Source organism: Alteromonas sp. KUL49, assembly GCF_006538345.1.
Classification (GTDB): domain Bacteria; phylum Pseudomonadota; class Gammaproteobacteria; order Enterobacterales; family Alteromonadaceae; genus Alteromonas.
This window is the reverse complement of sequence record NZ_BJKL01000002.1, coordinates 1-115,343: the sequence shown is the minus strand read 5'-3', so window position 1 is coordinate 115,343 and position 115,343 is coordinate 1. Positions and strand designations below refer to the sequence as shown.

113 protein-coding genes, 7 tRNA genes and 6 pseudogenes (1 of these 126 running past the window's edge) are annotated in these 115,343 nt (G+C 44.0%); 86 read left to right on the top strand and 40 right to left on the bottom strand.

What is annotated here, in order from left to right; translation table 11 throughout:
• On the bottom strand, positions 1-412 hold the 5' portion of the coding sequence (locus EYS00_RS03765; protein WP_207301679.1) for an RT0821/Lpp0805 family surface protein. The gene continues 176 nt to the left of window position 1, outside the view; 412 of the gene's 588 nt are visible here — the first part of the coding sequence; it begins with the start codon at positions 410-412; the stop codon falls past the left edge of the window.
• Between the two features lie 256 nt (positions 413-668).
• Between EYS00_RS03765 and EYS00_RS03760 the strand changes: the two genes are divergently transcribed.
• The 4 genes from EYS00_RS03760 (at position 669) to EYS00_RS03745 (ending at position 6,786) form a co-directional block, all read left to right on the top strand.
• Entirely contained in the window at positions 669-4,352 is a 3,684-nt protein-coding gene (locus tag EYS00_RS03760) for an ATP-binding protein (RefSeq protein WP_130635232.1), read from the top strand.
• 1 nt (position 4,353) lies between these two features.
• The gene (locus EYS00_RS03755) at positions 4,354-4,989 is read left to right on the top strand and encodes a hypothetical protein (RefSeq protein WP_130635231.1); all 636 of its coding nucleotides are present in this window, start codon (positions 4,354-4,356) and stop codon (positions 4,987-4,989) included.
• A complete protein-coding gene (locus EYS00_RS03750; protein WP_130635230.1) occupies positions 4,986-6,206 on the top strand; it encodes a phosphoenolpyruvate carboxylase in 1,221 nt (406 codons plus the stop codon). The genes EYS00_RS03755 and EYS00_RS03750 overlap by 4 nt, the downstream gene beginning before the upstream one ends.
• Positions 6,207-6,384: 178 nt before the next feature.
• The gene (locus EYS00_RS03745; protein ID WP_130635229.1) at positions 6,385-6,786 is read left to right on the top strand and encodes a TerB family tellurite resistance protein; all 402 of its coding nucleotides are present in this window, start codon (positions 6,385-6,387) and stop codon (positions 6,784-6,786) included.
• A 55-nt stretch (positions 6,787-6,841) separates the two neighbouring features.
• Here the strand turns inward: EYS00_RS03745 and EYS00_RS03740 are convergent.
• The 3 genes and pseudogenes from EYS00_RS03740 to EYS00_RS03730 all read right to left on the bottom strand — a co-directional run bounded on the left by EYS00_RS03740 (position 6,842) and on the right by EYS00_RS03730 (position 12,867).
• Positions 6,842-9,950 (bottom strand): annotated as a pseudogene (locus EYS00_RS03740) (efflux RND transporter permease subunit).
• Positions 9,950-10,993 (bottom strand): efflux RND transporter periplasmic adaptor subunit, encoded by a 1,044-nt coding sequence (locus tag EYS00_RS03735; protein ID WP_130635228.1) that lies wholly within the window; start codon positions 10,991-10,993, stop codon positions 9,950-9,952. Before EYS00_RS03735 ends, EYS00_RS03740 begins: the two are co-directional and overlap by 1 nt.
• Positions 10,994-11,112: 119 nt before the next feature.
• On the bottom strand, positions 11,113-12,867 hold the full coding sequence (locus EYS00_RS03730) for an ABC transporter transmembrane domain-containing protein (RefSeq protein WP_130635227.1): 1,755 nt from the start codon (positions 12,865-12,867) through the stop codon (positions 11,113-11,115).
• A gap of 224 nt (positions 12,868-13,091) precedes the next feature.
• Here EYS00_RS03730 and rpsP point away from each other — a divergent pair, with 224 nt between their 5' ends.
• The 15 genes from rpsP (at position 13,092) to EYS00_RS03655 (ending at position 22,002) form a co-directional block, all read left to right on the top strand.
• Positions 13,092-13,343 (top strand): 30S ribosomal protein S16, encoded by a 252-nt coding sequence (gene rpsP, locus EYS00_RS03725; RefSeq protein WP_130635226.1) that lies wholly within the window; start codon positions 13,092-13,094, stop codon positions 13,341-13,343.
• 24 nt (positions 13,344-13,367) lie between these two features.
• A complete protein-coding gene (gene rimM / locus EYS00_RS03720) occupies positions 13,368-13,889 on the top strand; it encodes a ribosome maturation factor RimM (RefSeq protein WP_130635225.1) in 522 nt (173 codons plus the stop codon).
• A complete protein-coding gene (trmD, locus tag EYS00_RS03715) occupies positions 13,890-14,651 on the top strand; it encodes a tRNA (guanosine(37)-N1)-methyltransferase TrmD (RefSeq protein ID WP_130635224.1) in 762 nt (253 codons plus the stop codon).
• 18 nt (positions 14,652-14,669) lie between these two features.
• Positions 14,670-15,029 (top strand): 50S ribosomal protein L19, encoded by a 360-nt coding sequence (rplS, locus tag EYS00_RS03710; protein ID WP_130635581.1) that lies wholly within the window; start codon positions 14,670-14,672, stop codon positions 15,027-15,029.
• A gap of 213 nt (positions 15,030-15,242) precedes the next feature.
• Complete coding sequence (locus tag EYS00_RS03705) at positions 15,243-15,878, top strand: DUF5343 domain-containing protein (RefSeq protein WP_130635223.1); 636 nt, start codon at positions 15,243-15,245, stop codon at positions 15,876-15,878.
• Positions 15,871-16,458, top strand: coding sequence for a Swt1 family HEPN domain-containing protein (locus EYS00_RS03700; RefSeq protein WP_207301678.1), 588 nt, complete (start codon positions 15,871-15,873; stop codon positions 16,456-16,458). Before EYS00_RS03705 ends, EYS00_RS03700 begins: the two co-directional genes overlap by 8 nt.
• 64 nt (positions 16,459-16,522) lie before the next feature.
• Positions 16,523-16,942, top strand: a complete 420-nt coding sequence (locus EYS00_RS03695) for a hypothetical protein (RefSeq protein ID WP_130635222.1) — start codon at positions 16,523-16,525, stop codon at positions 16,940-16,942.
• 453 nt (positions 16,943-17,395) lie between these two features.
• Positions 17,396-18,487 (top strand): hypothetical protein, encoded by a 1,092-nt coding sequence (locus tag EYS00_RS03690; protein WP_130635221.1) that lies wholly within the window; start codon positions 17,396-17,398, stop codon positions 18,485-18,487.
• A 54-nt stretch (positions 18,488-18,541) separates the two neighbouring features.
• Positions 18,542-18,976: a hypothetical protein gene (locus EYS00_RS03685; protein ID WP_130635220.1), complete on the top strand. Its 435-nt coding sequence runs from the start codon at positions 18,542-18,544 to the stop codon at positions 18,974-18,976.
• A 98-nt stretch (positions 18,977-19,074) separates the two neighbouring features.
• Positions 19,075-19,572, top strand: a complete 498-nt coding sequence (locus EYS00_RS03680; protein WP_130635219.1) for a hypothetical protein — start codon at positions 19,075-19,077, stop codon at positions 19,570-19,572.
• Positions 19,573-19,661: 89 nt separating this feature from the next.
• Positions 19,662-20,021, top strand: coding sequence for a hypothetical protein (locus tag EYS00_RS03675; protein ID WP_130635218.1), 360 nt, complete (start codon positions 19,662-19,664; stop codon positions 20,019-20,021).
• Positions 20,022-20,148: 127 nt separating this feature from the next.
• Entirely contained in the window at positions 20,149-20,538 is a 390-nt protein-coding gene (locus tag EYS00_RS03670; protein WP_130635217.1) for a hypothetical protein, read from the top strand.
• A 67-nt stretch (positions 20,539-20,605) separates the two neighbouring features.
• The gene (locus EYS00_RS03665; RefSeq protein WP_130635216.1) at positions 20,606-21,130 is read left to right on the top strand and encodes a hypothetical protein; all 525 of its coding nucleotides are present in this window, start codon (positions 20,606-20,608) and stop codon (positions 21,128-21,130) included.
• Positions 21,131-21,267: 137 nt separating this feature from the next.
• Complete coding sequence (locus EYS00_RS03660; RefSeq protein WP_130635215.1) at positions 21,268-21,594, top strand: low molecular weight protein tyrosine phosphatase family protein; 327 nt, start codon at positions 21,268-21,270, stop codon at positions 21,592-21,594.
• Between the two features lie 36 nt (positions 21,595-21,630).
• Positions 21,631-22,002, top strand: coding sequence for a hypothetical protein (locus EYS00_RS03655; RefSeq protein ID WP_130635214.1), 372 nt, complete (start codon positions 21,631-21,633; stop codon positions 22,000-22,002).
• Positions 22,003-22,171: 169 nt separating this feature from the next.
• Here EYS00_RS03655 and EYS00_RS03650 read toward each other — a convergent pair.
• A protein-coding gene (locus EYS00_RS03650; RefSeq protein ID WP_130635213.1) for an IS3 family transposase occupies positions 22,172-23,247 on the bottom strand; the annotation gives its coding sequence in 2 pieces (ribosomal slippage) (positions 22,172-22,998 and positions 22,998-23,247; 1,077 coding nt in all).
• Between EYS00_RS03650 and EYS00_RS03645 the strand changes: the two genes are divergently transcribed.
• From EYS00_RS03645 to EYS00_RS03600, 10 genes are all read left to right on the top strand, one after another.
• The gene (locus EYS00_RS03645) at positions 23,246-23,785 is read left to right on the top strand and encodes a hypothetical protein (protein WP_130635212.1); all 540 of its coding nucleotides are present in this window, start codon (positions 23,246-23,248) and stop codon (positions 23,783-23,785) included. The two genes, EYS00_RS03650 and EYS00_RS03645, sit on opposite strands and share 2 nt — an antisense overlap.
• A 165-nt stretch (positions 23,786-23,950) precedes the next feature.
• Positions 23,951-24,493 carry a hypothetical protein gene (locus EYS00_RS03640; RefSeq protein ID WP_130635211.1) on the top strand — a complete coding sequence of 181 codons (543 nt, stop codon included), beginning with the start codon at positions 23,951-23,953 and terminating at the stop codon, positions 24,491-24,493.
• A gap of 649 nt (positions 24,494-25,142) precedes the next feature.
• On the top strand, positions 25,143-25,616 hold the full coding sequence (locus tag EYS00_RS03635; protein WP_130635210.1) for a hypothetical protein: 474 nt from the start codon (positions 25,143-25,145) through the stop codon (positions 25,614-25,616).
• Position 25,617: 1 nt separating this feature from the next.
• Positions 25,618-26,232, top strand: coding sequence for a DsbA family protein (locus EYS00_RS03630; protein ID WP_165399293.1), 615 nt, complete (start codon positions 25,618-25,620; stop codon positions 26,230-26,232).
• A gap of 154 nt (positions 26,233-26,386) precedes the next feature.
• Positions 26,387-26,650, top strand: coding sequence for a PspC domain-containing protein (locus tag EYS00_RS03625; protein ID WP_130635209.1), 264 nt, complete (start codon positions 26,387-26,389; stop codon positions 26,648-26,650).
• 126 nt (positions 26,651-26,776) lie between these two features.
• The gene (locus EYS00_RS03620; protein ID WP_130635208.1) at positions 26,777-27,034 is read left to right on the top strand and encodes a hypothetical protein; all 258 of its coding nucleotides are present in this window, start codon (positions 26,777-26,779) and stop codon (positions 27,032-27,034) included.
• Positions 27,035-27,148: 114 nt separating this feature from the next.
• A complete protein-coding gene (locus EYS00_RS03615; protein ID WP_130635207.1) occupies positions 27,149-27,616 on the top strand; it encodes a hypothetical protein in 468 nt (155 codons plus the stop codon).
• Entirely contained in the window at positions 27,613-28,002 is a 390-nt protein-coding gene (locus EYS00_RS03610) for a hypothetical protein (protein ID WP_130635206.1), read from the top strand. Before EYS00_RS03615 ends, EYS00_RS03610 begins: the two co-directional genes overlap by 4 nt.
• Positions 28,003-28,660: 658 nt before the next feature.
• Positions 28,661-29,323, top strand: a complete 663-nt coding sequence (locus tag EYS00_RS03605) for a phytanoyl-CoA dioxygenase family protein (RefSeq protein ID WP_130635205.1) — start codon at positions 28,661-28,663, stop codon at positions 29,321-29,323.
• Positions 29,324-29,527: 204 nt separating this feature from the next.
• The gene (locus tag EYS00_RS03600; RefSeq protein ID WP_130635204.1) at positions 29,528-29,995 is read left to right on the top strand and encodes a hypothetical protein; all 468 of its coding nucleotides are present in this window, start codon (positions 29,528-29,530) and stop codon (positions 29,993-29,995) included.
• A 293-nt stretch (positions 29,996-30,288) separates the two neighbouring features.
• On the opposite strand, the gene EYS00_RS03595 is transcribed toward EYS00_RS03600, so the two are convergent.
• Positions 30,289-30,522, bottom strand: a complete 234-nt coding sequence (locus EYS00_RS03595; protein WP_130635203.1) for a hypothetical protein — start codon at positions 30,520-30,522, stop codon at positions 30,289-30,291.
• Positions 30,523-30,571: 49 nt separating this feature from the next.
• Here EYS00_RS03595 and EYS00_RS03590 point away from each other — a divergent pair, with 49 nt between their 5' ends.
• The 7 genes from EYS00_RS03590 to EYS00_RS03560 all read left to right on the top strand — a co-directional run bounded on the left by EYS00_RS03590 (position 30,572) and on the right by EYS00_RS03560 (position 35,615).
• Entirely contained in the window at positions 30,572-31,249 is a 678-nt protein-coding gene (locus EYS00_RS03590) for a hypothetical protein (RefSeq protein WP_130635202.1), read from the top strand.
• 63 nt (positions 31,250-31,312) lie between these two features.
• Positions 31,313-31,789 (top strand): DUF2846 domain-containing protein, encoded by a 477-nt coding sequence (locus EYS00_RS03585; RefSeq protein WP_130635201.1) that lies wholly within the window; start codon positions 31,313-31,315, stop codon positions 31,787-31,789.
• Positions 31,790-31,837: 48 nt separating this feature from the next.
• On the top strand, positions 31,838-32,233 hold the full coding sequence (locus tag EYS00_RS03580; protein WP_130635200.1) for a hypothetical protein: 396 nt from the start codon (positions 31,838-31,840) through the stop codon (positions 32,231-32,233).
• Positions 32,234-32,379: 146 nt separating this feature from the next.
• Positions 32,380-33,510 carry a DUF418 domain-containing protein gene (locus EYS00_RS03575; protein WP_130635199.1) on the top strand — a complete coding sequence of 377 codons (1,131 nt, stop codon included), beginning with the start codon at positions 32,380-32,382 and terminating at the stop codon, positions 33,508-33,510.
• A 79-nt stretch (positions 33,511-33,589) separates the two neighbouring features.
• A complete protein-coding gene (locus EYS00_RS03570) occupies positions 33,590-34,012 on the top strand; it encodes a biotin/lipoyl-containing protein (protein ID WP_130635198.1) in 423 nt (140 codons plus the stop codon).
• Positions 34,013-34,215: 203 nt separating this feature from the next.
• A complete protein-coding gene (locus EYS00_RS03565) occupies positions 34,216-34,824 on the top strand; it encodes a bifunctional 2-polyprenyl-6-hydroxyphenol methylase/3-demethylubiquinol 3-O-methyltransferase UbiG (protein ID WP_130635197.1) in 609 nt (202 codons plus the stop codon).
• A 29-nt stretch (positions 34,825-34,853) separates the two neighbouring features.
• Positions 34,854-35,615 carry a class I SAM-dependent methyltransferase gene (locus tag EYS00_RS03560; RefSeq protein WP_130635196.1) on the top strand — a complete coding sequence of 254 codons (762 nt, stop codon included), beginning with the start codon at positions 34,854-34,856 and terminating at the stop codon, positions 35,613-35,615.
• Here EYS00_RS03560 and EYS00_RS03555 read toward each other — a convergent pair.
• A complete protein-coding gene (locus tag EYS00_RS03555) occupies positions 35,581-36,201 on the bottom strand; it encodes a hypothetical protein (RefSeq protein ID WP_130635195.1) in 621 nt (206 codons plus the stop codon). The two genes, EYS00_RS03560 and EYS00_RS03555, sit on opposite strands and share 35 nt — an antisense overlap.
• Before the next feature lie 217 nt (positions 36,202-36,418).
• On the opposite strand from EYS00_RS03555, the gene EYS00_RS03550 reads away from it, so the two are divergent.
• The 6 genes from EYS00_RS03550 (at position 36,419) to EYS00_RS03525 (ending at position 40,683) form a co-directional block, all read left to right on the top strand.
• On the top strand, positions 36,419-36,967 hold the full coding sequence (locus EYS00_RS03550; RefSeq protein WP_130635194.1) for a hypothetical protein: 549 nt from the start codon (positions 36,419-36,421) through the stop codon (positions 36,965-36,967).
• A gap of 74 nt (positions 36,968-37,041) precedes the next feature.
• Positions 37,042-37,449, top strand: coding sequence for a hypothetical protein (locus EYS00_RS03545; protein ID WP_130635193.1), 408 nt, complete (start codon positions 37,042-37,044; stop codon positions 37,447-37,449).
• Positions 37,450-37,587: 138 nt separating this feature from the next.
• Positions 37,588-38,451, top strand: a complete 864-nt coding sequence (locus tag EYS00_RS03540; RefSeq protein WP_130635192.1) for a hypothetical protein — start codon at positions 37,588-37,590, stop codon at positions 38,449-38,451.
• 127 nt (positions 38,452-38,578) lie between these two features.
• Positions 38,579-38,923 (top strand): lactoylglutathione lyase, encoded by a 345-nt coding sequence (locus EYS00_RS03535; protein WP_130635191.1) that lies wholly within the window; start codon positions 38,579-38,581, stop codon positions 38,921-38,923.
• A 51-nt stretch (positions 38,924-38,974) separates the two neighbouring features.
• Positions 38,975-39,916 carry a TM2 domain-containing protein gene (locus tag EYS00_RS03530; RefSeq protein WP_130635190.1) on the top strand — a complete coding sequence of 314 codons (942 nt, stop codon included), beginning with the start codon at positions 38,975-38,977 and terminating at the stop codon, positions 39,914-39,916.
• 113 nt (positions 39,917-40,029) lie between these two features.
• Positions 40,030-40,683: a hypothetical protein gene (locus EYS00_RS03525; RefSeq protein ID WP_130635189.1), complete on the top strand. Its 654-nt coding sequence runs from the start codon at positions 40,030-40,032 to the stop codon at positions 40,681-40,683.
• 65 nt (positions 40,684-40,748) lie between these two features.
• Here EYS00_RS03525 and EYS00_RS03520 read toward each other — a convergent pair whose 3' ends face one another.
• Complete coding sequence (locus EYS00_RS03520; protein ID WP_130635188.1) at positions 40,749-41,096, bottom strand: hypothetical protein; 348 nt, start codon at positions 41,094-41,096, stop codon at positions 40,749-40,751.
• A gap of 542 nt (positions 41,097-41,638) precedes the next feature.
• Here EYS00_RS03520 and EYS00_RS03515 point away from each other — a divergent pair.
• Both EYS00_RS03515 and tyrA read left to right on the top strand, forming a co-directional pair.
• Entirely contained in the window at positions 41,639-42,730 is a 1,092-nt protein-coding gene (locus EYS00_RS03515) for a 3-deoxy-7-phosphoheptulonate synthase (protein WP_130635187.1), read from the top strand.
• A 40-nt stretch (positions 42,731-42,770) separates the two neighbouring features.
• Positions 42,771-43,913 (top strand): bifunctional chorismate mutase/prephenate dehydrogenase, encoded by a 1,143-nt coding sequence (gene tyrA / locus EYS00_RS03510; protein WP_130635186.1) that lies wholly within the window; start codon positions 42,771-42,773, stop codon positions 43,911-43,913.
• Between the two features lie 38 nt (positions 43,914-43,951).
• On the opposite strand, the gene pheA is transcribed toward tyrA, so the two are convergent.
• The 3 genes and pseudogenes from pheA to yciH form a co-directional block, all read right to left on the bottom strand.
• Positions 43,952-45,133 carry a prephenate dehydratase gene (pheA, locus tag EYS00_RS03505; protein WP_130635185.1) on the bottom strand — a complete coding sequence of 394 codons (1,182 nt, stop codon included), beginning with the start codon at positions 45,131-45,133 and terminating at the stop codon, positions 43,952-43,954.
• 196 nt (positions 45,134-45,329) lie between these two features.
• Positions 45,330-46,132, bottom strand: a pseudogene (locus tag EYS00_RS03500) (response regulator).
• A 72-nt stretch (positions 46,133-46,204) separates the two neighbouring features.
• Positions 46,205-46,537: a stress response translation initiation inhibitor YciH gene (gene yciH / locus EYS00_RS03495; protein WP_130635184.1), complete on the bottom strand. Its 333-nt coding sequence runs from the start codon at positions 46,535-46,537 to the stop codon at positions 46,205-46,207.
• A 143-nt stretch (positions 46,538-46,680) separates the two neighbouring features.
• On the opposite strand from yciH, the gene EYS00_RS03490 reads away from it, so the two are divergent.
• The 3 genes from EYS00_RS03490 (at position 46,681) to EYS00_RS03480 (ending at position 50,986) form a co-directional block, all read left to right on the top strand.
• Complete coding sequence (locus EYS00_RS03490; RefSeq protein WP_130635183.1) at positions 46,681-46,986, top strand: STAS domain-containing protein; 306 nt, start codon at positions 46,681-46,683, stop codon at positions 46,984-46,986.
• Positions 46,987-47,030: 44 nt separating this feature from the next.
• Positions 47,031-48,602, top strand: a complete 1,572-nt coding sequence (locus EYS00_RS03485; RefSeq protein ID WP_242618640.1) for a PP2C family protein-serine/threonine phosphatase — start codon at positions 47,031-47,033, stop codon at positions 48,600-48,602.
• 293 nt (positions 48,603-48,895) lie between these two features.
• Positions 48,896-50,986, top strand: a complete 2,091-nt coding sequence (locus EYS00_RS03480) for a bifunctional diguanylate cyclase/phosphodiesterase (protein ID WP_130635182.1) — start codon at positions 48,896-48,898, stop codon at positions 50,984-50,986.
• Between the two features lie 14 nt (positions 50,987-51,000).
• Here EYS00_RS03480 and EYS00_RS03475 read toward each other — a convergent pair whose 3' ends face one another.
• Positions 51,001-51,909 carry a DUF72 domain-containing protein gene (locus EYS00_RS03475; protein WP_242618639.1) on the bottom strand — a complete coding sequence of 303 codons (909 nt, stop codon included), beginning with the start codon at positions 51,907-51,909 and terminating at the stop codon, positions 51,001-51,003.
• Positions 51,910-52,075: 166 nt separating this feature from the next.
• On the opposite strand from EYS00_RS03475, the gene aspS reads away from it, so the two are divergent.
• The 16 genes and pseudogenes from aspS (at position 52,076) to EYS00_RS03395 (ending at position 64,165) form a co-directional block, all read left to right on the top strand.
• Positions 52,076-53,836 (top strand): aspartate--tRNA ligase, encoded by a 1,761-nt coding sequence (gene aspS / locus EYS00_RS03470; RefSeq protein ID WP_130635181.1) that lies wholly within the window; start codon positions 52,076-52,078, stop codon positions 53,834-53,836.
• A 3-nt stretch (positions 53,837-53,839) separates the two neighbouring features.
• A complete protein-coding gene (gene nudB / locus EYS00_RS03465; protein ID WP_130635180.1) occupies positions 53,840-54,280 on the top strand; it encodes a dihydroneopterin triphosphate diphosphatase in 441 nt (146 codons plus the stop codon).
• Positions 54,280-54,798: a crossover junction endodeoxyribonuclease RuvC gene (gene ruvC / locus EYS00_RS03460; protein ID WP_130635179.1), complete on the top strand. Its 519-nt coding sequence runs from the start codon at positions 54,280-54,282 to the stop codon at positions 54,796-54,798. Before nudB ends, ruvC begins: the two co-directional genes overlap by 1 nt.
• 63 nt (positions 54,799-54,861) lie before the next feature.
• The gene (gene ruvA, locus EYS00_RS03455; RefSeq protein WP_130635178.1) at positions 54,862-55,482 is read left to right on the top strand and encodes a Holliday junction branch migration protein RuvA; all 621 of its coding nucleotides are present in this window, start codon (positions 54,862-54,864) and stop codon (positions 55,480-55,482) included.
• 15 nt (positions 55,483-55,497) lie between these two features.
• On the top strand, positions 55,498-56,505 hold the full coding sequence (gene ruvB / locus EYS00_RS03450; RefSeq protein WP_130635177.1) for a Holliday junction branch migration DNA helicase RuvB: 1,008 nt from the start codon (positions 55,498-55,500) through the stop codon (positions 56,503-56,505).
• Positions 56,506-57,022: 517 nt separating this feature from the next.
• Complete coding sequence (gene ybgC / locus EYS00_RS03445; RefSeq protein WP_130635176.1) at positions 57,023-57,421, top strand: tol-pal system-associated acyl-CoA thioesterase; 399 nt, start codon at positions 57,023-57,025, stop codon at positions 57,419-57,421.
• Positions 57,411-58,096, top strand: a pseudogene (gene tolQ, locus EYS00_RS03440) (protein TolQ). The gene ybgC and the pseudogene tolQ overlap by 11 nt, the downstream one beginning before the upstream one ends.
• A 33-nt stretch (positions 58,097-58,129) precedes the next feature.
• A complete protein-coding gene (gene tolR / locus EYS00_RS03435) occupies positions 58,130-58,552 on the top strand; it encodes a protein TolR (protein ID WP_130635175.1) in 423 nt (140 codons plus the stop codon).
• Between the two features lie 4 nt (positions 58,553-58,556).
• Entirely contained in the window at positions 58,557-59,342 is a 786-nt protein-coding gene (gene tolA, locus EYS00_RS03430; protein WP_130635174.1) for a cell envelope integrity protein TolA, read from the top strand.
• Positions 59,343-59,346: 4 nt separating this feature from the next.
• Positions 59,347-60,702, top strand: coding sequence for a Tol-Pal system beta propeller repeat protein TolB (gene tolB / locus EYS00_RS03425; protein ID WP_130635173.1), 1,356 nt, complete (start codon positions 59,347-59,349; stop codon positions 60,700-60,702).
• 41 nt (positions 60,703-60,743) lie between these two features.
• Complete coding sequence (gene pal / locus EYS00_RS03420; protein WP_130635172.1) at positions 60,744-61,310, top strand: peptidoglycan-associated lipoprotein Pal; 567 nt, start codon at positions 60,744-60,746, stop codon at positions 61,308-61,310.
• Complete coding sequence (ybgF, locus tag EYS00_RS03415) at positions 61,310-62,101, top strand: tol-pal system protein YbgF (RefSeq protein WP_165399292.1); 792 nt, start codon at positions 61,310-61,312, stop codon at positions 62,099-62,101. Before pal ends, ybgF begins: the two co-directional genes overlap by 1 nt.
• Positions 62,102-62,407: 306 nt before the next feature.
• Positions 62,408-62,483: transfer RNA gene (locus tag EYS00_RS03410), tRNA-Lys, on the top strand.
• A 39-nt stretch (positions 62,484-62,522) separates the two neighbouring features.
• Positions 62,523-62,598 (top strand) — tRNA-Lys (locus EYS00_RS03405).
• 275 nt (positions 62,599-62,873) lie between these two features.
• On the top strand, positions 62,874-63,929 hold the full coding sequence (nadA, locus tag EYS00_RS03400) for a quinolinate synthase NadA (RefSeq protein ID WP_130635170.1): 1,056 nt from the start codon (positions 62,874-62,876) through the stop codon (positions 63,927-63,929).
• A gap of 145 nt (positions 63,930-64,074) precedes the next feature.
• Positions 64,075-64,165 (top strand) — tRNA-Ser (locus EYS00_RS03395).
• Positions 64,166-64,920: 755 nt separating this feature from the next.
• On the opposite strand, the gene EYS00_RS03390 is transcribed toward EYS00_RS03395, so the two are convergent.
• Positions 64,921-66,015, bottom strand: coding sequence for a DUF4238 domain-containing protein (locus tag EYS00_RS03390; RefSeq protein ID WP_130635169.1), 1,095 nt, complete (start codon positions 66,013-66,015; stop codon positions 64,921-64,923).
• Positions 66,016-66,259: 244 nt separating this feature from the next.
• Entirely contained in the window at positions 66,260-67,174 is a 915-nt protein-coding gene (locus EYS00_RS03385; RefSeq protein WP_130635168.1) for a hypothetical protein, read from the bottom strand.
• 222 nt (positions 67,175-67,396) lie between these two features.
• Here EYS00_RS03385 and EYS00_RS03380 point away from each other — a divergent pair, with 222 nt between their 5' ends.
• Both EYS00_RS03380 and EYS00_RS03375 read left to right on the top strand, forming a co-directional pair.
• Positions 67,397-68,155, top strand: coding sequence for a MipA/OmpV family protein (locus tag EYS00_RS03380; protein WP_130635167.1), 759 nt, complete (start codon positions 67,397-67,399; stop codon positions 68,153-68,155).
• An 85-nt stretch (positions 68,156-68,240) separates the two neighbouring features.
• Positions 68,241-68,597 carry a VOC family protein gene (locus EYS00_RS03375; RefSeq protein WP_130635166.1) on the top strand — a complete coding sequence of 119 codons (357 nt, stop codon included), beginning with the start codon at positions 68,241-68,243 and terminating at the stop codon, positions 68,595-68,597.
• A gap of 58 nt (positions 68,598-68,655) precedes the next feature.
• Here EYS00_RS03375 and asd read toward each other — a convergent pair whose 3' ends face one another.
• Both asd and EYS00_RS03365 read right to left on the bottom strand, forming a co-directional pair.
• A complete protein-coding gene (gene asd, locus EYS00_RS03370) occupies positions 68,656-69,774 on the bottom strand; it encodes an aspartate-semialdehyde dehydrogenase (protein WP_130635165.1) in 1,119 nt (372 codons plus the stop codon).
• 174 nt (positions 69,775-69,948) lie between these two features.
• Entirely contained in the window at positions 69,949-70,866 is a 918-nt protein-coding gene (locus EYS00_RS03365) for a LysR family transcriptional regulator (protein ID WP_130635164.1), read from the bottom strand.
• A 171-nt stretch (positions 70,867-71,037) separates the two neighbouring features.
• Here EYS00_RS03365 and EYS00_RS03360 point away from each other — a divergent pair.
• Positions 71,038-72,029: pseudogene (locus EYS00_RS03360) on the top strand (zinc-dependent alcohol dehydrogenase family protein).
• A 67-nt stretch (positions 72,030-72,096) separates the two neighbouring features.
• Here EYS00_RS03360 and EYS00_RS03355 read toward each other — a convergent pair.
• Positions 72,097-72,954 (bottom strand): S9 family peptidase, encoded by an 858-nt coding sequence (locus tag EYS00_RS03355; RefSeq protein ID WP_130635163.1) that lies wholly within the window; start codon positions 72,952-72,954, stop codon positions 72,097-72,099.
• A gap of 115 nt (positions 72,955-73,069) precedes the next feature.
• Between EYS00_RS03355 and EYS00_RS03350 the strand changes: the two genes are divergently transcribed.
• Entirely contained in the window at positions 73,070-73,492 is a 423-nt protein-coding gene (locus tag EYS00_RS03350; RefSeq protein WP_130635162.1) for a CBS domain-containing protein, read from the top strand.
• A 250-nt stretch (positions 73,493-73,742) separates the two neighbouring features.
• On the opposite strand, the gene EYS00_RS03345 is transcribed toward EYS00_RS03350, so the two are convergent.
• Complete coding sequence (locus EYS00_RS03345; protein ID WP_130635161.1) at positions 73,743-76,778, bottom strand: efflux RND transporter permease subunit; 3,036 nt, start codon at positions 76,776-76,778, stop codon at positions 73,743-73,745.
• A 3-nt stretch (positions 76,779-76,781) separates the two neighbouring features.
• Positions 76,782-77,840, bottom strand: a complete 1,059-nt coding sequence (locus EYS00_RS03340) for an efflux RND transporter periplasmic adaptor subunit (RefSeq protein ID WP_130635160.1) — start codon at positions 77,838-77,840, stop codon at positions 76,782-76,784.
• Positions 77,841-78,012: 172 nt separating this feature from the next.
• Between EYS00_RS03340 and EYS00_RS20805 the strand changes: the two genes are divergently transcribed.
• Both EYS00_RS20805 and EYS00_RS20800 read left to right on the top strand, forming a co-directional pair.
• A complete protein-coding gene (locus EYS00_RS20805) occupies positions 78,013-78,378 on the top strand; it encodes a TetR/AcrR family transcriptional regulator (RefSeq protein WP_242618638.1) in 366 nt (121 codons plus the stop codon).
• An 8-nt stretch (positions 78,379-78,386) separates the two neighbouring features.
• Positions 78,387-78,623: a TetR/AcrR family transcriptional regulator C-terminal domain-containing protein gene (locus tag EYS00_RS20800; RefSeq protein WP_242618657.1), complete on the top strand. Its 237-nt coding sequence runs from the start codon at positions 78,387-78,389 to the stop codon at positions 78,621-78,623.
• Here the strand turns inward: EYS00_RS20800 and EYS00_RS03330 are convergent.
• The 9 genes and pseudogenes from EYS00_RS03330 to asnS form a co-directional block, all read right to left on the bottom strand.
• A complete protein-coding gene (locus EYS00_RS03330; RefSeq protein WP_130635159.1) occupies positions 78,620-79,105 on the bottom strand; it encodes a GNAT family N-acetyltransferase in 486 nt (161 codons plus the stop codon). The genes EYS00_RS20800 and EYS00_RS03330 overlap by 4 nt on opposite strands.
• 73 nt (positions 79,106-79,178) lie before the next feature.
• A complete protein-coding gene (locus EYS00_RS03325; protein ID WP_130635158.1) occupies positions 79,179-82,352 on the bottom strand; it encodes an efflux RND transporter permease subunit in 3,174 nt (1,057 codons plus the stop codon).
• An 11-nt stretch (positions 82,353-82,363) separates the two neighbouring features.
• Positions 82,364-83,514: pseudogene (locus EYS00_RS03320) on the bottom strand (efflux RND transporter periplasmic adaptor subunit).
• 144 nt (positions 83,515-83,658) lie between these two features.
• The gene (locus tag EYS00_RS03315; RefSeq protein WP_242618637.1) at positions 83,659-84,726 is read right to left on the bottom strand and encodes a GGDEF domain-containing protein; all 1,068 of its coding nucleotides are present in this window, start codon (positions 84,724-84,726) and stop codon (positions 83,659-83,661) included.
• Positions 84,727-84,759: 33 nt separating this feature from the next.
• Positions 84,760-85,374, bottom strand: a complete 615-nt coding sequence (locus EYS00_RS03310; protein ID WP_130635156.1) for a membrane integrity-associated transporter subunit PqiC — start codon at positions 85,372-85,374, stop codon at positions 84,760-84,762.
• Positions 85,375-85,493: 119 nt separating this feature from the next.
• Positions 85,494-87,122, bottom strand: coding sequence for an intermembrane transport protein PqiB (gene pqiB / locus EYS00_RS03305; protein ID WP_130635155.1), 1,629 nt, complete (start codon positions 87,120-87,122; stop codon positions 85,494-85,496).
• On the bottom strand, positions 87,119-88,243 hold the full coding sequence (locus tag EYS00_RS03300) for a paraquat-inducible protein A (RefSeq protein WP_130635154.1): 1,125 nt from the start codon (positions 88,241-88,243) through the stop codon (positions 87,119-87,121). The genes pqiB and EYS00_RS03300 overlap by 4 nt, the downstream gene beginning before the upstream one ends.
• 161 nt (positions 88,244-88,404) lie before the next feature.
• Positions 88,405-90,402, bottom strand: coding sequence for a methyl-accepting chemotaxis protein (locus EYS00_RS03295; RefSeq protein ID WP_130635153.1), 1,998 nt, complete (start codon positions 90,400-90,402; stop codon positions 88,405-88,407).
• A gap of 242 nt (positions 90,403-90,644) precedes the next feature.
• A complete protein-coding gene (asnS, locus tag EYS00_RS03290; protein WP_130635152.1) occupies positions 90,645-92,042 on the bottom strand; it encodes an asparagine--tRNA ligase in 1,398 nt (465 codons plus the stop codon).
• Positions 92,043-92,257: 215 nt separating this feature from the next.
• Between asnS and EYS00_RS03285 the strand changes: the two genes are divergently transcribed.
• On the top strand, positions 92,258-92,635 hold the full coding sequence (locus EYS00_RS03285; RefSeq protein WP_130635151.1) for a hypothetical protein: 378 nt from the start codon (positions 92,258-92,260) through the stop codon (positions 92,633-92,635).
• 34 nt (positions 92,636-92,669) lie between these two features.
• Here EYS00_RS03285 and EYS00_RS03280 read toward each other — a convergent pair whose 3' ends face one another.
• Complete coding sequence (locus EYS00_RS03280; RefSeq protein WP_130635150.1) at positions 92,670-93,641, bottom strand: calcium/sodium antiporter; 972 nt, start codon at positions 93,639-93,641, stop codon at positions 92,670-92,672.
• A 122-nt stretch (positions 93,642-93,763) separates the two neighbouring features.
• A complete protein-coding gene (gene bioA, locus EYS00_RS03275) occupies positions 93,764-95,095 on the bottom strand; it encodes an adenosylmethionine--8-amino-7-oxononanoate transaminase (protein ID WP_130635149.1) in 1,332 nt (443 codons plus the stop codon).
• Between the two features lie 38 nt (positions 95,096-95,133).
• On the opposite strand from bioA, the gene bioB reads away from it, so the two are divergent.
• Genes bioB through bioD form a run of 4 tightly spaced genes read left to right on the top strand, consistent with a single transcriptional unit; the run spans position 95,134 to position 98,922 of the window.
• A complete protein-coding gene (gene bioB / locus EYS00_RS03270) occupies positions 95,134-96,261 on the top strand; it encodes a biotin synthase BioB (RefSeq protein WP_130635148.1) in 1,128 nt (375 codons plus the stop codon).
• On the top strand, positions 96,261-97,451 hold the full coding sequence (gene bioF, locus EYS00_RS03265) for an 8-amino-7-oxononanoate synthase (protein WP_130635147.1): 1,191 nt from the start codon (positions 96,261-96,263) through the stop codon (positions 97,449-97,451). Before bioB ends, bioF begins: the two co-directional genes overlap by 1 nt.
• Complete coding sequence (locus EYS00_RS03260) at positions 97,448-98,251, top strand: methyltransferase domain-containing protein (RefSeq protein WP_130635146.1); 804 nt, start codon at positions 97,448-97,450, stop codon at positions 98,249-98,251. Before bioF ends, EYS00_RS03260 begins: the two co-directional genes overlap by 4 nt.
• The gene (gene bioD, locus EYS00_RS03255) at positions 98,251-98,922 is read left to right on the top strand and encodes a dethiobiotin synthase (protein WP_130635145.1); all 672 of its coding nucleotides are present in this window, start codon (positions 98,251-98,253) and stop codon (positions 98,920-98,922) included. Before EYS00_RS03260 ends, bioD begins: the two co-directional genes overlap by 1 nt.
• Here the strand turns inward: bioD and pepE are convergent.
• Both pepE and EYS00_RS03245 read right to left on the bottom strand, forming a co-directional pair.
• Positions 98,893-99,615 (bottom strand): dipeptidase PepE, encoded by a 723-nt coding sequence (gene pepE / locus EYS00_RS03250; RefSeq protein ID WP_130635144.1) that lies wholly within the window; start codon positions 99,613-99,615, stop codon positions 98,893-98,895. The two genes, bioD and pepE, sit on opposite strands and share 30 nt — an antisense overlap.
• A gap of 142 nt (positions 99,616-99,757) precedes the next feature.
• A complete protein-coding gene (locus EYS00_RS03245; RefSeq protein WP_130635143.1) occupies positions 99,758-100,660 on the bottom strand; it encodes a hypothetical protein in 903 nt (300 codons plus the stop codon).
• A gap of 273 nt (positions 100,661-100,933) precedes the next feature.
• Between EYS00_RS03245 and EYS00_RS03240 the strand changes: the two genes are divergently transcribed.
• A complete protein-coding gene (locus tag EYS00_RS03240; RefSeq protein ID WP_130635142.1) occupies positions 100,934-101,401 on the top strand; it encodes a low molecular weight protein-tyrosine-phosphatase in 468 nt (155 codons plus the stop codon).
• A gap of 149 nt (positions 101,402-101,550) precedes the next feature.
• Positions 101,551-102,894, top strand: coding sequence for a class II 3-deoxy-7-phosphoheptulonate synthase (locus EYS00_RS03235; RefSeq protein ID WP_130635141.1), 1,344 nt, complete (start codon positions 101,551-101,553; stop codon positions 102,892-102,894).
• A 162-nt stretch (positions 102,895-103,056) separates the two neighbouring features.
• On the opposite strand, the gene EYS00_RS03230 is transcribed toward EYS00_RS03235, so the two are convergent.
• The 3 genes from EYS00_RS03230 to EYS00_RS03220 are packed head-to-tail and all read right to left on the bottom strand — an operon-like array spanning position 103,057 to position 105,382.
• Positions 103,057-103,380: a hypothetical protein gene (locus tag EYS00_RS03230; protein ID WP_130635140.1), complete on the bottom strand. Its 324-nt coding sequence runs from the start codon at positions 103,378-103,380 to the stop codon at positions 103,057-103,059.
• Positions 103,381-103,382: 2 nt separating this feature from the next.
• Positions 103,383-103,598, bottom strand: coding sequence for a DUF3820 family protein (locus EYS00_RS03225; protein WP_130635139.1), 216 nt, complete (start codon positions 103,596-103,598; stop codon positions 103,383-103,385).
• A complete protein-coding gene (locus EYS00_RS03220; protein WP_130635138.1) occupies positions 103,598-105,382 on the bottom strand; it encodes an ABC transporter ATP-binding protein/permease in 1,785 nt (594 codons plus the stop codon). The genes EYS00_RS03225 and EYS00_RS03220 overlap by 1 nt, the downstream gene beginning before the upstream one ends.
• 165 nt (positions 105,383-105,547) lie before the next feature.
• Between EYS00_RS03220 and moaA the strand changes: the two genes are divergently transcribed.
• The 3 genes and pseudogenes from moaA to EYS00_RS20790 all read left to right on the top strand — a co-directional run.
• Entirely contained in the window at positions 105,548-106,516 is a 969-nt protein-coding gene (moaA, locus tag EYS00_RS03215; RefSeq protein ID WP_130635137.1) for a GTP 3',8-cyclase MoaA, read from the top strand.
• A 55-nt stretch (positions 106,517-106,571) separates the two neighbouring features.
• A complete protein-coding gene (locus EYS00_RS20795; protein WP_242618636.1) occupies positions 106,572-106,847 on the top strand; it encodes a GNAT family N-acetyltransferase in 276 nt (91 codons plus the stop codon).
• 58 nt (positions 106,848-106,905) lie between these two features.
• A pseudogene (locus tag EYS00_RS20790) lies at positions 106,906-107,109 on the top strand (GNAT family N-acetyltransferase); the annotation flags it as partial.
• Between the two features lie 8 nt (positions 107,110-107,117).
• On the opposite strand, the gene EYS00_RS20785 reads toward EYS00_RS20790, so the two are convergent.
• The 3 genes from EYS00_RS20785 to EYS00_RS03200 form a co-directional block, all read right to left on the bottom strand.
• Positions 107,118-107,468, bottom strand: coding sequence for a tetratricopeptide repeat protein (locus tag EYS00_RS20785; RefSeq protein WP_242618635.1), 351 nt, complete (start codon positions 107,466-107,468; stop codon positions 107,118-107,120).
• Complete coding sequence (locus EYS00_RS03205) at positions 107,410-108,735, bottom strand: response regulator (protein WP_242618634.1); 1,326 nt, start codon at positions 108,733-108,735, stop codon at positions 107,410-107,412. Before EYS00_RS03205 ends, EYS00_RS20785 begins: the two co-directional genes overlap by 59 nt.
• A 196-nt stretch (positions 108,736-108,931) precedes the next feature.
• Complete coding sequence (locus EYS00_RS03200; protein ID WP_130635136.1) at positions 108,932-109,231, bottom strand: DUF1244 domain-containing protein; 300 nt, start codon at positions 109,229-109,231, stop codon at positions 108,932-108,934.
• A 216-nt stretch (positions 109,232-109,447) separates the two neighbouring features.
• On the opposite strand from EYS00_RS03200, the gene EYS00_RS03195 reads away from it, so the two are divergent.
• The 3 genes from EYS00_RS03195 to sufU are packed head-to-tail and all read left to right on the top strand — an operon-like array spanning position 109,448 to position 111,962.
• A complete protein-coding gene (locus EYS00_RS03195) occupies positions 109,448-110,290 on the top strand; it encodes an XdhC family protein (protein WP_130635135.1) in 843 nt (280 codons plus the stop codon).
• Positions 110,287-111,516 carry an aminotransferase class V-fold PLP-dependent enzyme gene (locus tag EYS00_RS03190; protein WP_130635134.1) on the top strand — a complete coding sequence of 410 codons (1,230 nt, stop codon included), beginning with the start codon at positions 110,287-110,289 and terminating at the stop codon, positions 111,514-111,516. The genes EYS00_RS03195 and EYS00_RS03190 overlap by 4 nt, the downstream gene beginning before the upstream one ends.
• Positions 111,513-111,962, top strand: coding sequence for a Fe-S cluster assembly sulfur transfer protein SufU (gene sufU / locus EYS00_RS03185; protein ID WP_130635133.1), 450 nt, complete (start codon positions 111,513-111,515; stop codon positions 111,960-111,962). Before EYS00_RS03190 ends, sufU begins: the two co-directional genes overlap by 4 nt.
• Before the next feature lie 16 nt (positions 111,963-111,978).
• Here the strand turns inward: sufU and EYS00_RS03180 are convergent, their stop codons facing one another.
• Positions 111,979-112,614 carry an outer membrane beta-barrel protein gene (locus EYS00_RS03180; RefSeq protein WP_130635132.1) on the bottom strand — a complete coding sequence of 212 codons (636 nt, stop codon included), beginning with the start codon at positions 112,612-112,614 and terminating at the stop codon, positions 111,979-111,981.
• 267 nt (positions 112,615-112,881) lie between these two features.
• A tRNA-Val gene (locus tag EYS00_RS03175) sits at positions 112,882-112,957 on the bottom strand.
• Between the two features lie 307 nt (positions 112,958-113,264).
• Here EYS00_RS03175 and gltX point away from each other — a divergent pair.
• The 4 genes from gltX to EYS00_RS03155 all read left to right on the top strand — a co-directional run bounded on the left by gltX (position 113,265) and on the right by EYS00_RS03155 (position 115,340).
• Positions 113,265-114,674 carry a glutamate--tRNA ligase gene (gene gltX, locus EYS00_RS03170; RefSeq protein WP_130635131.1) on the top strand — a complete coding sequence of 470 codons (1,410 nt, stop codon included), beginning with the start codon at positions 113,265-113,267 and terminating at the stop codon, positions 114,672-114,674.
• Between the two features lie 91 nt (positions 114,675-114,765).
• Positions 114,766-114,841, top strand: a tRNA-Ala gene (locus EYS00_RS03165).
• A gap of 81 nt (positions 114,842-114,922) precedes the next feature.
• A tRNA-Glu gene (locus EYS00_RS03160) sits at positions 114,923-114,998 on the top strand.
• 266 nt (positions 114,999-115,264) lie between these two features.
• Positions 115,265-115,340: transfer RNA gene (locus EYS00_RS03155), tRNA-Glu, on the top strand.
• The last annotated feature ends 3 nt before the right edge of the window (positions 115,341-115,343 follow it).

The following is a 115,343-nucleotide window of genomic DNA, read 5'->3' as shown; positions in this document are numbered from 1 at the left end:
GTTCACCTACAGGGGCTGTTGTCGCTTTTACCTGTGCCGCTTCATGGGCTCGCTGAGATTCTTCATCAATATTGTCTAAAATTTTAAGCGTAATTGCGGTAAATGCTAACCACTTCCATGCGTCGTTGTCGTGGTGGAAGTGACCGTAGCCGTGATAAGCATGGCCGTAGGTACGCACAATGACCACATTGTTAACTCTACGGTGCCTCGGCACGACTACCACGGTGTTTCTAGGGTGAACCACAGGGCGACCTACTACTCTGGTTTGGGTCACTGGTGCCGGACGAACCACCTGAACTTGGCGTTCTCGCTCGTTATTTCTGTCTCTTGGCCCCGCATTTACTGGAGAGGTTGCAAACAACATGGCAACAACTGAAACGATTACAATACTGGTAGATACAGATACTTTCATTGTCTTGATTCCTTAAAACTATGCTTCTTGTCTTCGGAATAAAGAGTAAAAGAATGGGCGACTTGTGGTTAATCACTGTATGCCAATGACTATTCAAAACACGACAACTCGCACTTTGTTACCGAACATCGGTTTTTTTGCACTTATTACTTGCCACGCAGTGCAACCTTTAGCAAATCGTAATAAACTGAGCGGCTATTCGCGCTAATAAGACACACACGCTTTATCAAGTGTGCTAGATACAAACAGGAAGAATATGGCTGGTTTAAATCGCATCATCCTTATTGACACTCATTTACCGGGTGTTGTGGAGTTGAAGCTTGATGGTCACACCAATATTTGTGGTACCAACGCCTCGGGTAAAACTACGTTACAACGCTTAATACCGGTGTTTTACGGTGAATATCCAAGCCGGGTAGTTCCCGCAACCCGAGACAGTTTTGAACGCTGGTACTTGCCCCGTACTTCTAGCTTTATTATTTACGAATACACCCGAGCAGAAGGGGATTTATGTCAGGTAGTACTAAGCTCAAATGGCACGGGCGTAAACTACCGTCTAGTGGGTAAGCCTTTCGATTTAGACGATTACCTGATTAAGCAAAAAAGCGGTAAGCACGTCAGCGTATCTAGTGCGGAACTAGCTCGTGCCATGAAGCGCAATGATATTCTCGTCAGTAATATTCTGAATACCAAAGATTTTCGCGCGATTATTCAAAATGATTTAGGTGTGTTAAACCAGAGTAGTTCAGCGCGAGAGCTACTGGGATATGCCAAAGTATTTAGTGTGTGTGAGTCTGGTAAGCACATGCGTCATATCGAGAAACTAGCAAAAGCGGTGCACTCAAAAGAAGGCAAGATGGAAACCATCAAAGCCATGATTGCCGCTATTCTAGAAGAAGATGGTGTAACGCCGCCTACGTCAAATTTGAGTCGTCACAGAGTTGATGATTGGATCAAAGAATGCCAGTTAATTAAACAGTTCGACAAAATACGCCCTGAGTTTTCCAAGCTAGAGCAAGCCGATATGGCGTTGACTTCACTGGAAGCTGAACTTAGTCAGCTCAAACACGATTTTGAATTGGACAAGTCTTACTTATCAGCCCATTTAGAGTCGACTAAGCAGGCGTTGGACAACAATCAGTTCGAGCGAAAACAGGCTGACAGCCAATGGTACGATAGTCGTGATCATTTGAATCAGGTTATTTCCTCTGCCCGCGCCGATGTTGACAAATTCACTACTGAACTCGACACCGTAGAGCAAGAGTTTGAGCAATGGCAATCTGAAGATATCGAGCAGTTAAAAGAAGATGTAGAAAACCTTGCCCAATGGCAACGAGATGCTGAAATTGCCGAAAGTCGCTATCACCTTTTGACTGAAAAGCACCAAGATATTGAATCGGCCTTTAACCGCCGTGCCGCAGAACTTAGTGATAGCTTAGGACAAACGCTTGAGTTGTTGTCGGAAAGAAAAGCAGAAGCCGCTGAGCAGAAAGCCCAACAGCAGCGTGAAGAAAGCGAGAGTATTACCCAAATTCAACGTGATTTCGCCGCTCAGTTGAATGATGTGAAAGCTGCTCATCAAGATGCGCTGAGTGAACTTAAAGTGAAAGAAGCTGAGCTTCAGTCTGCGTTGAATAACGCCGGATACAATGAGTTTGAACAATCGCAACTTGACCTGCTAGACGCTGCTATTAGAGATGCATCGGTTAATGAAGATGCTGCCCGTAGCGAACTACGGAAAGCCAATCAGGCGCATAGCAAACTGGTACAACAGCGTTTAGAGGCGTCTAACGCCCTCGATAAAGCAAGAGCGCGCTATCAAAAGGAAGACGTTGAAGTTGAAAAAATCAACGGCCTTTTGTACCCCGGTGAAGGTTCGCTATTAGAATTCTTGCGCAAAAACGTAGATGACTGGGAGCATACGCTGGGTAAGGTGCTGCATCCTGATTTACTCGACCGCACCGACTTAAAGCCGAGCAAAAAAGACGAGGGTACCTCATTGATGGGGGTTGAACTTGCCCTTTCTATGATTGATACCCCACGCTATGCGCAAACCGAAACTGAGTTAAAGCAAAAACTCAGTGATGCCCAGCAGCGTCAGGCTGAAGCCCTTGAGGCACAAAACACCTGTGAAACGACCTTGGCAAAAGCCAATGAGGAAGTGCGCAATGCAGAGCTTGTAGTTACGCAAAAAGATAACGGCGTTAAAAGTGCTGAAGCGACCCGTAAGCGTACACAGCAAGACAGAGACACAGTACTCAGCGAGTATCAGCAAGCCTTGTCTGCCCGTAAAAAGTCGACCAGAACAAAGTTAGACGGAATTAAGCAGAGTCAAAAACAAGCCGCTACTCAGTTTGCTGCAAGTGTTGATGAGATCAAAGATCAGCAGCGAGAAGCGGAAACTGAGCACCGTTTTCACTGGCAACAGTTGTTGAGTGATACCGACAGCAGAATCGAAAAAATTGACCAAGACATCAAGCACGCTAAAGACAGTGCAGCGTCAGATCGTCAAGAAATGAACCAATGGTTAGAGAACGAGTTAAATCAACGGGGTGTTGACGTTGATGAAATCGGTCAGTTAAAGCGTCAGATCAACGAATTAAAAGCGTCTATCAATCGCACCGAAAAACACCGACACAAAGTGAGCGACTACGAGCGCTGGTACAATACGGTGTTCATGTCACAAAAAGTGATATGGCAAGAAGGCTTAACCAAAGCTCGCAAATCATTGGGTGATGCTGAGCGTAGCCTTGCTGAAAAGCAGTCGAGTTACAAAACACTGCGAGAAACACTACTAGAGCAACACGCAGAACTTGAATCATCGCTTAAGCAAACCAAAGAGCATTTAGAGCAGGTGACGTCGCTGAGCAAGTCGTTAAGCAAGATTCGACTGAAAGCGCCTGATGAAACCAAAGCCCAGTTGAGCCAAGACGCAGTAAGTATTGGTCAGCGTATTTCACAGGTTCAAAGTCAGCTACAAGAGCGAGAGCAGTTACTCAGTGATGTGCGTGCCTACGTTGAACGCTTCGATCAGTTAATTGCGGCACAGGCTGGTACGGGCTTGTCAGATACGTGGGAGAGAGCACGAGAAGAGTGTGCGACCACAAACGCCAATGGTATCAAGTCTATTGACCACCGCCGAATGGTGACTCACCTTTCTCAGCTGCTAAACGTTATTGTTCCACAGAAACTCCAAGGGCTTCGTGAGCAAGGGCGTATTTTTGGTGCAGACTTGTCTCAGTACTATTTTGTATTGGCTGATATCGACAAGCGAATAGCCTCACAAAGTCGACGTATCACCAAAGAGGTTGACGGTGAACTGTTCCTCGATGGTGTGTCTGACTCTGCAGTCAAGATACGCTCCCGCATTAGCGAGCTGGAATTCTGGCCAGAGCTAGAACAGTTCAGAAAACACTACGAATTGTGGATTGAGAGTGGCGCAAATGAGTTGCCACAGGAAGAGTACGGCGTAAGTATGCGTACTGTATTGGATATTCTTGGCCGTGCCGCGCTCACTGGCGGTATCAGTAAGCTACTGGATATTGAACTGCACTTAAAAGAGGGCAACAGCGACCTAACTATTAGGACGGACCGCCAGCTCAATGAGTCGTCGAGTCACGGTATGGCTTACTTGATTTTGTGTAAGTTCTTGCTTGCCTTTACTCGTTTATTACGTGGTGATGAAAAGGCCACCATACACTGGCCTATTGATGAACTGGGTACGCTTCACCAAAGCAACGTTAAGAAGATATTTGACGCGTGTCAGAATAATAACATTAGCGTGGTGGGCGCATTCCCTAACCCAGAGTCAGATGTACTGACATTGTTTGAGAACCGTTACCTCATTGACAAAGTGTCTCGTCAATTACAAGTGGTTCAACCAAAATCTAGCGCCATCGCCGAGCGATTAAAAGCGCGTCAGCTCGCTGAGGAGAAATAATATGATGACGGAACAAGGTCAAGTACTTAGCGCGTTGTTGGAAGGCAAGTTCATTTGTCAGGTATCGGATGAAATGTCGTGGCGTTTTTTGAAAGCTAACGACAATGCAGCCCAGCTAGAGCCCCATTTAAACTTACTTAATCGCACCCTTTCGACTACGGCAGAAGGCGATGTATTTTTTGCCAGTTACCTCACTATTGGTGAAGCCGAGCGTAAAATTCTGATTCAACAGTTTCAGGAAACCACCTCTTATTTGGTGCCGCTGGTGGAGTGGTTGCTTTTGGTTCAACAGGCCAATGAGTCTGATATGCCCGTGACAATGGGCAATGCCATTCGCTTGAATGAGCTACTCACCACCATCGAAGACACACCTGCGTATACCGAGCAACTTGAAAAAATATCGCGCTACAAGATGTTTGGCTCAGCCAGTGTATCGGCCGACGGCCAGTTAAAGCAGGTGTTTAAGCGGTTGTGTGATTTGGGCTACTTAATCAAGCCTAACCCAGACAAGCAGATTTATTTGGCCACTGGCCGCGTAGAACACTTGTACGAGATGATCCGCTTTATTGACGAAACCGAGGCGCTGAGCCTTGCCGAACAGGCCGACGCCGCTATTCAGCAAGGTAGCTTGATATGAGTCAGGTATTGTTGCAGGCGGGGAGTCGATTACTCAACGCGTTAGGGCGACACAGCGACCTGATCATGCAGGCGTATATTAACGGGTCGGTGTCTGCGCGGGAATACAGCCCCAAAGTATTAGAACAGCTAGTGCAGCTTGGCGTGTTGTGGCGGCCTGAGGCACAAAGTGATCTGCGCCTTAAAAGCGCAGTGCGAACCTTGCTCGAAGGTAGCTTACAGGATGAGCGAAACCGCAATATCAACACCAACATTGGTGCGGCTATCGCAAGCCTTAAAACTCTCACTGAGCATTACAAAGAAGCGCTCCATCACCAGCGTTACAACGACGCCACGGCATATATGAGTGACCTTACTGAACATGCGTATCAGTTGTCTGAAACCCTTTCCAACAGTGTAAGGGTAATGTTCAGTCGTATTAACAACGAATTTGGCTATGTGTCGTCGGTTGAGGCGAAAATTCGTGAAAATGAACTGGCTCAGGAACAAGTAACTGACCTACTGGGCCAGCTAGAGTGTTTCCGATTTGACGAATTAAGTGAATTAGCAGGTTCAAATCGCGAACTTCGTCACTTACTTGTTGTCTCACTTCAGCAACGTTTCTCATTGGCGGCACAAGAGCTGTCGGTGGTGCAAGCACGATTACTTGATTTACTTGGGCGATTCAGAGAGTTCAGAGGGCGTACCCGCTTACTTAAAGGGTTTTTGCTTCACATGGAGCAACACCCAGATTTTACTCCTGGCAATTACCCTAATCTAACCCAAGTACCCGTGCTGTTTAATCAGTCACGCAGTGTAATTAAACCTGCGGTTTCAAATGTGAACAACGTTGAACATGAGGCTGATTATCACGCAATTGTTGGGGCGTTAAACTATGTGCACAAGCAACATAAAGCGCCAGAAGAGCAGGTTGAATCGCAAGAAATTAGTGTTACTGAACAAGCGAGTGTGACGTTAGAGAAAGACCCGCTTCATCAAGCGGTAGAGGCTTACTTTGTTGATGTGATTGACTCTGGGCAAGCAAAAACTGCGTTGGAGTATTATCACGAACACGAGCTTAGTTTTGACCCTGAAGTGTGGATCTATCAAGTGATTGGTGGTTACCAAGGGCTTGATGAAGAGGACAAACAGTTCTTTGCGCTAGATGCGCAGGGAAGCAACGATACGCGCTTTACAGGTAACTTTTACATTAACGACGTAACCTTGGGGCTGAGGTAACAGGCTAGCGGGTAGTTTTTGTAAGTATAGATTTCAGTACATAGGTATGATTTTAAAGTTGCGATCTTCTTAGGCGATTCTTTACAAAGTGTTAACATTGCGCCGATGTAATCTTGAATTTAGCATTACTGGCCACATGTTTTTCCTGTCACTTTTGAATAGTATTAAGGGGCGAATAATGGAACTATCAGAACAACAAGGCTTTAACCAAGCGTTAATCAAATTATCTGTGTTGCTGTATCAGGTCGACGGTACAGTCTCTTTATCCGAACAAGATTATCTCAATGATGTGGTTGACACTCTGGACTGGCAAAGCCCAATTTGCCCAGAGGCGTTTTTAAACGACACGATTTATCAAACTCGACAGGCCATTGATGCGGGTGACAGTGCAAACTTTATGCGTCAGTTAAAAGACGATTTAGTGTTTGATGCCAACAAAACTCTTGAAGTTGCTATGGGTATCACTGGAATAGACGGTGAGCGCAGTGAGAAAGAAACAGAACTATTGTCGCTACTAACCCATAAGTTGCTGGCTAAAGAGCTTGTGAATACTGGAGCAACGCAAGAGCCTACGGCGTAGCGTTGGCAAAGATGAATATGAAAAGGCCTCTCTAGCGATAGAGAGGCCTTTTTCGTTATACCTGAGAAGACGCCTCTTTCATTTCTCGTTCAAGGCGCTTACTTTCGTCAGCTCTAGGTTTGGTAAATCGTGCTAGGGCTAAATACAACACCGGGGTGAGGTACAAGGTAAATACCACCGCAATACCTAAGCCACCGAAAACCACCCAGCCAATAGCGTTTCTGGCTTCTGCTCCTGCACCGGTAGATAAAATCAATGGTAGGCCGCCCAATATGGTAGACACCAAGGTCATCATGATCGGGCGTAAACGTACCTTACCTGCCTCAACGATAGCGTCGTAAACACTCATGCCTTTGTCGCGAAGTTGGTCGGCAAATTCGATAAGTAAAATCGCGTTTTTAGCAAGCAGGCCAATAAGCATCACAAGACCAATCTGCGAATAAATATTGATGCTGGTGCTGGTTAAGTACAAGGCATAAATTGCTGCGGCAATACCAAAAGGTACGGTTAGCATAACAACCACTGCACTGTTCACACTCTCAAATTGTGCAGCAAGTACTAGCAGTACAATCAAGAATGCCAATAGATAGGTCATCGCCACCTGTCGAGAGGTTTCTTCATAGGTTTGCGCTTCACCTAGGAAAATCAAGCCGATACCTTGAGGGAGGGTATCGTTGCCTAATGCACGAATGTTGTCCACTACTTCGCTAATGGGAGTATCTTCTGGTAGCTCCATTTCAACTTTAATCGCTCTGCGCTGGGCTTGACGTTCAAGTTCGGCGGCAACGCCTTCCTCGGTAATATATGCCACACTCGACAAAGGTACTAAGCTTCCAGAACGGCTCTTCACGTATAGGCTCGTAATATCTGACGGATTGATAGTACTGCGACTATTAGTTTGCAAAATAATGGGAACCGCTTGGTCACCCACGTTCAAATCGGCAATGTCGTCGCCATTCACCGCCGCCCTTAGAGTACGAGCAATATCATTAAGCGGCACGCCAAGTTCTTCGGCGCGACGTCTGTCGATATTGACCCGCATTTGTGGCTGCGTAGGATCATAACTGATACGAGCTCGACCTAGCTCTGGCATAGTGGCCTCTAGCTCTCTTGCAAATGCAGTTGCTGCTTCAAAGATCTTTGGATAGGTTTCGCCCGTTAGCGCAATTTCTAAACCGCCACCTTGGCCGCGCAAGTTCAAGCTGTTGCCACCCCACGCATTACCTGGAGCACCGGGAATTTGTTGAAGCCGAGGGCGAATTTCGTTAGCGACTTCCTGAAGTGATTTGTCTCTTTCATCCCAGTGTTTTAATGGCGCGGTAATAAATACAATATTCGGGTCCCACTGACCTACAACGGTATAAATGGAGTCAACCGTGCCGTCCTCGACGTAGGGCATTAGCATGGCTTCCATCTTTTCCGCTTGCCTGTCCATAAAGTTAATGCCGGCACCATCAGGGCCTCGGGCAAAGATACGTAAGGTACCTCGGTCTTCGCTGGGGAGCAGCTGATTGTCGATGTTTTGAGCGAGCAAATACGCACCGCCGCCCGCAGCTAAACTTAACACGCCCACAAGCCAGGCGTATTTGAGTGACTTAACCAATGAACGCTGGTACAGCGACAAACATACATGGCCGAAACGACCAAAGGTACGACTGAACAAGCTTGCTTTGTCTGCGTTTGTTTTTACCGGCAAACGGGCAGTTAATGCCGGTACCAAAGACAACGCCACAAACGAGGATATGATGACTGCTCCAGCTAAAACACCGCCAAATTCACGGAATAGTCGCCCTGCGGTAGATGGCAAAAAGGCGATAGGAATAAATACCGATGCTAACACTGCGGTAGTGGCTACTACCGCAAAAAAATACTTCTCGAGTACCAACAACGGCAGCTGCTCGTGCGCCTAGGCCCATGGCTCTGCGTCGTTGAATGTTTTCAGAGACCACAATGGCATCGTCGACAATCATGCCAGTGGCAAGTACCAGAGCAAGCAGCGTGAGTATATTGATTGAAAATCCCATTCCCCAAATAATGGCAAGGGCGCCTGCCAGTGATACGGGAATAGAGAGCGCAGGAACAATAGTGGCTCGCCACGAGCCAATAAACACCAGCAGGGTAACGATAACAAGCGCGACGGTTAAGCTCAGTGACACCACAACTTCTGATACAGAGTCACGGATAAATTCTGCGTCGTCTGCGGTCACCACAATGTCCAACTCAGGAAAGCGCTTTTGAAGGTCTTTTACCGAGGCTAATACCTCGTCAGAGATTTCAATGGTGTTTGAACTGGCTTGACGGATCACGCCTAAACCAATGACCGGACGGCCATCTAGACGAACCATACTCGACGTATCCGCCGGGCCGAAATACACGCTGGCAACATCGTTAATACGCACATCACCCGTAACTACTATGTTGCCCACATCTTCTGCTGATACCGAAGTCGCGTCAGCGCGAACAATCAGTGCTTGGTCAGCGGATTGAATGCTCCCCGCAGGCACATCAAAAGGCGCAAGCTGTAATGCGTTGGCGATGTCTGTCATCGACAAGCCAAAGCTTGTTAGGCGAAGAGGATCGATAGATACACGCAGTACCCGCGCTCTGTCACCACGCAAGTTAACATCGGCAACCCCAGGAATACTCAAAAATAGGGGCGCTAAATCGGTTTCAACCCGCTCTGTGAGTGTTTCCATGTCTAAGCTTTCGCTCGACACGGCTAAGCTCACCACTGCTTGCGCATCATTGTCGGCGCGAATTATCGCCAGGTTTTCCACTTCATTAGGCAGCTGGCGTTGTACACGACTCACAGACTCGCGGGTTTCATTAGCGGCATCTTCAAGGTTTACACCGGGCCTAAACTCAACGCGAACGCGAGCAAAGTTTTCCTCACTTTGGGCATAAATGTTTTTAACACCACTCACCCTAGCCACCGCGCCTTCCAATCGGCTGGTAACTTCCGCATCTACCGTTTCCGGTGACGCACCAGGGTAGTTAGCGGTTACTGTCACTCTTGGCGTGTCTACATCGGGAAGCTCTCGAACCTCTAAGCCGTAAAGCGCCGACAAACCAGCAATGGCAATAAGCAAGTTGAGTACAACAATAAGTACGGGGCGTCTTATTGCCGTTGAGGGGAGGTCATTAGTTACTTCGGTATTATCCATTAGTTAGCGACTCCCGCTAATGCTGTGGTCACTTCTTGGCCATTTCTTAAACGCTGTACACCCTCGGCAATTAGCGTGTCGCCTTCACTCACATCGCCAGTGATCAGTATTCTACCGCGCAGGCGTTGATGCACGTTTACGTCTACACGTTTAGCTTTGCCATTCTCAGACAACCAAATATAAGCACCTTGTGCGCCCCACAGTAGTGAAGCCTCTGGCACTGCGGCATAGCGTTCACCTTCTACACTTAGGTTCACTCTAAAGCTCATACCAGGGCGATAGCTGTCTGCACTGTTGTCAAGCACGGCGCGAGCGCGAACGGTTCTGTCTTCTTCATTAACACGACTGTCTACTTGTGCAATTTGTGCCTCAAGTGATACTTGTCGATTGGTCCAGGGCTCTAATGTGACTACAGGGTTATTCATTAGCACGGCCATGGACGATTCTGGCGCACGAAAATTAATGAAGAGTTTGTCTCTGTTATCAAGGGTAGTAACAATGGTTTGCGCGGTGATGCGGTCGCCAACTTCGATATCGGTAAGCCCAACAATACCGCTGAAAGGGGCGACGACTTTTCTGTCATCTAAATCTGCTTGCGCTTCTTCAAGGGCAACTTCAGCTAGCTCGTGCTGCGTACGGGCTAAATCCAGCTCATTAACTGGAATAGCACCTTTTTCAAAGCTCTCTGTTAAACGTGAAAGGGTACGTTGGGTTTCTTTTAATTCAAGCTCTGCGCGTTTTACTGCCACTCGCTGGCGTCTGTCATCCAATCTAACTAGCACTTGGCCCGCTTCAACCATATCACCGGGGGTAAAGTTAATCTCGGTAACTTCATCAGACACCGCTGGGTAAAGCACAACAGAGTTAACGGCCTCGGCACTACCCACGGCTTCGACATATCTTGTTTCATTTAAAAAGGTAACTGGAGTGGTAACAACTAACTTAGCAGTGTTACGATCAAAGGACTGGGCAAAAGCGCCTTGCGATAAGGCCGTCAATGCAACAACGCCAACAAGTAGGTTGCGAGATATTTTTTTTATCATTTTGTGTCCGTTACGTTTTGGTTTTACACCAAAAAGCAGCTCAATCACCCTATTATTGAGCTGCCTAGTGCAAATAAATACGACTTATACTTTTGGATACGTATAGCAACACACACGGATTAGCTTAGCAATTGCAGTTCAGCGTACTCTCGGTACAAGGTATCGCTTTTCATCAATTCTGAATGTCTTCCAACCGCTACAACTTTCCCAGACTCCATAACCACTATGTTATCCACGTGTTTTACGGTGGCCAAACGGTGAGCGATCACAATGCAGGTTTTGCCTTCCATTAGAGTATTCATGGCTTTTTGCACCATATTCTCGCTCATAGCATCAAGGGCGCTGGTTGCCTCATCTAGTAGAAGAATAGGGCGGTTGGCGAGAATGGCTCGGGCTATGGCAATGCGCTGCTTTTGCCCTCCCGACAGTTTAACGCCACGCTCACCGAGTTGGGTGTGATAGCCGTCGCTGAGCTTTTCAATGAAATCATGGGCATAGGCGAGTTTTGCAGCCTCAATAATGTCTGCCTCCGTCGCATTGGGGGTGCCATAGCGAATATTGTCGATCACCGAGGTGGCAAAAATAACTGGCTCTTGAGTCACAATTGCAATGTGCTTTCTGAGTAAATCCAGCGGCATTTCAGCAATATCAACGTTGTTAAAGCGGATTTGCCCTTTGCTCGTATTGTAAAAGCGCATGAGCAACTGAAATATCGTGGATTTACCCGCGCCACTGGGACCTACCAAGGCTATGGTTTCACCGGCGGGAATATCGAGGGTCATATCATCAAACAGCAGATTGCTTTCATCGTAGCCAAACGACACATGATCAAAATGCACGCTGGGCGCATTAATGGCTGTGTTTGCCGAGACTTCACCATCATCAGAAATGTCTGGTGAGGTATTTAATAGTTCAAACAAGCGCTCGCTAGCTCCTACGCCTCGCTGTACTTCACCAATAACCTCACTAATGGTGGCAACGCTGCTGCCCGCCATAATGGCGTAAAATAAGAAGGCTGATAGTTCACCCACGGTAAGACTGCCACTTAATACCTGACGTGCGCCTACCCAGAAGATCAAGGTAATCGATGCCATACTCAGCAGCATAATGCAGCCAATCAGCAAACTACGGTAATGAATGCGTTTAGCTGCCACTGACATGGTGTTTTCAACGTTCTGATTAAACTGGGTTCGCTCGGTGTCTTCAGCGTTATAAGCTTGCACAGTCATGATTTCATGCAGTGACTGGTCGATATGTGCCCCAATGTCCGCGACACTGTCCTGACTGGCTTTCGCAAACTTTCGCACTTTGGGGGCGAGTACCTTAATAGGAATAAGTACGGCAGGTACGGCAATCAAAACACACAAAGTAAGAATTGGGCTGGCGATGCCCATTAAAATCAAGGCACCAATAAAAGTAACAAACGAGCGCAACGTCATTGATAGGCTCATACCGACCACAGTTTGAATAATCGTGGTGTCGCTAGTGAAACGAGAGATAACCTCGCCGGTGCGAAGCTCTGCGAAAAATGACGGGGGGAGTGACAATAAGTGTGAAAACACTTGTGAGCGAATATCGGCACTTACGCGCTCGCCAAGCCAGCTCATTAAATAAAATCGGATGTAAGTGGCAACACAGGCGACAAAGGTAACCGCAAGTATCATAGTGGTGGCGGTATTTAACTCGTCGGTAGACGCGGCAATAAAACCACTGTCTATCGCATATTTAATGCCTTGGCCTAGCATTAGCCAAGCACCTGCCGCTACGAAAAGCGCGACAATAGCACCCACAGTTTTTAATGCGTATTTAGATAGATGAGAGCCTATCCAGCCCAATACTTGTCTAGTGGAAACCTGTGAGTTGCTATGCGCCAAAAGAACCTCGAAGTCATGACTACTTATGATACATAGCTACATTTGCGCAAAGTGACAAAATTCAAGGTACTAAATTAGTATTTAACTGGTCTATAAATCGCATTTCTACTTGCAATCAAAAGCCATATCCGTATAATTCGGCGGCCTTCTATCAGGTGCTTGTTTTTTCAACACCAAAAGAGGGCTTAAGTTAACGGTAACGCTACAACGAGTTTGAGGCATTTATGGTTACTATTCGTTTACAGCGTGGTGGCGCGAAAAAGCGTCCTTTTTATCAACTAGTGGTGGCAGATAGCCGTCGTGCAAGAAACGGTCGTTTCATTGAAAACGTTGGTTTCTTCAACCCAACTGCACAAGGTCAAGCAGAGCGTTTACGCGTTGACCTAGAGCGTGTTGATTACTGGGTTGGTGTTGGCGCGAGCTTATCTGAGCGCGTATCTACCTTGGTAAAAGAAGCTAAGAAAACTGCAGCGTAAGTTGCGATTAACTGGTGGGTATAGATGAGTCATACATCTGACAATGTGATTGTTGGCAAAATTGGCGCGCCGTACGGCGTAAAAGGTTGGGTCAAAATCAACAGCTATACCGAAGTGCCAGAGGGTATTTTTGAGTATGTACCGTGGTTTCTCGGTAGCGAAAAAGAATACCAGATAGACCAGTGGCGACCGCACGGTAAAAGCTTGGTAGCGAAGATCGAAGGTGTTGATAGCCGAGACGATGCAGAACGCATCAAAAATCTCGATATTAGCATTTTAGCTTCGCAACTCCCCGAACTAGGGGAAGAAGGCGTTTACTGGCGAGAGCTTACCGGCATGCAAGTAGTAACAACGCAAGGTTACAACTTGGGTGTGGTAAAAGACGTATTCAACACAGGTGCAAACGACGTAATTCAGGTCAAAGCAAATGTGGGTGATGCGTTTGGTCAAAAAGAAAGATTACTACCTTTTGTATTCGACGATGTCGTTCAAGAGGTAGATAAAGAAGCGAAGGTCATTAAAGTTGACTGGGACCCGGGGTTTTAAGTGACACCGGAAAAGTGGTTCGGGGTTGTTAGCCTGTTTCCAGATATGTTCGCGCCATTCACTCAACAGGGTGTAATTGGAAGAGCTGTTAAGTCTGGCAAACTATCGGTAGACACCTTTAACCCCCGTGACTTTACTACCGACCGTCATCGTACTGTAGATGACCGCCCTTACGGCGGAGGTCCAGGTATGTTGATGATGGTTCAACCGCTTACTGAAGCAATACAAGCTGCCAAGGCTCTTGGTGGCGAAAACAGTAAGGTGATTTACTTATCACCTCAGGGGAAACCCTTAGACCAGCAAGACGTTCAACGTCTTGCCAATATCGACCGCACTATTTTAATTTGCGGGCGGTATGAAGGAATCGACGAGCGCGTTATCGAAAGCCACGTAGATGAAGAAATTTCTATTGGTGATTACGTGTTGAGCGGTGGAGAGCTTCCGGCAATGGTTCTTATGGACGCAGTTGCTAGGTTAGTTCCCGGCGTGTTGGGGCATAAAGCCTCAGCAGTTGAAGATTCTTTCACTGACGGCCTTCTTGATTGCCCGCATTATACGCGGCCAGAAGTGCTCAATGGTCAATCGGTGCCTGAGGTTTTGTTAAGTGGTGACCACGAAAAAATTAGGCAGTGGCGATTAATGCAGTCTTTGGGTAGAACCTGGCAGCGTCGCCCTGAATTGTTAAATCACCTAGCTCTGACTGAGGAGCAGGAGCGTTTACTGGAATTATTCCAAGCGCAACTGCAGCGAGATGACAGTTAACTAGGACGAGAGGATATGATGAGCAAAGTCAGTCAAGATATCATCAAAAAAATCGAAGAAGCACAGCTAAAAGCTGATGTTCCTGCGTTTGGTCCAGGTGACACAGTAGTTGTAAAAGTTCGCGTTACCGAAGGTGACAAAGAGCGTCTTCAGGCTTATGAAGGTGTTGTTATCGCTAAACGTAACCGTGGTCTGCACTCGTCTTTTACCGTGCGTAAAATTTCTAGCGGCGAAGGCGTTGAGCGTGTGTTCCAAACACACAGCCCGGCAGTTTCTTCTATCGAAGTGAAACGTCGCGGTGCGGTTCGTCGTGCTAAGCTTTACTATCTACGTGAGCGTTCAGGTAAGTCTGCACGTATCAAAGAGAAGCTTAACTAAGATTACTAATCCTTGCGTTATTGTTAACTTCGAAAAAGCCCGCTTTATGCGGGCTTTTTTGTGTTTCGGATTTGGTGAGCGGTTGCTTTACTTGTTGTTTATTGGCGTTTTTGTGTAGTAGGGTAGATTATACTAAAAGTTTAGAACATGGCAGAGGGAAGTTTTCCTGATAATTGTATTGTTAGGCTTACATCAAACTCAAGGAGGAATAAAATGTCGTTACCAAGCGTATACACACAGGTGTATGGACAAATACCAGACTTCTTTTCAAAACTTCAAGAAGGGCAAGCGCCAACAACATTTACTCAACAGCACCTCAAAGATATTGGGTTCGCTTCCACAAACCATAGAGCGTTTATTCCCATTTTAAAAGCGCTAGGCTTTTTATCTCCGAGTGGCGCGCCTACAAGTAGATATCTGGCTTACAGAGATAAATCACAGGCTCGCCAAGTAATGGGAGAAGCGATTAAAGATGCATATTCTGATTTATTCCTGATTAAAACCCATCCTAAAGAGGTGGATAAAGAGCTAATCGAGGGTAAATTTAAAAGCACTCATAATGCAAAAGATCGACCAGCTGAGTTGATGGCAAAAACATTTTTTGGTCTTCTTGCACTCGCTGATATCGATCACAGCCCAAAACCACAAAAGGCTCAGACTGAAAAAGAAAGTGAACCGAAAGGGGATGACACTGCAAAACAACCAGTCCCAGAGTTAAAAACTCAAATCCCAATAGAAGGGGTAAACCCAAGCTTACATTATAATATTCAAATTCATCTTCCAGCGACAAAAGATATAGAAGTTTACAACTCAATCTTCAAATCATTGAAGGAACACCTCCTTGGATAACTATAAGAAGGATCTAAGAGATTTTTTGTTTCGAGGGTTGATGTTTGAATCTGAAGCCGGAAATTTCCAGAGAGCAGGAATACAGATCGGAGCAGACTTGAGAGATGCCGATGAACGATTATTGGCGGAACAGATAGCACCTTTTAGTCTCAATAGAAGGAACAATGCATTAGAAATGGCGCGTTTGTATGCTCTTTTGCATTGTTTTGAAAATGAAGTCAGATCATTAATCAGACTTACTTTAGAAGAAAATGAGGGGGTGGACTGGTGGGATAAACTCCCTCAAAAGGTTAAGAAACATGCTGAATCTCGTCAGCAGACTGCTTTCAAAGATTCTTGGCTAGAAGGTGAAAAAGAAGATTTGCTTGGCTTTGTAGATTTTGGGATGCTTGCAGCTATCATAATTGAGAAATGGATGTTTTTCGAAGATATTATGCCATCGCAACACTGGCTGAAACAACGCATGGAAGAACTTGAAAAAGCTCGAAATTTTATAGCGCACAACCGCATGTTACTCCCAAGCGAATTTAGTCGTATTTACATGTATATATCAGATTGGAACAGGGTCATTGGGTTGTAAGCCTAACAAAACGCTGTATGCACCCCAAAGCTAAGTGTTATGCGATCACAAGGAATTTAATGCAATGAAACTAGAAAGAGAATCGCTCTATATAGGTTTTTTAAGTTCTATTTTCGGTGCCTTACTTGGTTCGTTTGCAACAATTACAACATCCGGTTTCGGTTACTTAAATAAAGATAGAGAGCAAGATATAAAGATGATTGAAATTGGTCTCTCTATTCTAAACGGTGAAAATACAGAAAATTCAAAGCCCGCTAGTGACTTCGCCGTTTCGATATTAGAAAAATACGCAGGAGTAGAAATTAAGTATAGAGATCAGTGGGTAGAGAAAGGTGATGTTCCCTACTCGGTTGTTTTAATGTCTTTTAATCCCTTAACTAAGGAACAATCGTTAGAAGTACAAAAATGCTTGCTTGAAGGCTCAGTTGACGCGACCGTAGAAGACTGCAGAGAAAAACTGGGTTATGGGGAGACTGAAATATGAGCTAGTACAAATGAGTAACGCATATAGTTTTCGCATAACAAGTGCTTTAATCAGGACGCTCGCAATCTCGCGCCTATTGCGCGTGCGTTAGGCGGTTGTTCCCTACAAATTCAATTGTTCGTTCATTTGTAATATTCCAACCGAAAAGTTGTTTCGCTAGGTCTTTTAAATCTCGTTGTGCAGCTTTCTCTATTGGTTGTATCAGCTCGTGTTTCCATTTAAGCAGCCGTGTAGCATCTGGCTTTTTGTACAAGGTTGTTTTATTGTTGTTTTATCAATTTTAAATCGGCGTTTTGTTCGGTAAGTGTTGGCAATAGTGTCGCGTACGTTCAGTTGAATGCCTAACAAAACGCTTAAGTCGCAGTCCGCTACGCTATTCCCGCATTGTGCTTTTGCTTCTTAGCTTAGTTTTAGGCTTAACCAAAATAGATATTAATAATTAGGAGGCAAGGTATGGAAAAAATTCTTTCAATTATAGCTATCTTAGTGTCAATGTTAGCTTTCATTTTCGGCGGATATTTTAGCAGTGCTTGGAATAAGGAAGTAACCAAAGCAGACCTTTCGGTGTTAGTCAGAGACATTAGGTATGAGTATCCGCAAGCTAATGATGCTGAGATAAGAATTTCAGCAGATCTGCAGGCTAGAAGCAGTAAGGCTAAGTATTTTCCAACATTGGAGGGCTTTGTTTCCAAAGAGAGATTTTCTGAGTTACTTGAGGAAATAAGAAACATCGAGTCTTCGGCACTTGAGATGCAATATGCGCTAGATCAACTGGATCGAGATAACAGTGACGACAGTGACGCACAAAGAGTATGGGATGATCTTTCAGCAGAAAGCAAGGCCTCTCTATTAAGTATTAGGACAAAAAGAATCATTTTCTCAGCTAGACATCTCACAAGTGATTTGAATTTAGGGGAATTTGTTGACCAACATCTTGAGCAGGATGAGCATGTTGAAGTAGATGATGAATATTTGAGCACACCGGGTGTTAGAGAGTCATTGCGTGGAAGCTTGATGATTGCAGCAAGATTGGAAACTAACGCAACCAAAGAGTTGGTTTTAACAACTATAAAAGAAGATATTAGTGGTCTTAAATTAGCTGCAAGCGAATTTTCGTCTTTTAAAAGTGATGTAGAAGCGGCATTAAATCTTGAAGATGAGGTCTCAAATTCCGTGATTTGGAAGTTTGAAGTTACGATATTTAATGCAGGAGGAGTTCCTAGTTCTTTGCTTCCTATCGGGTCCGCGGCAATTCAAAAGCCCGCGGATGGTAACATTGTTCTAAATCTACGCCCTAATTCGGTTAGTAAATTAATAATTGCTCCAGGTGAAGCACTAAATCTAACGTTATCTTCGGTCGATGTGAATGACCCAATAAGCAAATCACTTTTGGATATGTTTGTAAGTGGTGATAGAGATTTTGTTGTAGTTTTGGCAGAGGTGTCTGGAGAATATGTCGAATCTATAAAGTATAATTTCTCTGATGAAATTGATGACGAAACTAAGAGAAGGTTGGTTGAATTTTCAAAAAAATCAAGTATTTAGAATGGAAGGCTGTGATTGGTTTTCAGCCACAGTGTTTGTTGTTGGGTGGCTTCGATGTTTGGCTTCTTCAAAACAAAAAACTTTGAACCTGATTTTCCAATTTTCGAGTTAGACGAATCACGCGATACTGTGTTTGAAAAACTATCAACTTTCGCTGAAGTGGTAACAGTTTCAAACCCTAGCGAAGACGTCGATTTAGAATACGCTGCAGAAAGTGATATCACGCGAATTAGTATTGGTTTTGTAGGGAATTCAATCTGTTATTTGAATTACTTAACATCAAAGCATAACAGCAATGAAAAACAGAGAGCGAATAAGTTACTTTGGTTTCTAAATCATTATGGCAAGCTAGGAGAGTACGATGAGCCATTGGATACAGGCTATTTATTAGTCTTTAACAATCGCTCAAACCATTTTTCAGTTGTGTTTGGTTTACACAAAGGGCCTGTAAGGATAAACAAACTTAGTCAGGGAAGTCACGATGTTTAATAAACCGATTGAATCACACGTTACATCCGCTGGGATACCTACTCGCTGCGGCTTCGTCATTTGCGCATTCCACTTATGCCCTTAGGGGTACATAGAGAATGTCTAAAATCTTGCTCACTATTTTGTTTATTTTATCTCCCAATGTAATGGGAGATGAATTAGGTTGGGATGTATATCTAAGCGATCATGGTTGGGCAACAATTTCAGGTATACATCATGAAGGTGAACCACTTTTAACATCAATTAAAAGTGTTCCTAAAGAGGTTTGGGTCAAGTACTTTCGTGTTTTTCCTAATGAGGATGATGTTACTTTTCAAAAGGAAATTCACGAGTTTTTAAAAACAAATTACCCTCAATTACACAATGAAGCATTGAATTCAGCGGGTAATGTGCATAATCCTAAAGTCATAGCTTTAAGGATTCCGTTTCAAGAGGCATTAATGGCATCTAGTCTTGTGACCAGAATAAATGCGGCGCTAGAATCAAGATGTGAACGTGTAGTCTCAGCTAGCTATGAGAAATTCACAATAAGAAAAAGCAATGGCAAACCAGTTTACAGTGCTATGGTTTGGCTTAGTACAAATGATTGCACCTAACAATTTGCTCAAGTTCGTTCGCAATCGCGCAAGTATAGCCGACAGTCAATCAGCCCTTAGCAGAGCCTCAGGTATTTTCTAGTATCAGCATGAATTACAATATTTACGACTTGATTGAAAAGATTAGTAAGCGAACTGAAATGTATACGGGAAAGAGAACCTTATCTCATGTTCGTTGTTTCCTCGATGGTTATGCGCTAGCTATGCATAAAGCAAACATTCCTAATGTTGGCACTCCAGAGTTTGCGGAATTTCACAATTGGGTGGCCAATAAATTTGGTTTTGAGAAGCTAACTATAGGTTACCCAGAAATATTGCTAGCCGTTTCGTTGGGTGAATCAGCAGAGCTTAAAAATTGGAATATTAGTGATTACAGCGTAACAAAAGCACAGCATGATAAATCTGTTGATTTGTTCTTTAGCCTAGTAAGCGAATACAAAAGTGCCTAAAAAACATTAAATTGGAACTCGTTAAGCGGAACACTGGGGCAAGGCTCATTCTAGCTCTGTTTTTAGCGCTTGAAGCAATTATCTCTTATTGGAGTATTATGCATCCAGTAATTAACAAGGAACGTACATGAACGAATCAAACTTAGTAATGGCAATTTTAACGATCAGGGAACAAGTTGGGTTTCTTTGGAACTTCTATGTCACGGCATGCGTGTTCCTAATCGGTTGGATTTTTTCTTCTAAAACTATTTGGACCGAGACAAAGCGAAAAGTCATTATCGGACTGTTTGGTGCTTTCGCTCTTGTTAACCTCTCCGCTATCTACAATGAGTACGAATTACTGGCTAGCGCAACCAATCAACTGTATGCAATGGCGTCATCAGAGAATCGCTTCTTAGCTAAGCTTTCTAATGGTGCTGGAATAGGCTCTTTGCTTGCCAGCGTCATTCACCTGACCGCGGACGCATTCATCATCTACTTAATCAACTTCAGGTGTCGTGGTGTGGAGAATGCATAACAAAACACAATGTGGCTTTGCTATTCCCACGTTGGGCTTTTGTCCCTAAGCTTAGTGTTTGATAATCATGGAAAAATCTCAGTTCGAAGCACTCTTCAAAGAAGAAATCGTAAGTAAATCTGGATTCCAGCAGAGTGGCTTGAGCGTTTACTTCAAAAACGAAATGCATACTGTAGCCTTATTACGGCTTGGGGGCAGAATGGCAGTTTCCGGTGGCATTGCCCACGTGCTGTGCTGCCGCCACTCTTTTTTACGGAACACGGATGAAACAGTACCTGAAGAATTAGATACTGAGGTGTTTTCTTATCCATTAAAGATTAAACCAACTGAAGTAAATAGAGGCTTCTTTGGGTTAGACATCAAATATACATCTACAAACCTACATTATGATTTTGAAGTTTTCACATACTCAGATAAGAATGAAGATGAAGTAAAACGATATTTAGCCACGTTATCAAAATCACTAGATTCGGTTAAAGATTGGTTCATTCATCAGTCTCCGTCAAAACTTGCGACACAGATTTTGTCAAATGGAACGGGTGCTTGGATAGAAAAAATATGGATTGAAGACTATGAGAAAATGGCTGTTTAACGTACTGATCAAGCTTTCAAACTGGTGCGTAAACAAATTACAGCTTCGTTATTCTCGTATTGGACCTTGGTCTCCTCGTTTAGTTTTAGGCACTATGATATATCCGCTACTTTTAACTCCATAATTAGCGAAAATAAATGAAAAACTTATTATTTATATGTAGCCGAAATCAGTGGCGCAGTCCTACGGCAGAAACGATATGGCGAAAGCATGCCTATTTTAATGCTAAGTCGGCGGGTACTAGTCCAAAAGCCAGAAAAACAGTCAGCCAAGCAGATATTCGCTGGGCTGATGTGATATTTGCTATGGAGTCTAAACATAAAAGTCGACTTAAGGCTGAATTCAGTCGATTGCTTGATCATAAACCCATTTATGTATTAGATATCCCAGACAATTATCGATATATGGACCCTGAATTGGTTCAGGAGCTAGAGACGCTAGTGCCTACGTATTTAGATATTTAGTCTCTTAGTTTAGTGTCGTTGTTCAAGGGGGAAGAATTGAAAATATTTCTTATTTTAACTGCTCTACTGCTAACTACACATTCATTCGCGAGAGCATGTTCAGATGTATCTGAGTTTAAAACTCACACTATCGGTAATCCAGTGTTAAAGGTTAGCCCAAAGTATCCTGACTCTCTGTCATCTTCAATGCCGTCAGGTTGCGCAATAGTCGAATATCGCTTAATAGAAAAACCATCTAGTAATGGGAAAGCGCTTATCCCAGCAGACATTGTCATCATTGAGTCTTCACAAAACGCATTTGGGCTAGAATTGCAAAAAGCTGTAGAAAAATGGCTGTTCTTTACAAAAACACACCCTGATTATCAAAGCCTAGTGTTTATTGCTAAATTTGACTTCGTTGTTGAGTGATAAGTACTAACGATGTGCTAAGGCAACAATCCAAGATAGAATCGCAATGTGGCTTTGTTCATCGCGTACCGCGCTTTTCAAACTTAGCTGAGTGTTATACACCAGACAGGAATACAAATTTTGACCTTTCCCCTGAATTAGCACCAATCTTCCGATGAGATTTTTCATATTATGCTACCCGTTTTGCATACTCAACAGGCGGCAGATAATTCAGTGAGCTATGTGGTCGAACGTTATTATAGTGTTCACGCCATAGATCAATTTCGTATCTTGCTTCATCTAAGGTTCTGAACCAGTGCTGATTCAGGCATTCGTTTCTGAATTTACCGTTTAGGCTCTCAACAAATGCATTCTGTGTCGGTTTACCTGGCTGGATAAAACCAAGTTCAATACCTGTTTCTTTGCTCCAGAAGAACATCGCCTTGCTGGTGAATTCTGTACCGTTGTCGCATATCACCTTTTTAGGCTTTTCCCGTAGCTCTATCAGTTGGCTTAGAAAACGAGCTACCTGTCGTCCGCTAATCGACACTGATACAAGTTGACCAACCATTTCTCTTGAGAAATCATCAACCACGTTCAGAACGCGGAAGCGCCTACCGCTGCTTAGTTGGTCTGATACAAAATCCATAGACCAGCGTTGATTCGGTGCTGAAGGTACCTCTATAGGTTGCCTCGGCCGTGTTAGCTTTTTACGCTTCTTAGTGCGTACTTGCAGCGCTTCCTCGGTATAGAGGCGGTAGGTATGCTTGCGGTTAACAACTAAACCTTCGCCTTTGAGTAAGCCATGAAGCATCAAATAGCCATATCGCGGATACTGCGACGCCAGCACTTTCAGACGTGAACGAACAGCGTCATCAGCTTTACCTTTTTGGCAGTAGCGAAATCCTGTTCTACTAACACCAGCAAGCCTACAAGCCACCCGTTCGCTGAGCTTAAATACATCAATTAAATAGCGGGCTACAGGCTTTCTTGCTGCTGGCGTCACCACTTTTTTGAAAGCACATCCTTCATTGCCTCAACTTCCAGAAGCTTGTCTGCCAGCATCTTTTTCAATTTACTGTTCTCTGACTCTAATTCTTTGAGCCGCTTAGCTTCGTTGACTTCCATGCCTGCATATTTACTTCGCCAGTTATAAAACGTACCGGACGATATGCGCATATCACGGCATATATCGTCTACCTTGGCTCCAGCTTCATGCTGCTTGATTGCCTTGATGATTTGCTCTTCGCTGTAACGTTTCTTCATGTTGAGATCTCCATTGTCTCCAGTGTATTGGAAATCTCATCAATGTCATGGTGTTATTTTGGGGGGAAAGGTCAATTTGAGTAATCTAAAGGAACTATACAAAGGCTTTTTATGGGGCTGCGGTTTTGCAGTTGCTACCTCTGCTATATATTTTGTTTCAGTGTCTCGCCTTTTAGCCACTGCCGAAAATGAATACAGAAATAGCATTCGTGAAATGACCTCAACCGAATTCAATACGGCTGCAAAAATTATACTGCCAGAAATAGTTAACCATACAATAAGCGATAATACGGTTACATTGGGAATCAAGTACGCGAACCTTATGGATGCTGGGTTCATTGGTCAATCATTTGGATTACATATATCTCTCTTTTCAAACAATGGAAAACTATTGGGAACGTGCGACCAGCCGCTGAAAAGTGTTCACAGCACTAGTGAAACTATACATACGCAAATTGAGTGCAGGTCTGTCTTTGGAGTTGCGTCTGAATTCGATCATGCCATAGCAGATGTGGTTGTTTTGCCCCTAACAGATTGATACACAAGAGGGACGCTTATGTTTATTCTGTTGGATGATTGGGATGTTAATGACCCAATGGGGATCGTGAATGCGCACAAGAAATACGAGAGTGAATCATCATGTTAGCATTGTATTTTTCCTTCGCTCAGTATTTCACTTTGGCTACATAAGGATTTTTGGCCTATGAAGTCAATTTTGTTTTTTTCGCTTTTTCTATTTTCTGTTTTTGAAGTTCACGCTAGTAGGTTAGTTTTACTCACAAAGGTATTGTCGCAAGAAGTTGTAAAACGAGACATTGATGGCGGTGAAAATCCTCGATTAAAACCGTTCAAATTAGAGCAGTCTAATGCTTGTGGTATACAGTTCGTTAAATTGTATGTCGAAAGTGTATTGGATGGTCATTACGATGAAAAAGTAATTGATACCCACGTGATTTTGGGCGAATGGTGCGGACAGCCATTTGATCCTTGTCAAGAGTATGTTGTGAAGCTATTCGATAAAAAAGATCCAATCGTATCTATACATCGCACTCAATTAGAGGGTTGGGAGGTGTTCAATTTATATAGTATTGAACGTTTGCCAAATAACGAACGCGCTTTAATTAAAGACTGGCATATTGAGCACTTCGATCATTTAACCCCCTCGGTAATAAGCAATTTTGATGGTAAGTCGGTAATTAAAATTGATGACTTAAGGGCATGGTACACCACTAATAAACCGCATTAGTCACTCGCAGTTTGCACTAGTAGTTTTATGAAGAAGGAATGTGTTTTGAAACCAGGCAGAATAGATTGCTTAACCCTCAATTTCCGAGTAATCGAGGTGGACGACCCAAGAAGCTCCAGATGCTATTGTTTGGTTACTGTCTGATGTATTGAGGAAGTAAATGAATTACAAAGGTATTTTCATCAGTGTTTTAGCGTTAGTTCTATCAAACGTTTTGGTGGGAATTATTGCTGGTAAATTCTTCTTTGGTTCAGACTATTTTGCGATGACCTAGATAGTTTCTGGCTTCTTAATAAGTTTTATGGTCTTAACAGTTTTTGCATCCAAGCAGAATTGCAAACCACCACTGCATTTAGCTTTAACGTTCCTTATATATTGGTCTTCAGGGGTTATTGTATTATTTGTCTTGTTTGGAGAAGTAAGCCCGTCGCTGACATTGCCCTTTTTAATGGCAGTTGATGTATTTACAGTCGTTAGTGCATTTTTCACAGGACGTTTTATTAAAAGGAGTTACCAGCATGCGATGTAACGAAATATTGAAGTCCCAACCCTTTACACCGCTTCTGGGCTAGAGAAGATCATGACTTCACTAACTTCACTTTTGGTTTTAACACCTTTGCGTAGCGTTCTCCAAAAAACTAATACCGCTATGAATTTCAAGATAGCTTTAGTCATATTTACTGTACTTATGCTCGGTTGTACCGATACGAGAACATCCAATGATGAAATTGTTGAAATCAAACCTTGGCTGAACGAGGATAAAGTAGCAGCAAGAAATAACTTTATCGGGAGTTGGTACTCGGAGCAGCCAACAACTGACGGCGGCTTGCGAAAAACTACAATCGAACGAGCTCATGATGGCCGTTATCTGAGTACTTTCGAAATCTACAATCAAGAACGTATACTGATACAAACTAAACGAGAGGTTGGGCTTTGGGGAGTATCTGGTGGTATTTATTTCACTATGCTTCAAGGCTGGATCAAAGATGACGAATTTCAGGAAGCAAACCCAAATGACGCTTATTACTATGATGCGTATAAAATTATCTCAACTTCACGCTTCGAGTTGACATATCAAAGCTTATCCACCGGCAACAAATTTACATATATCAAAGTTAAGTAGTATGCGTTTTTTGTATGTTATGGACCCTATGTGTGCATGGTGCTATGGGTTTCAACCTGAGTTTGAGGCATTTATAGAGCACTTTCCCTCAGCCAACGTCGAATGGATAATGGGTGGTTTGGCTCCTGATACAACAGAGCCTATGCAAGACAGTCTTAAGAACACTATTGCCGCCTATTGGTATCAAATAGAAGAGGTTTCTCAAGTAACATTTAATCATAGCTATTGGGAGTTAAATACACCTTATCGCTCTACATACAAAGCGTGTCGAGCTGTCATATCGGCCGAAGCGTTGGCCTTTGAAAGTGCTCAAAATATGGTTAAAGCTATTCAAACTGCGTACTACCGTGAAGCTAAAAACCCTTCGCTAGAAACCACCTTAATGGAATGCGCTCGGTCATTGAGGTTAGACGAACAGCATTTTCTCAAGACGTTGCATTCAAGCGAAACTGAACGAAAACTTCAGGAACATTTGAGTATTACTCGCCATTTTCAGGTGAGTGGTTTTCCAGCGCTATTTTATATAAATGACAGTAATCAAGCTCACCCTTTGACTCTTGGGTTTTGTAAAGCGCAAAAGCTTTTGGAACGCTTTGCTTTAGTTTCTAATGAGTAAGAGCAGTTTGTGATAGCTATGTAGGCGAGCTACTATGCTTTAAATTACAAACAAAGACGCGTATTGTTTGATGTATTGGGACAAGCGAACAGCTAGTACCGTCATAGGAATATTACTAATTGCTTTACAGCGAGAGTTGCCAGAAGGAGAGGGCATGCAAAATTTAGAGAATACCAATGTGCTTACACGTGGTGAATCAGGAGTAATCGCAGGTGTTTGCTCTGGCTTAGCAGCTCACTATGGATTGCGGAAGAATGGCCTTCGCCTCGCGTTCTTACTTACCAGCTTTTTCTTTATCATTCCCACTTTCGTTTATATTGTCTTGTGGCTCGTTTTACCTAAATACCCAAGTGTTGAGGCTATGAGGCGTAATTTAAGACGTAAAGCACAGCTGCGAAAGAGTGTTGGTAGCGAATAGACCAGACACATCATGCTTTACACCCCCTTGATATTGTTGTTGATAGGAGAATAGCCAGAACCACTCTAAGAGCTTCTGGCTTCAAATACACATTCGCCCGTTAGAGCGGCGCTATAGGTACTAGTAATGGAAATTGGATTCGCTGACATAGGTGGACTACTAATCATTTTCTTCGGATTGAAAGTGGTTGTAGAGGGAAAAATTGATATCGAGGCGGGTATCACAAATGGCGCTGAGCACAATACTAAGTTTATCAAGAGTCACAAAACTAGACTCACTGGTAACAGCGCAAAGGCTACTGGCGTAGGATTCTGCATGATAGGGATGTTAATGATATGGCTAGTACCCAATGAAGAGGTCCTTTTCACAATACCATTCTTGTGAATTATGATTGGGTATGGAGTTAACGTAATTGTTTCGGCGTCTATTAAAACAAATGCATGTTCTTACGATGTGGGTACGCTTTTACTAGAGGTGTGTCAGGAATGTGGAGTACTCATGCAGATTAAATTCTTACTTTTTTGCACCTTGTTCTTCTGCGGTCATGCCTGTGCTTGTAGCTTTGCTCCAGGCTATGATTTTGTCAGGCCTTCAAGTGTTCAAAATGGCAATGTAATTCCATTGAAACCTATTGTATCTGTCGTTTCGGTGCATCGTGGGACTGATGATGGAAATGGCGGCTCATGCTCTGACGCTGGGATGATAGTCATTAAATTTGAGGAGAGTAACTCACCTAACAAAACTGCTTATCGATTCAAAGTGTTGGATAGTGAATTCTTCTCAGAAGTTCTTCCAAAAGAGGAGGTAACCTATACCTCTTACAACCGCAGTAAACGCGAAATGTATTTTGTTTGGTTCGATCTTGGTGAGTCTCGCCCTGAAACTATCGGTTTCACATTGGAACTCACTGCTGTTTCAGCATCAGGGAAAGAAAGCGAGCCAGTGGTAGTGATTGTTTCAGAATGAAATTAGTTTCAGTATTACTTATTCAGCTATGCTTGTTGGCTTGTGCTAGCGCACCACAGAAAATTTTGGTGGGAGAATGGTTGCATATCGAAAAAGGGCAGGATTACGAAGACGCTAAAACATGTGTTTTTGAGTCGTCTGGAAGTTTTACCTGCCATATCACAGAGCTTGGTTTTTCCAACGGATTTGGTGAAAGTCATTTTCACGAAATATCTGGTAAATGGGTAATGAACGGTAACCAGTTGGTGTTGAATTATTCGTACTCGTATAAGCCTGAGCAGCAAGAGGAGTTAAATTATATTATCGTTGAATCATCTAGCAGTATGATGCTGCTCGGAAAAGCTGATGGTGTAATTGAGCATTGGAAAAGGTCCAGTGGAATTTAGTTAGCCAATGAAGCGAAGGTGCTTCACTTATTACGCCCTAACTTATAAATCAAGGATGGATATGCGCTTCTTATTCTTTTGCCAACGAAAGCAGAACAACCCTTGCCCTGTGTGCAAATTGGAAGGCATTTACGTTAAAAGAATTGTTAATGACTACGGCAGATAATGTGTAGCTCATGACTAAGTTTCAGCAGCAGGAGCACTAAACCATGGATACGCGGTCACTTACTTTATTGGGAGGATTGTTACTGTACGTTTCGCCAATTCTTCTCTGTTGCCTTTATTCAAAGTACGAGTATGGGTACTCACTGAGTGATAACTTCAAAAAATGGCGTACTGGCAAGCTTTTGGGTATAGCGTTGTTCTTACTGCTGTCAGTTATGTTTTTATCTTTCGACTTCAAATCGTCTACAAGGGCTTTTTGGTATCTATTTTGGGAACCGAGTTTCAGCGTCAGTTTAATAGTTTTCTCAAAACCAGCCAGCGAACTTTTTGAAGACTTTTCATCTTACTTCTCGTATGGCGAGGACTTTGGTTTCATTATCGGCTGGCTTGGACTATTGGGAGCATACATTATGTTTGTGGTCGCAATTATGCGATTTAGCTAGTCTATCTTTCTAGCGCTTCACTGTTTTTACTCATTCACGGGACTAAACATTTGTTCTCAGAAAATGGATATCAGATAGTAGAAAACTTCGCTACCAAAGAGGATATCGTGAACCTGAGGCTGGCGGTATCTAAGTTACATCATTCGGGGCGCTCTGGAGGCGTAAGGAATATCGAGAAAAAGTCACAGGTCATCAACGCCTTTGCTAACTCAGAAAAAGTATTAAAATTGGTCGCGTCACATATTGGTGGTGAACCAAGGTTAGCTAGAGCCATTTACTTTAACAAAACAGAAAATCAAAACTGGATGGTTGCATGGCATCAAGACAAAACTACGGCAGTATCGAAAAGAATTGCATGCGCAGGTTGGCTTAATTGGAGTATCAAAGACGGCGTGAATCACGCACAACCGCCCGCCGAAGTGTTTTCCAAAATGCTGACTGTAAGGCTTCATCTAGATGCTACTAATCAAAGTAATGGATGCTTGAGAGTTATTCCTAAAAGTCACTTGTTGGGTGTGTTACCTCAAGAAGATGTTGTTTGTCGTAGCAGCACGCAGCAAAGTCACTATTGTGTGGGCAACTCGGGCGATTTATTGATAATGCACCCTCTTCTTATACATGCGTCGAGTAAGGCTTCTACACCAAACACTCGTCGTATCATTCATATGGAATACAGTAGCTATGAACTGCCTGAAAGTGCAGAGTGGGCGTAACTAAGTGTTTGATTAACCGTGGTTGCAGAGAGCAATTCGAAGATATATTGTGTTACACCCTATATTCAGACTGTGTCAGACTTAACAAAATCATTGAAAAGTAATGGATAAAATTTTAAAAAGCAGGGTCCAACGCAACTAATGGAGCGTTGTTTACCTCTCACTTATTTTACGTATTGAAATTTAATTACAGTAAGGAAACTGATGAAAAAACTTAGACTAATCACTTTTGTATGCTTCCCGCTGGTATTCTCAGCACACGCTTCTGCTGAAGAGTTTTCTTTTGGTGCAGGGCTTGGAACTCTATACAGTGGGTTGGGAGTAAATGTCGCGTCCCGCTCAAGTACAGATCTTAAGTATCTGTCTGCTGGTTGTGTGAGCTATTCAGACAATGGTGGAGCCACCTGTGGTGTCGGCGGCGGTTGGATTAAAACCGATTTGTTTGATTCTGAGAATACACAACATGGTTTCGGGGCATATATAGGAGTAGTTGGGCGTGATCGGGTTGCATTCAAAGACGATGAAGCCGTTTATGGAGCAGGTGTCGGGTATCACTATTTCTTTAATGGCATTGAGCAGCCTGGTACTAATATTGGTCTTTCGTTTGTTGCAGGTGATACCGATTCGGGTGTGGATAGTGCGTTATGGGTTCAGCTTGGATATCAGTTCTAGCAAAGCGAAGTGTGCTCTGAAGAAACTGCGCTATTTTGGGATGACTAACAGCGTATTTTAGGAGATAACGGATTGTTTGATTTTTATGGAATGAAGTGGCCAAGGACCTTCGAATTTGTGACGATTCAGAAATCTGTGGCAGAACTTAAAGCAACAATTTTTGCGCTTGGTGGTGGGTTCACACTGCTTACCATCGTACTCGGCCTGCTGTACGATGCTGACTTCGAATTATACTCCACGTTCTTTTTCACGTTTTCTGTTCTGTTATTGCTATTCTCCAGTTGGATGGAGGATTACCTAAAGTTTTCAGTTGCTTGCATATTTCTCTCTAACTGTGTCATTGTTGTTTTTTCACTGTTTGTAACCGCCACTTTGTTGTTACAGAGCGGTGTTACGGTATATACACTTTTTAATGCTTTTATTTGGGTGTATGCAGCGATTATATGTGTCATGACGTTTCGTCCTTTATTGGCAAAACGCTCTTGATGAACTAACAAGCCTTGGTCATCAAGTCGTAGAATTTTCATATAATTTTTTTTCGCCCATACTCGACCAACAGTTTCAAGGAAGTAACTTATGTCTAACAATTCATATTTAGTTAATTGCACGCTGAAAACGGCTAATTCTGCAGAAGTTCAAGCTGAGGGTGCTCAGTTCAAAGTGCTTTCAACAGGTGCAAACAAAATACCAGTTCCTTGGTTCTTTTGTTTTGAAGAGGAGGATCTTGTCGACGTCCATGACGAGATGGAAAACTCTGCGGGTGAAAAAGTAATATTTACGTATAAAGCACCTGTAACTGAAGTTGAAAAGGCAATCCAAAATCTCAAAAACAGCAAAGCGCTAATGATTGCATTTTGTAAAAACGAGGCTCTCGGATTGCAGTATTGGGAAAAAGCAATGTCTGACCTCGAAGGGTTAGAGTACCCATACTTGATGCTTGACCCTCAAGAAGTCTTCTACTTAAACGACCCCGATGAAGAGGCAAAAGAGTTCATAAAGTGTTTTTCTAGAGACGAGCATGCATTTAAGTCAATTGAATTACTAACTTTCTATCAAGCCGATGCGTTACCGTATGAACTTATTGAGTTTTATGCCAGCAAACGGCTGAGTGATAGTGCAAGAATCAAAAATTCAGTTTCGATGGATATGGGCATTAACAGTGTCGATACATCATCTTGGGTTGAGCCTCAAAGCGATGCGCCCGAAGTCAAAATAGCACAGCAAGCTAGACGTCCGTGGTGGAAGTTTTGGTAAAAACGATTGGCAATATTCCGATTATTCTTTTCAATTTTTTGTTTTTTCTGGGGAGGCTTCTCAATGAACAAGTTAACGATACTATTTGTCTTTGTCGCTTTTTTGAGTGGTTGTGCCGCTAAAGGACCCGTCTTCGAGGAGGTGAGTGCCACTCATGTGAACAAAGCAACTGTTTACATCTATCGACCCAGTTTGATGTTCAATTCTGCTGGATGGCCTGAGATTTTTGTTGATGGAGATGAACTTTTTGAACTCCGGAATAATGGTTACGCTGTATTGTTTCTCGACGCAGGCACACACGATATTAAAGCAGAGGGGTCAAAGTTTTTAACAAATTGGTATCCTGGGCCCGTATCATATTCTGCTAATTTTAATGCAGGTGAAGAGTATTTCCTCAGAATTACTCCAAAACTAGATAGCGCAATGTTTATTGGTACAGTTGCAACAATGACGGGAAGTGCAACTATTACACCGGTTTCAAAACAACAAGCATTAACCGAACTAACAGATACAAAACTGGTTTATAAAACAGACTTATAATTTGGTACCAAAAAAGACTCTTATTTCTGTCCGGCAATACATATTCCAATGAATATATCCAACTTCGATTCCATTAAACGACGCTCGTTTGTTTCGGGTGCTATATCAGCATTGGCTTTTGTGTTCTTTTTTCATTTCTTTCTCGATGGTGAAAAATATACTTTTAGGCTAGCTTTCAGTTGGTTTGATGTGCCAATAGAGCAGGTTATTATTCGTTTTGAAAATCATGAATTGTCGATTAAGAACCCACCATTTGAATCGATAGGCACCAGCGACAGCGTCTTATGGTTTTTCACTCCTGAGTCGCATTGGGAGTTTGATTTGACAGTTATCACTCAAGATGGCGCTTACTATGAACTATATGACATCGAGTATAAATCGGGTCATTACAATTATATTGCGAAGCATGGAGATGAAATAGGTTACACCACAGGTCACTGGTAGCTCTTGTTGTTTCTCAATTAATGCCATTGCGAAATGACTTTTTTAACAATTAAGGATTGGTTTGGTACCTGAAGGTTTTGGTAGTGGTGCCCTTTTAAATATGCAAATTAGTTAGCTCAAATTACTTTCCAAGGAGAGGTCTGTTTATGAGTAACTCACGTCGAAGTCACGAAGTTGATGTAATCAGGATGGCTGCGCTTATTGGCATTTGTATTGTCAATGTGCCTTTTATGGCATTGCCCGAAGAATTCAGTTTTGTTCCGCCAGATAATTTTTTAGATCATTCAGCTGCATTTATTGTTGCGTGCTTTCTTCAGTTTAAATGTTTTCTTCTGTTCTCCTTTATCTTTGGTTGGGGAATGGCTATTCAGTCAAAATCTGCATTGTCAAACGGGGCGTCGGTTTCGTCGCGGTATTTTCGGAGGATGGGTGGGTTAGCTATCTTAGGTGTGTTCCATGCGTTGCTCGTGTTTAGCGGGGATATTCTATTTTTATATGCACTGCTGGGAGTGGTTCTCTGGATGATAAAAGACTTCTCACCTCGAAGGCTATTGACGTTCGCCGTTTGCATGATGCTTGTGAGTATGTTTGTTCTGTTTATTACAGGAATACTTCTAGATGCTGCGATGATGGAGCAAAATACCACAGCCTTTGAAAAAACAAGTCCAAACCTTGGTGGCACTTTTCTTGAGGCCACGGAGATCAGGGTATATGACTGGCCTGTCACCTTTGTAGCCCTAGTCTTTTTACAAGGGCCATTAGCCTTGGGCGCTTTTGCTTGCGGGTTGGCGGCGGCCAAAACAGACTTTTTCTCTGAGAACAGTGACGGTTTGATTTTTATTCAGAAGCGTTTTTGGCTTTTGATAATTATTGCCATACCTACAAACATTCTTTATGCGGCCGCTGTTAGCAATGTTTTTCCAGATTCTAATGGAATCTTATTACTATTTGGGCTTGTTGGTATTGCTATCGGTGCACCAGCCTTCTCATTGATTTATCTGTATTTCATTATTCACATCTCAAGAAAGATAAATATTCCACATTTGCTCGTACTTTCCGGGCGAAACTCTTTGTCTTCTTATGTCGGTCAAGGAGTATTGGCTGGTTTTGTATTTGGCACATATGGACTGGGCTTGTTTGATAAGATCGGTCTTGCCGCATTAATTCCAATGTCGATAGTCATTGCTCTTTTAGCCATGACTTTTGTGGGGGCTTATGCAAAGTATTTTGGTCGAGGTCCGTTAGAGCCAATATTGCGGAAAATAACAGGCAGTTGAATGTGCCTAACAACCCCTTTATGGTTGTCTAGGTCAACAGCTTGCCTTTTAAATGAGATTGGTAACCCAAGGATGGTATATGAATATTGATATAAAAGTTCCACAGCTGCCTGCTTCAGTGACAGAAGCAAATATACTGCAAATATTCGTTAGCGACGGCCTCGAAGTTTCCAAAGATCAAATGCTATTTGAAATTGAAACAGACAAAGTAGTTTTAGAGGTTGTGGCTCCAGCGGATGGCATCATTCAAAACATGCTTATTAAACCTGGAGATTCAGTCTCATCAGAACAGTTAACCATGCAACTGGCTAGTGTTGAAAGTGTTGAAGCACCGATATTACTAGACGAGTTAGATGAAATAGCTCTCAATCAGCATCATGAATCAGTAGACCCAGAAGATGCGTCAAAAGCGCCTGAAGGTACTGATAAAACTGGACTCGTGTTCGGTGCAGTAGCGTTGATGTTAGGTGCCGCACTAATAGTTTATAGCGTACTTAAGTAGCATGTTTACTTATAGCCATATTTTTAGAGTGATGGTTTGCATCCTATTTATCGCTATTGGTGGCTAGCAGAAGGCGTGGTGCATGTTGAACTTTGTGATTTCGAACCTGAGTCAAAAACTTGGAGCGAGAGAGAACAAGGTGTTTGGATTGAGTCACATGCTTCATACGTATTGTATTGAAAGTGCTTTTAGGAATGGATTAAATGAATGTTGTTCAAGGTACACTGGGTTACGAAGAGGCTTTAGCCTCTTTTTGTGATAGCAGCTTGAATTTGGATTTTGAACATATTAACAAAGAGTTTCTACCTTTCTTACCTGCTGCGCCTGCGCTTGTACTAGACTTGGGATCAGGAGTAGGACAGAACTCAAACGCATTAGCTTCTCTAGGGTATGAGGTTGTTGCGGTTGAACCACTGCAAGCTTTTATAGAGGTTGCAAAATCGAATTTCACCAACGCTTCTATCAACTGGCTTCAAGATTCCCTGCCATCATTAACTAAGTTGTCAGCATATGAGAATGCTTTCTCGTTCATTCTGATTGATGGTGTATGGCATCATTTGCATCCAGAACAACGTGCAGATGCAATTGGAAAATTAAAATCACTTTTGCACAAAGACGGTAGTTGTGCGATTTCACTGAGAAATGGCCCCGCTGGTGCTGGCAAGTATGTTTTTCCAACGTCTTTGGCGGAAATCTCGGAATTAGCAAATTCCATAAACTTAAATTGTCATGCAACTTCGCAAGACCGACCGAGCAAGTTTGCCCATAAAAAGCATGTTACTTGGTCAAGAGTTGTTCTGACGCATGGGTGATTAGTCTTTACTAAAAAGGTAATTTACGTATGAATCAAGAGTTACTATTTTCACTATTGGTTGATTTACACCTAGGCGGAGAGCGGCAGGGCCCCGGAAGTGAAGAGGCAACCTTAAGAGCATTGGCTCAAGCTTCAAGTGATCCATCATCTCGGCTTAAGATTGCTGATATAGGTTGTGGTACGGGGGCTTCGTCTCTGGTGCTCGCTAGAAGCCTGCCAAATGCCGAGATAATTGCTGTTGATTTGTTTCCTGAGTTTATAGCGGAACTTGAAAAGCGAGCTGGGCAATACGGGCTGTCAGGAAACATTAAAACACTTGAGGCTTCAATGGACTCATTGCCGTTTTCTGAAAACTCTCTTGATGTCATTTGGTCTGAAGGCGCTATTTACAATATAGGGTTCAAGAAGGGGATTGAGTTGTGGCGGCCATTGCTGAAAAAGGGAGGAATACTCGCAGTTTCAGAAATAACATGGCTACACCCCGATCCCCCAGAAGAAATTAGACAGCATTGGGAAACTGAATATCCAGAGATTGCCACCTCGCCTGACAAAATTAAACAACTGGAAGATGCTGGTTATGATTTGTTGGGCTACTCAGTACTTCCTCCGTCAGATTGGCAGGAGAATTACTATATTCCTACCCAGTCGAGACTGCCAGAGTTCGCGGCGCGCCATCCTGGTGTTCAAGAGGTTCAAGACTTAATTGCAATGGAAACGAACGAGGCCAACCTTTATGAGAAGTTTAAGGATTGGTTTAGCTACGGGTTTTACGTTGTTGCGAAAAGGTAGGTCGACGACGCGTCAACACACCTAGACAAGCAATGACAAGTAATCCAATAGAAGATGGCACGTTTACCGCAGTTGAGGGCGTAAACGACGCATAAACCAAACTAGCACTATTGGCTAAGTTTTCACCTGTAGAGCCTGTTCGCGTTGAGCCGATACCCGTAATACCCACGCCATCGGAGTTGTTGACAATTGCACTGGTTAACAAACTACCAGCGAAAATGCTCACTGGTATCAGTATTTGGCAGGTGATAGTGCTCGTACAACCAAAAATAAGCTCAGGATCGATGTCATAAGGTGCTCCAATGACTGTGCTGAATATTTGATCTCGCAAAGCTGCAGCAGCTAGAAAACCTTCTGCCTGCCCTTGAAAGGTAAAGTTAGCAGATGAGCAAACACCAAAAATATCTGCGCATGTGCTATCGATGAAGCGCACATCAAAAAAGTTACCGTCTACCTCGATACCGTCAGCGCCAATAAGTTGGTTGTTGTCTGTAATTAATAATGCCGCGTTAGCAACTGACGACAGCGCAATTAGCAACGCAAAAGGTAAAATTAAATGGGAAGTAAACACCTTAAGGATTTTCATCGACAGCGTCCTTTCTTTTTGCTCGTTTTGACGTTTGTAAAAACGATCAATGTTAAGCCACATATACTTTGGGGTGGTTAATTATTGAACTGTTGGTTTTTGTTTTCAAGAAAAATTAGTAGTTGTAGATGGGATAGTTTTTGTGTCAAAAGCCATTCCGTGTAGTAATCTGACAAAGTAAAAGATGACTCAAACGGAAACTTGTATCGAATTTATCATGAAAAAGTATGTATTTGCGTTGCTGCTCGCTGCCTCATTATCTGTAAATTCCACAGAACAAATTAACGATGTTTTTATCGTTGATGGCGTAGAGTATGAAATAGAGGTTATGCCTTTTGGAGCAAGCCCTCTAGAGAAGTTGTACGGATTTGATGAGATCTTAGCAATGTTGCAGTTAGAGGGCTGGTGTTCGGCAAACTGGCGTGGTTACAAGGGCACATGGGAAGTCATTGACAACCAACTCTATCTTACCGAGCTTGTTAAAGGAGCATGTTCCAGAAATCCTCCCTCTGTCGATCCAGAATTGTTTTTTGGAGAGAAGGAGTATCCCGTTAAAGCTACTTGGCTCAGCGATTCAATAAGTATTCGTTTGACCGAAAGAGAGCCTATCAGATGTGACGAACAAGACTCTTCACAGGGAGTCATTGGGTTTGAGCACCAAGCGATGGTTTACGAGTTTTCTTCTGGAGAACTTATTCATAAGTTCGAACATAAGGTTGAAGATATATGGGAAGAACCCGCGTTGGAGTGTGAAGCTATCGACTAGACCAAACATGTTACGAGTTCGATAAGACTTAGCATCGAAAACTATTAAAGAAAACGTTAACTTGGATAGGAATCATGAGTAACGAGCAACTATTGGTTATTACTGAACAGCTTATTTTGCTTTCTGCGTTTCTGGGCGGCTTTTCAGCAACATTTTTAGCTGCCATCCTAGTCATTGACCCCAACAAAAAAATGGCAAACTGGGTTGTTGTACTTTCAGCAATTTCCGCCTGTAGTTTTGTCGTGTGTGCGACTTCTTCCGTTGCGTTAGTCAATGGTTTACAAGCCACACAAGAAGCGTTGGAAGCTGGGTTTGTCACTCTCCAAGGTGCAAGAATTATCAGCGGTCTATCAATGGCGCTTGGTTTGTTTTCATTGTTGGCGAGTATTGGAATGTCAGGTTGGTTAAGAGACAAAACGACGGGTATCACTACAAGTTGTGTAGCTGCTGTAGCGATTATCATAGTGGGCGTGTTTGTTTAGCAACTACTCTGTTCAACATTAGTATAAATCTTCGCTTTCGGATAACGCTAACTCGTCAGGCGGCAATTTTTTAGACTAAACTCGGTGTTGTGTTGAATTAAAACAGTGTAGTCATGGAATGACGGCCCGAGGTTTACGATGTTACGATGTGTCATTTTGCTCCTGTCATGTTGTACTTCACTCAACTTGCTCGCCGAGTCTCGACAGTCAGTCTATTGGCTGTATTCCGAGATGCCTCCGGCCCATATTTCCCACGGAGAGCACGTAAACACTGGTTACGCTGACCTTGCAATGCAACTGCTAATAGACGCACTGCCACAGTACAATCATGTAAGGGTTCTTGCAAACTACAAGAGAAGTCTTATTGAGATAAAGGCAAATGACAATGTATGTCACGCTGCTTTGTTGCGGTCGGAAGAGCGAGAGGAGTTTGTCGCTTTTAGCATGCCAGCTTACATTGTCTCGTCTAATAAGCTCTTTGCCCAACCGAGTCATAAATCACTGATGACCAATTATCTTTCCCCAAATGGCAAGGTGGATCTAGCGCGCTTGCTCGCTAGTGAAACATTTGTTTTAGGGGTTAGTAGTGGTGCTATGTACGGGGGCGGAATAGATGAAGCTTTAAACCTGCCATCTAGCCAAGATAATCTCATTTTTAGAACAGCTATTGACCATTACTCTGGATTGTCAGGCATGCTAGAGAGGTCCATGAGATTAGATGGGTTCTTGGGCTTAGCGGTCGAAAATAGGTTTTTTCAAAAACCTAATTCTGCGATAAACAGTAACTCTGTGAGCTATAGTATTGAAGGTGCGGATGACTTTCTAGTGGGATATATTGGTTGCTCCAAGTCTGCGTTTGGCATGCAGTTAATTGATGAAATTAATCACGTATTGACAGTGGAGAGAGCAGGCAAAATTAAAGACTATTATCAAAGCTGGTTACTCGAAGAGGATAGGCCCGCTCATCAAATGCTTGTCGAGCAACTTTTCGATAAAAATTAATAGGAGCAGGATCACTTAATCAGCGCGCATAGTTACTCTGAGCCTTTTTAATTTCAATGTCTTTGTTGGAAGTTGATAAGCGCATGTGTTAAGAGTAGTAAAAGGAAAATAGCTACAGGAAAGTCGCATGCATGTCATAGATATCAAAACCTTTGTTCCCAGCAAGGATTACGAGATATCACAATCGTTTTATTCTGAAATTGGTTTTACACCAGAATACGTCTCTGACGACCTTACGCTATTCGAAAACGGCGACTGTCTCTTCTTTCTTCAGCGGTTTTATAATGAAGATCTTGCGAAAAACTTCATGCTGCAAATATGCGTCGCTGATATTTACGATGCCCATGAATTGTGTTCAAACTCACAGCACAAAACAAAAATTACGCCCGTTCAACAAGAAGCATGGGGAAAAGTTTTCTATTTGTGGGGGCCGGTTGGCGAACTCCTGCACGTGACTCAGCTTGGTAGTTAAGGGATGGAAAAAGATGTTCTACCTTGATCCGCACCAAAAGTTACGCGACCTATGAACGCATTCTCAGCTGACCCAGATTTTTCTAAAAGTGTTATAGATGAGCTGTATCATCCAAAGCACAAATACTTTTCGGTGGCATTTGCACTGGGGCTCGTCCTTGGTGTGTTTGGTGTGCATCGTTTTTACTTGGGTAAAACCATTACGGGTGCTCTAATGTTCCTCACTGGTGGTGGAGGTGGACTGTGGTGGTTTATCGACCTTTTTTTCATTAAGAAAATGGTAAGTAATCACAATATAGAAGAACAGCGTCGGCTAGAGGCTGGAGAGCCTCCGTTGAGCTTGGCTTTTTTGCCACCCAAAGTCGAGCTTAACATTAACGAACCGCCTGCTTGGAGAGCTAAGCGAAGCTCTAAAGTGAGAGTTTACGGCAGTTTGTTTTTGCTTAGTTTAACGGGCTTCATTCTCGGCACTATCTCCACACCCACTGGCACTTATCAACCATGCATCATTCTCTTCATCTTTTTGCTTGCTTCACTCACCGTGGTGCGTTGGAAAATGGCAGCGACTATTCCGGTTATCTCCAGCTTAACGCGATGGATCCATAGACTGCGCCTTTATTACTACAGTGTTGATCCTGGTAATATTTGGTTGATAGCGATACGTCCTATTTTTGGGTTGTTTATGATGCCCTTTAATCCGAAGGGGAGAGCAGAAGTATTATTGTATTTTGAACTCGGCTTGGTGTTTTCTGCGTTCTTTTTTGTTTCTGACCTCATTGAGATTCTGCAATACGATTCTATTTGGGAAGGTATAGGATTGAGTCTTTCCCAATCGTTCCAAAATTTTATTTACACCTATCTTTTTGTTGCTCCAGTAGGCGCATTAATCACGACACAAATCTTGCTCTCTCGTCGTGACTACGTAATCTGGGTATTGAGCTTAGTGTGTATTTTGTTTATTTGTTTGGGGTTAAGCGTGACGGTTAATAGTTAGCTGGTATTGACGCTATTAAGATCAGTATGGTTTTATAGTGACGGGTGCAGGAGTACCCAGAGGGTTGTAGGGATTGCACCATAAAAATAACTCTCTACAAAAGGATTTACTCGATGTTTAAAAAATTAATATCTCTTCTTACCATCATTCTTTCATTTTCCGCTCAGTCTGAAGTTATTCGCTATAATTTGGATTGGGCAGGGATTAATGGCTATACCGCAACCGGATATTTTACCTACGATGATTCGATAGATCACGGTCAGTTTTTAGCTCCTACTGAAATGTTAGATTTATTTTTTCAAGTTACCGACCCTAATGGGGTAGCTCTTGAAGGATATGTGTTAAATAACGAAACGGCATTCCCGAGAACTAGACTGTTTTTTGATCTAGAAACTCAGCAGATAAATGCTAGGTTTGACCCAGATCACCCTGAACACTATTTGGACTATTTATCTATTGGCGAATTACAGGGATACGGCTCAGGTAGAGAATTGTTAGTAACAAATCCAAATGGTTATTTGTTTACTGAATCTTTGGGGTGCAGCGGTTCTCTTCCTGAGTCTGTTGGAGCTGGTTTCGAAATTTATTTCGGCAACGGAGGTTGTAGTGGAAGTATTCTCGATTGGGATGAAGGAGGAAGAGAGTCTCTCAGCGTTACGTTGCAGAGTGTCTCCGCTGTTGCAACACCAAATTCTTTTTTGTTGTACGGTTCGGCGTTACTCCTATTAATGAGACTGAATCGCAAGTCAAAATCGCTAGACCAGTAATTAGCGTTAACAAAAAGGCCAGCAAAATTGCTGGCCTTTTAAGAACTCACCACTAAAGCAGCGGACTAGTTGCTATTGTATATACGCCAGCGTGTTTCAACACACACGTTAAAATCGTTTTCAGTCACTACATCGCCATCAGCAAAAACTGCTTTTAGGTCGAACAGACAGTAACCTGTGCCGTCGTCGATGTTGATTTCAAATTTTTTGCCAGGACGCAAATAGTCTCCGTCTAAGATATCTTCTTCCCAGCTGTCTGAGTCGATGTTAGACGCGTAAAATTCAGTCATTGTTACGCTGGTATCATTAACTAAGTCGATACGGCGATCTTTACCGTCAGCAGAGTTAGCTGATGCAGTAAATGCCATAAGCACTGTTGCGATTAAAGCTACTGTTTTAAACGTGTTCTTCATGGGCGTCCCTTTATGATCTAAACAAATCTATCAGTTGAATTATTGTATCGAGCTGATCTAATTCAACAAGATACTTATGTTTATACTTTGAAAGTCTACTTTACTGAATCCGGTCTAACAAGTTGTGCTGATGGGAATTTGTTAAAAATAGGGTAAAAAGTGTACGCATGACTTAATGTAAAGGTAGTTAGTAAGCGTTACATATTTTAGCTAATGGGCGCTAAGTTGGTTGCTATTTGTCCAATGTGGCGGTGTTGATGAACACTCTACGGTAAGCAATATTACTAGATTTACCACTGGTTAAAAAATGTTCTCTTGTGGCTATTGAGAGGTCAGTGACAGACAAAGCAGAGATTAAGATATGCCTTAGATCAAACAATTATGGGGTAATGGTTGTTTAATTTTTCTGTTTTGGTAAAAAGTCAAACATATTATTAAAATAATAAAATTAAGTTGTACATAAAAGTTTACGGTAAGGTGCTTTCTTATCGCTATCTCTTATGACGTTTCCGTTTTTTCGTTTATATATCCAAGAGAACATCATGATAAAGGACACCGTTAATAATCTTCACGTAAGTGGAGAAGATATTCTTATCACACCTGAAGCATTAAGTGCTGAGTTACCCGTATCAGAGCGTGCTTTGCAAGCTATTGCTGAATCAAGAAACATTATTTCTGACATTATTCATCGTAAAGATCACCGCTTGCTAGTGGTCTGTGGCCCGTGTTCTATTCACGACGTTGAGGCTGCTAAAGCTTATGCGCTTAAACTAAAAGAGCTTCACGAGTCTTGTAAAGACACCTTGTTCATCGTTATGCGTGTGTATTTTGAAAAACCACGTACTACCACGGGTTGGAAAGGGCTTATTAATGACCCACATATCGATGGCTCGTTCGATATTGAAGCTGGCTTGAGAAAAGCACGGGAATTATTGATTTGGTTGGCTGAACTTGAGCTTCCTGTTGCGACAGAAGCTCTTGACCCAATCAGCCCTCAGTACCTTGCTGAGTTGTTTAGCTGGTCTGCTATTGGTGCACGAACGTCTGAATCACAAACTCACCGCGAAATGGCGAGTGGTTTGTCTATGCCTGTCGGTTTCAAGAATGGTACTGATGGCAGCTTGGGTATTGCGATTAATGCACTTAAGTCTGCGGCCTCTGGTCACCGTTTTATGGGAATTAACAAGCAAGGCCAAGTGAGCGTTATTGCCACTAGTGGTAACCCAGACGGTCATATTATTCTTCGTGGCGGTAAGCAGCCTAATTATGATTCTGTCTGTGTTTCAGAGTGTGAGCAAGAGCTTCAAGACGCTGGGCTGAACGCCGCGTTAGTCGTTGATTGTAGCCATGCGAACTCAGCTAAGGATTACCGTCGTCAGCCATTGGTTGCACAGAACGTTGTTAATCAAATCCTAGAGGGCAATCAGTCGATTATCGGCGTTATGTTGGAAAGTCACTTAAATGCGGGTAATCAGAAAGCTGACGGCAAGAAGCCAGAAGAGTTAGAATACGGTATTTCTATTACCGACGGTTGTATTGACTGGGAAACTACAGAAACCTTAATTGAGCAAACCAGAGAAAAGCTTATTACTGTGTTACCCTTACGTCAAAATAAGCGAACGGACGCAGCCTAATACTGACAATCGGCTGTGCTGTTGTTAGAAGGAAACCAACATGGCCGAATATTCGCAAGAATTAGCATCATTGCGCGATGAAATCGACGAGCTGGACTCTCAGCTCGTCGATTTATTAGTTAAGCGCACCAAAGTCACTACGCAAATCGGCAAGGTAAAAGCCTCAGCAGGTATGCCGGTGTACGTTCCAGAACGAGAAAAGTCTCTCATTTCAGCGCGCCGTGCCCAAGCGCAGGCAGTGGGTTTATCTCCAGAACTCGTTGAAGATTTGCTGCGCAGAATGATGCGCGAGTCTTATCATTCCCAAAACAATCAATATCGATGTGTTAATCCCGACATTAGTAATGTTGTAGTGGTGGGCGGCCAAGGTGCGCTGGGTAAAGTCTTTGTCAGTCTTTTTGAGCGTAGCGGTTATCAGGTCTCAGTGGTCGAGAAAGATGATTGGGATAGCGGTTCGGCAGAGATCACACTGAGTAGCGCAGATTTGGTTATTGTGGCCGTGCCTATCAATATTACCGAGAGTGTTATTAGCCAGCTGACTATGCTGCCTGAGCATTGTGTATTGGCTGATATTACCAGTATTAAAGCTAAACCTCTTGATGCCATGATGGCCGTACACAGCGGGCCTGTAGTGGGGCTACATCCAATGTTTGGTCCAGATGCTCCAGGTATGATTAAGCAGGTGGTTGTAGTGACTCATGGGCGTGACACGAGTGCCTACGAGTGGTTAATTAAGCAAATGACTATCTGGGGCGCGACGATTCACGAAAGTTTGGCGAGTGAGCATGACAAAGCGATGGCCTATATTCAGGTGATGCGACACTTCAACACCTTTGTGTACGGTGAGCACCTACGTGGTGAAAACCCTGATCTCGATACCCTTACCTTGTTTAGCTCACCAATTTATCGATTAGAGTTAGCTATGGTGGGAAGGTTGTTTGCTCAGGCGCCAGAGCTGTATGCTGATATTATATTTAATAATCCGGATAACTTTGCCCTGTTGCGTCGTTTCCATGAGCGGTTTGGTTTGGCTCTCAATTTACTGGAAGAACAGAACAAAGCTGGATTTATCGAGCAATTCCGCACTGTGGGAGACTGGTTTGGTGATTACGCTAAAACCTGCTTAGTCGATAGCAAGCAATTGTTGTTAAAAGCCGACGACGGTCAATTATTAAGAAAGTAAGTGAATAGCCCCACATGCCAGTGTGGGGCTTGTACTTTTTACTCGGCCAATGCGCTAGCGGCGGCAACCTTGGTTGGGCTAATCTCTTCACTAGGATAGCAACCTAGTACTTTGATATAGCGAGTAATGTTTTTCAGCGACTCCAGTGCTTTTTGCACTGGGCCATCAGCCACATTACCTTCAACGTCAATGTAGAACAATTCTTCCCACTGATTTCCTGGAATAGGGCGAGACTCAAGTTTTGTCATATTGATATTGTTGTCGCGCAATACCAGTAGCGCCTCAACAAGTGCACCCGGTTTCTGCACAGTAGACATGACAAGCGTAGTTTTTGCAGGTACTTGTAATGGCACTACGACTGGCTGGCGGGCAACAACAATAAACCGGCTATGGTTTTCTTTTTGGTTGGCTAAGTTGCTCTTAATAGCCGTTAAACCATAAAGATTTCCGCCTGCTTCACTACCAATGGCGGCAACATCGTCACGTTGTAATTCGCTCACTGTAAGCATGGCCGATGATGTACTGTCCATGGTTTTTACTTCAACATTACCCAACTCAGCCAAAAAGTGACTGCACTGTGTGAACACTTGTGGGTGAGCATATAGGGTACGTATTTTGTCAATAGACGTATCTTTGCCCACTAACAAGGTATGGCGAATAGGATGAGTGAGTTCACCGATAATACTTAGCTGAGTGTGCTGAAGTTGGTCGTATACCTCGTTAATACTGCCAGACGTAGTGTTTTCAATCGGAAGAACGGCGTAATCAGCGTCGGCATTTTCAACTTTTTGCACGATTTCACTGAAGCTCTGGCAACCCATTTCTAAAAGTTCACCTGGGCGGCGTGAGAAATACTTCTGCGTAGCTAGATAAGAATACGAGCCTTTGTCCCCTAAAAATGCAACGCGATTCAGTGGTAGGGCACTACCAGGGTTGGCACGGGCTGCAAGCATGGCTTGTTGGTTGAGTACCGAGTCTTCAATAATGACATGAAAAATTTGCGTTACGTAATGCGGGTCTAGGCCAACCACTTGACCTTCTTTAATCAGACGCACTAGCAGTTGCTCTTCGCGTTTTTGGTCACGTACGGGAATATGATGCTTTATCTTGGTTTCAGCAACTTCGTTAGTTAGTGTTCTACGCTCGGCGAGTAACGAGAGCAATTGGCTGTCAAGCGATGTGATTCGCTCTCTTACCGTGTCCAATGCATTGTCTGACATAGTATTTCCATTTGTTGTTTTTGCAAAAAAAACCTCCCAGTGGGAGGTTTCTTAGCGCGTAGCATTACCTCCCTAGTTAAAGGATGTAAACGCAAAAAAGAAGCGGGCTACGCGGTGTGTAATTTTTTTCATGTTGGTGACTTTATGGGCTGAGCGGTTAAGTGTCAACCCATTTTTACAGCTCAGACCAATGTTTTTACTCGTTTCCAAGCAATGCGGCTAGCATTTTTCTCACTTCTGTGGGTTCGAATGGTTTGTCGCACAATGCATTTACCCCAGTTTGCTGGATATTAGCCATATGGGCGCTTTCAGCAGACTCGGATGTCACCATAATAATAGGGATATGCGTCGTTTCTGGATTGAAACGATAAACTCTGATAGTTCCCGGCCATCCATCTCAGGCATGTTGTAATCGGTAACCACTAGGTCGAATGGCTCGTCTTTAATATACGTCAGTGCCATCGCACCATTTTCAGCTTCTTTGATGTGCTGTAACCCCATGCCTTCGAGTACGCGGCGAATGTGATTTCTGGCAAGCTTACTGTCATCCACCAACAAAACACGCACGTCTTGAATGTCGAAAAGGTCTAGGTCGAGTTCGTCGTGATTAATCAAATCTAAGCTTGCATTTAGCGCGCGAGACAAATGAACAGGTTCGAATGGCTTGGGTAAAATTGCAGCCACACCCGCCTGTTTAAACTCTTCAAGTTTGCTTAGACGGTTTTCACTAGAAACCAGCATAAACGGAATAGAGCTGTGCTCTTCGTTTTCCTTGATAAATTTTAATAATTCGATGGCTGTACCATCTTCATAATACATCGCACTGACGATTACGTCGGCACCGTGAGCTTTGACTGCGGATATTGCCTCTGCAAGTGTACTCACTGGGTCAATTTCCTTCACCTTTTCTTTGAGTAGTAAGGTGGTGATAATTTTTCTCTGGGTATCAGATGGTTCAACCAAAATGATATGTAAATCAGAAATCGACAGCTTTTCCATTTCAGACTCTTCTTTTAGTGATGAGGGCCATGTGGACCACTGCCTACATGAACCTAAAATTGAACATTAAACTCAGCTACCTGCGAGTTTTACGGTAAATTTTTTATTTTCTAGCAAAGATTTAAGTTTTTCTCTGTCGTCTGTTTGAACTTCGATATTGCCTTCTTTGACTGCGCCGCCGCAACCACATTTTTTCTTGAGTTCAGAACAAAGCGACTTCAACTCGCTAGCGGGCAAATCGAGCCCTTTAACGATAGATACGCCTTTGCCTTTGCGGCCTTTGGTTTCGCGGTGGATCCTAACTATTCCATCTTTTGATACGGAACGCACTTCTTCTTTAGGCTGAGGTTTTATTTTTCCGCCGTCAGTGCTGTATACCAGCAACGCGTCTTTCCAGTCTTGCATTGTTACCCCTGAATTTCAAAATCAGGCCATAGTAGCATGGCACACAAAAAAAATCTGTTCTAGTATACTACTATTAGAGTTAGTTGATCTTCACAGCAAAATAATGCTCTATTTACGCTATGTTGGTTTTTAAGGAGAAACAAATGGAAATATCAACACATTATCGAAACAACGGATCCGTTCTTGTCATCGATATTGGCGAAAAGTTTGATTTCGGTAAAGTGGAAGATTTTAGAAATGCATACAGCGACTTACCGCACAATGTCGCGCATATCATTATCGATTTAGCAAAAACTGAATATATGGATAGCTCGGCACTTGGCATGCTCTTAAACATGCAAAAAGCATTAGTCGACCGTTCACTAAAATATACCATTGAAAACACTCGTCCTCCCGTTGCGAGAATTCTCAAAATATCCCGATTCGACAAGAAGTTCGATATTAGCTAGTGGCAGGCTCACTTGTGGTGTAACTCATGGGTAGTAGACGCGCTATGAAAATTTTGATTGTTGACGACGAGCCGATTAACCGCATCATGTTACTGAGCATGCTCAACGATGCGGGGTACACAGATTGTATCGAGGCGCAAAATGGCGCTGACGCCCTTGAGATTGCCCACAGAGAGCAGCCAGATTTGGTGCTGCTCGATGTTATGATGCCGGGTATGTCCGGCTTCGAGGTGGCTCCTGCGTTAAAGGAGATGGCTAAAGGCAGTTACTTACCCATATTGTTCATCACCGCTTTGGATGACAACGACAGTTTGGTTAAATGCTTGGAGGTTGGAGGGAACGACTTCGCCACTAAACCTTTTGACAAACACATACTCACCGCAAAAATTCGCGCTCACGAAAAAATAAGAGCATTGAGCAAACATATCGAAGAGCAAAATACCGCGTTGCGATTTTACAAACAGCAAGTTGCCCGAGAGCATGCCATTGTTGAGCATATCTTTAGCCATGCCATTGTAAATCAGCCTGAGATAAAAGCCTTTTTCGATTGTGTACTCGCGCCAGCAGAAACGTTTAATGGTGATTTGTTTTTGTGTCAACCAAGCCCAAGTGGAGGCCTCTACTTTATTGTCGGCGATTTCACTGGACATGGGTTGGCGTCTGCCATTGGTGCGCTACCCGTCACAAGAGCGTTTCAAGAAATGTCGTTAAAAGGTTTGGCGGTATCTGAAATTGCTACTGAGATAAATGACATTCTACTGACCTTTTTACCGGGCGATATGTTTATGGCCGGTATTGTTGGTGAAATAGGATCAGACGGTAAGCGAGTAACACTGTGGCAAGGTGGTATTCCTCAGTCTCTTGTGGTGCATTCTGAAACCCGGCAAATCAATCGATACCCTGCGAAGCATATGGCACTAGGTATATTGGAGAGAGATGAGTTTGATTGCTTGGTGGATAACTTTGAACTGGCCTACGGTGACAGACTCGTCATGTACACCGATGGGTTGGTGGAAGTGAACGATGAAAGTGGCAATATGCTGGGTGAAAGCGGCATAGAGCAATGGTTCGAACTCAACAACAGCATTTCTCTTGAAGGAGTTTACAACCAAGCGCTTAACTATTCATCTACTCAAACTTTTGACGATGACGTGACTATTGTTGCATATACCGCACAGTCACTTGAAACACTTAATCCTACCTCTGAAAGTGACGATATCCCCTCCGACATTGTTATTAAGCTTTCTGCATCTCACATTAAAAAAGATGACGTTCTTGAACGTATTTTAAGTGTGACTGGGCAGTGCAGTGGCATCACCCATGTTCGCTCGACCCTGTTTACCTTGCTGTCTGAAATGTTTAGCAACGCCCTAGAGCATGGCATTTTGGGGATGGACTCTCAAATGAAGCATTCGCCTGACGGTTTCGTTGAATATTATACAGAGCGTGAAAAGCGCATCAGCAACTTAGACGACGCTACGCTAGTGGTAAAACTACAGAGCCGACCCGAGAAAAAGAAGTCGAACTTTCTGTCACCGATAGCGGTGAAGGGTTTGACCATTCCACTATTGATTTTGAAAGTGCGGAAGCAAGTTTTGGTAGAGGTTTGTCTCTGATTCAAGCACTCAGTGCTAAAGTTTGGTTTGAAGATAGCGGCAGAAAAATTAGCTGCATACTGTCTACCGACGTCTCAAATACTACTGAAGAATAAGTCAACAATTTGAAGACTTTTCACAGATGATTGCGCATTTTTTACGTTGTTAACGCAAAATGAGTAGGTAAGCTCTGTTCAAAAGTGGTATAAAACTGCTGTAAATATCAGAAAGGTGTTCCAAAATTCTCGTTTCCTGAGGTAAATTAAACATAACCTTTTCGGTATCAAGTAGTTAGCAGGATCGGAGAATTCAGGGTGTTTAGGTCAATTAAAGCGCCAATTGGCTTTATTGTTTCTATGTCGTTGTTGGTGATTGTTGTCACCGTATTGTTATTTGCTGCGAGCGAATCTAAACGCTTGTATCAGGACAATATTAAAACGCAGTCAGACTTTTTCTCCGAAACAATAGCGCAATTGATCTTCCCACTGGTGAATGAAGGTACGTGGGACAACGTACCTATTGAAAACGCTCTTTCTACCTTGTCATATCGAGAGAACCTGATTGCTGTACGTATTTATTCACCAGACTACAGCCGTGTGGTGCAACTAAATGGCCGCGAATCAGAACGCCTGCAAGAGTCATTTTTTCAAGAGCTAGATCCCAAAAACGTTCCTGTCGGCGTAGTCGATGATTGCCAAATTGTAGTGACTCATTATCCTATTGGAAGCCCTGCATTTGTCAGAGGCTACGTACAGGTCTACACCGACGTTCGTGCGCCAGTGGGTAGTAACTTCTTCTCATTGGTATTTTATGTTTTCTCACCGGTATTTATTGTTTTTGTTATCACCCTGATTGTGTGTTTACTTGCCGTGAACAAGTTACTTAAACCACTTGGCGCTTTATCAGCATTTACTAAGCAAGTGACTCAAGCAAAGGATTACACACTGCGTCATAAGTACACCAAAAGAGATGAAATTGGTGGGCTTACTCATAATATTAATCGCCTGCTAGAAACCATCGAAGTTGAGTTGCTAATAAACCAAGAGCAAAATCAAGCGTTAATGGACCAACAAGAAATAATGACACGGTTAGCCAACTACGACAGCTTAACGGGACTTCCTAACAGACAGTTTGTTTTCGATAGCATGAAGCTTGAACTGGCAAGAGCAAAACGCAATGGCGATGATGTTGCGCTGTTATTCTTTGATCTCGACGGTTTCAAAGGCATTAATGATTCACTTGGTCATGAAACGGGTGACCTAATCCTCGTTGAAGTTGCTAGCCGTGTTTCAATGCTTTTAAGAGAAGGCGACCTGGTGGCGCGTTTAGGGGGCGATGAGTTCCTGGTGGTTCCCGACAGAGAGAGTAATGATGCGAGTCTGCACAACCTCGCGACGCGATTGATTCATGCCTTTGCTGAACCCTTTGAATTACGAGGCTTATCACTTACCGTCGGTGTAAGTGCCGGGATCGCAAAAGCCAAAGATGCGGAGTATGACCTCAGCGAGTTAATGAGTAACGCTGATTTAGCTATGTACCGTTCCAAAGCAAAAGGGCGGGGGAGTTATACAGTATTTACCCCAGATATGGTTGAGTCTCACAAGCGCAAACTTCACTTGGCAAATGCAATCGAAAAAGGATTAGCCAACAATGAGTTTAGCGTTTACTACCAAATCAAGATTAACCAACGTGGGCAAGTTATCGGAATGGAGGCGTTATTGCGCTGGAACCATCCTGAATACGGCATGGTAATGCCCTCTGAATTTATTCCGATTGCTGAACAGGGCGGCAGAATATCCTCCATTACCCATTGGATTATCAATAAAGTTTGTCAGGACCTCCCTGAACTTAAACAGTGGGTGGGGCGCAAGTTCCGCGTATCGGTGAACCTATCAGTTCACGATCTACGAAACAGTAATTTGTTCGACAACATTTACGCTATTTTTAAACGCCACGACACCAATCCAGAGTATATGGAGTTTGAGGTCACAGAAACGGCCTATCTTGAAAACTTTGCTAATTCTAACAAGTTCTTCAAGCGCCTTAGTAATATGGGCTGCGCCATTGCGTTAGATGATTTTGGTACGGGATATTCGTCACTGAGCTACCTAACGCAAATTAGTATAGATACTTTAAAAATTGATAAGCAGTTTGTCAGAGAAATCGAGCAGTCAGAGCGAAGCCGCTTAGTAACCGGCTCGATTATTGATTTGGCCAAACGCTTGTCCCTACAAGTATGTGCAGAAGGTATTGAAAATGAAGCGCAGTGGGAGTACTTATCTGAGCATGGGTGTGACAGTGTTCAGGGTTTCCTTTTCAGTAAACCGGTTCCCATCGACGACTTGATGTCAGTGCCATTATGCTTTCCACGACGGGTTCTCGATATGGACTTTCTTGGCGTTTAACTCAGTTTAAAGCGTTAAAACAAAGCACCTTGATCTGGTTCTGAACCAATAGACAGTTCGGGCAATGCTGCCTCGGGGTAGCTAACGTTGTATGCGTTGATAAATTGCTGCGCGAGCCATGGCGCATCTTTGTTATCTGGGCGGTGAAAGAACATAAAAGGTTGTTTACCCTCGCATCGCCACGCGTGTATTTTCTTTATCCATGGTCGTAAACAAGCGAGATTATCCTCGTCATTGTCATTCCCTACAAATCTCACCATGGGTTTATTGCCAGTGGCAATTACATTCACAGGCACTCTGGGTTTCTTACCTCGCACCTCAGTTACCATTGCTGAGGTATCAGGGCCGGTGAACAGCGCTCTAGTATCCATTACCACCCTGTTTGCACTATGCTCTATTAACAACTGATTAAACGCGATTTCAGCATCACCTTTTTCAAAGAATGCGAGATGCCTCACTTCTACCGCTATGTCTAGCCAGCTTGGTAGTATTCTCAAAAATCTGTCGAGTGCAGGTAAATCCGTAGGCGAAAATTGGGCGGGTAGCTGCAATATGGCTTGCCCAAGATTAGCTTTAATTTTCTCAAGCCCCCTAAGTTGAGTTGCGAGTAATTCTTCGTTGAACTGTAACTTATTATGAGAAATGTCTTTATGTATCTTACAGGTAAACGCAAAGTGTGCCGGTACCATTGCCTGCCACTTCTCTAGTGTTTCGTCACTGGGAAGGGCATAAAAGCTTGTATTACCTTCAATGCTGTTGAGTTCCTTTGCGTAATGCTCGAGCTGGTTTTTCGAAGACTTACAGTCTATTAACCAAGTGTTTGGCCAAGACGCGTGTTGCCACATGGGTAAGCCCATAAATACGGCAGGCAATTCAGGAGTCGATTCATTGTTATTTGAATGAGGAAACTGTTGATTTGTCATTGGGCTTTAGGGTGCATTTGTTTATACTATGCGGCCTTTATATTAAACCAAAAAAGCATAGTAGCTCGGTTACCTTATTTTTACCTATTGTAAAGTAAAGGATAACGCTATAAAAACCATGTTTTACAGCACTATGCAAAGCAACATTTATCAGGGGTCAAGGACCATGCGCACAGATTACTGTGGGAATATCGATGCATCTTACATCGGACAAGAAATCACACTTTGTGGTTGGGTAAACAAACGTCGTGACTTAGGTGGCGTTATTTTTATCGATTTGCGCGATCGCGAAGGTATTGTTCAAGTGGTGTTTGATCCAGATTTACCTGAAGTACTTTCAGTGGCAAATACCCTTCGTAACGAATTCTGCGTAAAAATGACGGGTAAAGTACGTGCTCGTCCTGAAGGTCAAGTTAACAAAGACATGAAAACTGGTGAGATTGAGATTCTAGGTACAGGCCTTGAAATCATCAATAAGTCAGATGTACTTCCACTTGATTGGAACCAAGAGAACTCAGAAGAGCAACGTTTACGCTATCGCTACCTGGATTTACGTCGCCCAGTGATGAGTGAGCGCTTGCAGTTCCGTGCAAAAGTCACTGGTGCGGTGCGTCGTTATCTAGAGGACGAAGGTTTCCTAGATATCGAAACGCCAATTTTAACCAAGGCAACACCGGAAGGCGCACGTGACTACTTAGTGCCTAGCCGCACACACAAAGGTGAGTTCTTTGCATTACCTCAATCACCACAGCTGTTTAAACAGTTATTGATGATGTCGGGTATGGACCGTTACTACCAAATCGTTAAGTGCTTCCGCGACGAAGATTTACGTGCTGACCGTCAACCTGAATTTACCCAAATCGATATTGAAACAACGTTCCTTGATGCTGACGGTGTAATGTCGATTACCGAAGGCATGATCCGTAGCTTGTTTAAAACTATGCTTGATGTCGACTTAGGTGATTTCCCACGCATGACATACGCTGAAGCCATGAAGCGTTTCGGCAGCGATAAGCCAGACCTACGTAATCCACTAGAACTTACCGATGTGGCTGATTTGCTAAAAGACGTAGATTTTAAAGTATTCTCTGGTCCAGCTAATGATCCAAAAGGTCGCGTAACTGCCATTCGTGTCCCGGGTGGTGCTAGCTTGTCGCGTAAGCAAATCGACGAATACACCAAGTTTGTTGGCATTTACGGCGCTAAAGGTCTGGCGTGGATTAAAGTTAACGAGCTAACGGACAGTCAAGAAGGCTTGCAGTCGCCAATCCTCAAGTTCTTAAGCCAAGAAGTAAGCGATGCAATCATCGAGCGCACCGGTGCACAAGCCGGAGATATCTTATTATTTGGTGCAGATTCAGCGACGGTAGTGACCGAAGCTATGGGGGCGCTACGCCTTAAGTTGGGTGAAGATTTCGAATTACTTGAAGGTGATTGGAAGCCGCTTTGGGTCGTTGATTTCCCAATGTTTGAAGAATTTGACGGGCAGCTACACGCTATACACCACCCGTTCACTGCACCTCGCGGTTTAACGGCAGAAGAGCTGAAAGAAAATCCAGTAGGTGCCCTTTCAGACGCCTATGACATGGTATTGAACGGCGTTGAATTGGGCGGTGGTTCTGTGCGTATTCACAATGAAGATATGCAATCAGCGGTGTTTGGCATTTTGGGAATCGACGAAGAAGAAGCGAAAAACAAATTTGGCTTCTTGCTAGATGCTCTTCGTTTTGGTGCTCCACCACATGCCGGTTTGGCGTTTGGTCTAGACCGTTTGGTAATGTTGATGACGGGCGCTACGTCTATTCGCGACGTTATGGCGTTCCCTAAAACTACGACGGCGGCGTGTCCATTAACGTCTGCACCAAGTCAAGCAAACCCACAACAGCTAGAAGAACTGGCTATTGCTACGGTGAAAAAAGCCGACTAATTCATGGTATATAAAAAGCCAGAGTCTGTACTTGTGGTGCTGTATGATCAGCACCACAACGTATTGCTCCTTCAACGTGATGACGATCCTAACTTCTGGCAGTCCGTTACAGGTGCAATGGAAGAGGGCGAGCAACCCATTGACACCGCCTATCGCGAAGTCCTCGAAGAAACTGGCATTAACCTCAAGCAGCTTGGTTTTTCCATAATCGACTGCAACACTACCAACCAATATGAAATACGCCAACGTTGGCGTCACCGTTACCCGCCGGGCACACGCTTCAATACGGAACACGTATTTGCTGTGCAAATTGACAGCGACTTACCTATCGAACTCACCGAACACCTTGCTTATCATTGGGTCACTAAAACCGAAGCCATTGAGCGTTTGTGGTCTTCAACCAATAGAGAGGCGGTAACAATGTTTGTACCGAGCCAGGCATAATGGTTATACTGGGTATAGATCCAGGTTCTAGGGTTACAGGTTACGGTGTTATTGCTCGTAAGCAAGGTAAGCTGGTGTACGTGGCGAGCGGATGTATTCGTGTAGGAACGGCAGAATTACCAGAGCGCTTAGCAAATATTTATACGGGAATAAGTGACATTATTCGTCAGTTTAACCCCGAGCAATTTGCAATAGAACAAGTGTTCATGGCGAAAAACCCAGACTCAGCGCTCAAGCTAGGTCAGGCGAGAGGGGCTGCTATTGTGGCTGCAACACAAGGTAATTTACCTGTGGCTGAGTACTCAGCTCGTCAAATCAAGCAGGCTGTAGTAGGTAAAGGAAGCGCGGATAAAACACAGGTGCAACACATGGTGAAGCACTTGTTGAATCTAAGTGGTACGCCTCAATCAGACGCTGCCGACGCGTTAGCGGTAGCCTTGTGCCACGCACACACTGAACAAAGCTTGATTAACATGGCCGGGCAAGCACGCAAAACCGTGCGTGGTCGTCTGCGTTAATACCCATCCCTAGTCCTAAAAATTAATAGTGGTGCATTTGGCCCAGCGCAGTAGAGAATTGATATGATTGGACGTATTCGCGGTACCTTAATAGAAAAACAACCGCCGCAAATTTTGGTAGACGTAAGTGGTGTAGGGTACGAAGTCCAACTCCCCATGACTAATTTTTACGAGCTTCCCGCTGTTGGCGAGGAAGTGGTAGTACATACCCATTTTGTGGTTCGTGAAGATGCTCAGTTACTCTTTGGTTTTACGGATAAGGTATCTAGAGAGTTGTTTCGCGAACTGATTAAAGCCAACGGGGTTGGACCAAAATTGGGTTTGGCTATATTGTCTGGTATGTCGGCATCGCAGTTTTTAAACAACGTACAAAATGAAGATGTGTCGGCTTTAGTCAGTTTGCCGGGTATTGGTAAGAAAACCGCTGAAAGGTTAGTGGTAGAGCTTAAAGACAGACTGAAGAAATTTGGACAAAATCAACAGATAGATATGCCACCGCCACTGGCTGACGATGGTGACAACAACACTATCGTTGCACTTAACGATGCCAGAGAAGAAGCACAAAGTGCGCTGGTTGCACTGGGCTATAAGCCAGCTCAGGCGAGTAAATTGGTGGAAAGTGTGTACCAAGAGAATATGGACAGCGAGTCTTTAATTCGCGAAGCCTTAAAAGCCGCGCTTTAGTTGAGTGATGACTGAATGATTGAAGCAGACCGACTCATTACCCCTTCAGCTAGCACTGAAGATGAAGTTATCGATAGAGCGATACGTCCTCGCCTGCTAGAGGATTACACGGGGCAACCTCATGTTCGTGAGCAAATGGAAATATTCATTCAAGCTGCTCGCAATCGTGATGACGCTCTCGATCATCTCTTAATATTTGGTCCGCCAGGGTTAGGTAAAACCACCCTAGCCAACATCGTTGCTAATGAAATGGGGGTGAATATCAAAACTACCTCAGGGCCAGTGTTGGAAAAAGCGGGAGATTTGGCCGCTTTACTTACAAATCTCGAGAAAAACGACGTGCTTTTCATCGACGAAATTCACCGATTAAGTCCGGTGGTTGAAGAGATTTTATACCCGGCCATGGAAGACTATCAGCTTGATATAATGATAGGTGAGGGGCCTGCTGCGCGTTCTATTAAGCTAGATTTACCACCGTTTACTTTGGTTGGTGCAACAACACGCGCAGGATCATTAACCTCTCCACTGCGCGACCGCTTTGGTATTGTTCAGCGCCTTGAGTTTTATTCAGTTAAAGACCTTACAAGTATTGTGGAACGCAGCGCCCATTACTTAAATCTTGATATGGGCACGGAAGGTGCTCAAGAGGTGGCACGACGTTCTCGCGGTACTCCTCGTATTGCCAACAGGTTACTACGCCGTGTTCGCGACTATGCCGAAATCAAGGCAGATGGCAAGGTATCTGCTGATATTGCCGCAGCTGCTCTTGATATGCTTGACGTGGACAAAGAAGGTTTCGATTACATGGACAGAAAACTACTCACTGCCATTATCGAAAAATTCGATGGGGGCCCTGTGGGACTGGATAACCTTGCGGCTGCCATTGGTGAAGAAAAAGAAACCATCGAAGACGTCATCGAACCCTTTTTAATCCAGCAAGGGTTCTTACAACGTACGCCAAGAGGCCGCATCGCTTCTAATCGCGCCTACACACACTTTGGGTTTACACCAAGTAAACAGTAGTAGCGAGCTAATAGAGGGGAGTCGAAGCTGCCACAAAAACGCCATAAATACATCCATGTAGGCTCGGCGCAGGCATCCATGCCTGCGACGTTTTGCTTGCAGCTCCGACTCCCCCCTCCAAATCGCAAGCTGCGCACATTCAAATAAAAGAATAAAATTTAGATAAAAAAAAGCCCACTCAAATCGAGTGGGCTAAAAACAACAAGTGTTGAAGGAAATAAATCCAGGGAACTCATGTCTAACAGGAGGTATAACTCTCGCACACCCGCGATTTGCGTTTGCGCTCTGTATGACTGATGGAGCGTATTATAGGGAGATTTTGTTTACGTACAATTGAGTAAAATTACATTTTTGCATTAGAAAAAGTAATGTGTATATAAAATGTTAAAATTCTTGCTGGTTATTCTTTACCCCATTATTTATAAGGGTTTGGTGTATGTTTACAGATTTGTGATAACCTACTTTAAATAATAACGGAATTGTTTTAGATACATTTATTAGTGATGGCGGAATAGTTATGCATCAACATTACGTGCGAGTTTATTACGAAGATACCGACGCTGGTGGAATTGTTTACTACGCGAACTATTTAAAGTTTATGGAGCGCGGAAGAACTGAGTGGTTGCGCAGTCTTGGCTTTGAACAAGACACATTAATGGAACAATCTGTTGCTTTTGTCGTCAAACGCGTTGAAATGCATAATTATGCGCCTGCGAGATTCAATGAAATGTTGTGTATTGAGTCGCAAATAGTAGAATTGAAGGGCGCTAGCATGACATTTAAACAATTAATTAAAAATGAAAAAGAAACAACCTTGGTTTCAGCTGAGATTCAGGTTGTTTGCGTAGACTTGGCTTCTATGAAGCCAAAACGGCTACCACGTAATTTGTTAGGGGAACTTTCGCGTGTCATCTGATCTTACTTTTATTGGCCTTTTTCTTGAAGCCAGCTTTATCGTTCAACTCGTAATGCTAACGTTACTTGGCGTTTCAATCGCTTCATGGACCTTCATCTTTCAACGCAGTCGAGCCTTGTCGTCTGCTAGGGAGGAAATGCGCCAGTTTGAAGATAAATTTTGGTCGGGTGCCGATCTCAATCGTTTGTATCAAGAGTTAACTGCAAATGAATCGCTTAACGGTATGGGCAGTATTTTCTGTTCAGGTTTTAAAGAGTTCGTTCGTCTACGAAAATCAAATACGAGTACCAATGGCATTGTTGATGGAACTTATCGTGCAATGCGTGTTGCTATGTCTCGCGAAATTGAAGGCCTAGAAAGCCGTTTGTCATTTTTAGCCACAGCAGGCTCCATCAGCCCATACATCGGTCTATTCGGCACCGTATGGGGTATCATGAATGCCTTTATCGCACTCGGTGAAGTACAGCAAGCCACTCTTGCCATGGTTGCACCGGGTATCGCCGAGGCACTTATTGCGACAGCTATTGGCTTTTTGCAGCGATCCCCGCGGTAATTGCTTACAACCGATACAGTCACCAAGTAGAAAAACTAGAAACTGGCTACGGTAATTTTATGGAAGAGTTTTCTGCCATATTACACCGTCAAGCGGTTGCGGCTCAGCCTTCACAAAGCTAAGCGTCACGCTAGATAGCAAGCAGAGGAAAGACTATGTACGTGAGAAAGCGACGACGCCCAGTATCAGAAATCAACGTTGTGCCCTACATCGATGTAATGTTGGTACTACTGATCATATTTATGGTAACTGCACCACTTATCTCTCAAGGGGTAAAAGTGGATTTACCCAAAGCCAGTGCCAACCCCATTGAGCAAGAAGACAACCCGCCACTGATTGCCTCTGTTGACGTTCGAGGGCAGTACTATCTGAATGTGGGTGACAATCAAGAAAGCCCCGTCGAGAAAGATGCCTTAGCCGCTGTGGTCAAAGCACAGTTAGAAAAATCGCCGCAGACACCTGTAGTGGTAAAAGGCGATGGTCAAGTTGCATACAACGAAGTTATTCAACTTATGGTGTTGTTGCAACAAGCCGGTGTGCCCTCCGTAGGCTTGATGACCGATCCGGTAGAGCCATAACACAATGTCAGAGGAAGCACTTAAGTCGTCTCAAATCGCCATCGCAAAATCAGTAGGCTTGCACTTACTTGTTGCGCTGGTGCTTTTGATTAGTGTGAGCTTCTCGCCGTCACCATTGCCGCAAATGGCGCTTAATGCTCCGGTCATTGAAGCGACTTTCATCGATGCGCAAGCCATTGCGGATGCTAAACGTGCACAAGCGCAAGCTGAGGCGCAAGCGAGACAAGAACAACAACGCAGAGAACAAGCAGCCGCTGAACAGCGCCGCCAACAAGCGCTAGCGGACAAGCGAGCGAGAGAGGAGCGCGAAGCAGAAGCCGCTGAGCAACAACGCCAACTTGAGCTGAAACGATTGGCTGAACAGCGTTTGCAAGAGCGCAAAGAACGAGAAGCCAGAGAGAAAGCTGAAGCCGAGCAAAAGCAGAGAGAAGAAGCTGAACGTCAAGAGCAAGAACGATTAATGCAAGAGCAACTTGCGCAGGAGCAGGCTGCTCAGCGTGCTAGACGCCAAAAAGTAGTACTGTCGGAAGTTGAGCGATACACTGCCATGATTCAACAAACCATTAAGCGCAATTTGTACGATGATGACAGCTACAGTGGCAAGCGCTGCCGTTTGAATATACGACTAGCAACCACTGGTTTTGTTACCAATATACAAATATTAGATGGTGATGCTGCGCTCTGTCGGGCGGCTGAAAGTGCAGTGCGGCGAGCAGAGAAGTTACCCGTATCTGACGCAGCTGATGTTTATGAACAACTAAAAAATATTAACTTAATAGTGGAATTGTAGCGCAATGAGAAAACTGAGTTTTTTGCTTTTTGCTATGGCTGCTTTTTGCAGTACGCAGGTAAGCGCAACGTTGGAAATCGTAATTACGGAAGGTGTGGATAGTGCCCGCCCCATTGCGGTAGTTCCGTTCAAATGGAAGGGGGATGGAATTTTCCCTGGTGAGCTTTCAGAAGTCGTCATGGCCGACTTAATGCGCAGCGGAAAATTCAATCCATTGAGTGCAGATAAAATGCCTCAGTTCCCTCAGTCTGCAAGCGAGGTTGACTACGATCTATGGGCAAGTCGCGGTATAGATACCGTGTTACTCGGTAGTATTGAGCAACAAGGGGCCGATTCATATTTGGTGAGCTATGAGTTAGTTGATGTGCTCAAAGGGCAGGCTACTGGAGGTACTTCGCGCGTATTAGTCGATGGGCAGTTGGTAGAGGCCACTACGCACGTTATTGCTTCAAGACAGGCAATTATTAAACAGCGAGACTTTCGTCAGTATGCACACCGTATTAGCGATGTTGTGTATGAAAAGCTCACTGGGGTTCGCGGTGCATTTTTAACGCGCATTGCTTACGTTATTGTAAGAGACCGCACTACTAACCCAACACCTTATGAGTTAGTGATAGCCGATTATGACGGCGAAAATGAAACTCGTTTGTTGTCTTCTCCCGAGCCACTAATGTCACCCACATGGTCACCAGACGGCGAAAAACTGGCCTATGTGAGCTTTGAAAACCGTCGCCCTCAAATTTTTATTCAAGATATTTACACCACAGAGCGCACGAGAGTAACGAATTTCCCCGGAATTAACGGTAGTCCTGCGTTTTCTCCAGACGGTACAAAAATGGCCATGGTATTGTCTAAAGATGGCAACCCAGAAATCTATGTTATGGATCTGGCTACAAAAAATCTTCGTCGTATTACTCGAAATCGTGCCATAGATACAGAGCCAACTTGGTTACCAGACGGCAAAGGGTTAATTTTTAGCTCTGAACGGGGTGGTAAACCTCAGATATATAGCGTAAATTTAGATTCTGGGAAAGTAAGACGGGTTACTTTTGTAGGCGAGCAGAACTTGGGAGCGACAATGGCTCCTGATGGTAAGCAGATGATCGTGGTTAATCAAACCAACGGCAATTACCATATCGCTAAGCAAATGCTCGATGGTGGTTCACCGCAAGTCTTAACAAGAACTTATTTGGACGAGTCGCCCAGCGTGGCGCCCAATGGAAGTATGATAATTTACAGCACCCTTCACGAAGGTACTCAAGTGTTGTCACTAGTGTCTTTGGATGGGCGTTTTAAGGCTCGGTTACCAGCAGCCAATGGGCAAGTAAAGTCGCCAAGTTGGTCACCATTTTTGTTTTAAATTTACAAGATAAGTAAACAATAAGATTTAAGGATTCTAGGATGCAAATGAATAAAATAATGAAAGGTTTCATTATCGCTCTTCCCGTGGTGACTATGATGGCATGTTCATCAGGCCCATCTGAGGCAGAACTAGAGGCCGAGCGTAACCGCATGGCTCAAGAGCAAGCGGCAGCGGCGGAAGAAGCTCGTGTTGCAGAAGAGGCTCGAGTTCAAGCTGAAGCAGCTCAGCGCCTTCAGCGTCAAAAAGAGCTTTTTGAACAAGAAATGGAATCTCTTAAGAGCGAACAAACGGTTTACTTTGATTTCGACCGCGCTAGCATCAAGCCGGAGTTCCAAGCACTGCTAGACAAGCACGCTGCATTCCTAGTAGCAAATCCAACTCAGAAAGTGACTATCGAAGGTCACACTGACAGCCGTGGCACACCAGAATACAACATTGCGTTGGGCGAGCGTCGTGCACAAGCGGTAGAACAGTACCTTAAGAATGCTGGTGTTAGTTCAAGCCAAGTAAGCGTTGTTTCTTACGGAGAAGAAAAACCTGCGGTTATGGGCTCAAGTGAATATGCGTTCGCTCAAAACCGTCGCGGAGTGGTTGTATACCGATAATGACGAATACCGTTATTAAATCTATTTGTAAGGGCGTCACGTTAAGTGCCGCCCTTGCCGTTTCTACTGGTTTGTACGCCCAAGCCCCTGTTTATGATGTAAACAGCAGTGACGAGCTTACAAAGCGTATCGAAATACTCGAGCGCATTGTAAAAAACCGCACTGAAATGCAGCATCAATTACAAGAGCAATTGGTGTTGATGCAAGAAGAGATCGACACGTTACGCGGTGCAGTTGAAGTGAACACCAATGAACTTCAAAAAGTGCTTGAGCGTCAGCGTGAACTCTATCTTGAAATTGACAAACGCGTAGAGGCTCTGAAACAAGCTGGCGTTGTTGCAGGGGGAGGGGATTCCACCGTCTTACCTAGCAGCACACAGCCTGCAGTCACGCCCCAGCAAGGCACCGCTCCCACGGTATCAGAGAGCGAAGCCTACGAGAGCGCTGTGAACCTTATACTGCGTTCACGCGAGTATGATAAGGCGATTCCTGCGTTTCAGTCGTTTATTGCACAGTTCCCAAACAGTGAATATGCACCCAACGCGCATTATTGGTTGGGACAACTTCTGTTTAATAAACAGCAGTGGTCAGAGTCTACGGAACAGTTTTCGATCGTGATAGAGCGCTTTGCCGATTCTGCTAAAGGGCCTGATGCGTTGTTAAAGCTCGGTATGATTGCTGAACGAACGGGCGACGTAGCAACGGCAAGAGAACGCTTGCAGCGGGTGATATCTGAATACCCAGACTCGTCAGCTCGCCAGTTAGCTGAGTCCCGACTAGAAAAACTTTAAAAAAACCTCTCGAAAGAGAGGTTTTTTTTCGTCATTCGAAAATTATTTTTGTTTTTCCAAGAAATTTGCTTTTTTCTACCTAAATTTTTGGTTAGATTTTGAAGGCTAACTTCACCTTTTACTCGAACTTATTCTATAAATTATCAGTACTCTTGAGTGATTGCTGCGCGATTTGTTTTCTTTTTAGGCGGTTGAACGCTTTTTTACAGAAAAATGAAAATAAAAGACAAATTCGGCTTGCACCATAAAAAAATCTGAGTATTATATGCCGCCGTTGCCAAGACACAGGCAACAACAGAAGAGAAAGGGTCGTTAGCTCAGTTGGTAGAGCAGTTGACTTTTAATCAATTGGTCGCTGGTTCGAATCCAGCACGACCCACCACTTTCTCTCAAGCGTCTAGCTTTAATCTGTATTTTTGATGGGTCGTTAGCTCAGTTGGTAGAGCAGTTGACTTTTAATCAATTGGTCGCTGGTTCGAATCCAGCACGACCCACCATCTCCTCAATGTGTCGTTTTCCAAAATTTCAAAAATATATTACCCAACGTAAATTCAGGATTTGAACCAGCGAAGCTGTTCGACAAAATCCGCGCAGCGGTTTTGAACGCGACCGAATATTTGCGCGTATATCTTCCAGATTATTGATTATTTTGTTGCATGCACTCACGTAATCTAGCGATTAATAAATGTTCTTGTATATGCGTTTATGCATGTGTAATTTTTATGACAGTTGGGTATAATCCACGCCCTTGTTGAAACAGAGATGAAGGCCAATGACCGTTGCTTTTCGTGTGGAACAGGTTGATTACCCTTTTCCAGCCAAACCTCAACCCCTATCAGATGCTAAAAAGCAGAGCTTAAAAGCAGAAATTAAATCTTTGCTTAAAGAACGCAATGCCGTGTTAGTTGCGCATTACTACACTGATCCTGAAATTCAGGCGTTAGCAGAAGAGACTGGTGGGTGCGTAGCCGATTCTTTAGAAATGGCTCGCTTTGGGCGCGATGCACAAGAGCAAAACCTCATTGTTGCAGGTGTACGTTTCATGGGCGAGACAGCTAAAATCCTTAGCCCTGAAAAGCGCGTATTCATGCCAACCTTGGAAGCAACGTGTTCACTAGACCTTGGTTGCCCAATTGATGAATTCAGCCATTTCTGTGACCAGCACCCAGATCACACCGTGGTGGTTTACGCCAATACGTCGGCTGCAGTGAAAGCCCGTGCAGATTGGGTAGTTACTTCAAGTATTGCACTTGAGATTGTTGAGCACCTAGATAGCCAAGGTAAAAAGATTATCTGGGGACCAGACCGTCACTTGGGTAGCTACATTGCCAAGCAAACTGGCGCAGACATGCTTATGTGGCAAGGCGAGTGTATTGTTCACGACGAGTTCTCTGCGCAAAAACTCGCTGATATGAAAGCCTTGCATCGCAACGCTGCGGTATTGGTTCACCCTGAGTCACCCGCGAGTGTGGTTGATATGGCTGATGCAGTAGGTTCTACCAGTCAGCTGATTGCAGCGTCGCAAAAAATGGACAACGACACCTTTATTGTTGCTACTGATAAAGGCATTTTTTATAAGATGCAGCAACTCACTCCGAACAAGACGTTTATAGAGGCTCCAACGGGCGGTAACGGCGCTACATGTAAAAGTTGTGCTCACTGTCCATGGATGGCAATGAACGGCTTAGAGGCGATTAAGGCGTCATTGAGCGAAGACAACGGTTCTCACGAGATATTCGTAGATGATGGCCTGCGTGAACGCGCGTTAGTGCCATTAGATCGCATGCTCGATTTTTCTGCGGAACTAAAGCGCAAACAAGGCTTGTAAGGTAAAAGCGTGTATTAAATAGACACTTATTGTGTTTTTTGGGGCAATAGCTTGATTCAGCAAGCATGATTCCCTAATATACGCGCGCTCACAGTATTCACTGTAAGAAATTCGGTATTGAGCCCAGGCTCACACCACACAATTTGGAGAGATGGCTGAGTGGCTGAAGGCGCACGCCTGGAAAGTGTGTATACGTTTATAGCGTATCGAGGGTTCGAATCCCTCTCTCTCCGCCAGATACAGAAGAACCGGCTCATAGCCGGTTTTTTTGTATCTATAGGGATGTGACGGTTGAGAACCCGAGTTCAGGGTTTGACAAGTTGCCACTTAGCAACTTGAAACGAGCGGCTTGTCCGCGAAGCCCGAAGGGTTTTGAATTAATCCTTTTCTTTCTGCCAATTTAGAATCGTGGCTATCAAAATCCTCTAATAGCTTGAAGGGGCTCGTGATAGCGGTGGTTCGAACTCCCTATTTTCTATTGAATACCAATGCATTATGAAAAGCGATTCAGAGTACTACTCGTTTGTGCTCTGGGTTGTCTGTAACCCATACGGCATAGCGGGTTTCAAAAAATCTAAATTCGTTTCGAAAAGTTTCGTCAAATCCTCTGATGGAAGTCGCGCAATTCGCTATTATTTTCCAATAACATAGGCTTATCCCTTGCGATTCTCTCAATACGTTCCTCACATGCATCTGTAACAACGCCATCCAATATTGGTTGGTTCATCACCCGTGACGGTATGAACCTAACGCTGTATTCTTTCAGTTAATTTTGTCGAATACGGTAATAGGTGTTTCCACGTTGAATAGTCTAGTAAAAGGTTGGTGCGAAGATACTGTAGTGTCCGAAAAAACGGGGTCACATACTTTGCGCAAAACATGGGGTTACCATCAGAGAATGAAAGGATGCGTATCGGTTGCGATCCGGGCATTCGTCAGAGAACCAAACACTCGAATACTTGTGTATTCAAAGTGAAGAAGTGCAAGCCCTTTATTTGGGTTTGGACAGCTCCCAATAGTAATCTTGCGCTCCGGGTGGTATGTGATAACGCCTCATATACCCCTTACCAGTCCCGTTAGTAAACACTTTCCCATTACTCCGATATTTTATGACGCTAGGCCATGAAAATTCTTTAGGATGTATTACTTCTGAATGCATTAGTACTTCTTGATGCTCTTCAGCTTCTTTATTTTCAACGACCCTGTAGCGAGTATACTCGCCATCATTATAATCAGGCACTGCGTAAGTGACCCTGTGCCTAGTTTCAGGTTTATACTTAGATATACTTTCAACTGATGTTTTTAAAAAACACTCATGTTCAGCATCTTTCAAAAAAATATTAGCTCGGCAATTTAATATTTGCTGCTGATTAAAGCTGATTACATCATTTTGACTAGATATGCTTGTCCATCCATTTTTGTTGGAGACATTGTAAACATCGCCATCGTAGCCCAAGAATAATAGTTTAGGTGTTAGAGGTAGAAACGTTAAAGCGCCTGCGTTTCCCACACCAAAAGACCTAAACTTCGTCCGCTCATCATTTATATACCATTTATTGGTTAGTACTGCTGGGTCATCTGATGTAATAAAGGGAAGCTTAGTTTTGTTGTAAACGATGCATGTTTTCAAGTCATCTATACCTGACATGCACTCAGCATATTGTTTCATTGCTAATATTACAGCTTCTTTAATCTCTAGATTAAACTCTCTTGGATCGATACCTGATGTAGTACCAATTTCAGCAAACATTTCAGCGGTTCTTCTTGATGCTGCCTCCGTTCGTAGGTGCTGAAGTAACCAAAAGCGGATTAGGATAATTCGGTGCTTATCGGTGAGTTTTCGCGAAGAGTTTAATAGTTCTCGCAGAGTGGTTGCATAGGCTCTCTCTACCAATTGAATAGCACCCTCTAACTTAGCGCTTTTACCATAAAAATAGTTACCAGAGCATTGGTTCTTAACTGGAGCATTGCGTAAGAGTTTGCTCCTATCAACGTTGTATACATTGATAGCTTTTCCTAAAGAATCGAGTGTGAATTCCTTCAAGTAGCACTTAGGTACGTAATGTTGATTTTTGTTAGTTGCCATTCACATCCTTATAAAATTAGGGAAGTATCGATAATAGATGTTTAGCGATTCAACTTATAACGACTATTGTGGTTAAAGCTCGTTTAGACGAGATTACGATTTTTTATATACCAGCAGAATTAGAACATTCAAAAATCTAAATGGTATGTTAATTGGCTTGATGTACATTTGAGCTTGCCAGAGACAGTCATCCTGATCACACTGTACTTGATTTAAGTCACTATTCTAGACACGCCAAATATGCTCATTTTTTACTGAGTAAAGCGGATGAAACCATACTAAGTGAATCAATTGGAGTCGTAGGCTCTTTCTCGAATGCGTGCGTTGGGGCCAATAAATTGACCAAAGTCGTGAGGTCTGAAAAACCAGTTTCTTTGCAAATTAACAATGCATCTGCACGGGACATATAAAATATTGCGAGGCGAATATTGTATCGATAAATAGGGATAATTAGAGCTATTAGAAATAACGTTACGCTTATGCCACCAAATCGAATGATATTAATTCTTATTAAATCAATGGTTTCGTAATTTCCAGCTTTAGCGACGTAGTCCTCAGCAACTGGTAATTGTTCAAACTTAAGTAGTGCAATATTGCGTTTGTTTTCTACGTCACTTGCTTCCAATTGCGCTTCATGAACGTCCGTCATCGCAACGAGCCCTAGTGCATATTTTTCTTTTGCTGCACTCAGTATGTTATTAACTTGCGTCTGATATAATCTGAGCGCCTCTAAATGTGCTATCATTTCTTCGCGAGTTAACAGTTCTTCGGTCTGATTTATATAATTAATGTCAATCAATAACTTCTTTTTTTGCTCGAGCACGTTGATTCTGGAGTTTAGAACAAATATTTCGTGTTCAAGGTTTAATACGTCAGTAATTGTTCTTGTGCCTACTTCAAATCCAGCTTCAACTGCACTTCTTGCACTATTCTGAGCCTCTCTCAGAAGTATTTGACCATCTAGCTCTCTATTCAGAGTCTCTAAATTTTGTGCGGAACCACCTCTTGTTTCAATCGACTGAGCAAAGAAAAATATATAAACCGCTAATCCAAGGAGCGAAAAAACAAAACACAATAGGAGGTAAGCTATTAGCGTATGTTGCTTGCTTCTTCCTTTAAACATCGAAATTTGGTTCTCACTAATCTTATCGGTGTCCATTTCCGTGTACCTTACCGTTTTTTGTACGTTAATTAAACACTACTTCACTGTTACATGACACATTATTATGCCGAACATCTGGTTATTTTCTATTTTAATAATTCTACTTCAAAGAGGTGAGTCCCAAAATTTTAAAGCTTCGAGTACAACTCATTTCCTCAATAAGTGAACGCTTTCATAAACCTTTCGTAATACCCATTTTGTCCTAAAGGAATATGAATCATGAAAAAGCTGGCGGTATTGATGTTGGCTGTGTTGTCTGGTGCGGTAAGTGCGGACGAAAGAGGAAGTGCTAGAGCCCAGCTGGAACCCAACGGATTCTTGTATGGGGTTGGCTTGTCGCTAAGCAAAGAAATCTATCAAGGCTTTGGTAACCGGGTTATCCCTCTTCCTATTATTGGGTATCGCAGCGAAAACCTAACCGTGTATGGCCCGTTTGTGAGCTACGAGTTTGCTGAAATTGGTGACATCGAGTTCGAAGCCAGATTATCACCTCGCTTTCAGGGTTTTGATGATTCAGATAGTGACGTTTTTGCGGGTATGGAAGAGAGAGATTCTTCCATTGATGCTGGATTAGCGGTTAAGTATGAGCGGGATGATTGGCGTGTAAATGTATCTGGGTTGTTTGATGTGCTCAATAAGTCAGACGGTTATGAAGTACGTGCTCAATTGGGGCGTGCGTTTCAATATGGTCCAGTGTTTTTTGAACCCAATGCATCCGTAAGTTATCTCGACGAGAGCTATGTTGATTATTACTACGGAGTAAGCGCTGACGAAGTAACTGCTGAGCGCGGTTTTTATAGCGGTGACAGTGCAGTGAATACCTCGTTGGGTTTATCGGTCTCAACGCCCATCTTCTTTGGTGGATTTACCCAGTTTGCGATTGATTATACGTGGTATGACGACAGCATTACCGACAGTCCCTTGGTAGACGACGACGCCAACTTTAGTGTCAGGCTACTATTTAGCAAGTTTTTCTAATCTGTATGTAATGATTTTGTTAACGCAACAGACAAACTCTCTGTTTTCCTATATGGTTAGCTAAAACAAAAAGAGAGGTGTAACTATGTCGAATGTTGGGTTACTAAACTACGTAGAATTTGCTACCAAAGATATTGACGCCACAAAGGCATTTTTTGGTGCTGTGTTTGAGTGGGAGTTTACCGATTATGGCCCAGAATATACGGCGTTCAGTGAAACAGGCTTAGACGGTGGTTTTTACTATTCACCTACCGTTCTCAAAGCCGAAAATGGCGCGCCTTTGTTGGTGTTCTATTCAAAAGATATTGATGGAATAAAAGCGAAAGTCGTGGAGTGTGGTGGTGTGATTGCTAAAGATACTTTTGCCTTTCCTGGAGGCTGCCGTTTTCATTTTATAGAGCCCGGTGGGAACGAGTTGGCGGTCTGGTCTGACACCATATAAACAAAAGGCATGGCGTTGATAATCTATCGAGCCATGCCTGTTGAGTTTTTAGGGCGATTTATTTGCCCAATATGATCCTAAGCATTCTGCGAAGTGGTTCGGCTGCACCCCACAATAGCTGATCACCTACGGTAAACGCCGAGATATACTCAGGTCCCATAGTGAGCTTACGGATACGACCTACGGGTATAGACAGTGTGCCCGTCACCTTAGCCGGTGTTAGCTCTTGCATAGTCTCGTCGCGATCATTAGCGACAACTTTCACCCAGTCGTTGTGTTCAGCAAGGATAGACTCGATTTCCTCAACGGGTAGGTCCTTGGTTAGCTTGAGCGTAATGGCTTGGCTGTGGCAACGCATAGCGCCCACACGCACACAAATACCGTCGATAGGTACGTTAGTTTGTGTGGCTAAAATCTTGTTTGCTTCTGATTCCGCTTTCCACTCTTCACGACTTTGTCCCGAAGGCAGTTGGCTGTCGATGTAAGGGATCAAACTTCCAGCCAGTGGAACTCCAAATTGGTCGCTTGGATAGTCGCTACTGCGAATAAACTCAGCCACTTCTTTGTCGATATCAAGAATAGCGGTAGCAGGGTCGGATACTTTGTCTTTGACCTTGTCGTGAATGGCACCCATTTGACTGATGAGTTCACGCATGTGCTTGGCACCTGAACCAGACGCGGCTTGATAGGTCATTGGGCTCGCCCATTCAACCAAGCCTTTCTCGAACAAACCACCTAAGGCAAGTAGCATAAGTGAAACTGTACAGTTACCGCCCACAAAGGTTTTAACACCATTGGCTAAACCGCTGTCTATGCTGTCGCGGTTTACTGGGTCAAGAACGATAATGGCGTCATCGTCCATTCTTAGTGCAGATGCCGCATCAATCCAATAGCCGTTCCAGCCTGATTCACGTAGTTTAGGGTAAACGTCTTTGGTGTAATCACCGCCCTGACAAGTGATAATAATATCTTGTTTTGCCAGTGCTTCGATGTCGAAAGCGTCTTCTAACACACCGTATGATGTGCCACCAATAGTGGGCGCAGGTAACCCTTTTTGAGACGTGGTAAAGAACGTAGGCGCGATGTGCGCGAAGTCTTGTTCTTCTTCCATACGTTGCATTAGCACCGAGCCGACCATTCCACGCCAGCCAACTAAACCTACTTGTTGTTGAGACATTAAATAAAGAACCCTATTTAAAACATATTAGACATAGTGTGCACCATGACCTTTGAGTGATAGCACACGTAACCTGTCGTTATTATTCTTGTGCAGGCAGTCTATAAATAAATTGTTTAGCTGGCTAGGGGGTTTTTAGAACTTATGCTTAGACGGTATAAATGAAATGTGTAGTTAATTCGAAGTATGTTTTGCTAGTGCTTCATCCCAATAGGGTGTTTGTCCAAAGTGCGACGCCAGAAAATCAATGAATACCCGCACTTTAGGTGCGAGTAAACGTTGGCTTGGATACACAGCCCATAAATCGCAAGTAGGAAATAGTCGAGCAGAAGGGAGAACTTGCACAAGCTGCCCTTTCATTAGCGCTTCATAGCAACACCAAGTCGACATTATAGTGATGCCATTGCCATGTATGCAGGCGTCGCGTACGGCCTCTCCGTTGTCTACGCTCAAGTTAACTTTGGGCCTGATAGATGCCACTCCCTTGTCGGTTTCAAATTCCCATGTGCGCAATCCCGACAACGCTACTGCTTGGTGTTGTTCAAGGGCTTCAATAGTATCGGGTTCGCCGTGTCGTTCAATATAGCTAGGAGCAGCAACGAGAATGCGGTGATCAGGCGCTATTTTTCGCGCATGAAGGCTAGAGTCTTTAAGGGCGGCGTCTCTGATAGCGATATCGTAGCCACCTTCCACCACATCTAAAATACTGTCACTGAATCTAAAGTCGATTTTGATTTGCGGATAGTCATCTAAAAATTGCTTGATGGCGGGAATGATGTGCATGCGACCAAAGGATGCAGGTGCAGTGATCCTCAAGGTGCCCTTGGGTATTTGTTTTCCGTTGCCTACCGATGCCTGTGCAGTCTCCACGGTATTTAAAATCGACTCTGCATGGGGAAGAAACTGCTTGCCGTCGTCCGTCAGGCCAACCTGTCTAGTGGTTCTGTGAATTAATCTCACGCCTACGTCAGCTTCTAACTTGCTAATGTAGGCACTGGATACTGCAGGCGAAAGGTGCATCTCTCGACCGGCGGCGCTGATGTTTTTTGTATAGGCAACGCGCACGAAAAGCTTCAGGTGATCTATATTCATTAAGCATCTGGTCCAATGTAGTCAACAGATGGAATTTATTTGATATTAAACGTATTAAATAAATCTATTATCAATAATAACTATAAACTCTTTATAAGGTTATCTCAATTATCACAGCGAGACTTTGCAACTAGTATTGAAGACATTCAAAAAGACAAAGCGAGTGACATAATGAAAGCAATGGTTATAAATGAGTTCGGTGGCCCAGAAGTATTTACCTTGGCTGATATACAGAAACCGGCGATTAAATCGGGTGAAGTGTTGGTGAAAGTGGCTGCTTCTAGTGTTAATACGGTTGACACTATGATTAGGCAAATGGGAACAGATTTACCTTTTCTCCAGCGCTTCCGGGTATATTAGGTATGGACTTTGCCGGCACTATTGTTGAAGTGGGCGACGAGGTGTTGGAATACAGTGTTGGTGATGAGGTATACGGCTGTGCAGGTGGGCTTGGAGACCTTCAAGGCGCACTCGCTGAGTACATGCCTGCTGACGTTAGGCTTATTGCCCATAAGCCTAAGTCTTTATCTATGCGCGAGGCAGCAGCGATACCATTGGTGGGTATAACTGCCTATGAAGGTTTAGTGCGAGCAAATACAAGAGAAGGGCAAAGTGTACTCGTTCACGGTGGCGCTGGCGGTGTTGGTCATATTGCGTTGCAGCTTGCTAATTATTTTGGTGCAAATGTGTTTGCTACTGGAAGTTCAGATAAGCAAAAAGCCCTTATTGAAAAGCTTGGTGGTACCTTTATTAACTACCGCGAAGAAGCGGTTGAGGACTATGTTGCAGCGCACACGTCTAGCAAAGGTTTTGATGTTGTGTATGATTCAGTTGGTGGCCCAAATTTGCAGAATTCATACAACGCGGCGGCACTGAATGGGCAAGTAGCAACTACCGTTTCATTAGTTGAGTCAGACTTAAGCGTAGCTCACTTTAAAGGGTTGAGCTTACATGTGGTGTTTATGCTTATTCCTATGATTCACAATGTAATGCGAGAATCACATGGTGAGATTTTGTCGACATTGGCGAAAATTGCTGATGAGGGTAAATTGACCCCAGTATTGGACGAAGAAGTGTTCACCTTTGAACAAGCCGGTGATGCCCATGCTCGTTTATCAAGTGGTAAAGCTATGGGTAAAGTAGTAATCAACGGTGTCGGATAGATTGTAGCGTTTTAACTAACGCTAGCTATAACACACTGAACCATTTCACTGGCCTTAAATAACGTGATTACAGGTTGTTTGAGAGCCAGTGAGTGGTGAGCGAGAGCAACGCGTTAGGTTGCGGCTGAGACTCTTGAAGTACGTTAAAGATGTGATCAGCCCCTTTAATCACTATTGCCTGCGCGTTATCACTATTTGTTGCCTCTACCAGTGCAGTGGCATTCTCCCAAGGCAAAACCTTGTCTTCGCTTCCGGATATTGCCAACGTAGCGCCTGTGAAGTTTGCCAAATCACTCAATGAGGTTTGGGAAGCAAGTTCGTCAAACCATTGCTTGCTAACCAGTAAATCATCTCTCCAACCAAGTTCTACTCTAGCAATCCCTACCGTTTTTGCCTGTTGAATATGGGCATTGTAAAAGTCCTGCATTGCTGTAATACCATCGCCTATCGCAGGAGACCATGCCACAAGTGCTTTAATGCTCGGATGTTGAACCGCAACTAACTGAGCAATAAGAGCACCTTGGCTAAAACCGATAACACCCAATCTTTCTGTATCAACGTGCGGGTGTGATGATAGGTGTTGAAGTGCAACAGTGGCGTCATTAACTGCAGAGGTGAGGGTATAGTCAGACATTGCTGCTTCACTGTCGCCAAAACCTGCAAAGTCAATTCGGATTGAGGCAATACCAACCTCTGCGAGTTTTGCTGCGAGAGACTTGTACAAATTACCCACTTCATCCTTATGTGACGCCGTGCCGTGTAACATAACAATGGCAGGGTACTTTCCGTGTTGTGCTGGCTTATCTGGTACATTGATAATCGCCTGAATATTGTAACTGTTGGTGTGAATGCGGATCTCAGACTCGGTAGCCAGTGCGTTGCACGTCACAATATAGAAACTTACTATGAGTATTAACTGTCTCATCACGTTTACCCGCGTACCTTGTATGAAATCAAAATCTTATGCTATATCAGATAAATAAAAACTGGTAGTGACAGTAGGCGCTACTCGTGGGTCGAAAGATGAGAGGGCGAGTCGTATGGCAATAGCAAGTATTATGACTAAGCGAGTGGTAAGCGTGCATATGGATGATAGCTTGCACACATTACGAGAGCTGTTCAGCGCCACGGGTTTTCATCATTTATTAGTTGTACATGACAATAAGCTAGTCGGTGTTATTTCCGATCGGGATTTGCTTAAAGCGGTGAGTCCGTTTTTAGATACCATGGGCGAGCGAACTAAAGACAGAGCTACGCTAGACAAAAAAGCACACCAAATAATGACGAGAGACGTTATTTCGTTGCCGCCTCACGCAAGTATATTCAAGGCAATAGCTATGTTTAACGAATTTGGTGTGTCCTGTTTGCCTATAGTGGATGAAAATAACCATCCCGTTGGGATTGTCTCGTGGCGCGATGTTATGTGTTTCATGGAGAGTCGAGTTGCGTCAAAAAAGATGTAAGCCCAAGCAATGTGAAAGGCCGCTCTGGGTCTAATGCCAGTCAGTTAAGCGATAAAAGGCTGTTTCGACCTCACTGAGGGGAAGTAATGAACTTTTTACTGCACGCAGTAGACCCTTCCATGGGGCTCGACCTCGGCATCCATGCCGAGGACGGCCGTAAAAAGTTAATTACTTCCCCTCGCTTATATCGAAAACCAAGCTAATCGATAGGCATTACACTCTGAGTCGATTTCAGAGCGGCCTTTGTTTGTTATCGGTAGCTTACTTTAAACAGTATGCTGTAAAGCACGGGCACTGCAATCAGTGTTAATATGGTGGCGAACGCTAATCCACCCATAATAGTCACCGCCATGTCTGCAAAGAAAGCGTCGAAAAGCAGCGGTGCCATACCCAGAATAGTAGTGACGGCAGCCAAACTTACTGGCCTCAAGCGACTGAGTGTTGCCTCAACGATCGCTGTGCGTATGGGTTGGCCTTCTTCAATTTGAAGGTCAATTTCTTCAATCAGGACGATGGCGTTCTTAATCAACATTCCAAACAGGCTTAAGAAGCCGAGCAACGACATAAATCCAAAGGGCATATCGGTAGCAAGCAAACCAGTGACTACGCCAACCACAGCCATCGGCACCACAAGCCAAATTATCAGTGGCTGTCTAGCATGGCCAAATAACAACACTGAAATAATGAACATCACTAAGAAGCCTGCGGGTAAACCGGCCCCAAGGGCTTCTTGTGCCTCTGAGGCGCTTTCAAATTCGCCGCCCCATTCCAAGGAATAGCCCAATGGTAGGGGAATTGCTTCAATTTTGGGACGTATACGTGCCAATGCTTCTCCAGCGGTTTCGTTATCGCCGGGATCTGCTTGTACGGTTATTGTTCTCACTCGATCAAGACGGTGTATGCGAAGTTCTTCAGTTTGAACATCTAGCCCGCCAGAAACCTGAGTAAAAGGAACATATTGTGCTTGTTGAGACGACCATACCTGACTTTCTCGAATCGCTTGTAACACGGTAGCTTCTGGTTTTGCCATCTTAGCTACAATGGGATAGGGGTAGTCCCCATCTTGCACCGTACCTAATTGCAAACCGCTACTGGCGTACTGGATAGTCTGGCTAAAATCAGCATGAGAGACGCCGGCTATTCCCGCATTGTAATTGTCGAACAGCGTGTTTATAGCCACACCTTTTTCTCGCCAATTGTGACGAACGTCTTTTACTTTGCCGTCTTCAATGAGAATAGCTTTAGCTTGCTCAGCCAAATCTCGCAATACATGAATATCTGGCCCAGAGAATCTAGGTTGAAGCTTAGCACCACCACCCGGACCAAATTGCATGCGCTCAAAATAGAAGCTTGCATCTAGATCTACGTCTTGTAAACCTGGGGCTATTGCTTCTATCACAGACGGAATATTTTCGAGTTCGTCTACACGCACCATAAAGAAACCGTAGTTTTCATTGGCACTTTGTGGCCCATAGGTCAGCGTAAAGCGATCTGCTCCTTGCCCTATAAATGTGGAAACGGCGGAAATATGATCTTGACCCAAAATTCGCGATTCCGCTTCTATTACGGCTAGTTCTGTCGCTCTAATATCTCGGTCTTGTGGCGCCCAATAATGGACGAAGAATATGGGCGCATTCGATGGCGGGAAAAAGCCTTGTTTTACCTTGCCAAAGCTTCCATAGGCCACCACCGTAATAACCAATAGTGCAGCAATAGTTAACCACCTGAACTTGAGAGCGCTGTGCAAAACGCTCACAAACCAAGTTTGCGCGGTTGAACGATGATCATCATCAAGGGGCTTTACACCTTTGCGGTAAAAGTACGCACCCAATACCGGCACTAAAGTCACTGCTAGAATCCAGCTTAATAATAGTGAAACTAGAACCACAGCAAACAGCGAGTACAAAAATTCACCTGTGGCGTCATCAGACAAACCTATGCCAGAGAAAGCGGCAATGCCGATAACCGTGGCACCCAGCAGAGGCCATTGTGTGCGTTTAACAATAAAGCTAGCCGCATCTTTGGCTGTGCCGCCAAAGGCCATTCTGAGCATCATGCCTTCGGCAACCACAATGGCGTTGTCGACCAGCATACCCATAGCAATTACCATAGCCCCCAGTGAAATTCGCTGAAGCTGAATATCCATGAGCCACATAATCAATATGGTACCCATTACGGTAACGAGTAAAACGGCACCTACAACAACGCCAGAACGCCAACCCATAAATAAGCAAAGGGTAAATGTAACCACTGCCACCGACATCACAAGATTTAAAATAAAACCGTCTACTGACTCATCAACAACCGCTGCTTGGTCATAAATAGGCGTGAGTGTGATGCCCACGGGTAGTCTTTTGAGAAGGTCGTCAACTTTTTGATTAACACGATTACCCACATCAACAATATTTACGCTAGAAAGAGCGGATACCGATAAAGTAAGTGCTTGCTCACCGTTGTAGCGAATCATTACAGGTTGTATATCGGCAGGCTCAAGGCGTAAGGTAGCTACATCAGCCACTCGTAATGAACGATTGGTTCCTGGAACCACTAAAGATAAGTTCGAAATTTCTTCTAGCTTGTCAGGCGCGCGCTCTACAATAAGTCGTATATTTTTATCATCGACTTTTACTCTACCACCATTAAATGGACGTAAGTTGTCTTCAAACAATGCGGTGAGCTCGGGAAAGGAAATACCAAATCCTGCAAGTTGATATGGGTTGATGTAGGCGACGATTTGTTCCTGTTGCACACCGGTAACGGTAACCTTTGCCACTCCGTCGGTAGTGAGTAAGTCACGACGAATGATACGGGCGAATTCACGTAGTTCTCTGGGGCTAAAATCGGGTGCGCTTAGGGCATAGTAGAGGCCGTATACATCACCAAAGTCATCAAACACCACGGGTGCATTAGCACCAGCGGGCAGTGAACCCGTAGCATCTCGTAGACGCTTTCTTAGCTCATCCCAAATTTGCGGAAGCTCACTACTGTCATAGTTACTTTTCACTTCAACCGTAATTTCGGAGCGACCGGGTGAGGAAATAGACGTCAGTTTTTTCAACTGTGCCATTTGTTGAATAGCAATTTCTAAAGGCTCAGTGATTTCCTGTTCAACTTTTTCAGCACTGGCTCCAGGATATGAGGTAAAAACCTTAACCTGTTTGATAGTAAATGCAGGATCTTCAAGTCGGCCTATGTTAGACATAGCGATTACACCGCCAAGCAACATAATAACCGCCATTAGCCAAACATTTACCGGCTTTTCAATGGAGAAGCGTGCGATATCCATAAACTACAAATCTCCGTTGTAAGGAAGAACAGTAGTGTCTGTACGCATTTTGGATGCACCTGCAGCAACAATTTGATCACCCAATGCCAACTCACTTTGAATGATGGCAAATTGCCCTTCTATATGGTCGACAGATACCGCTACTTGAGTAACGCTCTGTGTGTTCTCATCATACTTCCATACATTGAATCCACTGGCATCGTCGCCAACAAGCGCTTTAATGGGGATCATCATGCCTTCGGCATAGGCATTGCCGTTAAGATTAACTCGTACTACTGCACGGGCACCGGGTGTTAATGGCAGATCTTTTTGGGGTTCCATTGCAAATACAGCTTCGTAGGTCTGCGAGACAGGATCGGGTTGAGTGTTGTGTTCCACGTACTCGACAGGAAACCATACGTCGCGTTTGGTGGCGAGCGTTGCACTAGCGGATAATATGCCACGCCCAATATTAGCGGTAAGCAGGCGCTCTGGAACATTAATGTTGAAATAGATTTTTGATACGTCTTGAAGTCGAGCAATGGCATCGCCAGCACCGACAAAACTATTGTTTTCTACTAAACGCTCAGAAACTTTTGCATCAAATGGTGCGTAAAGGCGAGTGTAACTTAAGTCTTGTTCGGCATTCTGTACGTCGATAACCGCTAGCTCATAACTAGTTTTGGCAGAGTCCAACGCGCTTTGTGCAACTAAATTCTGTGAGAACATTTTCTCAATCCGAGCAAGCTCTCTTTTCGCCTGTTCCATTCGGGTGGTTTGTTCTTCTAAGCGTCGAATAAAAGGGGCGCGATCGATTGTCGCGAGTAGTTTTCCTTCACTAATGTCACTTCCGGTAACAAGGTCTACTTGCACTAAGCGACCTGATACTTCGAAGCTTAAGTCGACGGTTTTTACTGCAGACACAACGGCCGGAAAGGTGAATTCTGTATAGCTAGGAACGTCGGTAACACTGGCTAGTTTTACGTAAAGTGGGCGATCTGACTCAGATGTGTCTACTTCCTCTGTGGTACAGGCGCTAATAAGTAACAACGAAGCTGATGCTATAAGCATTGACTTGAACATGTGTAGTCTCGACATTTTTAGGTTAATCCAGAATGACTGTGTAATGAGTATAGACCCGAAATTCACAGGAATTAAAAAGTAAACTGATGAGTGTATTTTAGTGTCATTTATTGAAAAGTAAACTGTTCAGTGTAAAATGGTTGTCATTATATATGCTCTTATAGATAGAACTATGGTTAGCGGCACCCGTACTCGAAGCGATGTAAAACGAGAAGCTATTATTAACGCGGCAAAACAGGCCTTTAAAACCTTTGGTGTAAACGGCACAAGCATGGACAAGTTAGCCGAGATGGCGCAGGTGTCAAAGCGCACGGTATACAACCATTTTAGAGCTAAAGAAGACTTAGTAATGTACCTGATTAAAGAGCAGTATCAGAATGCATTGGTTGATGCAGACGCAGCTTATTGTACTGACGTGTCTCTTGAGACACAGCTGGTGGAATTACTTATGGCGCAAATTAGTTTCTCAACCAGCGAAGAACATATGGATTTGGCGCGAGTTGTTATTGGCCATTTTTTTACGAGCCAGATAAACTAAAAGACGAAATCACACAACTAAAGGACCAAGAGACCTTTTTCCATCGTTGGCTTCGGGCCGCCAAGCAAGATGGTAAACTTGCTTTTGATGATGTTGAAACTGTATGCATTGAACTCGATGCATTAATTAAAGGACAGTGTTTTTGGCCTCAGTTGTTTAAATTGGAAGAACCACTAACTGATGCTCAAAAACACACTATTGCCTCTAATACTGCGCGACTCATCTTGAGTCGATATCAAGTTTAGGCGTTTGCAAAGTCGATGAGTGTTTGGCCATCCATTCGGTAACCGATCCACTCATCTTTTGGCTTTGCGCCTAAAGACTGATAAAAATCAATAGCGGGAGTGTTCCAATCGAGAACACTCCACTCAAAGCGTCCACAATTATTATCTACAGCGATTTTGGCCAGATGTTGCAGCAAAGCTTTTCCTGCGCCTTTTCCACGAAAATCCGGTGAAATATAAAGATCTTCTAAATAAAGTCCATTTCTGCCTTGCCATGTAGAATAGTTGAAGAAGTACACGGCAAATCCTGCGGCTTTCCCGTCTTGTTCACAAATAACGGCATGAGCAGTAGCACCCTCATCGAACAAGGTTTTTTCAAGATCAATTTCCGATGCCTCAACCTCGTGTTCAGCTTTTTCGTAAATAGCCAGCTCTACAATGAAGTGTCTAATGAGGGAAATATCTTCTCTAGTGGCTTTTCGAATAACAGGGGAAGCGGACATGAGTTTTTCCTTAACTTAGAAACAAAGATGCCACCTATATGGTGGCATCTTTAGTTAAAAACAAGGTTGATAATTAATCACTTATTCCAGTGTCTGTTGCGCTGTCAGATAAGTCTACTGACACACTATCATCCTCTGATGGCTTAAAGACCAGTCTTTTAGCCTTGCCAAAGGGTTTAGCTAGGTCAAGTAATATCAAGTACAAACATGGTACGAGAATAAGTGTAACGAGTGTGGCGTAGAGAACAGCAAAACCAAGTGCTACGGCCATCGGAATAACAAACGCGGCTTGCAAACTTGTTTCGAACATGATCGGTAGTACGCCCACGAACGTGGTGATTGAAGTGAGTGTGATCGCTCTGAAGCGTGCACTGCCAGCCTCTGTCACTGCCTCTCTCACACTGTAACCTTGCGCACGGCGCTGGTTAACAAAGTCAGTCATTACCAATGAGTCGTTGATCACAACCCCCGCCGCCGCAATCAACCCAAATGTCGACATCATACTTAGATCAATACCAAGTAAGAAGTGCCCCCAAATTGCGCCAGTTAAGCTGAAAGGTATGACCGACATTATGATTAACGGCTGACCGTAACTTTTGAGCGGCACCGCCAACAGAATGTAGACTAATATCATTGCCGCTAAGAAAAACAGTATTTGCTCATTTTGTTGGGCTTGCTGCTCTTCTATCGCACCACCTAATTCTGTCATTACACCAGGGAAAGACTCTTGGAGCTGAGGAAGTAGTTCTTCAGAGATAGTCTCCACCACCTCATTGGGTTCTACCTGCTCTTCGTCAATACTGCCCCATACGTATACGCTGCGGTAGCCACCTTCTCGACGAATGTAGCTAATACCAGGCTTTTCTGACAGGGTAACCACGTCACCCAGCATCACCTCTTGGCCATCTGACGTGCGTATTACGGCATACTTTAACTCTGCAAATCGCTCTCTTGTTAGTTCAGGATAGCGCACCATTACGCGAACTTCTTCGCCATTTCTAATGACTCGCTGGGCTTCTCCACCATAGAAACTCGCACCCACCTGACTAGCAATATTCGAAAGCGTTAGTCCTAAGTCATAGGCCACAGGCTTAAGCACCATTTGTACTTCCTTGCTGGGTGGATCTATGGTTGAGCTTACATCAAATAATCCTTCCTGCTGTTGGAGCATTTCAATAAACTTGAGCCCAGCAGCATTTAAGGTGTCTAGGTCTGCGCCAAATATGAGATAGCCAAATTCGCCATCGTCACCATCACTGCCATTTACGTCATCAATCACCGTAAATGACTTCATGCCAGCAATATCAGGAATGGCCGTACGCCAACGTCGTGCAAGCTCAAAGGTATTCATGACACGCTCTTCTTCAGCGACTAGCGGAACAAGAATACGCCCTTCATTACGAGAGTTATTGAACACCAAACGGTCACGAATCATACCGGAGCCAAACTCCTTAACGATTTTTTGCTCCTCGTTCAGTAAGACTTGCTCAATGGTCTTGAGTGCATCAATAGTAGTGCTGTCCGAGACATTCTCGTTCATTTCTACTGAAATACTTGGGAAGTCATGAGGGACTTTAGGGTTGGGAACCATGCGAACATAGTTGGCGTTTATTAACCCTAAGCTAAGCATAAACAATGCGATAAATGCGAATAACACGGCCCATCGCCATTCGAGTGCACGTTCAACGGTTCTACGGTAGGGACCATTAACAAAGCCCATAAAACGCTTGTTAAAGCGAGCACGCCAACTGGATTCTTTAACTGGTGAAAAACGTGTGTGGGCCAAGTGAGCTGGCAAAATGAGTTTGGACTCAATCAAACTGAATACCAAACACAGAATAACGACAACAGCGATGTTGTAGAAAAATGCGCCCTCAGGTCCACTACTCAGCGTAAAAGGTGCAAATACTGCAATCGTAGTGAGAACCCCAAAGGTTGCAGGTGTGGCGACTCGCTTAGCACCGCGAACCACATTGTCGATACCGCCGCCTTTACTCTCTATTTCGGTATAGGCACTTTCCCCGATGACAATGGCGTCATCAACTACAATCCCCAGTACCATAATAAAGGCAAACAAAGACAGAATATTAATGCTAACGCCGAAAATAGGCATCATCATTACTGCACCCAAGAAACACACGGGTAGGCCAACCATTACCCAAAAAGCCAGTCTAAAGCGCAAGAATATGGTGAGCATTAGTGCAACAAGAATCGAGCCTTGGAAAAGGTTCTTAAGCATCATATCCAAACGAGCATTGAGGTAGTAGGTCATATCTACCAGTATTTCCAAGCTCACTCCTGGAGGTAGGGTTTTATTGCGCTCTTCAATAAAGGCTTTGACTGATTCAGCAACCGGGATGGTATTTTGGGTTTTTGTGGCTTTCACAGACATGAAAATGGCGTTCTTGCCATTGAACTTAAAGTAGCGTTCGCCTTCGGTGAAACCGTCTTTAATTGTTGCAATGTCACCAAGCACAACGCGACTTCCCGCTGTCCCCATTTTTACAGGAATTTGCGCGAATTCTTCGCCGCTGTAGTATTGGTTTTCTACACGAATAGATACGATGCCAGTGTCAGTTCTTACTTGGCCAGCGGAAATGTTGGCAGAGTAGGCATTAATTGCACTCGTTACATCGTTAATGTTTAGCTCGTACTTACGCAACATTTCTGGGTTAATTTCGATAGCTATTTCGTCCTCTGGGGCCGAGTTTTCTACCAATGAGACGTTGCCCAATTGGAGTAGCTCATCTTCAATCTGCGTTGCTATGAGCTTGAGCTCGTTCAGTGGTACGTCACCCACTATTGGCATTTCGATGACATCTTGACGAAATTCAATTTGAGAGACATTCACTGGTTCCATGTCTGCAGGAAAGGTGGCTATGCCATCTACTCGAAGCTTCACTTGGTCAAGTACATCGGTGAGTTCAGCGTCGGTATCAATTTCAAGTGTGACCCTGCCTGAACCTCTGAACGCTCGAGAAACAATACGTTTGATCTCGGTAACGTCTTTGAGTGCTTCTTCAATTTTAATCAGAATACTTTCTTCAATTTCTTGAGGAGAGGTTCCAGGGTAATTTGCAGACACATTGATGTAGTTGATTTCAATGTTGGGAAACATCTGACGTTGAATCGTAAAGTAACTGGCAATACCCATGATGATAATAAAAATCATGAGTAGGTTAGCTGCAACGGAATTGCGCGCAAACCAAGCAATAATTCCGCGCTTGTCGTCGTTAGGGTTTTCCATAATACGCTTCCTTACTGGCCGAGAGTGCGATTGGCGACAAGCTCTTCACCTGTCAGCAGGCGCACATCCATACCGTTTCTAGGGTATTCAGGAAGAGAAACTACAACACGAGATGCGTCAAAATTACCTCGAATAAGAAAGTCACTACCTTCTTCGCGAATGACATCGATAGGCTGTGAAATGAGTTTACTATCGCCATCCAAGGTCCATACTATTTTCTGCGTAATTAGGTCTTGAGGAATGCGATAAACCTGTTGAAGCGTTCTGCCCTTGTATTCAACAGTGGCATAAGAGCCAAATTTCACTATTGGTTTGTTGCTGTTAAGCGCGTAAGGGTCCTCGATTCTGGCGACAAACTGTGACATTCGTGTCGCTGAATCAACAATACCCGTGTCGCGGTGAATGGTACCTTCAACCATGAAGTTAGATTGGCTGTCTAATACTATTGTCGCTTTGTCGCCTATCGGGTTTTCGTTCATGAAACCGCGGTCAAATCCAGCGACAGGAAACGTAATTTCTGCATATTCCACGTTATTAATGACAGCGGCGACCGCGCCGGTATTCAAGTAGTCGCCAGTACTTATATTGCGTTCAATAATGAGCGCGTCGTAGGGGGCTTTTACGTCGCAGTTTGCCAGATCGCGCTGCGCAATTCGCAATTGAGCTTGAGCTGACTTGACCGCCGCTTGAGCACTTAAAACCTGTGGTTTTCTGAGATATAAATCGGTAACGCTTGAAGCAGGAAGAGACTTTGATTCGCGCAGAGCAACATCGGCTTGCGCTTCTTCTTGAATCAGTTGAGCTTTGGCACTCGCCAAATTAGCTTCAGCCAGCAGTAGCGCCGCCTCGTAAGTGTCTTTTTCATGCTAAAAAGAACTTCGCCACGGCGAATCAAACCACCACTGACAAAATTAGGATTCCAAGATTGCACTTCACCTGATACCTGAGCTGCTAGGTTAGTGCTTTCCAATGGCATCACCTCGCCATAAGAGGATAGTGAAACGGTAACGTTCTCTGGTAATAGGCTTTCAATGGTAACGGTTGGGCGAGTGTCGACCTCTTCTTGTTCATTATTATCGGAAGCAGAGGCTTCAATGCCTTTCATTCCTAGATAACCAACAATTAAGATGGTTATTGGTACGACAATTTTCATTACTTTCATGTGTGTGCTCGCTAAAAATCCATTGGTCTAGAGTAATTCTAGCGAGAAAATGTGTCGAATATATAATCTAATTGTAAGAATTCGTGAGGCAATGCTAATTAGCTTGCTTTCGCGTCGTTTGGTAGCGGAAAAGAATATGTGAAATTACAGGGCTGAAGCAGGGGTTACGCGATTGCGGCCGTCACTCTTTGCTCGGTACATAGCTTGGTCGGCTAAATTGAGTGCTTTGTCTACATCTAGGTCTTTTGACACTTCGCATACCCCGAAACTAGAGGTAACTTTAAAGCTTTTGCCGTCAATTACTATTGGAGAGTCACTCAATATGGCGCGGATTTCCTCTGCGACCAGCATCGCTTGCTCTTCTGAAGTTTCAGGGAATATAAACAAAAACTCTTCGCCACCCCATCGTGCAACTATGTCATGTTTCCTAATACGATTACTGAACACTTGAGATACGCGTTTAAGTACTTCGTCACCACCCTTGTGACCAAATTTATCATTAACTGATTTAAACCGGTCAATGTCTGCAATGGCAACACAGTACGCTTGTTCATTGCGCTTCGAACGAGCTTCCTCTTGATCGAGGCGTTGCTGAACGCCCCGGCGATTTAGCAAATGAGTAAGGGGGTCGTGCTGGGCTTGGCGTTCAAACTGTTCACTTAGGTACATCGCAGTATCGTAACTTTTTTGACGGCTATATTCGTAAAAGGCCGACAAGAAAGTTACTGTCATAAATGACAGAATTAACCTCGATTTAAATGCCGTTGTGTACGATGCCAACAGTAAGGCGTCGTTTGGCATAAACAACAATATACAAATAAGAAGGGTGAACAAAACTGTTGCGAGCAAACCACGCTGGAATCCTGCAAAGAACATCGTCACCGGCGGTACGGTGTAAATCCACAAGGGGCCGGTGTTTTCACTCCCACCTGTTATCGTCAAGATTGCCATCAGCATCATCAAACAGCCAAGTAAGAGAGACATCGCGATAACACGACCTTTAGCGGTTCTATTACGCACTTGAATTTGCTGAGAAATAGCGAAAATAACTGAAGATACTAGCAGTATGGTTGCGAGTGGATAGTCACTAGAATGTATTGCCGACAACCCAAGAAAAAAAGTGACCCACATGCCGACCGCAGAAAACAAGTTAACAACAATTATACGGCGATTGACTTCCTCGTCGTATTGACTGCTGGTGCCTTGTGACATGTATTTTTTAACTAGACTAAACATACTGCGGAGCTAATTTACCTTTAACAAACTGCTTAAGTCACTGGAAAGCGAATTAATCACTGAACGCATAGCCAATATACTGTGATCAAATCCGTCCTCAGACAGTGATTGAGTATAATGAAACTCATGCACACTTACTTCACCGCTTTTATCTTTCAGCTCAAATCTACCTTTGAGTATGACGTAACCTTGCCATGTTGGTAGAAAATCGTCGATAAATAGCGACAGCGATACCAATTCATTGGCATTCGTTGGCACCCTTGCGGCTGAAACTAACTGTATATTATTCCGCTTCATACCATCTCTAAGGAGTTGGTTAATGCCTACATCAACGGATTCGGACCAAAAGTGTGACTGGGATATGTGTAGTTCCGCAGGACTCAGTTGGTAAACTAGCCCAGCCTGTTTCAAATAGTCTGGAATAACTAATGCGTTTAATACTACTGTTTGTTGAAAATTTAGCTCAGCGGATGAATCGCCGGACGCTGGTGCTACGCCATGTAGTAAGTAATAACGAAGCGGCGGCGCACTTGATGAGCAGGAAATTACGCCTGACAAGATACAAAACAGCAAAAAGAATTTACTGAATTTTCTCGTTGTATAGCGCTTAGCATTGTTCGTCATGCTATTCCTTTTTGCCGTTTGGACTCTCAAGTTTGTTCTCTAATAATACGCCTTTACTACTATTTGAAAAGCCTTTGTTCTTTTAACTTATTGTTTTGGATTAATCTTTCAATGGTTAATTAAGGCTTAGCTTGTGGTTGTATATCCTCTTGAGTTGCAGGAAATATCAAACTATTGGGTGATTGATTCAGTTTATGTAGTATAGGTTGGATATTGCGAAGTGCCATTTGCATTGAATCAACAGTCTCCTTGATTTCTGCCTGACTCAGACCACCTTCACTGTAATTTTTGAGTACTGAATCAAGTCTTACTAACACCTGATTGAGGTTAGCGTTTAGAGATTTTGTGTCGATATCAGCAATGAGTACATCAAAGTCATCACTTGCTGTCTCTACTGCTTGCGCGGCTGACTGCATGTCATTTACTGCTACTTGAATACTCTGAACCATTTCAGACAAAGGCAATGCGTTGATTTTGTCGAGAATGGCCTCTGCTTTTTGTGTTATTTGAGTAAACTCGTTGGAAACCGTGGGAATAACGTTGTAACCAGCTACCATTCGTAGTTCTCTGGGCTCTGGGTCTTCTACGTGTTGAAGATCAACAAACAGACCTCCAGTGAGCACATTACCCATTTTCAAACTTGCTCGAAGATCTCGCTCCAACCAATTTTGCATAGTCTGCTGTACATTAGTGAGTCCCTCTTGAGTGTCTTGCTGGCGTACTTTTCCAGGATAAATATTGATAATAACTGGAATAGGGTAGTCTTCTTCAAGGATGTTACCCTCGATGGAAGGGATGGAATTAATAGCGGCAACGCTGCCTATCTCAATGCCACGGTATTCCACTGGCGCACCAACGGTGAGCCCTCGCACACTCTCTTCAATAAGTAGTAGGTATTTTGCAGCTAGCTTGTATCTGGCATTTGCTGCGGTTGCGGCATCTTCATAAACGGTGAACTCAGCTCTACCGATAATCTGTTCCCCAGGTTGTGCGCCCTCTGGAATGCCAAAGGTTATGCCATTTGCTAACAGTGTTTCAATACTACCCGTTTCCATCTTGAGACCGCTAGAGCCCAAAGAAAACTTGACACCGCTCACGTCCCAAAAGCGCGTATTTTCGGTAATGAGCTTATGATAGGGGGCTTCAATAAAAGCTCGATAATACACCACTCGCTCATCAACATTGAACTCGGCGTCTTCAAACTCGCCGACTTTAAACCCTTTGTAAATAATAGGATCACCCGCGTTGTAGGCATATTCCTCATCGCTTTTTAAGCGAATGTGAAGACCAGGCGTACCTAGAGGCGTCACCGGCGGTCTGCTCAGGGCGACAAAATGTTGCTGCGCCTGGCCTTGATCGTTAGCAGACATTGCAATGTAGCTACCAGACAATATGGTATTTAAGCCAGAAACCTCAGAGATACTTATTCTTGGCGCAATGACCCAAAAATCTGTGTATTCAGTCAACAAATGCGCTGCGCTAGCATCAATTCTTGCGGTTACCAGTACACCATCTAAATTGGGTTTGAGAACAATTTTTTTGACAATACCCACGTCCAAATCTTTGACTTTTATTGGTGTTTTATTGATCTCTATGCCACTGGCAGACGTGAGTTCAATGGTGATAAGAGGCCCTTGATTTTTCCACTGATGGTAAATCATCCAGCCACCAACACAGATCACAATCAGTGGTACCAGCCAGATCACTGATATTGATGATGCGGGTTTGATGTTAGCCTCTTGGGTCATGATAGTCCTTTCCAGTTATGCCAAATAAGGCGAGAGTCAAATGTCATTGCAGCAACCATAGTGACAAATACCACTGCACAAAAAGCGAGAGCAGCAGGTCCTGGGTAAATAGACATAGTACTGCCCATTTGAATCAGCGCAACAAGCACTGCGACAACGAAAACATCAATCATAGACCAACGACCGATAGCTTCAATAAATCGATAGTACGACATTCGCTTTTGCGTGTTGATATCGAGTGCAAAATGCACACTGTAATTCAGCCATAGCAAAATGCCAATTTTTGCAACCGGCACAACGACGCTCGCCAAAAAAATGATTGATGCTACGGGGTAGGAGCCTGATTCCCACAATGAGATTACACCGCCGATAATCGTGTTGGGAGAGTCTCCTCCCATAAGCTCAGTGTGCATTATTGGAAGCATGTTCGCAGGGATATAGAGCACTATTGATGTGACGAGAAGTGCCCATGTGCGCTGAATGCTTTTGCTCGCATCAACACGAGAAATCTGTTTTGGTGATCGCGCTCTCGCTGAGAATAACCAGGTTTTGTAGGTATTGGGATCGTAATAATACACCGCGAGGGTAGTAAATATGGTAAACCCAATAAAGGCATAAAATGATAACCCTACTGATACGTCAGCTAGCTCGGTTATTTTTATCAAGCTAACAAGGGTGCCGACTAAAAATATTTCCGCCATGCTCCATGGCAATAATAGGTTAATAGTTTTGCTCACCTTGACGAGATATCGCGGGCGAGTATTGGCAATAAAATGCCAACTCATGGTAACGAAGCAGGAGAGTACAATTCCCGGCAACAATAAAGTGGCTACGCCTGTAATGATGGCTAAAGACAGGTAATCCTGAGAAATTAATACGCCCAACCCTGAAGGCAAATCGATACTATGGTGTTGGCCGCTAGCTCGAAACGTCAGAAAATTGAAGGGGAGCGACAAACCAAGGAAAACTAAGGCGCTCAAAGAGAATGCCAATACTCTTTCCGTGGCATTCTTTCTTACGGTAAGTAATGTGTGCCCGCATCGAGGGCAAACTGCACGTGTACCCGCAGAAAGTTGCGGTACTGAACAAACATTGTGGCACTGCTCGCAGTGTAAATGCATTTACGCCTTTGACTTAATTTGGTTCTGACGAGTAAAAATATGTAAACAAGAAACATACGCATAAAAAGCACAGTTATTGCTTGGGGCTATGTGCATTTACCAGCATAGCGCAGTGAGTAGAGTGTGCACAATACAAATTACCGTGCACACTATTAGATTACTTACTCAGGTTCAGCAAATGTGAAGTTAGCCATGGTACGTTTAAGCATGTCGTTGTTGTCTTTCATTTTTTCTGCGAGCTCAGCTAAGTTCTTAGCTATTTCAACTTCATGCTCTGACGCTTCTTGAACAGAAAGGATATCTTTTGCGACCTCCATTGAGGTCACTGCCTGTTGCTCTGCACTGGCGGACGATGTATTTGCTAGACTTTCTACCAATACTGCAGCATCTTGTGCTTGTTTGGCGTTGACTTCCCCCTCTTTGGTAATATCTACGATACTTTTGGCAAACTCCGCATTACGTGATACGCCTTCCACTACATCTATGTTTGCTTGCTGTAGTGAAGATAGTAAAGTTGATATTTGGTCAGATGACGCTCTACTTGCACTAGCAAGTTTTCTTACCTCATCGGCAACTACCGCAAAGCCTCGTCCGTGTTCACCTGCTCTAGCTGCCTCTATTGCCGCGTTAAGTGCCAGTAAGTTGGTTTGGTCGGACAGGGTGTTAATTGTATCTAATATGGAGGTTATTTCAGTAACCTGCTTTTCCATCGCCGCGACGCTTTTCTCTACATCTTGCATTTCTGTGTGAAGTCTAACCATAGCGTCGCCAGTTTTGTCGTTCGCTTCTATCGTGTTCACAGAGAGTTGATCTAACTGCTTACTTGCATCCAATGTTTCAACAGCACCTCTCGCAATTTCACTGCTTGTCACAGACATTTCTTCAATGGCTGTGGCAATATTTGAGGCTTTCTGTTGTGTATTGCCAGCGTCTTTGAGCATGACTACTGTAGATTTTGATAACTCTTCAGACAGCAAAGAGCTTACTTGGATAGATTGGCTTAAGCCGACAATAAGGTCGGTCAGGGCCATCACCGTTTTACCAATGGATTGAGAAATTACGCCTAGTTCATTCTGTGACGTAAGTTTTACATCGATAGTAAGATCGCCAGATTCCGAAATTTGGTCCAACTTGTCTGTGAGTGACTTGAGCTGTTTTCTCAGCACCGAGTTCAACACGTAATACAGAATAATCAGTACAGATGCACTAATCACTATGAGTATGATATTCACAGCTACTAGCGTCGATGCTCCACTACGAGTTTTCGCGGCAATTACTCCAATATCAACCCATGTCTTATCTAATAAACCTTTCACATCACCAATTTGTTTTGTAGCTAACGGAAACCATTCACCACTGCTAGGTAGACCATTGAAATTGGGATTACCAGAAGTAAGCGTAGCGGAAATGTCAGCGATTTCTCTCGATGTTGAAGATGACATAACTGAAGAAAACTGAGACTTGATATCACCTTGCAATTTGTCCGTCAGTTGAGATTGAAGTAAAGCTATCTCGCTTACATAGAACTTGAGTTCCTCTTCAACTGCAGGGGCAAGTACTTTTTTGGCTAATACGCCATTAGTTTTACCTCGAAACTGCCCGAGGCGCTCTTTTAATCTTGCAAATAGTATCGCTTGCGATAGCGATGCCTTGGCTTGCACATCATTAACGTACAACATCAAAGAGGTTGCTGTGGCAATGGCCGTTGCATTTAAATTACTGTAAAAGCCAAACGCTGCTGCGCCCTGTTTGTTATTAACTTGAGCGCGTAGTGCATCTTTGCCCTCAATAATCTGGAACAGTGGGCGGAACTCCACCGACAACTGAAGCTCGTCTGCGAGTGGATCTCGCAACAGGGCGTTCAGTGCATTTACTGATGCGTCAGCTTTTGTGCGCTGGCCTCTAACTTTATCAAACGCTGCATCGGTGGGATTGCCTAGAAACCCTGCTGTTAGTCCGCGTTCAACCGCATGGTTATGTGCGATTTTTTCTACCGCATCTATGACTGCTATGAGGTAAGTATCTGAGGCTGCCTGTGCCCGTGCTTGAAACGCTTGGTACATTCCCTTCGACACCAATATTGCGAGTAAGAGTAAAAGTATCCCTGTGCTGATAAGGGTGAATTTTACGAGTGATACATTTCGAATGAATTGACGCATAGTCCATCTCTTGCGGGTGATTATGTAAGTTCTGTTACTGCTAACCGGAGTATAGTTGGTGAATAACGTCTTACCAGTTTTCGTCGAAGATTGGCGCTAGATTAATGAAAAAAAGGATAAATAAAAGGTTTTATTACAGAAAGTTAACAATTTGATTATTGCGTAGTCAGCAGTAAATGTAATCGAATACAAAAAAGCCTCGTTTTACGAGGCTTTATATAAATACGCTTATAAATCAATGCTTAGAAGCTAGCATTACCCGGCGTTCTAGGGAACGGGATAACGTCTCGAACGTTTTGCATGCCAGTAACATAAGCCACTAAGCGCTCAAAACCAAGACCAAAGCCTGAATGTGGCACAGTTCCGTAACGTCGCAAGTCGCGATACCAGCTGTAGTCTTCTTTACTTAGTTCCATTTCCTCGAGACGGGCATCAAACACGTCTAAACGTTCTTCACGCTGTGAGCCACCGATAATTTCACCAATGCCCGGCGCTAATACATCCATTGCGGCTACGGTTTTACCGTCGTCATTAATGCGCATGTAGAAGGCTTTGATGTCTTTCGGGTAGTTCTGCATGATGATGGGAGCACCAACATGCTCTTCCGCCAAATATCGCTCGTGCTCTGAAGACAAATCTACACCCCATTCAACGGGGAATTCAAAGTCTTTACCGCTGGCTTTCAAAATATCGATAGCGTCGGTGTAGTCCATGCGAACAAACTCTGAATCAACCAGCTTTTCTAGTCGCTCGATAGCGTCATTCTTAATTCGCTGTGCAAAGAAAGCCATATCGTCTGGCAGTTCTTCGAGTACTGCTTTGCACACGTACTTGAGCATATCTTCAGCAAGCTGAGCAACGTCACTTAAGTCTGCAAATGCCACTTCGGGTTCAATCATCCAAAACTCAGCTAAGTGGCGTGATGTGTTGGAGTTTTCAGCACGGAACGTTGGTCCGAAGGTGTATACCTTAGACATTGCAGTACAGTAGGTCTCTACGTTTAGCTGACCAGATACGGTAAGGTAGGTTTCTTTACCAAAGAAGTCTTGGCTATAATCCACTTCACCTTTGTCGTCGCGAGGAATATTCATCATATCCAGTGTGGATACGCGGAACATTTCACCAGCACCTTCTGTATCACTCGCTGTTAAAATAGGCGTAGAGATCCAGTTATAGCCACGTTCGTGGAAAAAGCGGTGAATCGCTTGTGACAAGCAGTTACGCACACGGGTTACGGCACCGATAACGTTGGTACGAGGGCGCAAGTGTGCATACTCCCGCAGATATTCAATGCTGTGACGCTTAGCAGCCATTGGGTAGGTATCTGGGTTTTCTACCCAACCTACAATAGTTACCTCTTGGCCATCTATTTCTAGTGCTTGACCTTTACCCTCAGACGCTTTCACCACACCAGTCACTTCTAGCGAGCAGCCAGCAGTCAACCGCTGAATATCAGAATAATTTTCGAGTGAGCTAAGTGCAATTACCTGTACTGGGTCAAAACAGCTGCCATCGTGAACAGCAATAAAAGAAAGCCCTGCTTTTGAATCGCGACGAGTTCTTACCCAACCTTTAACGGTCACCGTTTCGCCTACAGCGTACTTTCCCTTAAGTACATCGACAACGGGCGCATGCGTCATTTTATTTCTCCGTCTTACAGTTCTGTCACACGGCGTTGATTTAGATGGTTTGAAAATGCCGTGTGAGTAAATTCGTTAATGTTTTGGATTATTTGCCGATAAAGAGTCATGTTTCAACAATTATGCTGGATTGGTGTTTTTTACAACGCAGCTTTTATCCAATAGCGAGCTAGTATACTCAACACGCCGCATGATGCCAAAAATCTGAGTGACAAATGGGAAATAAAAACAGAAATAGTGATTTTGTCGATAGACGCAGAGCGCCAAAAACTCGAGATGCCTTCTATAAAGTTGCCATTAGCTTGAACTTTATGGGATGGGCCGGGTTAGTTTTGACCCTAATTTTGTTTCACTTTGCTCGTCCAGATTTTGTTAGTGGTGTACAAAATTACTACGGTATTGCTGGCAGTGGCTGGTCACCAGAGTACGTACTTGCAATGACAAGAACGCTTCAAGTGTGTATTGGACTGAGTGTGCTCGGAATGTATATGCGTTCAAGAAGAAGTCGCCGCAAATCCGACCGTTTTGGAGCAAACTTATTCGTGCTATGCGGTATTGCGGTAATGAGTCTAATGTCGTTAGCGAGCGCGTAGTCGCTGCTTAATTAACTACGCGCTCGACAATTTATTAATTTAGAAATGCGGCCGAAATTAGCCAGTAGGTGTAACCAATATAGGCCGCGACAAAGACCCCACCTTCCAATCGGTTTAACCTTCCGGGCCCTTTGAGCCCAATACAGAATATGAATAGTGCAACTGTGCTGATTAGCATTACTGCCACATCGCGATAAATAAAGTCCGATGCCACTGACATGGGTTGAATCAAGCCTGCTATGCCTACAACGGCTAACGTGTTGAACATATTAGACCCAATAACATTACCCAGTGCCATGTCGTGTTCACCCTTTTTAACCGCCATTAAGGATGAGGCTAATTCAGGCAGTGACGTACCAATGGCTATGATAGTGAGACCGATGATGGTGTCGCTTACACCAAAGAAAGTCGCAATTTCAACCGCTCCCCAGACTAGGATGCGTGAGCTTGCAACAAGCAGTAATAAGCCACACAGTAACCAAATTACATGGGTCTTAACTGTGCCTTGAGAAGCACTTATTTCTTCATTGTACTCGTCGGCTAATGCGTCTTTCTCGCCCTTTACGGCTTGGAAAATACTCCATGAAATCAGTAGCACGAACAAACCAATGAGTGAGTAAGCATCGTCTTTTGATACTGACTGATCGAGCAACTGCCAAGAGGCGAAGAATGTAATGCCGAGCAATACGGGAAGCTCTTTTTTTATAATTTCAGATTTAACTGCAATAGGGCTTATGAGCGCGGTAAGGCCAAGAATTAACATGACGTTGGCAATATTAGATCCATAGGCATTACCGAGGGCGATACCAGAATTACCTTGAATAGCGGCAAATATTGAAACGATGATTTCTGGTGCAGATGTGCCAAAGCCAATGATCAGCATTCCGATGAGAAGAGGCGATACACCAAAATGATTGGCTACAGACGCGGCGCCACCGACGAACTTCCCTGCACTCCACAACAACACAGGCAAGCCGACTAAAACGGCAAGTGTCGCTAGTAACATGTTTACTCCTGTTAAATACTTACCTTATAAGTGTATCCGTACACTGGGTAATGCGCCAAGGTTTAATGTTGTAGATTTTGTAAGAAAACAAAACCTTGGCGTTAAACTGCTTTGAGTTGGGTCTATAAGACTTTTAGCGCAGAATACATAGCGTGAGAGAGCCTTGAAAGTTGCTGACTCGAGATGACATACGGGGGCATAACATAGACGCGTGTACCAAATGGCCGGATCCAAACGCCACTTTTGACAAATAGCTTTTGAATGGCTGCCACGTCGACTGGTGTATGGGTTTCAACCACGCCAATCGCGCCTAAAACCCGCACATCGGCGACATTAGGGAGTGACGCACAAGGCGCTAACTCAACGTTTAGTTGTTGTTCAATGTTGGCGACTTGTTCTTGCCAATGGTTTTGATTGATCAGTGACAAACTGGCGTTGGCAACGGCACAAGCAAGTGGATTGCCCATGTAAGTTGGCCCATGCATAAATACACCTGGTTCGCCTTGGCATACGCCAAGTGCTACATCTTCTGTGCAGATGGTTGCGGCCAGCGTCATGTACCCACCGGTGATGGCTTTGCCCAAACACATAATATCGGGCGAAATACCAGCATGCTCACAGGCAAAGAGCTTTCCGGTGCGACCAAATCCTGTGGCTATTTCATCGCAAATCAGGAGTACATCATAGGTATCGCATAACTGTCGACAGCGTTTTAAATATTCGGGATGGTACATACGCATACCCCCAGCGCCTTGAACAATCGGTTCTAAAATGAGCGCGGCCATTTCGCTATGATGTTTTTCAAATAGCTCCTCCATCGGAAGGATATCGTCTTCACTAAAAGTGTGGTCAAATCGTGTTTGGGGCGCAGGCGCAAATATTTGTTTGCGTAACACTGATTCAAACAAACTGTGCATACCCGTCACCGGATCGCATACAGACATAGCGGCAAAGGTATCCCCGTGATAACCATTACGAGGCGATACAATCCGGGATTTTTCAGGGCGACCCTGGCATGCCCAATATTGAATAGCCATTTTAATGGCAACCTCTACGGACACCGAGCCAGAGTCAGCAAGAAACACTCGTTGTAATCCCGCGGGTACCATATCGAGTAATGTCTTACATACGTCAATCGCTGGCTGGTGTGTGATCCCACCAAACATCACATGTGAGAACGCGTCTATCTGCTCATGGGCTGCTTGATTCAATACAGGGTGATTGTATCCGTGAATGGCTGCCCACCAACTCGACATACCGTCGATTAAAACTTCACCCGTAGCAAGCGTTAACTCTACGCCATTAGCACCAACCACTTCATAACAGGGCAAAGGATTGGTTGCAGATGTGTACGGATGCCAAATATGTTGCTTATCAAATTCAATATTGTTCAAAATATAACCGTTAGTAAACTTATTTGATTGGTCAGAGTTGACAACTTTGTTCTGGCGCATAGACTAAGCCAGCATTTTGAAATAGTAAAGGACAGCAGATGAGCGTGAAGTCAGCCGCTACTAATAATACGTCAACCATTCGTAACGACTGGACTAAAGCAGAAGTTGATGCTTTGTTTGCGTTACCGTTCAACGATTTGTTGTTTAAAGCGCAGTGTGTGCATAGAGAAAATTTCGACCCTAATGAAGTACAAGTCAGCACGCTACTTTCTATAAAAACAGGTGCATGCCCTGAAGACTGTAAATATTGTCCACAGAGCGCTCGCTATGACACGGGTCTTGAAAAAGAGCGTTTGTTAGAAATTGAAAAAGTTATACAGCGCGCGAAAGAAGCCAAACAAGCTGGTTCTACTCGTTTTTGTATGGGAGCTGCTTGGCGCAACCCTCGCGATCGCGACATGCCGTATATCACCAAAATGGTCGAGGAAGTAAAAGACTTAGGCTTAGAAACTTGCATGACCTTGGGTATGCTCACGCGTGATCAAGCTCTCGCGTTAAAGCAAGCCGGTCTTGATTACTACAACCATAACCTCGATACCTCGCCAGAATTTTACGGTGACATTATTACCACGCGCACTTATCAAGACCGTTTGAATACGCTTGAAAATGTTCGCGCCGCCGGTATGAACGTATGTTCTGGCGGAATTGTCGGTATGGGCGAGTCTGCGTCTGACCGTTCTGGCTTGTTAATTCAATTGGCCAATCTACCTGAGCATCCGCAAAGTGTACCCATTAACATGCTGGTAAAAGTCAAAGGGACACCGCTGGATAAAGTTGATGATTTAGACCCATTTACTTTCATCCGTACCATTGCCGTTGCCCGAATCATGATGCCTAAGTCACACGTAAGGTTGTCGGCCGGACGAGAAGCGATGAACGAGCAAATGCAAGCACTTTGCTTTATGGCTGGCGCCAACTCAATCTTTTACGGTTGTAAGCTACTCACCACATCAAACCCAGACACTCACGAAGATGTTATTTTGTTCCGCAAGTTGGGTATTAATGCCGAGCGTACCAGAGAGTTTTCTGATGAAGCCCATCAGCAAGTACTCGAAGAGGAAATTGCAAAGCAACAAAGTGCTGGCGATGATTTGTTTTATGACGCCACTGAGAATAAAAAAACGGCCAAAGTGTCGACAAAACCTGCGCAAACTGTGGAGGCGTAATGGCCTTTGATTGGCTAGAAACACAGTTGTCTGAGCGAGCAGAGCAGGGCTATCTGCGTCAGCGAAAGTGTCAGCAATACGAAAAAGACAACATTATTTGTATTAACGACGCTCATTACTTAAATTTTTCGAGTAATGATTACCTTGGAATGCGACACCACGAAGGGGTGTTGCAGGCTTGGGTTGAGGGGCTGGCGCAATTCGGCGCTGGCAGCGGCGCATCTCCGCTGGTGACGGGACACACCCAAGCGCATTTGGCGTTAGAGACTTATTTGGCTGATGCGCTCGATAGAGAAGCGGTGCTTCTATTCAACTCTGGGTTTTCTGCTAATCAAGCAATATGTCAGGCATTGTTCGCACAAGGCGGCGACATACTTGCAGACCGGCTTATGCATGCCTCTTTTTTAGATGGGGCTTCATCGAGTAAAGCGCAACTTCGTCGATTTAAACACAATGACATTAAACATCTAGCTTCATTGTTTGAGAAAGTAAAATCTCAAGATTGTCTTGTTGCCACCGAGGGTGTGTTCAGTATGGATGGTGACAGCGCACCGGTGCGTGAAATAGCTGACATTACTAGCACAAACAAGGGCTGGTTAATGTTAGATGATGCCCACGGGTTTGGAGTGCTGGGCGAACACGGACTCGGTACTGCAGAGTTGCACAATCTATCTCAGTCAGATGTTCCTATTCTAATGGGAACCTTTGGCAAGGCCATCGGCACAGGCGGCGCATTTATTGCGGGCAGCCAAACGCTGATTGATTATTTGGTCAATTATGCCCGGCATTACATCTACTCTACCGCCATGCCCCCGTCTCAGGCTGTGGCGACATTGTTTTCTATTTCCCATGTTGTGAATAACGGTGACGGTAGAGCCAAACTCCACGAAAACATCGCTGACTTTAGAGACCGTTTCTCTGCGCTGATCGGGCAGGCGAGCGAAAGTGATCTTTATTTGGCTGATTCACATAGTGCAATACAACCGGTAATCGTGGGGACGCCGGAAAAAGCCTTGGCCCTCAGTGAAGCCCTTGCGCAACGGGGAATTTGGGTTCCTGCCATTCGCTACCCTACCGTGCCAAAAGGAGAAGATAGGTTGCGTATTACTTTGTCTGCAACACACACGTCCAAAGATATCGAAGTTCTGGTTGATGCCATTGGGCTGTCGTTAGAGGAAGTGGTGAAATGACAATGAGTCAGGCAGCGTATCAACACATAGATATCGATAACCCAATTGCGCCAGCCGACGTAGCAAAAAGCTTTTCTCGATCGGCACGTACCTACGATGAAGTCGCGCAGATCCAAAATCAGATTGGTGAGGCTGCATTGCGCCATTTACCTCAATTGTTGTCAGGTAATGGTCTAGACATTGGTGCCGGAACTGGACGACATACACAAACGCTCAATAGCCGTGGGGTTAGTATACAAGGTGTAGACTTAGCGAAGGGCATGGTTGACCAAGCTCGAGCGCTTTATCCCGATATTTCTTTTTCAGTGGCTGATGCTCAGTCTTTACCGTTTTCAAACAGTAGCTTTTCATTCGTCTTTTCCTCTATGGCATTACAGTGGTGTACGAATTTACATGCGGTAGCGGATGAGGTTGAACGAGTACTCGAAACAGGTGGTGTTGCCGAATTAGCAATTATGGTGGACGGATCGTTTACAGAGCTTCACAAGGCGAGAGCCTTAGCATCGTTGGACAAAGCAGATACTCCATTACCCAGCTTGCAACGCTGGTTAAGCGCATTCCAATCGACCAAGTTGCGTGTATCACGGGTTATCACCAAAGACTACGTCGATTATCACCCAAACATATTGTCGCTACTGCGTTCTATAAAGCATGCAGGTGCAGGTGCCACAACACGGCAAAATGCCTCTTTGAGTAAACGAGATCTCAAAAAGTTAAGTATGGTGTATCAAGGTATGAGTGATTTGCCAAAGGGCTTACCAATTACCTATAGAGTTAGTCATTTCAGGTTAGAAAAGTAATGAAGCAGTATTTTATTACCGGTACAGACACCGAAGTTGGGAAAACCTACGTAACTGCACAATTACTCAGTGCTGGTGGGCGTTTAGGTAAGAACACATTAGGCTATAAACCTGTTGCTGCTGGCTGCGAGCGGGTAAACGATGAATGGGTAAATGAGGATGCGTTAGCACTTCACACTGCCAGTAGTATGGACGTTTCATTAGATATTATTAACCCTATTCGCCTTATTCCACCCATTGCACCACACATTGCAGCACAAGAAGCCGGTATTGTTCTAGATGAGCCATCTATCGTGGCAGGTTTAAATGCGCAGCAAGCGTTGAGACCCGATCTTTTGCTCATGGAAGGCGCGGGTGGATGGCGCTTGCCTCTGTCGAACGACCTATTTATGTCTGATGTTGTTGCACACCTAAACCTACCGGTGATCCTTGTAGTGGGTATGAAGTTGGGGTGTTTGAATCACGCACTACTCACCGCAGAATCCATAGTGAGCAGCGGTTTAACCTTGGCGGGTTGGATAGCGAATGATGTTTCTGGGTGTATGTCTCGTTATGACGAGAACGTTAACACCCTGAAAAGAGCGATGCCGGCGCCTCTATTGGGTGAAATACCCTTTGAAAATGCACCGGATGAGGGCATGCTAGCGGCAATAATCGACAAATTGTGTTAAGTCGTCACCCTCTTTTATGGGTTGCTTTTCGTCTGCGATGAAGACAAAGCCCCCCAAATCTCCAACAAGTGTTAACTTGTCGTCAGTGAGCTTTAGCGCAGTGCCCTCGCGAATAGCTAACACAGGTGTAGTAGGGTTAACGGTGGTAAATTCAGCCAAGCGTTGGTCTCGGGTTTCGCCATTATGTCCGGGAGCAGCGTAGTCGGTGTAGTGTGGATTAAGCTGACAAGAAAGCACATCGAGTGCATCAAAAGACGGCGGTGCAATAATTGGCATGTCGTTGGTTGTTCTAATAGTCATACCGCAAATATTTGAGCCTGCGCTCCAACCAACATAAGCAAGCCCGTCAGCAATGGCTGCCTTTAAAGGTTCAATTAAATCAAGCTCGTACAGTGTATACAGTAAGTGAAAGGTGTTACCCCCGCCAACCATAACCGCTTGATTATTGGCAATGGCGTTTTCAATCGCTTCACGGGGTGAAGATACCTGATGTAATCCCGTGACATTCAGTGCCGGTAATCCTTCAGCGACTCGCTGGGTATATTCATCGTAACTTATGGTAACGCCAGCAAAAGGAATAAACAGCACATCAGTGATACCGTTCAAATGTTCAGAAATGAAAGGCTGGGCGTGGGCTAGGTAAGGTTCATCGTTTTTGCGAGAGCTACTTAGCATCAATACGTGTGCAGTCATGAATACTCCAGTTTTTTCTATAGTCGCTTGGTCTTTACGGTGGCGAAGATTTTTTGATTTTAGTTATCGCAAACAAATTATACGGTATCTTTGTTGACGTTATCGACCCTTGTGAAGATTTCTGCGGCTCTGGTTAGTTAACCTAACGGGTGACGAGCGCGACTCGTTTTATACTGACGTGATACTCTTTGAATAATTCAGGTATATCATCGGGGAGTTGCCCGTTCAAAAAGTGTCGCAACACTTTACCATTTTGACTCTCTGGGTTAAGTCTAATGCCAACAAACTCACTTTTACTAACGTCTTCCATGAGTATTGGTGTATCCGAATAATTTTGTTCTTTGTAAAAATCGAGAGCGGCTAAAGGTACTTCAATGTGTATCCATTCATCCATAATTGATGAGGGTGTTAAACTCGATAGATATGAGGCGTTTAACGATAGGGTAGATGGGTCGTTGGCTCCTTGCTCGAAAAGAGTGATAGATAAGTTTATGTTGCCATTGTCGAGAGCTAGCAGCTCTTCTTGACTTATATACTCTCCATAAGCTTCATTGAGTGCGGTGGTGTGAGGTATTACTGTCTCTGCACTGTGTATTTTAAGCTCGATAATTATCGACGCTAAACTCTCAACCTTGGTCGGCGAGCCTGCAAAATTTATTTCCAACCCATTCGCATGTTGATGATGCCAGTCAGTAAGCTTTTTAACTAAGACTGTGCGATACGTTATTTCACCGCCGCAAGTTGGATCAGCGATATAGTTTGACGTAGAAAAATCATATCGCTCAGGTGGCAATGCCACACCTAAAAACTCAGCACTAATGGATTCATCGCTGATGTGGTTCCAGCCTGATAAAGAAAACACATCCGAATGGAATAGAACGATTTGATTCTGGCGTCTTTCCGCATCTGGCTGACATTCCTTAATAATGTTGATGGCAACATGATGGTTACTCGACGTGTCTGAAAATACCGAAAACGACCATAGCCAACTCGACATAACGAGTGTTTTGATGGTGAAGGTCTTCATCGTGGGTTTTAAGGTCATTGCTTGCGTTATTGTGATAGCACTATGACGATTAGCATGAAATATTCCTCGCATCGGAGCAAGGTACGTAACCAATGGTATTGCAAGATAGCTGACTTTTCACCGAACTTTTCACTTTATCAGGAGCTATAGCCCGCGTATGTTCTATGTGTTTTACTGGTGGAACTGAGCCATTTCATTAAAGGCTTACAACGCTGAATTTCTTGTACCCCTATAGGGGCTGAGATATTCTACACAACGTGTATTCAACTCATTTTTCATTTTCTGGAGTACTTGTCCGTGCCTTCTGTTTTATTTGTTTGTTTAGGAAATATATGTCGATCGCCTACCGCTGAGGCTGTTTTTAGACATAAAGCAGCGCAAGCAGGGCTCGACATCAACATAGACTCGGCGGGAACCCATGGGTATCACATTGGCAAAGCCCCTGATAAGCGTTCTCAAGCCGCAGGTGTTGAGCGAGGATATAGCTTTAAGGGAATAGCTTGTCGAAAAGTTGCAGATGATGATTTTGATAAATTTGACTACATCTTGGCTATGGATAGCAGCAACTTGGCCAACTTACTTGAGAAAGCACCCGACGCTCAACGTCACAAAGTAAAATTGATGCTAGATTTTGCGCCAGGGCACGAAGGCCAGGAAGTTCCCGACCCGTATTATGGCGGAAAAAAAGGCTTTGAATTGGTACTAGATCTGATTGAAAGCGCCTCTGACGGCTTGATAAAACAACTTCAAGCAAGTTAATCAAAATACAAGGCCAACACGGTCTAAAAAACTTTCTAGATTTTCACGCTGTCCTACTAGTTCCATACATCAATTGTGTTACAGTGGCGCCAAAGTAACCACAGCAACTGTTGCCCTACGTTGTATGGAATATTAACAGGAGAACATTCTTGAGTAATTGGCAACCCGATAGCTGGAGGCAAAAGCCTATTCTTCAGCAACCTACCTACGAAGATTTAACGCGATTGTCCGAGGTAGAAAAAACACTGAGCACTTATCCGCCACTTGTTTTCGCCGCGGAAGCAAGAGAACTCCGTCGTCAGCTAGGTGAAGTAAGTCTAGGTAAAGGCTTTTTACTGCAAGGTGGTGATTGCGCCGAATCTTTTGACGAGTTTAATGCGCCAAAAATAAGAGATACGTTTAAAGTATTGCTTCAAATGGCTATTGTTTTGACGTTTGCAGGCCGTTGTCCGGTAACAAAGGTTGCTCGTATGGCGGGGCAATATGCCAAGCCGCGTTCATCGGATTTTGAGACTAAAAACGGTATATCATTGCCAAGTTATCGCGGTGATATTATCAACAGCTTCGAATTTACCGAAGACGCAAGACGTCCTAATCCAGACCGTTTGTTAGAGGCATACCATCGTAGCGCATCAACCTTGAACTTGTTGCGGGCTTTCGCTCAAGGTGGTTTAGCAGATTTACACGAAGTGAATCGTTGGAATATGGCGTTTGTTGAAAACAATCCGTTGAAAGAACGCTATCACGATATGGCGATGCGTATTCAGGATACGTTGGAGTTTATGGATGTGATTGGAATCAATTCACAGTCGAGTCCTACACTGCACGAAACGTCTTTATTTACCTCGCACGAAGCACTGTTGCTTAACTACGAGCAAGCCTTAACACGTATAGATACGTTAACTGGTAAGCCGTATGATTGCTCTGCGCACATGGTATGGATTGGAGAACGCACGCGTCAGCTAGACCATGCCCACATTGAGTTTTTCCGTGGCATTCACAACCCGATTGGCGTGAAAGTTGGCCCAACCATGGAAGAAGATGAACTCATTCGCTTGATTGATGCTCTTAATCCGCTCAACGACCCTGGTCGTTTAACGCTGATTACTCGTATGGGCGCAGACAAAATTGCTGACAATCTACCTCGTCTACTACGAAGAGTTAAAGCGGAAGGGCGTCACGTGGTATGGAGTTCTGACCCCATGCATGGCAATACCTTCTCTGCATCGAGCGGTTATAAAACCCGTGATTTCGACGCAATTTTACGTGAAATCAAGCAGTTCTTTAATGCACATGATGCTGAAGGCACACACGCTGGTGGTATTCACTTAGAAATGACCGGACAGCACGTCACCGAATGTACCGGCGGTGCTTACGAAATCAGTGACGATGACTTAGCACAAGCCTACAAAACTCAGTGTGACCCACGCTTGAATGCCGACCAAGTACTCGAAATGGCATTCCTCGTTGCAGACCACTTACGTAACGCTTAATAGATAAATACTATGAAGCTAGTGTGGGAAGTGATGACCTTTTTACAGGCGTCTGAGGCATGGATGCCGAAGCCGAGCCCCCAGGGATGGGTTCACGGCGTACAGTAAAAAGGTTATCACTTTCCCTCACTGCGGCGTTGCGTTAACCTCTTAAGCGTCGTATTACGATGCTAGCGCCTGTTCTCTTTCCTCTTCAGTAAGTACACCGGTAAAAATCGTTTGTCGTCTTAACTTTACTGTTCTTTCATCATCTGAGAGTAACAAAGCTTCGAAACGCTGTGGGTCGTCAATGGCCTCCAGAATAACTTGCCACATTATGTAGCTGCCATAACGCATGATGCCGCTTTGATAGCGCTCTTCGAGTCGCTCAATTACTGGCGTTAGAAGTGCAGGCTCTTCAATAATTTTAGTCGCAACGCTGCGATGAATTTTTAAAGCGTTGTCGTCGAGAATGGCATATTGCTGCCTTCGAGTACGTGAATACATAACTAATCTTCAACTAATAGGGGTTCTACAAGGGCCTCCAAGCCGTTGAGTTTTATTTCATACATGAGGGCAAGTTGCTCTCCTAACTTGCCTTGAGGGAACCCTTGTTTGTGAAACCATACGAGGTAGGGCTCTGGTAGATGAAAGAGTCTGCGCCCTTTGTATTTTCCAAAAGGCATGACTTGGTTTATCGCATCTTTAATTTTTTCAGGGTTCATCAGTCTTCGCTGTGCTGTTGTGCAAGCCAAAGCGCTGCATAGTGACCGTTCAAAGCAAGCAGTTCACTGTGTGTACCCCGTTCAACAATCGCCCCTTTGTGCATGACCAAAATCGTATCTGCATCGGTAATAGTTGAGAGTCGGTGGGCAATGACCAAACTCGTGTGACCTTTGGCTGCATCTCTAAGTGCACTCAAAATTGCCTTTTCTGATTCGCTGTCTAAAGACGATGTTGCTTCGTCGAAGATCAGAATTGGGGCGCCTTTGAGAATAGCTCTCGCTATTGCTACTCGTTGCTTTTCGCCACCAGACAGCTTTAGGCCTCGCTCACCCACTTGAGTCTCTAATCCGTCAGGCAGACTTTCGACGAATTGTGTTAAGTGGGCAATAGAAAGCGCTTTATTAACCGCCTCATCGTCTGCATCTGGATTGCCATACAATACATTTTCTTTCAGCGAAGTGTTAAACAACACAGTATCTTGAGGAACAATACCAATATGCTCACGCAAGCTATTTTGCGTGACGTTTTTAATATCAACGCCATCGATTCTCACAGTGCCGCCGGTAGGCTCATAAAATCGGAACAAGAGTTTCATTATGGTTGACTTGCCGGTACCACTTTCACCAACAATAGCCACTTTTGAACCAGCCGCTACATCAAAAGACACATCGTTAAGAATGGGGCGAGACTCTTGGTAATGGAAGTTAACTCCGGTAAATGAGACTGCAGGTTTGGGGGCCTTGAGTTTTGTTGCATCAGGAGCATCCTGAATGACCGGACTAACATCTAGCAGTTCAAACAAGTTATCGATATTGGCCAGTGAACCGCGAATTTCTCGGTAAACAAAACCCAAGAAATTCAGCGGCATAAATATCTGCATGGTAAAGGCGTTAATCAACACAAAATCGCCAATGGTCATGCGTCCATTCATGACGCCAAAAGCTGCATTTGCCATCATAGATGTCATTGCAATCGCAATGATGCTGGCTTGTCCGCCATTTAATGCGAACAAAGACAAACGGTTTTTGCGGCGGGCCTTCTCCCAACCGGCTAAGTCTTTGTCGTATCGATTGGCTTCAAAGGTTTCATTGTTGAAGTACTTCACCGTTTCAAAATTGAGAAGACTGTCCACGGCTCTTGAATTGGTGGTTGAGTCGGCTTCGTTCATTTGAATCACAAAACGGGTTCGCCAGTCAGTAGCCTTCATTGAAAAAGTCACGTAGGCAACTACGCTCGCCAGTATGATAGCGGCAAATGACCAACCGAATTGGATGTAGAGTAAACCAACCACCAGTAGAATTTCGAGTAGGGTAGGGACAATGTTAAATACCATAAAGCGCATCAAAAAGCTGATGCCACTGGTACCTCGTTCAATATCTCTTGCAAGACCGCCAGTGCGTCGATTCAGGTGAAAACTGAGGTCGAGGTTGTGCAAATGTTTGAAGACGGTTAGTCCCAACCTACGCATCGCGCGCTCGGTTACCCGACCGAATAGGGTATCTCTCACTTCACCCAGCAACACGTTGATTAAACGTAATGCGCCATAGGCGATAATCAAACTAATGGGGACGGCTATCGCTAGGGTAGTTACATCGGTGTTGAGAGTATCTACCGTGTACTTAAGCACATAAGGTAAACCAATACTTGCGAGCTTGGCAGCCACTAAGCAAGCCAGTGCTAAAGTGACTCTGCCTTTAAATTCAGTAAGGTAGGGAATGAGTAAAGGAATAACTTGCCACCTTACTTCCTTGGTGGCTCTTTCTGGGTAGGGATTGCGTCTCATGGATGTGCTAGATGAATGATTTACTTCATTTTACGGTATATACCCACAGATCGCTCAAACAAATATAGATTAATTCTCCTTAAATTATGCGTATACAGTCATTTCTTTCTTGTGCAAGCCATCGTAAACTCAAGGTATTGAGTAGTACTAACTTTAGGGAAAAGCGTGTTATCAGATACTTTTGGGCGTCAATTCCATTATTTGCGTTTGTCATTGACAGAGGCTTGTAATTTTCGCTGCCAATATTGTTTGCCTGATGGTTATAAAGGTCCGTCTGATGATCAGTTTTTAACACCCGCAGAGATACGTACACTGCTTACCGGCTTTTCTCAGCTCGGCACGAGCAAAGTTAGGCTTACAGGTGGAGAGCCCACACTCCGAAGAGACTTCGTCGACATTCTCTCGTTGACGGCAAACACGCCAGGGATTGAGCGTGTTGCTATGACAACACATGGTGGTCGACTTGCGAAATTTGCACATGATTGGAAGGACGCAGGTTTAGACCAGATCAATGTGAGCATTGATAGCCTAGATCCACGCCAGTTTGCTGCTATCACTGGGCAAGACAAACTCAAAGAGATTCTTCTCGGTCTGGATAAATCCATTGAAGCCGGATTAGACGTTAAGGTAAATACTGTCCTTCTCAATGATTTTACCGACAGTCGTCTTTCCCGTTTCCTCGATTGGCTAAAACACATGCCTGTCACCTTGCGGTTTATTGAACTTATGCAGACGGGTGAAAATACTACTTTTTTCAATCAACAACACTATCGTGCAACGCCTATCAAAGAACAACTTCTCAACGCAGGCTGGCAACCTGTGATACGACGCAAAGATGCTGGGCCAGCGCAAGAGTTCTATCATCCCGATTACGCAGGAAAGGTCGGCTTGATAATGCCGTACAGCAAAGACTTCTGCTCCTCATGTAATCGATTAAGAATAGCGGCCAACGGCAACTTACATTTGTGCTTGTTTAGTGAAAAAGGAATTTCTGTGCGTCACTGGCTAAAAGAAGGTGACGTAGAAGGTTTGAAGGAACACTTAGTTTCGTGCTTGGGTAGTAAACATGCTACTCATTATTTGCACGACGGAAACACTGGGGCAACCAAACATCTTGCAATGCTGGGAGGCTAAAAGTCTCAGTCAAGGTGGTGGGCTTAAAAAGCTATGGTAGGCAAAGGAGCGGACCATGCACATAGAAGACAGCGACAGATTGTCTTATCACTTTGTGACAAACGATGATGCAGATTTCTTGTGGGAAATAGACCAAGACGAATCTGTAATGCGCTTTATCAACGGTGGAAAGAAGACATCCAGAGAAGACATAGACAATATTATGCTTCCTCGCCTTCAAGCGTATGCTAATTTCGCATTTGGTTGGGGGATTTGGCGAGTACAGGAATTGTCTAGTGGAGAAAATATCGGTTGGGTGCTCGTAAGACCCTTCGGGTTTTTTCACCAATGACCCTCAGTGCGATAATCTTGAGCTAGGATGGCGCTTTAAAAGAAAGTCGTGGGGAAATGGATTTGCCACAGAAGCTGCCGCTGCAGTAAAACAAGCATTGCAAGAATTGGGAACGGAAACTTTTTCTGCCATTGCTGACCCCGAAAATACTGCGTCTAGTAGAGTGATGAAAAAGCTTGGAATGGAATACTTGCACGACTTGGATTACAAAGATGCGCTATACGAAGGCAAAGTGGCAGTTTATAGCACTGAGCGAAATTAGTTCGCTACCTACATGAGTTCCTCTAAGCCGAGTTGCTTAACACTCTTATAGCGTTTCTGTTGGTCCTTGTTTAAGCGGACATTTTCCAAGGTCGTAATGCATTTAACGACAATACCAGGGGCAATGTCTTTCTTCTTTTTCTCTGAATTGGCTATTGATTGAAGTAGGTTCAGTGCGATAGACGGGTTCTTCGGCATTAACCGAAATGCCTGTAGAAAAGACTCGTAAGACCTATCTAACTCACCACTCTGATAGGCGCTAACGGCATGGTTGTTTAATGCTTTGGGACTCAGCGCAATATCAGTTTTTCGGTTTTTCCTGTTTGATGTAGCGTGATAACAGGGTGTTGCTGTAGCCATTTTCCTCACACTGAACTTCGATTTGAGCCAGCAATGCGAGCGCATTGCTGCGTAAGCCTACTTCATGTAATGCTTTTGCCGTATCAAGCTGAGCATCGATTGGTTGGTTCGCAACATGCCGCATGTCGAGTTTTTCTAACAATACTTTTGCTTGTTCAGTTTCATTTTTCAGGTAGAGCATACGCGCGTTAATAACATTAATTTCATCGGTTAATCTAGCACTCGGATGTTGCTTTTTAAGCTCTCGAAGATAGTCAGTCGACTCTCGAATTAAGCTGGCAGTTTCTCCGCTGTCAGATGTCATTGCATAGTCTATTCCTGCTCTAGCTACATTCAAATAGCTCTCAGGTTTGTCGTGTATTGAGTGTTTACCATACCGAACGACTTTTTTGGCGCTATCGAATTGGCACGCATAGTCATGAGTTAGCCTAGAAAGTGCCATTGCGGTTTTATGTCGTGCAACGTTTCGTGGTGAAACGCTTCCTGCTACGGTAACGCATTCTAAAGCGTCATCATATGCTTCGTTTTTTATTTGTAAGTTCGACAACAAATCGTACGCGGCCAACATACAGTCTGGCTGCATGGCGAGGTTGAGTAACAGTTTCTCTGCAGCGTCGTCTTGATTTTTTTGCAGTAAACACTTTACTAACCCCAGTTGCGCCCAACTGAATGCCTGTACTTTCATGGTTGCTTCAAAAAAGTGTAAAGCGTCTTCGAATCGTTCACTGGCGAGGAGCAAATCCCCTTTGAGTTTTAGGGCTAAAGGCGCGTACTGTGAGTGAGAGTTTGACGCGAGCAGGCGGTTAACTTGTGTGATGGCGTTGTCATGATCTTCGCTTTCCATGGCGGCATACACGGATTTAAACACACGTTTTCTTTGTACGGCGCGGCTGATTCGTTTATCCAGTTCCTTGGTTGTGAATGGCTTAGCAATAAATTCATCAGGTTGTAGCTCAACGATGGCATGAACAACCTCTGCAGCAGTATCTGCGCTAGTGAAGATAAAAGCGGTAGTTAGTGGGATATGGTGGTGACGCTTTAATTGCTCAAAGAGGCCATAACCTCGTTGCTCTTCTCCGAGATCGTACGCACATAGCACAATGTCGTAATGATTCTGAGACAGTTCATTGTATGCGTAAGATGCGCGCTCGACATAACTAATTTGACGAAATCCAAGTTCTTCAAGAGAGAACCTAAGATGACTTTTGGCGAGAGTTTGATCCTCTGCAACCAATACCGTTAACGATTTCGCTACGTCCGATTTCATGCCATTTCCTAACCAACAGGGCTATCATTTGGAAGTTGGAGCATGTGAGTGCTTTAGCCTAAACAACGGTAAAGACCAACACGATCTAGTGAGTCAATCTCTTAGTAAAAAGCATGATTAATAAAGCGTCAATCTCTATATTAGAAGAATAATGACCGCCCAGCGCGAAAGTCAGCTAACTCACTGGGCTGCTTGGTTATTTTTTGCTCGCTTGTTTTGCTTCAAAAGCGGCGAGTTGTTCTGGTGTTGCTTTGGCTTGGTAATTTTCTTTCCATTCTGAGTAAGGCATGCCGTAAACGGCTACTCTTGCCGCCTCGTAGTCTACTTCAATACCCCGTTCTTTCGCTTCAGCGGAGTACCATTTAGCCAAACAGTTACGGCAAAAATCTGCAAGGATCATCAAATCGATATTTTGAACATCTTTATTATTATCTAAGTGGCTAAGAAGGCGGCGAAACGCGGCAGCTTCGATTTCTGTTTTTTGTTGGTCGTTCATTGTTGGACTCCTTATTCTCAATGAGGTGCAACATAATGGGAAAGTCTATAAATCTCAACCCTTACTATATTGCTTAATAAAGCTGTATACGTTGCTGATGGTAATAAATGGTTAAGTGATGGAAAAATTATTGATAATTTTTTTCAGCGCTATACGGTAGACTTCAATTTTTAGAAGCATCGTCAAACAAATGCAAGTCGGTCAGAAGGAACACCTGTGTCGAAGACCATCTTTGAATTAACCGATCAAATGCAGAAGCGTCGTGAGCCTTTTGCAATAGCTACTGTGGTAGAGACCTACGGTTCTGTATCAGCAAAAACTTCTTCAAAGGCCATAATAAATAAGCAGGGGCAGGTGTTAGCAGGCTGGGTAGGTGGTGGTTGTGCCGAAAGCACGGCATGCGAGCAGGCGGTGGAATGTATTGAAACCGGCAAAACGGCACTACTAGATATTGACTTAGACGACGAAATGCTTGGTGCTGGAATGCCTTGTGGTGGAGGAATGCGCGTGTACGTTGAACCTGTATTACCAGAGCCTACACTCTGGATCATGGGACACGGGAGAGTTGCTGAATGTCTCTGTTCTATTGGTAGTCTAATGGGACTGAACGTCATTATTAACGATATGGGAGCAACCTGGGAGAAGTTTCCAAACGCATCTCAAATTATTACCGATGACATCGACTATTCAACCCTTACACCAGACAAAGACGATTATGTGGTTGTGGCAACGCAACACAAGGGCGATCACGAGTCCATCGGACAAGCTTTAAAAAGTGAAGCAGATTATATTGCGCTCATCGCAAGTAGAAAGCGCGCCAAATTGGTATTGGATTACCTCGCTGAGAACAATTTTAGTCAAGAAGACATTGAACGGGTAAAGGCGCCTTGCGGCATTGATTTGGGCGCGATTACGCCCGAGGAGATTGCTCTGAGTATCATTAGCGAAATAACGATGCTTCGAAGAAAAGGAACAGGTTTACAACGTCATCAGATGCTAAAAGAGGAGAATGGTGACGCGTCTCAAGACAAACCGTCTTTGGAAGTTATTTCTGGATGACCTTAACAACGCGGGTTAAAGAAGCATTCCCCATTTTCTCAAACCTAGAAACGGCACATCTGCCATTTCATTACCTCGACAATGCTGCGACAACGCACAAACCTCAGTGTGTCATTGATGCTATCAGCTGCGCTTATGCGAGCGATTATGGTCCTGTTGCCAGAGGGTTATACCCCCTTGCTGAATCAGCGACAACATACTTCGAAACAGCGCGGGAAACAGTCGCGCAATTTATAGGAGCAACATCTGATACGGTTATTTTTACCTCAGGTGCTACATCTTCATTAAATATGGTCGCCGAGTATGGCGTTAAACCCTTCGTAAAACCGGGTCAGGAGATTTGGGTAGGGCAGGCAGAGCATCATGCGAATTATCTTCCATGGCTGAGGGTTTGCGAGCAAACTGGGGCTAAACTCAAAATCCTCGAAATCGATACAGAAGGTAAACTTGTTGTTCCATCATTTGATGCGATAGATGCGGGGCAGGTGGCCTGTATAGCATTATCACTAGTTTCTAATGTACTTGGTTGTTACTCCAACATAGCCTTAATTATTAAACGTGCTAAAGCGCATGGCATAGCAACCGTGGTTGATGCAGCGCAGGCAGTTGTCACGGAAATCATTGATGTATCAGAGATCGGTTGTGACTTTTTAGCTTTTTCTGCGCACAAAATGTTTGGTCCAACAGGAATAGGTGTGTTGTACGCGAGTGCAGAATACATCGAGCGTATGCATCCAATGCTACTTGGCGGTGGAATGGTAGAATGGGTTGGAAAAAACTATTCTGATTCATCTTGGGTGTCTGGTGTACAAGGTTTTGAGGCTGGGTCTCCAAACCTTGTGGGAGCTATTGGGCTAAAATCTGCTGTTGAATTTATTGAAGGGTTAGATAGACAAAAGCTAAAAGAACAGGTGTCGCAGCTAGCCATCAATTGCGCCGTAAAAATTTCCGCTTTGTCTGGTTACAACGTTATTGGTACTGAGGAAAACTGGCGAGCGGGTATAGTAACCTTTGTGCATGACACGGTTCACCCCCATGATATCGCACAAGTATGCGCTGATAATGGCGTAGCCATTCGTGCGGGACATCACTGTGCGCAACCGCTGATGGAGGCGCTAGGTTATGGAGCGACTGCACGCGCAAGCTTTAGTATTTACAACGATCAAAGCGATATTGACGCGCTTATCGATTCGCTTAAACAGGCCGCAGAGATCTTTGCATTATGAGTAATACAGCCTTGTATAAAGCTGAACTGCTAAAACATTTCAAAACGCCTCAAAACAAGCATCAAGGGGATTTTCCTGATGATATGCACACTGCGCGAGGAAGTAATCCTCAGTGTGGTGACGATGTTCAAGTAGGAATTAAGTTTTCTGATGAGGATAATTGTACCCACATCAGTGCCATTGGCTTTAAAGGGCGAGGGTGTTCTGTATGTTTAGCGGCAGCGTCAATGATGACGGTAGCGGTTGATGGCAGGGATATTCAAAGTGCCTCAAATATCAGCGAGCTAATGGGGCAGTGGATAAACAATAAGCTCGAGGATGAAAAACTCATCCCCGAAGTGCTTGTGCCTCTTAGCGCGGTAAAAGATCATCCCGCGCGTAAGAAATGTGTGATGTTATCGTTTAATGCGTTAGATATTTTATTAAATAAAGCGCGTTCAACCTGAATACTTTGTATCTAGTTTAGAATTGGTACTGCCAAGTGATATGCCATTTGCTTAACTTCAGATAATTGTAATGTTCATACCCAGTTTTTACGGCCCAGTTATCCGAAAACTGCCACAGTAAACCTACGCCCGCTTTCACGTTTACTTCATTATTATTAAAAGTAACCAGTTGTTGAGATTGGTCTGTACTTCTAACTTCCGCGTCTACGTTGTAGTACGCCAAACCTGCGCTTACGTAAGCATCAATACTGTCTGAAACAGGAAAAGCACTATAGGTGGCTTCGATTTCCAATATTGCCACATCAATGTCATAACTTTCGTCATTGAATAAGCCACTTAAAAAGCCGTACTCGATTCCACTGGTATATCTAGCCGTAATTGCAAAATCGTCAGTGACATAGTAGCCCACACCAAAGTTTGCATTTACGATATCTGAGTCGTTGTCATCAAATTCACCGTCACTAAACACGTCAACAAACGTATCGGGCAACTCACTTCGAATGTCTTTTTCATCGTATGTGTAGAAGCTAGTGCCTGCTGATAAATCAGCAAACCATCGTCCGCTTCTATCATTATTAGCTTTTACTGCAGTACACGTTAACAGACTCGCTGAAATCAACAGTCCTACTCCTGACGTTTTTAAAACCTGCATTCCATTTCCTTGTCAATGTAATCCGGTGCAATAGTAGATAGTTGCTACTTTGATAAAAAGTGAGAAATTGTAAAAAGATGTCTCAATATTCTCTATTTTTATTCGAGGAATCAGTCAGGGAGTCCGCAGAGAATCGTAAAAAAGAGGAGAAAACTTAGTGACGCAATATTTCAGTTAGAGTGATATTTTAGTGAATGGAGATAGGTTTAGTGCCGGCTCACAACGAAATTACTGGACAACTGACCGGAGAAATATTTCTAAGAAAGATGGTGGACGCTACTGGGCTTGAACCAGTGACCCTCGCCTTGTAAGGGCGATGCTCTCCCAACTGAGCTAAGCGTCCATCTTGTTTACTAACTTGCCTGAGCAAGTGGGGCGGTATTATAGGGTGGCTTCTGAGACTGTCAACACCAAAATGAAAGAAAAATGACTGTATGCCCGAAAAGTAATCATTTTGCCAAGTTTTGGCTATTTTTCTTTCGGTTAGCGGGCAAATTTAACAGTGCAATCACAGCAACAAGGGGGGTTCTACTTATATTGTGGATGCTTTTTACTTAATCGGCACTTAAGTCTTTATTATCGTCTTTTTCCGAGGAGCGGAGACTGGTAGAATGCGCGCACTTTAATTTTAAAACCTTGAGAGAGTTATCATGTCGGTTGTTACCAGATTTGCTCCAAGCCCAACAGGCTACTTACATGTTGGCGGTGCCAGAACGGCACTTTATTCTTGGCTATTGGCGAAAAAGAATGGGGGCGAGTTTGTTCTTCGTATCGAAGATACTGATATTGAACGTTCAACTGAAGAAGCGAAACAAGCCATCTTAGACGGAATGCAATGGCTTGGATTAACGTGGGACACTGGCCCTATTTATCAAACTGACCGCTTTGACCGATATAAGGTACTAATCCAGCAATTATTAGATGAAGGCAAAGCTTACAAGTGCTTCATGCCGGCAGAAGAATTAGATGCCATTCGTGAAGGACAAAAGGAGCGAGGTGAGAAGCCACGTTACCCGGGTACATGGCGTGACCGTACTGACCACCCTGAAGGTCAGCCTTTTGTTGTTCGTTTTAAAAACCCGCTAGACGGTAACGTGGTTATAAAAGACCATGTTCGCGGTACTATCGAGATTAGTAATACCGAGTTGGACGATCTTATTATTCAGCGCTCTGATGGAACGCCTACCTATAACTTCTGTGTTGTGGTTGACGACTGGGACATGGGTATTACTCATGTGGTTCGTGGCGAAGACCATATCAACAACACACCTCGTCAGATTAATATTTTAGAAGCGTTAGGCGCACCAGTGCCTGAATATGCTCATGTATCAATGATTTTAGGCGACGATGGTAAGAAGCTGTCTAAACGCCATGGTGCTGTGAGCGTAATGCAATACCGTGACGACGGTTATTTGCCTCAGGCTGTGATGAATTACTTGGTTAGACTGGGGTGGTCTCATGGTGACCAGGAAATTTTCTCACAGGAAGAAATGATTAACCTGTTTAGTCTTGACGCCATTGGTCAGTCTGCTTCTGCGTTTAACACCGAAAAGCTAATCTGGCTAAATCAGCACTATATTAAGAGTATGCCTGCAGAAGAAGTTGCTGAACACGCGATTTGGCATTTCGTACAACTCGGTGTTGATGTTTCTAACGGACCTGCACTAACTGATGTTATTGGCGTTCAAGCAGACCGTGTGAAGACACTTAAAGAGCTTGCTGAAATTTCTTCCTACTTCTATCAAGATTATTCTGATTTTGATGAGAAAGCGGCGAAAAAACACCTGCGTCCAGTAGCGAAAGAGGCACTTGCTTTAGTGAAAGAGAAGTTACTTTCAATCGATGAATGGTCACCAGAATCTATTCAAACAGCGATCAATGCAACCGCTGAAGAGCTTGAAGTGGGCATGGGTAAAGTAGGTATGCCGTTACGTGTTGCTGTTACTGGCGGTGGTAATTCTCCTTCACTTGATATCACGTTAAATTTGATACCAAAAGACAAAGTTGGCGAGAGAATCGACAAAGCGCTTACTTTTATAGCAAACAGAGAGAATTCATAAAAAAACCCGTTGACATAAAAGGGGCGGATGCCTAGAATGCGCCCCGCTGTCACGGAATGGTCACATACAACTAGTACGTGAAATTGCATAAGGGGCCATAGCTCAGCTGGGAGAGCGCTTGCATGGCATGCAAGAGGTCGGCGGTTCGATCCCGCCTGGCTCCACCAGATTTTAGGCTGGTAACTCATAGTTTTGGAGTTATCCCCGACAAAATTTTAGTGTTGCACTGCAACACTAGCAAAAATTTTGTCCCCTTCGTCTAGAGGCCTAGGACACCGCCCTTTCACGGCGGTAACAGGGGTTCGAATCCCCTAGGGGACGCCATATTCCGCGTCACGGTCGGTTAACTGTGAAATAGGCTAGAGAGAACACACATTTGTGTAAATATCTCTCTGACCGAAAATATAGTGGCTTCTTAGTCACTATCAAGTTCTTAGGATAAGGTCGCTCAATTCCGTTAACGGAATTTCGCCTTACAAAAAATCTCGAAAGCGTAGCTTTCGAAAGAAGAATATAAGGCCGGTAATTTCACCAGTGAAAATTATCCCCGACAAAATTTTAGTGTTGCATGCAACACTAGCAAAAATTTTGTCCCCTTCGTCTAGAGGCCTAGGACACCGCCCTTTCACGGCGGTAACAGGGGTTCGAATCCCCTAGGGGACGCCATAT

Coding starts and splice junctions, on each gene's coding strand:
- EYS00_RS03760 (WP_130635232.1), top strand. CDS start 669: ATGGCTGGTTTAAATCGCATCATCCTTATTGACACTCATTTACCGGGT.
- EYS00_RS03755 (WP_130635231.1), top strand. CDS start 4,354: ATGATGACGGAACAAGGTCAAGTACTTAGCGCGTTGTTGGAAGGCAAG.
- EYS00_RS03750 (WP_130635230.1), top strand. CDS start 4,986: ATGAGTCAGGTATTGTTGCAGGCGGGGAGTCGATTACTCAACGCGTTA.
- EYS00_RS03745 (WP_130635229.1), top strand. CDS start 6,385: ATGGAACTATCAGAACAACAAGGCTTTAACCAAGCGTTAATCAAATTA.
- EYS00_RS03735 (WP_130635228.1), bottom strand. CDS start 10,993: ATGATAAAAAAAATATCTCGCAACCTACTTGTTGGCGTTGTTGCATTG.
- rpsP (WP_130635226.1), top strand. CDS start 13,092: ATGGTTACTATTCGTTTACAGCGTGGTGGCGCGAAAAAGCGTCCTTTT.
- rimM (WP_130635225.1), top strand. CDS start 13,368: ATGAGTCATACATCTGACAATGTGATTGTTGGCAAAATTGGCGCGCCG.
- rplS (WP_130635581.1), top strand. CDS start 14,670: ATGAGCAAAGTCAGTCAAGATATCATCAAAAAAATCGAAGAAGCACAG.
- EYS00_RS03705 (WP_130635223.1), top strand. CDS start 15,243: ATGTCGTTACCAAGCGTATACACACAGGTGTATGGACAAATACCAGAC.
- EYS00_RS03695 (WP_130635222.1), top strand. CDS start 16,523: ATGAAACTAGAAAGAGAATCGCTCTATATAGGTTTTTTAAGTTCTATT.
- EYS00_RS03690 (WP_130635221.1), top strand. CDS start 17,396: ATGGAAAAAATTCTTTCAATTATAGCTATCTTAGTGTCAATGTTAGCT.
- EYS00_RS03685 (WP_130635220.1), top strand. CDS start 18,542: ATGTTTGGCTTCTTCAAAACAAAAAACTTTGAACCTGATTTTCCAATT.
- EYS00_RS03680 (WP_130635219.1), top strand. CDS start 19,075: ATGTCTAAAATCTTGCTCACTATTTTGTTTATTTTATCTCCCAATGTA.
- EYS00_RS03675 (WP_130635218.1), top strand. CDS start 19,662: ATGAATTACAATATTTACGACTTGATTGAAAAGATTAGTAAGCGAACT.
- EYS00_RS03670 (WP_130635217.1), top strand. CDS start 20,149: ATGAACGAATCAAACTTAGTAATGGCAATTTTAACGATCAGGGAACAA.
- EYS00_RS03665 (WP_130635216.1), top strand. CDS start 20,606: ATGGAAAAATCTCAGTTCGAAGCACTCTTCAAAGAAGAAATCGTAAGT.
- EYS00_RS03660 (WP_130635215.1), top strand. CDS start 21,268: ATGAAAAACTTATTATTTATATGTAGCCGAAATCAGTGGCGCAGTCCT.
- EYS00_RS03645 (WP_130635212.1), top strand. CDS start 23,246: ATGTTGAGATCTCCATTGTCTCCAGTGTATTGGAAATCTCATCAATGT.
- EYS00_RS03640 (WP_130635211.1), top strand. CDS start 23,951: ATGAAGTCAATTTTGTTTTTTTCGCTTTTTCTATTTTCTGTTTTTGAA.
- EYS00_RS03635 (WP_130635210.1), top strand. CDS start 25,143: ATGAATTTCAAGATAGCTTTAGTCATATTTACTGTACTTATGCTCGGT.
- EYS00_RS03630 (WP_165399293.1), top strand. CDS start 25,618: ATGCGTTTTTTGTATGTTATGGACCCTATGTGTGCATGGTGCTATGGG.
- EYS00_RS03625 (WP_130635209.1), top strand. CDS start 26,387: ATGCAAAATTTAGAGAATACCAATGTGCTTACACGTGGTGAATCAGGA.
- EYS00_RS03620 (WP_130635208.1), top strand. CDS start 26,777: ATGGAAATTGGATTCGCTGACATAGGTGGACTACTAATCATTTTCTTC.
- EYS00_RS03615 (WP_130635207.1), top strand. CDS start 27,149: ATGCAGATTAAATTCTTACTTTTTTGCACCTTGTTCTTCTGCGGTCAT.
- EYS00_RS03610 (WP_130635206.1), top strand. CDS start 27,613: ATGAAATTAGTTTCAGTATTACTTATTCAGCTATGCTTGTTGGCTTGT.
- EYS00_RS03600 (WP_130635204.1), top strand. CDS start 29,528: ATGAAAAAACTTAGACTAATCACTTTTGTATGCTTCCCGCTGGTATTC.
- EYS00_RS03595 (WP_130635203.1), bottom strand. CDS start 30,522: ATGAAAATTCTACGACTTGATGACCAAGGCTTGTTAGTTCATCAAGAG.
- EYS00_RS03590 (WP_130635202.1), top strand. CDS start 30,572: ATGTCTAACAATTCATATTTAGTTAATTGCACGCTGAAAACGGCTAAT.
- EYS00_RS03585 (WP_130635201.1), top strand. CDS start 31,313: ATGAACAAGTTAACGATACTATTTGTCTTTGTCGCTTTTTTGAGTGGT.
- EYS00_RS03580 (WP_130635200.1), top strand. CDS start 31,838: ATGAATATATCCAACTTCGATTCCATTAAACGACGCTCGTTTGTTTCG.
- EYS00_RS03575 (WP_130635199.1), top strand. CDS start 32,380: ATGAGTAACTCACGTCGAAGTCACGAAGTTGATGTAATCAGGATGGCT.
- EYS00_RS03570 (WP_130635198.1), top strand. CDS start 33,590: ATGAATATTGATATAAAAGTTCCACAGCTGCCTGCTTCAGTGACAGAA.
- EYS00_RS03565 (WP_130635197.1), top strand. CDS start 34,216: ATGAATGTTGTTCAAGGTACACTGGGTTACGAAGAGGCTTTAGCCTCT.
- EYS00_RS03560 (WP_130635196.1), top strand. CDS start 34,854: ATGAATCAAGAGTTACTATTTTCACTATTGGTTGATTTACACCTAGGC.
- EYS00_RS03555 (WP_130635195.1), bottom strand. CDS start 36,201: ATGAAAATCCTTAAGGTGTTTACTTCCCATTTAATTTTACCTTTTGCG.
- EYS00_RS03550 (WP_130635194.1), top strand. CDS start 36,419: ATGAAAAAGTATGTATTTGCGTTGCTGCTCGCTGCCTCATTATCTGTA.
- EYS00_RS03545 (WP_130635193.1), top strand. CDS start 37,042: ATGAGTAACGAGCAACTATTGGTTATTACTGAACAGCTTATTTTGCTT.
- EYS00_RS03540 (WP_130635192.1), top strand. CDS start 37,588: ATGTTACGATGTGTCATTTTGCTCCTGTCATGTTGTACTTCACTCAAC.
- EYS00_RS03535 (WP_130635191.1), top strand. CDS start 38,579: ATGCATGTCATAGATATCAAAACCTTTGTTCCCAGCAAGGATTACGAG.
- EYS00_RS03530 (WP_130635190.1), top strand. CDS start 38,975: ATGAACGCATTCTCAGCTGACCCAGATTTTTCTAAAAGTGTTATAGAT.
- EYS00_RS03525 (WP_130635189.1), top strand. CDS start 40,030: ATGTTTAAAAAATTAATATCTCTTCTTACCATCATTCTTTCATTTTCC.
- EYS00_RS03520 (WP_130635188.1), bottom strand. CDS start 41,096: ATGAAGAACACGTTTAAAACAGTAGCTTTAATCGCAACAGTGCTTATG.
- EYS00_RS03515 (WP_130635187.1), top strand. CDS start 41,639: ATGATAAAGGACACCGTTAATAATCTTCACGTAAGTGGAGAAGATATT.
- tyrA (WP_130635186.1), top strand. CDS start 42,771: ATGGCCGAATATTCGCAAGAATTAGCATCATTGCGCGATGAAATCGAC.
- pheA (WP_130635185.1), bottom strand. CDS start 45,133: ATGTCAGACAATGCATTGGACACGGTAAGAGAGCGAATCACATCGCTT.
- yciH (WP_130635184.1), bottom strand. CDS start 46,537: ATGCAAGACTGGAAAGACGCGTTGCTGGTATACAGCACTGACGGCGGA.
- EYS00_RS03490 (WP_130635183.1), top strand. CDS start 46,681: ATGGAAATATCAACACATTATCGAAACAACGGATCCGTTCTTGTCATC.
- EYS00_RS03485 (WP_242618640.1), top strand. CDS start 47,031: ATGAAAATTTTGATTGTTGACGACGAGCCGATTAACCGCATCATGTTA.
- EYS00_RS03475 (WP_242618639.1), bottom strand. CDS start 51,909: ATGACAAATCAACAGTTTCCTCATTCAAATAACAATGAATCGACTCCT.
- aspS (WP_130635181.1), top strand. CDS start 52,076: ATGCGCACAGATTACTGTGGGAATATCGATGCATCTTACATCGGACAA.
- nudB (WP_130635180.1), top strand. CDS start 53,840: ATGGTATATAAAAAGCCAGAGTCTGTACTTGTGGTGCTGTATGATCAG.
- ruvC (WP_130635179.1), top strand. CDS start 54,280: ATGGTTATACTGGGTATAGATCCAGGTTCTAGGGTTACAGGTTACGGT.
- ruvA (WP_130635178.1), top strand. CDS start 54,862: ATGATTGGACGTATTCGCGGTACCTTAATAGAAAAACAACCGCCGCAA.
- ruvB (WP_130635177.1), top strand. CDS start 55,498: ATGATTGAAGCAGACCGACTCATTACCCCTTCAGCTAGCACTGAAGAT.
- ybgC (WP_130635176.1), top strand. CDS start 57,023: ATGCATCAACATTACGTGCGAGTTTATTACGAAGATACCGACGCTGGT.
- tolR (WP_130635175.1), top strand. CDS start 58,130: ATGTACGTGAGAAAGCGACGACGCCCAGTATCAGAAATCAACGTTGTG.
- tolA (WP_130635174.1), top strand. CDS start 58,557: ATGTCAGAGGAAGCACTTAAGTCGTCTCAAATCGCCATCGCAAAATCA.
- tolB (WP_130635173.1), top strand. CDS start 59,347: ATGAGAAAACTGAGTTTTTTGCTTTTTGCTATGGCTGCTTTTTGCAGT.
- pal (WP_130635172.1), top strand. CDS start 60,744: ATGCAAATGAATAAAATAATGAAAGGTTTCATTATCGCTCTTCCCGTG.
- ybgF (WP_165399292.1), top strand. CDS start 61,310: ATGACGAATACCGTTATTAAATCTATTTGTAAGGGCGTCACGTTAAGT.
- nadA (WP_130635170.1), top strand. CDS start 62,874: ATGACCGTTGCTTTTCGTGTGGAACAGGTTGATTACCCTTTTCCAGCC.
- EYS00_RS03390 (WP_130635169.1), bottom strand. CDS start 66,015: ATGGCAACTAACAAAAATCAACATTACGTACCTAAGTGCTACTTGAAG.
- EYS00_RS03385 (WP_130635168.1), bottom strand. CDS start 67,174: ATGGACACCGATAAGATTAGTGAGAACCAAATTTCGATGTTTAAAGGA.
- EYS00_RS03380 (WP_130635167.1), top strand. CDS start 67,397: ATGAAAAAGCTGGCGGTATTGATGTTGGCTGTGTTGTCTGGTGCGGTA.
- EYS00_RS03375 (WP_130635166.1), top strand. CDS start 68,241: ATGTCGAATGTTGGGTTACTAAACTACGTAGAATTTGCTACCAAAGAT.
- asd (WP_130635165.1), bottom strand. CDS start 69,774: ATGTCTCAACAACAAGTAGGTTTAGTTGGCTGGCGTGGAATGGTCGGC.
- EYS00_RS03365 (WP_130635164.1), bottom strand. CDS start 70,866: ATGAATATAGATCACCTGAAGCTTTTCGTGCGCGTTGCCTATACAAAA.
- EYS00_RS03355 (WP_130635163.1), bottom strand. CDS start 72,954: ATGAGACAGTTAATACTCATAGTAAGTTTCTATATTGTGACGTGCAAC.
- EYS00_RS03350 (WP_130635162.1), top strand. CDS start 73,070: ATGGCAATAGCAAGTATTATGACTAAGCGAGTGGTAAGCGTGCATATG.
- EYS00_RS03345 (WP_130635161.1), bottom strand. CDS start 76,778: ATGGATATCGCACGCTTCTCCATTGAAAAGCCGGTAAATGTTTGGCTA.
- EYS00_RS03340 (WP_130635160.1), bottom strand. CDS start 77,840: ATGTTCAAGTCAATGCTTATAGCATCAGCTTCGTTGTTACTTATTAGC.
- EYS00_RS20805 (WP_242618638.1), top strand. CDS start 78,013: ATGGTTAGCGGCACCCGTACTCGAAGCGATGTAAAACGAGAAGCTATT.
- EYS00_RS03330 (WP_130635159.1), bottom strand. CDS start 79,105: ATGTCCGCTTCCCCTGTTATTCGAAAAGCCACTAGAGAAGATATTTCC.
- EYS00_RS03325 (WP_130635158.1), bottom strand. CDS start 82,352: ATGGAAAACCCTAACGACGACAAGCGCGGAATTATTGCTTGGTTTGCG.
- EYS00_RS03315 (WP_242618637.1), bottom strand. CDS start 84,726: ATGTCACAAGGCACCAGCAGTCAATACGACGAGGAAGTCAATCGCCGT.
- EYS00_RS03310 (WP_130635156.1), bottom strand. CDS start 85,374: ATGACGAACAATGCTAAGCGCTATACAACGAGAAAATTCAGTAAATTC.
- pqiB (WP_130635155.1), bottom strand. CDS start 87,122: ATGACCCAAGAGGCTAACATCAAACCCGCATCATCAATATCAGTGATC.
- EYS00_RS03300 (WP_130635154.1), bottom strand. CDS start 88,243: ATGCATTTACACTGCGAGCAGTGCCACAATGTTTGTTCAGTACCGCAA.
- EYS00_RS03295 (WP_130635153.1), bottom strand. CDS start 90,402: ATGCGTCAATTCATTCGAAATGTATCACTCGTAAAATTCACCCTTATC.
- asnS (WP_130635152.1), bottom strand. CDS start 92,042: ATGACGCATGCGCCCGTTGTCGATGTACTTAAGGGAAAGTACGCTGTA.
- EYS00_RS03285 (WP_130635151.1), top strand. CDS start 92,258: ATGGGAAATAAAAACAGAAATAGTGATTTTGTCGATAGACGCAGAGCG.
- EYS00_RS03280 (WP_130635150.1), bottom strand. CDS start 93,641: ATGTTACTAGCGACACTTGCCGTTTTAGTCGGCTTGCCTGTGTTGTTG.
- bioA (WP_130635149.1), bottom strand. CDS start 95,095: ATGCGCCAGAACAAAGTTGTCAACTCTGACCAATCAAATAAGTTTACT.
- bioB (WP_130635148.1), top strand. CDS start 95,134: ATGAGCGTGAAGTCAGCCGCTACTAATAATACGTCAACCATTCGTAAC.
- bioF (WP_130635147.1), top strand. CDS start 96,261: ATGGCCTTTGATTGGCTAGAAACACAGTTGTCTGAGCGAGCAGAGCAG.
- EYS00_RS03260 (WP_130635146.1), top strand. CDS start 97,448: ATGACAATGAGTCAGGCAGCGTATCAACACATAGATATCGATAACCCA.
- bioD (WP_130635145.1), top strand. CDS start 98,251: ATGAAGCAGTATTTTATTACCGGTACAGACACCGAAGTTGGGAAAACC.
- pepE (WP_130635144.1), bottom strand. CDS start 99,615: ATGACTGCACACGTATTGATGCTAAGTAGCTCTCGCAAAAACGATGAA.
- EYS00_RS03245 (WP_130635143.1), bottom strand. CDS start 100,660: ATGACCTTAAAACCCACGATGAAGACCTTCACCATCAAAACACTCGTT.
- EYS00_RS03230 (WP_130635140.1), bottom strand. CDS start 103,380: ATGTATTCACGTACTCGAAGGCAGCAATATGCCATTCTCGACGACAAC.
- EYS00_RS03225 (WP_130635139.1), bottom strand. CDS start 103,598: ATGAACCCTGAAAAAATTAAAGATGCGATAAACCAAGTCATGCCTTTT.
- EYS00_RS03220 (WP_130635138.1), bottom strand. CDS start 105,382: ATGAGACGCAATCCCTACCCAGAAAGAGCCACCAAGGAAGTAAGGTGG.
- EYS00_RS20795 (WP_242618636.1), top strand. CDS start 106,572: ATGCACATAGAAGACAGCGACAGATTGTCTTATCACTTTGTGACAAAC.
- EYS00_RS20785 (WP_242618635.1), bottom strand. CDS start 107,468: ATGGCTACAGCAACACCCTGTTATCACGCTACATCAAACAGGAAAAAC.
- EYS00_RS03205 (WP_242618634.1), bottom strand. CDS start 108,735: ATGAAATCGGACGTAGCGAAATCGTTAACGGTATTGGTTGCAGAGGAT.
- EYS00_RS03200 (WP_130635136.1), bottom strand. CDS start 109,231: ATGAACGACCAACAAAAAACAGAAATCGAAGCTGCCGCGTTTCGCCGC.
- EYS00_RS03190 (WP_130635134.1), top strand. CDS start 110,287: ATGACCTTAACAACGCGGGTTAAAGAAGCATTCCCCATTTTCTCAAAC.
- sufU (WP_130635133.1), top strand. CDS start 111,513: ATGAGTAATACAGCCTTGTATAAAGCTGAACTGCTAAAACATTTCAAA.
- EYS00_RS03180 (WP_130635132.1), bottom strand. CDS start 112,614: ATGCAGGTTTTAAAAACGTCAGGAGTAGGACTGTTGATTTCAGCGAGT.
- gltX (WP_130635131.1), top strand. CDS start 113,265: ATGTCGGTTGTTACCAGATTTGCTCCAAGCCCAACAGGCTACTTACAT.